93 protein-coding genes, 1 other RNA gene and 1 pseudogene (2 of these 95 running past the window's edge) are annotated in these 115,343 nt (G+C 66.6%); 45 read left to right on the top strand and 50 right to left on the bottom strand.

Features of this window, described 5'->3' with window-relative positions; genetic code table 11:
* The 3 genes in view from acnB to ACW7G2_RS01790 are tightly spaced (at most 48 nt apart) and all read right to left on the bottom strand, a layout consistent with a single transcriptional unit that may run on beyond the window.
* Window positions 1-286, bottom strand: partial view of a bifunctional aconitate hydratase 2/2-methylisocitrate dehydratase gene (acnB, locus tag ACW7G2_RS01800; RefSeq protein WP_456972108.1) — the 5' end (the start) only. The gene continues 2,312 nt to the left of window position 1, outside the view; only the first 286 of its 2,598 coding nucleotides appear in the window; it begins with the start codon at window positions 284-286; the stop codon falls past the left edge of the window.
* Between the two features lie 48 nt (window positions 287-334).
* Complete coding sequence (locus ACW7G2_RS01795; RefSeq protein ID WP_456972106.1) at window positions 335-736, bottom strand: PIN domain-containing protein; 402 nt, start codon at window positions 734-736, stop codon at window positions 335-337.
* The gene (locus tag ACW7G2_RS01790) at window positions 733-975 is read right to left on the bottom strand and encodes an AbrB/MazE/SpoVT family DNA-binding domain-containing protein (protein ID WP_456972104.1); all 243 of its coding nucleotides are present in this window, start codon (window positions 973-975) and stop codon (window positions 733-735) included. The genes ACW7G2_RS01795 and ACW7G2_RS01790 overlap by 4 nt, the downstream gene beginning before the upstream one ends.
* A 169-nt stretch (window positions 976-1,144) precedes the next feature.
* Here ACW7G2_RS01790 and acnA point away from each other — a divergent pair, with 169 nt between their 5' ends.
* Window positions 1,145-3,916, top strand: coding sequence for an aconitate hydratase AcnA (gene acnA / locus ACW7G2_RS01785; RefSeq protein ID WP_456972102.1), 2,772 nt, complete (start codon window positions 1,145-1,147; stop codon window positions 3,914-3,916).
* Window positions 3,917-4,022: 106 nt separating this feature from the next.
* Here the strand turns inward: acnA and ACW7G2_RS01780 are convergent, their stop codons facing one another.
* Window positions 4,023-4,373, bottom strand: coding sequence for a nuclear transport factor 2 family protein (locus ACW7G2_RS01780; protein ID WP_456972100.1), 351 nt, complete (start codon window positions 4,371-4,373; stop codon window positions 4,023-4,025).
* A 276-nt stretch (window positions 4,374-4,649) separates the two neighbouring features.
* Here ACW7G2_RS01780 and ACW7G2_RS01775 point away from each other — a divergent pair, with 276 nt between their 5' ends.
* Window positions 4,650-6,326 carry a long-chain fatty acid--CoA ligase gene (locus tag ACW7G2_RS01775; protein WP_456972098.1) on the top strand — a complete coding sequence of 559 codons (1,677 nt, stop codon included), beginning with the start codon at window positions 4,650-4,652 and terminating at the stop codon, window positions 6,324-6,326.
* 177 nt (window positions 6,327-6,503) lie between these two features.
* Window positions 6,504-7,385 carry a crotonase/enoyl-CoA hydratase family protein gene (locus ACW7G2_RS01770; protein WP_456972096.1) on the top strand — a complete coding sequence of 294 codons (882 nt, stop codon included), beginning with the start codon at window positions 6,504-6,506 and terminating at the stop codon, window positions 7,383-7,385.
* A 7-nt stretch (window positions 7,386-7,392) separates the two neighbouring features.
* Here ACW7G2_RS01770 and ACW7G2_RS01765 read toward each other — a convergent pair whose 3' ends face one another.
* From ACW7G2_RS01765 to ACW7G2_RS01745, 5 genes are all read right to left on the bottom strand, one after another.
* Entirely contained in the window at window positions 7,393-9,585 is a 2,193-nt protein-coding gene (locus tag ACW7G2_RS01765; protein WP_456972094.1) for an ATP-binding protein, read from the bottom strand.
* 8 nt (window positions 9,586-9,593) lie between these two features.
* The gene (locus tag ACW7G2_RS01760) at window positions 9,594-10,658 is read right to left on the bottom strand and encodes an HD domain-containing phosphohydrolase (RefSeq protein ID WP_456972092.1); all 1,065 of its coding nucleotides are present in this window, start codon (window positions 10,656-10,658) and stop codon (window positions 9,594-9,596) included.
* A gap of 183 nt (window positions 10,659-10,841) precedes the next feature.
* On the bottom strand, window positions 10,842-12,380 hold the full coding sequence (gene lysS, locus ACW7G2_RS01755) for a lysine--tRNA ligase (RefSeq protein ID WP_456972090.1): 1,539 nt from the start codon (window positions 12,378-12,380) through the stop codon (window positions 10,842-10,844).
* A 60-nt stretch (window positions 12,381-12,440) separates the two neighbouring features.
* A protein-coding gene (gene prfB / locus ACW7G2_RS01750; protein WP_456972088.1) for a peptide chain release factor 2 occupies window positions 12,441-13,566 on the bottom strand; the annotation gives its coding sequence in 2 pieces (ribosomal slippage) (window positions 12,441-13,493 and window positions 13,495-13,566; 1,125 coding nt in all).
* 30 nt (window positions 13,567-13,596) lie between these two features.
* A complete protein-coding gene (locus ACW7G2_RS01745; RefSeq protein WP_456972086.1) occupies window positions 13,597-14,139 on the bottom strand; it encodes a LytTR family DNA-binding domain-containing protein in 543 nt (180 codons plus the stop codon).
* 157 nt (window positions 14,140-14,296) lie between these two features.
* Here ACW7G2_RS01745 and ACW7G2_RS01740 point away from each other — a divergent pair, with 157 nt between their 5' ends.
* Both ACW7G2_RS01740 and ACW7G2_RS01735 read left to right on the top strand, forming a co-directional pair.
* Window positions 14,297-15,508 (top strand): acyltransferase family protein, encoded by a 1,212-nt coding sequence (locus ACW7G2_RS01740; protein ID WP_456972084.1) that lies wholly within the window; start codon window positions 14,297-14,299, stop codon window positions 15,506-15,508.
* A gap of 18 nt (window positions 15,509-15,526) precedes the next feature.
* On the top strand, window positions 15,527-16,522 hold the full coding sequence (locus tag ACW7G2_RS01735; RefSeq protein WP_456972082.1) for a phosphatase PAP2 family protein: 996 nt from the start codon (window positions 15,527-15,529) through the stop codon (window positions 16,520-16,522).
* 9 nt (window positions 16,523-16,531) lie between these two features.
* Here ACW7G2_RS01735 and ACW7G2_RS01730 read toward each other — a convergent pair whose 3' ends face one another.
* The 11 genes from ACW7G2_RS01730 to hrcA form a co-directional block, all read right to left on the bottom strand.
* The gene (locus ACW7G2_RS01730) at window positions 16,532-17,857 is read right to left on the bottom strand and encodes a hypothetical protein (protein WP_456972080.1); all 1,326 of its coding nucleotides are present in this window, start codon (window positions 17,855-17,857) and stop codon (window positions 16,532-16,534) included.
* A gap of 107 nt (window positions 17,858-17,964) precedes the next feature.
* Entirely contained in the window at window positions 17,965-19,692 is a 1,728-nt protein-coding gene (recJ, locus tag ACW7G2_RS01725) for a single-stranded-DNA-specific exonuclease RecJ (RefSeq protein WP_456972078.1), read from the bottom strand.
* Window positions 19,689-20,633 carry a phosphoglycerate mutase gene (locus ACW7G2_RS01720; RefSeq protein WP_456972076.1) on the bottom strand — a complete coding sequence of 315 codons (945 nt, stop codon included), beginning with the start codon at window positions 20,631-20,633 and terminating at the stop codon, window positions 19,689-19,691. The genes recJ and ACW7G2_RS01720 overlap by 4 nt, the downstream gene beginning before the upstream one ends.
* A gap of 6 nt (window positions 20,634-20,639) precedes the next feature.
* Complete coding sequence (greA, locus tag ACW7G2_RS01715; RefSeq protein WP_456972074.1) at window positions 20,640-21,113, bottom strand: transcription elongation factor GreA; 474 nt, start codon at window positions 21,111-21,113, stop codon at window positions 20,640-20,642.
* Window positions 21,110-24,358, bottom strand: coding sequence for a carbamoyl-phosphate synthase large subunit (gene carB / locus ACW7G2_RS01710; protein ID WP_456972072.1), 3,249 nt, complete (start codon window positions 24,356-24,358; stop codon window positions 21,110-21,112). Before carB ends, greA begins: the two co-directional genes overlap by 4 nt.
* Before the next feature lies 1 nt (window position 24,359).
* Window positions 24,360-25,496, bottom strand: a complete 1,137-nt coding sequence (gene carA / locus ACW7G2_RS01705; protein ID WP_456972070.1) for a glutamine-hydrolyzing carbamoyl-phosphate synthase small subunit — start codon at window positions 25,494-25,496, stop codon at window positions 24,360-24,362.
* Between the two features lie 163 nt (window positions 25,497-25,659).
* Entirely contained in the window at window positions 25,660-26,367 is a 708-nt protein-coding gene (gene dapB / locus ACW7G2_RS01700; RefSeq protein WP_456972068.1) for a 4-hydroxy-tetrahydrodipicolinate reductase, read from the bottom strand.
* 82 nt (window positions 26,368-26,449) lie between these two features.
* A complete protein-coding gene (gene dnaJ / locus ACW7G2_RS01695) occupies window positions 26,450-27,577 on the bottom strand; it encodes a molecular chaperone DnaJ (protein ID WP_456972066.1) in 1,128 nt (375 codons plus the stop codon).
* 112 nt (window positions 27,578-27,689) lie between these two features.
* On the bottom strand, window positions 27,690-29,612 hold the full coding sequence (gene dnaK, locus ACW7G2_RS01690) for a molecular chaperone DnaK (RefSeq protein ID WP_456972064.1): 1,923 nt from the start codon (window positions 29,610-29,612) through the stop codon (window positions 27,690-27,692).
* 137 nt (window positions 29,613-29,749) lie between these two features.
* Complete coding sequence (gene grpE / locus ACW7G2_RS01685) at window positions 29,750-30,301, bottom strand: nucleotide exchange factor GrpE (RefSeq protein WP_456972062.1); 552 nt, start codon at window positions 30,299-30,301, stop codon at window positions 29,750-29,752.
* A 75-nt stretch (window positions 30,302-30,376) separates the two neighbouring features.
* A complete protein-coding gene (gene hrcA / locus ACW7G2_RS01680) occupies window positions 30,377-31,438 on the bottom strand; it encodes a heat-inducible transcriptional repressor HrcA (protein ID WP_456972060.1) in 1,062 nt (353 codons plus the stop codon).
* A 153-nt stretch (window positions 31,439-31,591) separates the two neighbouring features.
* On the opposite strand from hrcA, the gene recN reads away from it, so the two are divergent.
* Entirely contained in the window at window positions 31,592-33,253 is a 1,662-nt protein-coding gene (gene recN / locus ACW7G2_RS01675; RefSeq protein ID WP_456972058.1) for a DNA repair protein RecN, read from the top strand.
* Window positions 33,254-33,275: 22 nt separating this feature from the next.
* Here the strand turns inward: recN and fur are convergent, their stop codons facing one another.
* Window positions 33,276-33,680: a ferric iron uptake transcriptional regulator gene (gene fur, locus ACW7G2_RS01670; RefSeq protein ID WP_456972056.1), complete on the bottom strand. Its 405-nt coding sequence runs from the start codon at window positions 33,678-33,680 to the stop codon at window positions 33,276-33,278.
* Window positions 33,681-33,803: 123 nt separating this feature from the next.
* On the opposite strand from fur, the gene ACW7G2_RS01665 reads away from it, so the two are divergent.
* The gene (locus ACW7G2_RS01665; RefSeq protein WP_456972054.1) at window positions 33,804-34,190 is read left to right on the top strand and encodes an outer membrane protein assembly factor BamE; all 387 of its coding nucleotides are present in this window, start codon (window positions 33,804-33,806) and stop codon (window positions 34,188-34,190) included.
* A 27-nt stretch (window positions 34,191-34,217) separates the two neighbouring features.
* On the opposite strand, the gene ACW7G2_RS01660 is transcribed toward ACW7G2_RS01665, so the two are convergent.
* A complete protein-coding gene (locus ACW7G2_RS01660) occupies window positions 34,218-34,499 on the bottom strand; it encodes an RnfH family protein (protein ID WP_456972220.1) in 282 nt (93 codons plus the stop codon).
* The gene (locus ACW7G2_RS01655; protein WP_456972052.1) at window positions 34,499-34,936 is read right to left on the bottom strand and encodes a type II toxin-antitoxin system RatA family toxin; all 438 of its coding nucleotides are present in this window, start codon (window positions 34,934-34,936) and stop codon (window positions 34,499-34,501) included. Before ACW7G2_RS01655 ends, ACW7G2_RS01660 begins: the two co-directional genes overlap by 1 nt.
* A 68-nt stretch (window positions 34,937-35,004) precedes the next feature.
* Between ACW7G2_RS01655 and smpB the strand changes: the two genes are divergently transcribed.
* Window positions 35,005-35,499 (top strand): SsrA-binding protein SmpB, encoded by a 495-nt coding sequence (gene smpB, locus ACW7G2_RS01650; RefSeq protein WP_456972050.1) that lies wholly within the window; start codon window positions 35,005-35,007, stop codon window positions 35,497-35,499.
* 121 nt (window positions 35,500-35,620) lie between these two features.
* Window positions 35,621-35,973, top strand: a transfer-messenger RNA (tmRNA) gene (gene ssrA, locus ACW7G2_RS01645).
* Window positions 35,974-36,115: 142 nt separating this feature from the next.
* On the opposite strand, the gene ACW7G2_RS01640 is transcribed toward ssrA, so the two are convergent.
* The 6 genes from ACW7G2_RS01640 to ACW7G2_RS01615 form a co-directional block, all read right to left on the bottom strand.
* A complete protein-coding gene (locus ACW7G2_RS01640) occupies window positions 36,116-36,793 on the bottom strand; it encodes an OmpA family protein (RefSeq protein WP_456972048.1) in 678 nt (225 codons plus the stop codon).
* Window positions 36,794-36,951: 158 nt separating this feature from the next.
* Entirely contained in the window at window positions 36,952-38,364 is a 1,413-nt protein-coding gene (locus tag ACW7G2_RS01635) for a replicative DNA helicase (protein ID WP_456972046.1), read from the bottom strand.
* Window positions 38,365-38,591: 227 nt separating this feature from the next.
* On the bottom strand, window positions 38,592-39,050 hold the full coding sequence (gene rplI / locus ACW7G2_RS01630) for a 50S ribosomal protein L9 (RefSeq protein WP_456972044.1): 459 nt from the start codon (window positions 39,048-39,050) through the stop codon (window positions 38,592-38,594).
* A 70-nt stretch (window positions 39,051-39,120) separates the two neighbouring features.
* Complete coding sequence (rpsR, locus tag ACW7G2_RS01625) at window positions 39,121-39,351, bottom strand: 30S ribosomal protein S18 (protein ID WP_422891849.1); 231 nt, start codon at window positions 39,349-39,351, stop codon at window positions 39,121-39,123.
* Window positions 39,352-39,362: 11 nt separating this feature from the next.
* On the bottom strand, window positions 39,363-39,830 hold the full coding sequence (gene rpsF, locus ACW7G2_RS01620; protein ID WP_456972042.1) for a 30S ribosomal protein S6: 468 nt from the start codon (window positions 39,828-39,830) through the stop codon (window positions 39,363-39,365).
* 181 nt (window positions 39,831-40,011) lie between these two features.
* Complete coding sequence (locus ACW7G2_RS01615; protein WP_456972040.1) at window positions 40,012-40,353, bottom strand: HesB/IscA family protein; 342 nt, start codon at window positions 40,351-40,353, stop codon at window positions 40,012-40,014.
* A gap of 76 nt (window positions 40,354-40,429) precedes the next feature.
* On the opposite strand from ACW7G2_RS01615, the gene asnS reads away from it, so the two are divergent.
* The 15 genes from asnS to ACW7G2_RS01540 all read left to right on the top strand — a co-directional run bounded on the left by asnS (window position 40,430) and on the right by ACW7G2_RS01540 (window position 54,986).
* Complete coding sequence (gene asnS / locus ACW7G2_RS01610) at window positions 40,430-41,830, top strand: asparagine--tRNA ligase (RefSeq protein WP_456972038.1); 1,401 nt, start codon at window positions 40,430-40,432, stop codon at window positions 41,828-41,830.
* Window positions 41,831-41,857: 27 nt separating this feature from the next.
* Window positions 41,858-42,157, top strand: a complete 300-nt coding sequence (locus ACW7G2_RS01605; protein WP_456972036.1) for a hypothetical protein — start codon at window positions 41,858-41,860, stop codon at window positions 42,155-42,157.
* Entirely contained in the window at window positions 42,154-42,480 is a 327-nt protein-coding gene (locus ACW7G2_RS01600; RefSeq protein WP_456972034.1) for a hypothetical protein, read from the top strand. Before ACW7G2_RS01605 ends, ACW7G2_RS01600 begins: the two co-directional genes overlap by 4 nt.
* A gap of 31 nt (window positions 42,481-42,511) precedes the next feature.
* Complete coding sequence (locus ACW7G2_RS01595) at window positions 42,512-43,297, top strand: SDR family oxidoreductase (protein ID WP_456972032.1); 786 nt, start codon at window positions 42,512-42,514, stop codon at window positions 43,295-43,297.
* A gap of 6 nt (window positions 43,298-43,303) precedes the next feature.
* On the top strand, window positions 43,304-44,119 hold the full coding sequence (gene nei / locus ACW7G2_RS01590; RefSeq protein ID WP_456972030.1) for an endonuclease VIII: 816 nt from the start codon (window positions 43,304-43,306) through the stop codon (window positions 44,117-44,119).
* Between the two features lie 151 nt (window positions 44,120-44,270).
* Window positions 44,271-45,695 (top strand): aldehyde dehydrogenase, encoded by a 1,425-nt coding sequence (locus tag ACW7G2_RS01585; protein ID WP_456972028.1) that lies wholly within the window; start codon window positions 44,271-44,273, stop codon window positions 45,693-45,695.
* Window positions 45,696-45,723: 28 nt separating this feature from the next.
* Complete coding sequence (gene can / locus ACW7G2_RS01580; protein ID WP_456972026.1) at window positions 45,724-46,386, top strand: carbonate dehydratase; 663 nt, start codon at window positions 45,724-45,726, stop codon at window positions 46,384-46,386.
* Complete coding sequence (locus ACW7G2_RS01575) at window positions 46,387-46,824, top strand: RidA family protein (protein ID WP_456972024.1); 438 nt, start codon at window positions 46,387-46,389, stop codon at window positions 46,822-46,824.
* 20 nt (window positions 46,825-46,844) lie between these two features.
* Complete coding sequence (locus tag ACW7G2_RS01570) at window positions 46,845-47,381, top strand: 3-hydroxyanthranilate 3,4-dioxygenase (protein ID WP_456972022.1); 537 nt, start codon at window positions 46,845-46,847, stop codon at window positions 47,379-47,381.
* A 228-nt stretch (window positions 47,382-47,609) separates the two neighbouring features.
* Window positions 47,610-48,635 (top strand): amidohydrolase family protein, encoded by a 1,026-nt coding sequence (locus ACW7G2_RS01565; RefSeq protein WP_456972020.1) that lies wholly within the window; start codon window positions 47,610-47,612, stop codon window positions 48,633-48,635.
* A complete protein-coding gene (kynU, locus tag ACW7G2_RS01560) occupies window positions 48,632-49,909 on the top strand; it encodes a kynureninase (protein ID WP_456972018.1) in 1,278 nt (425 codons plus the stop codon). The genes ACW7G2_RS01565 and kynU overlap by 4 nt, the downstream gene beginning before the upstream one ends.
* A gap of 14 nt (window positions 49,910-49,923) precedes the next feature.
* Window positions 49,924-51,309 carry an FAD-dependent oxidoreductase gene (locus tag ACW7G2_RS01555; RefSeq protein WP_456972016.1) on the top strand — a complete coding sequence of 462 codons (1,386 nt, stop codon included), beginning with the start codon at window positions 49,924-49,926 and terminating at the stop codon, window positions 51,307-51,309.
* The gene (gene sbcB / locus ACW7G2_RS01550; protein ID WP_456972014.1) at window positions 51,306-52,769 is read left to right on the top strand and encodes an exodeoxyribonuclease I; all 1,464 of its coding nucleotides are present in this window, start codon (window positions 51,306-51,308) and stop codon (window positions 52,767-52,769) included. Before ACW7G2_RS01555 ends, sbcB begins: the two co-directional genes overlap by 4 nt.
* Before the next feature lie 5 nt (window positions 52,770-52,774).
* Complete coding sequence (locus ACW7G2_RS01545) at window positions 52,775-53,461, top strand: DUF2461 domain-containing protein (RefSeq protein WP_456972012.1); 687 nt, start codon at window positions 52,775-52,777, stop codon at window positions 53,459-53,461.
* Between the two features lie 43 nt (window positions 53,462-53,504).
* A complete protein-coding gene (locus ACW7G2_RS01540) occupies window positions 53,505-54,986 on the top strand; it encodes an aldehyde dehydrogenase family protein (RefSeq protein ID WP_456972010.1) in 1,482 nt (493 codons plus the stop codon).
* Between the two features lie 115 nt (window positions 54,987-55,101).
* On the opposite strand, the gene ACW7G2_RS01535 is transcribed toward ACW7G2_RS01540, so the two are convergent.
* The 5 genes from ACW7G2_RS01535 to ACW7G2_RS01515 all read right to left on the bottom strand — a co-directional run bounded on the left by ACW7G2_RS01535 (window position 55,102) and on the right by ACW7G2_RS01515 (window position 64,900).
* The gene (locus tag ACW7G2_RS01535) at window positions 55,102-56,565 is read right to left on the bottom strand and encodes a flavin-containing monooxygenase (protein WP_456972008.1); all 1,464 of its coding nucleotides are present in this window, start codon (window positions 56,563-56,565) and stop codon (window positions 55,102-55,104) included.
* Between the two features lie 352 nt (window positions 56,566-56,917).
* Window positions 56,918-57,826, bottom strand: coding sequence for a 5'-nucleotidase (locus ACW7G2_RS01530; protein ID WP_456972006.1), 909 nt, complete (start codon window positions 57,824-57,826; stop codon window positions 56,918-56,920).
* Between the two features lie 50 nt (window positions 57,827-57,876).
* Window positions 57,877-58,653 carry an NAD kinase gene (locus tag ACW7G2_RS01525; RefSeq protein WP_456972004.1) on the bottom strand — a complete coding sequence of 259 codons (777 nt, stop codon included), beginning with the start codon at window positions 58,651-58,653 and terminating at the stop codon, window positions 57,877-57,879.
* Between the two features lie 105 nt (window positions 58,654-58,758).
* Entirely contained in the window at window positions 58,759-63,675 is a 4,917-nt protein-coding gene (locus ACW7G2_RS01520; RefSeq protein WP_456972002.1) for an NAD-glutamate dehydrogenase, read from the bottom strand.
* A gap of 76 nt (window positions 63,676-63,751) precedes the next feature.
* The gene (locus ACW7G2_RS01515; protein WP_456972000.1) at window positions 63,752-64,900 is read right to left on the bottom strand and encodes an acyl-CoA dehydrogenase family protein; all 1,149 of its coding nucleotides are present in this window, start codon (window positions 64,898-64,900) and stop codon (window positions 63,752-63,754) included.
* Window positions 64,901-65,039: 139 nt separating this feature from the next.
* Here ACW7G2_RS01515 and ACW7G2_RS01510 point away from each other — a divergent pair.
* The 3 genes and pseudogenes from ACW7G2_RS01510 to metH all read left to right on the top strand — a co-directional run.
* Window positions 65,040-65,966: pseudogene (locus tag ACW7G2_RS01510) on the top strand (ArsR/SmtB family transcription factor); the annotation flags it as partial.
* A gap of 5 nt (window positions 65,967-65,971) precedes the next feature.
* On the top strand, window positions 65,972-67,060 hold the full coding sequence (locus tag ACW7G2_RS01505; RefSeq protein WP_456971998.1) for a homocysteine S-methyltransferase family protein: 1,089 nt from the start codon (window positions 65,972-65,974) through the stop codon (window positions 67,058-67,060).
* Window positions 67,057-69,744, top strand: coding sequence for a methionine synthase (metH, locus tag ACW7G2_RS01500; protein WP_456971996.1), 2,688 nt, complete (start codon window positions 67,057-67,059; stop codon window positions 69,742-69,744). The genes ACW7G2_RS01505 and metH overlap by 4 nt, the downstream gene beginning before the upstream one ends.
* A 138-nt stretch (window positions 69,745-69,882) precedes the next feature.
* Here the strand turns inward: metH and ACW7G2_RS01495 are convergent, their stop codons facing one another.
* From ACW7G2_RS01495 to ACW7G2_RS01480, 4 genes are read right to left on the bottom strand one after another with little or no spacing between them, the layout of a single operon-like run.
* The gene (locus tag ACW7G2_RS01495) at window positions 69,883-70,503 is read right to left on the bottom strand and encodes a DUF2058 family protein (protein ID WP_456971994.1); all 621 of its coding nucleotides are present in this window, start codon (window positions 70,501-70,503) and stop codon (window positions 69,883-69,885) included.
* 9 nt (window positions 70,504-70,512) lie between these two features.
* Complete coding sequence (locus tag ACW7G2_RS01490) at window positions 70,513-70,728, bottom strand: SlyX family protein (RefSeq protein WP_456971992.1); 216 nt, start codon at window positions 70,726-70,728, stop codon at window positions 70,513-70,515.
* Window positions 70,729-70,745: 17 nt separating this feature from the next.
* Window positions 70,746-71,525, bottom strand: a complete 780-nt coding sequence (locus ACW7G2_RS01485) for an FKBP-type peptidyl-prolyl cis-trans isomerase (protein ID WP_456971990.1) — start codon at window positions 71,523-71,525, stop codon at window positions 70,746-70,748.
* Window positions 71,526-71,536: 11 nt separating this feature from the next.
* The gene (locus ACW7G2_RS01480; protein WP_456971988.1) at window positions 71,537-72,475 is read right to left on the bottom strand and encodes an FKBP-type peptidyl-prolyl cis-trans isomerase; all 939 of its coding nucleotides are present in this window, start codon (window positions 72,473-72,475) and stop codon (window positions 71,537-71,539) included.
* 196 nt (window positions 72,476-72,671) lie between these two features.
* Between ACW7G2_RS01480 and ACW7G2_RS01475 the strand changes: the two genes are divergently transcribed.
* From ACW7G2_RS01475 to ACW7G2_RS01445, 7 genes are read left to right on the top strand one after another with little or no spacing between them, the layout of a single operon-like run.
* Entirely contained in the window at window positions 72,672-73,121 is a 450-nt protein-coding gene (locus ACW7G2_RS01475; protein ID WP_456971986.1) for a hypothetical protein, read from the top strand.
* Window positions 73,118-73,489 (top strand): GntR family transcriptional regulator, encoded by a 372-nt coding sequence (locus ACW7G2_RS01470; RefSeq protein WP_456971984.1) that lies wholly within the window; start codon window positions 73,118-73,120, stop codon window positions 73,487-73,489. Before ACW7G2_RS01475 ends, ACW7G2_RS01470 begins: the two co-directional genes overlap by 4 nt.
* Entirely contained in the window at window positions 73,486-74,376 is an 891-nt protein-coding gene (locus tag ACW7G2_RS01465; RefSeq protein ID WP_456971982.1) for an ABC transporter ATP-binding protein, read from the top strand. The genes ACW7G2_RS01470 and ACW7G2_RS01465 overlap by 4 nt, the downstream gene beginning before the upstream one ends.
* Window positions 74,373-75,389 (top strand): ABC transporter permease, encoded by a 1,017-nt coding sequence (locus ACW7G2_RS01460; protein ID WP_456971980.1) that lies wholly within the window; start codon window positions 74,373-74,375, stop codon window positions 75,387-75,389. Before ACW7G2_RS01465 ends, ACW7G2_RS01460 begins: the two co-directional genes overlap by 4 nt.
* Window positions 75,390-75,415: 26 nt before the next feature.
* Entirely contained in the window at window positions 75,416-76,126 is a 711-nt protein-coding gene (locus tag ACW7G2_RS01455) for a hypothetical protein (protein ID WP_456971978.1), read from the top strand.
* 28 nt (window positions 76,127-76,154) lie between these two features.
* Window positions 76,155-76,985 carry a GIN domain-containing protein gene (locus ACW7G2_RS01450; protein WP_456971976.1) on the top strand — a complete coding sequence of 277 codons (831 nt, stop codon included), beginning with the start codon at window positions 76,155-76,157 and terminating at the stop codon, window positions 76,983-76,985.
* A gap of 47 nt (window positions 76,986-77,032) precedes the next feature.
* Window positions 77,033-77,710 carry a hypothetical protein gene (locus tag ACW7G2_RS01445; protein ID WP_456971974.1) on the top strand — a complete coding sequence of 226 codons (678 nt, stop codon included), beginning with the start codon at window positions 77,033-77,035 and terminating at the stop codon, window positions 77,708-77,710.
* On the opposite strand, the gene ACW7G2_RS01440 is transcribed toward ACW7G2_RS01445, so the two are convergent.
* A complete protein-coding gene (locus ACW7G2_RS01440) occupies window positions 77,711-79,093 on the bottom strand; it encodes a class II fumarate hydratase (RefSeq protein ID WP_456971972.1) in 1,383 nt (460 codons plus the stop codon).
* A 200-nt stretch (window positions 79,094-79,293) separates the two neighbouring features.
* Here ACW7G2_RS01440 and purB point away from each other — a divergent pair, with 200 nt between their 5' ends.
* The 9 genes from purB (at window position 79,294) to pilH (ending at window position 90,833) form a co-directional block, all read left to right on the top strand.
* Window positions 79,294-80,661: an adenylosuccinate lyase gene (gene purB, locus ACW7G2_RS01435; protein ID WP_456971970.1), complete on the top strand. Its 1,368-nt coding sequence runs from the start codon at window positions 79,294-79,296 to the stop codon at window positions 80,659-80,661.
* A 72-nt stretch (window positions 80,662-80,733) separates the two neighbouring features.
* Window positions 80,734-81,936 (top strand): JmjC domain-containing protein, encoded by a 1,203-nt coding sequence (locus ACW7G2_RS01430; RefSeq protein WP_456971968.1) that lies wholly within the window; start codon window positions 80,734-80,736, stop codon window positions 81,934-81,936.
* On the top strand, window positions 81,933-82,850 hold the full coding sequence (locus tag ACW7G2_RS01425; RefSeq protein WP_456971966.1) for a GNAT family N-acetyltransferase: 918 nt from the start codon (window positions 81,933-81,935) through the stop codon (window positions 82,848-82,850). The genes ACW7G2_RS01430 and ACW7G2_RS01425 overlap by 4 nt, the downstream gene beginning before the upstream one ends.
* 190 nt (window positions 82,851-83,040) lie before the next feature.
* Window positions 83,041-85,899 carry a 2-oxoglutarate dehydrogenase E1 component gene (locus ACW7G2_RS01420; RefSeq protein WP_456971964.1) on the top strand — a complete coding sequence of 953 codons (2,859 nt, stop codon included), beginning with the start codon at window positions 83,041-83,043 and terminating at the stop codon, window positions 85,897-85,899.
* A 33-nt stretch (window positions 85,900-85,932) separates the two neighbouring features.
* Complete coding sequence (gene sucB / locus ACW7G2_RS01415; protein ID WP_456971962.1) at window positions 85,933-87,159, top strand: dihydrolipoyllysine-residue succinyltransferase; 1,227 nt, start codon at window positions 85,933-85,935, stop codon at window positions 87,157-87,159.
* 17 nt (window positions 87,160-87,176) lie between these two features.
* Entirely contained in the window at window positions 87,177-88,613 is a 1,437-nt protein-coding gene (gene lpdA / locus ACW7G2_RS01410) for a dihydrolipoyl dehydrogenase (protein ID WP_456971960.1), read from the top strand.
* Window positions 88,614-88,706: 93 nt separating this feature from the next.
* Window positions 88,707-89,300: an LOG family protein gene (locus ACW7G2_RS01405; RefSeq protein WP_456971958.1), complete on the top strand. Its 594-nt coding sequence runs from the start codon at window positions 88,707-88,709 to the stop codon at window positions 89,298-89,300.
* A gap of 91 nt (window positions 89,301-89,391) precedes the next feature.
* On the top strand, window positions 89,392-90,393 hold the full coding sequence (locus ACW7G2_RS01400) for an acrylyl-CoA reductase family protein (RefSeq protein ID WP_456971956.1): 1,002 nt from the start codon (window positions 89,392-89,394) through the stop codon (window positions 90,391-90,393).
* 56 nt (window positions 90,394-90,449) lie between these two features.
* The gene (pilH, locus tag ACW7G2_RS01395; protein WP_456971954.1) at window positions 90,450-90,833 is read left to right on the top strand and encodes a twitching motility response regulator PilH; all 384 of its coding nucleotides are present in this window, start codon (window positions 90,450-90,452) and stop codon (window positions 90,831-90,833) included.
* 27 nt (window positions 90,834-90,860) lie between these two features.
* Here pilH and ACW7G2_RS01390 read toward each other — a convergent pair whose 3' ends face one another.
* Window positions 90,861-91,769 carry a DnaJ C-terminal domain-containing protein gene (locus ACW7G2_RS01390; protein WP_456971952.1) on the bottom strand — a complete coding sequence of 303 codons (909 nt, stop codon included), beginning with the start codon at window positions 91,767-91,769 and terminating at the stop codon, window positions 90,861-90,863.
* 182 nt (window positions 91,770-91,951) lie between these two features.
* Between ACW7G2_RS01390 and ACW7G2_RS01385 the strand changes: the two genes are divergently transcribed.
* Complete coding sequence (locus ACW7G2_RS01385; RefSeq protein WP_456971950.1) at window positions 91,952-92,431, top strand: redoxin family protein; 480 nt, start codon at window positions 91,952-91,954, stop codon at window positions 92,429-92,431.
* Window positions 92,432-92,472: 41 nt separating this feature from the next.
* Here the strand turns inward: ACW7G2_RS01385 and pbpC are convergent, their stop codons facing one another.
* From pbpC to smc, 9 genes are all read right to left on the bottom strand, one after another.
* Window positions 92,473-94,839, bottom strand: coding sequence for a penicillin-binding protein 1C (gene pbpC, locus ACW7G2_RS01380; RefSeq protein ID WP_456972218.1), 2,367 nt, complete (start codon window positions 94,837-94,839; stop codon window positions 92,473-92,475).
* Between the two features lie 9 nt (window positions 94,840-94,848).
* Window positions 94,849-99,804 carry an alpha-2-macroglobulin family protein gene (locus ACW7G2_RS01375; RefSeq protein WP_456971948.1) on the bottom strand — a complete coding sequence of 1,652 codons (4,956 nt, stop codon included), beginning with the start codon at window positions 99,802-99,804 and terminating at the stop codon, window positions 94,849-94,851.
* Window positions 99,805-99,893: 89 nt separating this feature from the next.
* Window positions 99,894-102,539 (bottom strand): DNA gyrase subunit A, encoded by a 2,646-nt coding sequence (gyrA, locus tag ACW7G2_RS01370; RefSeq protein WP_456971946.1) that lies wholly within the window; start codon window positions 102,537-102,539, stop codon window positions 99,894-99,896.
* 348 nt (window positions 102,540-102,887) lie between these two features.
* A complete protein-coding gene (gene mtnA, locus ACW7G2_RS01365; RefSeq protein ID WP_456971944.1) occupies window positions 102,888-103,946 on the bottom strand; it encodes an S-methyl-5-thioribose-1-phosphate isomerase in 1,059 nt (352 codons plus the stop codon).
* A gap of 51 nt (window positions 103,947-103,997) precedes the next feature.
* Entirely contained in the window at window positions 103,998-104,507 is a 510-nt protein-coding gene (locus ACW7G2_RS01360) for a DUF3011 domain-containing protein (RefSeq protein WP_456971942.1), read from the bottom strand.
* Between the two features lie 157 nt (window positions 104,508-104,664).
* Window positions 104,665-105,657: an EF-P lysine aminoacylase EpmA gene (gene epmA, locus ACW7G2_RS01355; protein ID WP_456971940.1), complete on the bottom strand. Its 993-nt coding sequence runs from the start codon at window positions 105,655-105,657 to the stop codon at window positions 104,665-104,667.
* Complete coding sequence (gene ligA, locus ACW7G2_RS01350; RefSeq protein ID WP_456971938.1) at window positions 105,650-107,992, bottom strand: NAD-dependent DNA ligase LigA; 2,343 nt, start codon at window positions 107,990-107,992, stop codon at window positions 105,650-105,652. The genes epmA and ligA overlap by 8 nt, the downstream gene beginning before the upstream one ends.
* A gap of 411 nt (window positions 107,993-108,403) precedes the next feature.
* Complete coding sequence (zipA, locus tag ACW7G2_RS01345) at window positions 108,404-109,135, bottom strand: cell division protein ZipA (protein WP_456972216.1); 732 nt, start codon at window positions 109,133-109,135, stop codon at window positions 108,404-108,406.
* Window positions 109,136-109,235: 100 nt separating this feature from the next.
* A complete protein-coding gene (smc, locus tag ACW7G2_RS01340) occupies window positions 109,236-112,739 on the bottom strand; it encodes a chromosome segregation protein SMC (protein WP_456971936.1) in 3,504 nt (1,167 codons plus the stop codon).
* A gap of 256 nt (window positions 112,740-112,995) precedes the next feature.
* On the opposite strand from smc, the gene ACW7G2_RS01335 reads away from it, so the two are divergent.
* On the top strand, window positions 112,996-114,870 hold the full coding sequence (locus ACW7G2_RS01335) for an ABC transporter ATP-binding protein (protein ID WP_456971934.1): 1,875 nt from the start codon (window positions 112,996-112,998) through the stop codon (window positions 114,868-114,870).
* 187 nt (window positions 114,871-115,057) lie between these two features.
* Here ACW7G2_RS01335 and ACW7G2_RS01330 read toward each other — a convergent pair whose 3' ends face one another.
* Window positions 115,058-115,343, bottom strand: the final stretch of a protein-coding gene (locus ACW7G2_RS01330; RefSeq protein ID WP_456971932.1) for a DUF488 domain-containing protein. It continues 290 nt past the right edge of the window; 286 of the gene's 576 nt are visible here — the last part of the coding sequence; its start codon lies off the right edge, out of view — the gene reads right to left on this strand; its stop codon occupies window positions 115,058-115,060.

The raw sequence follows: 115,343 nt of genomic DNA, 5'->3' as shown, positions 1-115,343 counted from the left end.
CGCCCAGCATGGTGCCCAGCAGCTCGGTGGCGCGCTCGCGGCTGATCAGCGCATTCTGCTCGCTGCCCAGGGCCAGCGCAGCCAGGTACGAGGCCTTGACCTTGGCGGCTTCGTCAACGCCCGCAGGCACGCGGTGGGTGATCAGGTCCAGCAGGAACTGCTCTTCGCCGGCGGGCGGGTTCTTGAGCAGTTCGATGACATCGGCGGTCTGCTGCGCATCGAGCGGCAGCGGCGTGATACCGAGCGCTTCGCGTTCGGCGGCGTGTTGGCGATAGGCTTGCAACATAGTGCACAAAACTCCGGATTCGTGGGAATGAAATGGACCAGGCCGGACTCAGTCGGGCCGTGGCACGACCAGCTTCAGGCCCTTGAAGTAGTCGCGATAAAAGGATTGGTCGTGGGTGATCAGGCCGTCGCACTGCAGCAGCGCGTGGGCACCAACCAGGAAATCGGCCACCGGGCGCATCGGGCCGCCACGTTGGCGCTGGCGCCGGTGCATTTCGCCGGCGCGCACGGCGGACTTGGACTCGATGGCGCCAAAGCGGATGCCCATTTCCTCGAGCACCGCCACCACCCCGTCGCCGCCCTGCAACGCGCTGCAGACTTCCGCCAGCACCACGTCACACACCACCACCGGCCCGACGCTCAGGCTGCGGCGCAGGCTGGCCTCGGCGGCATCGGCCAGCGGCCCGTCGGCCAGCAGGTCGACGAGCACGGGGGAGTCAATGGCAATCATGCGCCGCTGTCGTCCCGGTCGCGGCCGCGCAAGGCGTCAACCGCCGCCTCGCTGGAATCGAAGCCGTCAAGGCGGAACCGGCCCCGGGCGCGGGACACGGCATCGTCCACGCTTTTGCGCAGGATGATCCGCCCCCCTTCCAGCTCGACCTTCAGCGCAGTGCCCTTGGTCAGACCCAGCGCATCACGGACCGCCTTGGGCAGGGTGATCTGGCCGCGTTCTGCAACGGTGACTTCCACCGGGATCTCCTGGGGGAACCGAATATGCGCACATTATACATACTTTTTTACGCATACCTGACGTGCCATATCCTGCTGATGCCTCCACCCGTCACCGAAGCTGAACCGGATATCCGTACACTGTCTGTTTACATCGCCGCGCCCACGCATCCAGTTACAGGAGGTTCCAATGACCGATTCCTTTGCCGCCCGCAGTACCTTTGAGGTCAACGGCAAGACCTATACCTATGCCAGCCTGCCCAAGCTCGGCGAGCGCTTCGATATCGCCCGGCTGCCGTTTTCCATGAAGATCCTGCTGGAGAACCTGCTGCGCCACGAGGACGGCGTATCCGTGCAGGCCAGGCATATCGAAGCCGTGGCCAACTGGGACCCCGCGGCCGAGCCGGATACCGAGATCGCCTTCATGCCCGCGCGCGTGGTGCTGCAGGACTTCACCGGCGTGCCCTGCGTGGTGGACCTTGCGGCAATGCGCGATGCGGTGGTGAAACTGGGCGGCCGGCCCGAGCAGATCAATCCCCAGATTCCTTCGGAGCTGGTGATCGACCACTCGGTGCAGGTCGACGCGTTCGGCCGTGCCGAGGCGCTGGACATCAACGGCCGCATCGAATTCGAGCGCAACAAGGAGCGCTATGGCTTTCTGCGCTGGGGCCAGAACGCATTCCAGGACTTCAAGGTGGTACCGCCCAACACCGGCATCGTCCACCAGGTGAACCTGGAGCACTTGGCGCGGGTGGTGTTCGAACGCGAGATTGACGGCACCCTGTGGGCCCTGCCCGACACCGTGTTCGGCACCGACTCGCACACCACCATGATCAACGGCATCGGGGTGCTCGGCTGGGGCGTGGGCGGGATCGAGGCCGAAGCGGCCATGCTCGGCCAGCCCTCCTCCATGCTGATTCCGCAGGTGGTGGGCTTCAAGCTCACCGGCAGGATGCCCGAGGGTGCGACCGCCACCGACCTGGTGCTCACCGTCACCGAGATGCTGCGCAAGCACGGCGTGGTCGGCAAGTTTGTCGAGTTCTTCGGCGAAGGCCTGCAACATCTGCCGCTGGCCGACCGCGCCACCATCGGCAACATGTCGCCGGAATACGGCGCCACCTGCGGCATTTTCCCGATCGATGCCGAAGCCATCACTTACCTGCGCCTGTCCGGTCGCAGCGAGGAGCACATTGCCCTGGTCGAGACCTACGCCAAGGCCCAGGGCCTGTGGCATGAGCCGGGCGCGCCGGAGGCGGAGTATTCATCCGTCCTGGAGCTGGACATGGGCACCGTCAGGCCGTCCCTGGCCGGCCCGCGCCGTCCGCAGGATCGCGTGCTGCTGGAAGACATGAAGCAGAATTTCCATGACAACGTCGGTCCCCTGGTCTCACGCCGCGAAATCGGGCGCGATCGCCAGATCGGCCGCTTCGAAAAGGACGGGGGTGACCAGCCACAAGCTGAGCACCTGGCGGCCAAGCCGGTCTCCACGATCTGCGTGGATGACTGCCAATACCAGATCCACGACGGCTCGGTGGTGATCGCTGCCATCACGTCGTGCACCAACACCTCCAACCCGGCGGTGATGCTTGGCGCTGGCCTGGTGGCGCGCAACGCGGCGGCCAAGGGGCTCAGGCCCGCGGCGTGGGTCAAGACCTCCCTCGCTCCCGGATCGCTGGTGGTCACTGACTACCTGAACAAGGCGGGCCTGATGGACGACCTGGAGCAGATGGGTTTTTACCTGGTCGGTTACGGCTGCACCACGTGCATCGGCAACTCCGGTCCGCTGCCGGAGGCGGTGTCGAAAGGCATTGCGGAGAACGACCTCGCCGTGGCTTCAGTGCTTTCCGGCAACCGCAACTTCGAGGGCCGGATCCACCCCGAAGTAAAGATGAACTACCTCGCCTCGCCGCCGTTGGTGGTGGCCTATTCGATCGCCGGCACCGTGGATATCGACCTGACCACCGAGCCTCTGGGCAAGGACAACGACGGCAACGACGTCTACCTGCGCGACATCTGGCCCAGCAACAAGGAGATCGGCGACCTGATTGCCGCCACCGTGGGGCCGGAGCTGTTCAAGCAGAACTACGCCGACGTGTTCACTGGCGACGATCGCTGGAACTCCATGGATTCGCCCGACAGCGAGCTCTACCCATGGAGCGACGATTCCACCTATATCAAGAACCCGCCCTACTTCGATGGCATGACCATGGAAGTGGGCAGCATCGAGGACGTGCGCGGTGCGCGCGTGCTCGGCCTGTTCGGCGACTCGATCACCACCGACCACATCTCGCCGGCCGGCGCGATCAAGGCCGACTCGCCTGCGGGACGGTTCCTGCAGTCCAAGGGCGTGCTGCCTGCGGACTTCAACAGTTATGGCTCGCGCCGCGGCAACGATGACGTGATGGTGCGCGGCACCTTCGCCAACATCCGCATCAAGAACCTGTTCTTCGGCGGCGAGGAAGGTGGCAACACCCTGTACTTCGGCGCTGGTGGTGGTAGTCAAGGCCGGCCCGAGAAGATGTCGATCTACGACGCGGCGATGAAGTACAAGACCGACGGCGTGCCGCTGGTGGTGATTGCAGGAGAGGAGTACGGAACCGGCTCGTCACGTGACTGGGCCGCAAAGGGCACCGTCCTGATGGGGGTCAAGGCGGTCATTGCCGCCAGCTTCGAGCGCATCCACCGCTCCAACCTGGTGGGCATGGGCGTGCTGCCGCTGCAGTTCAAGGATGGCGAGAACGCGCAGACCCTGGGCCTGGACGGCACCGAGACCTTCGACATCACCGGGCTGGAGGATGGCAACGCCCGTACGGCCACCGTGGTGGCCCGCAGCGAGGATGGCAGCGAGAAACGCTTTGAGGTCCACGTGCTGCTGCTGACGCCCAAGGAAGTCGAGTACTTCCGCCATGGAGGACTGCTGCATTACGTGCTGCGCGACCTGGCTTCCCGCACCGCCGCGTAAGCCGGTTTGGGCCGGACCGGACGCAAGCCCGGTCCGGCACCTCATAAAGCCACCGACACTGTTTGTCGGTGGCTTTTTCATTCCCACACCAGCGACTGGGCCCGGTCTAGCGCGCAGCGGTCCAACGTGCGCTGGTGATGCGCCATTGCCCGTCTTCCATCTGCCAGCCGGTCTCCACCTGATATAGGTTGGCCTGATCTGGAAGCAGTCGTCCGGACCCGCCGGTCAGCGCCGCGCTGAAGCGGACCGTGGCGTGCGGTTCCTGCAGCTGGATCTCCAGCGGCCCCATGGTCAGGCCGACCGACTGGTGCTGCATCATGTACAGCGCAGCGGTGCGCCGTGCCTGGTCACGGTCCATTCCGCCCGGACCGATGAAGTCTTCGGCCAGGTGCCGCCGCAGCGCTCCGGCATCGCGGCTCTCGATGCTCTGCTGCACCTCCACCACTGTCTGACGCAACGCCTCCTCAGGCTCCGTCCGTGCGCAACCCGACGCCAACATCAGGGCGCAAACGATGCCGGAAAACAGCCATCCCCCCGCCATTCCCAATGCATCCCGTCGCGTTCCATCCACCCCTCGCATCGTGTCTGTGCTCCTTGTCAAAGTGCCGAGCGTAACGCGTCCGCGCGCCGTCACCAGCCGCCTTGCCAGCTTCCGCGGCGCTATGCTCCAATCCGGTGACAGCGCGCGCGGACGACATTGCACACGCGCAACAATATTCAGGGAGTGGAATTCATGACCATCGAACGCCCTTGGTTGGCGAGCTATCCCCAGGGCACGCCGGCGCAGATCAACGCCGACGAGTTCGCTTCAATTCCGGAAGTCCTGCAGGACGCGCTTGAAAAGTATCGCGACCGCCCGGCCTTCTCCAACATGGGCGTGACCCTGAACTACGCGCAGATCGATGAGCTGAGCCAGCAGTTTGCGGCTTATCTGCTGGGCGAGTTGAAACTCAAGAAGGGCGACCGGGTGGCAATCATGATGCCCAACTGCCTGCAATACCCCATCGCCACCTTCGGCGTGCTGCGCGCGGGGCTGACCGTGGTCAACGTCAACCCCATGTACACCGCGCGCGAGCTGCGCCACCAGCTCGGCGATGCCGGCGTGAGCGTGCTGCTGGTACTCGACAACTTCGGCCATACGGCGCAGAAGGCGCTGGAAAATCTGGATGTCCCCCACCTGATCACCACGGGTCTGGGCGACATGCTCGGCTTCCCCAAGGGCGCGATCGTGAACTTCGTACTGCGCCACGTGAAGAAGATGGTGCCCGACTACAGCCTCCCCGGTGCCGTGCGCTTCCGCGACACCCTGGCCGCCGGTCGCAAACACACACTGCCGAAAATTTCGATCTCACCGCAGGACATCGCCTTCCTGCAGTACACCGGTGGCACCACCGGCGTAGCCAAGGGCGCCATGCTCACCCACCGCAACATGGTGGCGAACATGGAACAGGCCTCTGCGTGGATTTCCACCGGGCTTGAGCCAGGCGGCGAGACGATCATCACCGCTCTGCCGCTGTATCACATCTTCGCGCTGACAGCGAACGGCCTGGTGTTCATGAAGCTCGGCGGACACAACTGGCTGATCACCAACCCGCGCGACATGCCCGGCTTCGTCAAGGAGCTGAAAAAGGTGCGCTTCACCGCCATCACCGGCGTCAACACCCTGTTCAATGGCCTGCTCAACACGCCAGGCTTTGACGAGGTGGATTTCTCATCGCTCAAGGTCGCCTTGGGCGGAGGCATGGCGGTGCAGCGTTCGGTGGCCGAGCGCTGGAAGAAGGTCACCGGCGTCACCCTCGTGGAAGCCTACGGCCTGACCGAGACTGCACCGGCCGCCTGCATCAACCCGATGAACCTGGCCGAATACAACGGCGCCATCGGCCTGCCCATCCCTTCAACCGACGCCTGCATCAAGGATGACGAGGGCAACATGCTGCCGACCGGTGAAGTCGGCGAACTGTGCATCCGCGGTCCGCAGGTGATGAAGGGCTACTGGCAGCGGCCGGAAGATACCGAGGCGGCCATCGACGCCGACAGCTGGCTGCACACCGGCGACATGGCGCGGATGGATGAGCAGGGCTTCTTCTATATCGTCGACCGCAAGAAGGACATGATCCTGGTCTCCGGATTCAACGTGTATCCCAACGAGGTCGAGGACGTGATCGCGATGATGCCGGGCGTGCTTGAAGTGGCCGCGGTGGGAGTCCCGGATGAAAAGTCCGGCGAGGTGGTCAAGCTGGTCGTGGTCAAGAAGGATGAAAGCCTGACCGCCGACCAGATCAAGGCCCATGCCCGCGAGAACCTGACCGGCTACAAGCAGCCGCGCATCATCGAATTCCGCCGGGAGCTGCCCAAGACCAACGTGGGCAAGATCCTGCGGCGCGAACTTCGCGACGATTCCCCGGAGTGATCCAGTGGGCGGCCTGCCGGCCGCCCAGCCCCTGTAACCGGCGGGAATACTTGCAGTTCTGCTGGATTCAGCGCATAGAAGGAACCGATCGGCCTGCATTCATCCGGGCCCTGCCCGGGGCCCGGATGGCCGGTCCCCGCTTTCCTTCCGTCCATTGATCCACAGGGGATTTACCCAATGAACAACGTTCAGCAGCTTCACCGTACCCGCCCGTTTCCCAGCATGCGCGTCGAGTCGGCCCCTTCCGGCGACGCCCACTGGCTGTATATGCACCACGGGCTCCAGCCGGGCGCGCGGCCCTGCTACCACCCGGCGTTGATGACCGAGATGTGGAGCTTCCTGAACTCGATCACGCTGCGTGAAAGCCAGCGCCAGCCGGGCCGCCTGCGTCATCTGGTTCTTGCGTCGGATGCTGCGGCCTTCAACCTCGGGGGAGACCTGGAGCTGTTTGCGCAGCTGATACGCAAAGGGGACCGTGAACCACTGCTCGACTACGCCCGCAAGTGCGTGGACGGCGTCCACCACATCCACAACGGACTTGGCGGCGATGTACGCACCATCGCCCTGGTACAGGGCGATGCGCTGGGCGGGGGACTGGAGATGGCCCTGGCCTGCCACACCATCGTGGCCGAGGAAGGCGTGAGCATGGGGCTGCCGGAAGTATTGTTCGGCCTCTTCCCCGGCATGGGCGCGTACTCGTTCCTGTGCAAGCGGGTATCGCCGCAGCTGGCGGAGAAGATCATCCTGGAAGGGAAAATCTATCGCAGCGAAGACATGTACGAAATGGGAGTAGTCGACATCCTGGTACCACCCGGCGAAGGCGAGGCAGCAGTCGCTGAGCTGATCCGCCGCCAGCAGCGTTCCGCCACCTCACACCTCGCACTCAATGCCGTACGCAACATTGCGCAGCCGGTAGGCTACGACGAGCTGATGGGCATCACCGAGGTGTGGGTGGATACCGCCTTGACCTTGAGTGATCGCTCACTCAAGACGATGGACCGGATCGTGAAAGCACAAACCCGGCGGATCTTCAGCAACGAGGCCGGAACCGGCAGCTGATCCCGGCTCAGCTTTCCCGGCCCAGGTCGCGGCCGCGCGTGTCAGCACCTCCGCGCGCGGCCACGGCCTGCTGGCCCAGCCTGTATTCCTGGGTCAATGCAGCCATCCGCTGCTTCCAGTCACGCCGCAGCTGCCACTCGGACAGGCGCATCAGCTCGCCGCTCTGGGCGGCAATCCTGACCAGCCCCAGGTTGCTGGCCACTCCCTTCAGCGCATGGGCGTGGTCACGCATGGCATTGCAATCTTCCGCCTTGCCCGCTGATTCAAGCCGTTCCAGGCATGCCGCCGCATCATCCATGCACTGGGCCACGAATTTGCGTACGAAGTCCTCACCCATGCCCAGGGAAGAGAGCTCATCAAGGACCGATGGGTCGAATCGGCCATCGGCGACGGCCCCCGCGGCGGCTATCCTCGCCTGCTCCTGGTCCACCGTGGTTTCCGCCGGCCGCAACCTGCCGCCCGAGGCCGCGATATCAGCCAGCAGGTCCAGCAGCCGGGAAACAGACACCGGTTTGGCGAGGAATGCGTGGGCACCCGCGCTGTGGCAGTTGGAAATGGCTTCCGTGGTGACATCCGCACTGAGGATGATCACCGGCGTTGCCGGAGCACCTGCCTGCATGGTCCGCAGCTGACCGAGCAGGTCAAGTCCACTGAGGCCAGGCATGTGCAGGTCACAGATGATGGCCTCGTAATCCGCCACTTCAACGGCGTCCAGCAGCGCTTCACCCCCGTCCACGCTGACCACCGCGTGGCCGGCCTTCTGCAGGATCCGTTCCAGCACCATGCGGTTGGCAGCGTGATCGTCTGCGATCAGCACCTGCATCGGCCGCACCCTTGCACGGTGGCGCAGGAAAGGATCGCCGAAAGCGATCACATTGGCCGCGGGGGCCGTGGAGCCGACCGGCCCGTCAAGCGCATCGTGCCCGGGCTGCCGGGCATCGGGGGTTTCCCGTGCAAACGGGAGTTCCACCCAGAACCGGCTGCCCACGTTCTCCCGGCTCTCGAACCCGATGCTGCCGCCCATGGCTTCGGTCAGCTTCTTGGCAATGCTGGTCCCAAGGCCGGTACCGCCAAAACCACGCACCAGGGTGCTGTCCACCTGCTCGAAGGCATTGAACAACCGCTCCCGGGCGGATTCGGGTATGCCGATGCCGGTGTCGGCCACGGTGAACTTCAGCCGCAGTTCTTCGGCATCGCTCCCGGCCAGTTCCACATCCAGCCGCACCGACCCTTCCCGGGTGAACTTGACCGCGTTGGCCACCAGGTTGATCAGCACCTGGCGCAGATGGTCGCTATCGCCGCGCAGACGCTCCGGCACATCCGGCGCAATCCGCGATTCGTAGTTCAGTCCCTTGGCCCGGGCGCCCGGCCGAAGCATCAGGTCCACGCCATTGACCGCTTCACGCAGATCGAAATCAGCGTCGGCCACCTTCAGCTTTCCGGCCTCGATTGCTGAAATGTCCAGCACATCCTCAACCAGGGAGAGCAGGTTCTGGGTGGAAGCGCGGACGGTGGCCAGGTACTCGCGCTGCTCGTTGTCCAAACGTGTGGTGGCCAGAAGCTCCGTTACCCCAGCCAGGCCGTTGAGCGGGGTTCTGAATTCGTGGCTCATGTTGGCCAGGAAGCGGCTCTTGGCCTGGCTGGCCCGCATTGCTTCGCGCGTGGCCCGCGTGAGCTCGCGCAGCAGCCCTGACAGGTACATCGGAACGGCCACGAGCCCCACCAGGAGCCCTAAACCAAGGATCAGGTTGGCCTGCCAATATGCATTGACGAACAGCGGCAGGCTGAAGCCTGCCACCGCCATGCCCATCGCCGCATACAGATAGCCGCTGCCATAGCGCAGGCCGTTGCCCACGGTGACCCACATGATCAGGACATAGACCCATGCCAACGGCTCACCCATGATGGTCATGGCTGCGGCCATCAGTCCGTAATCGGACACCATGCCGATCACCCGCCGTATGTGGGAGATGCCGGGTCTGGCAAGGATGCCGGCCAGCAGGCAGAGTCCGATGCAGAAGCCACTGAGCACCATCACCAGCACCTGCCCGTAGGCCGGGGGCCGGGAGCCGGTCATGTCGCTCCACAGCAGGTAAACCAGCACGACCAGCAGCAGTCCGAGGCGTACGGTTGCCTGGCCGTGTTCGCTGTCAGGCCGGTTTTCCAGCCTCAGCCTGACCCTTTGCAGCAGCGTACCCATGGTCGCACTCACTGCAGCTGGCGCCGCAACAATGGCGCCTCACCACCGAATTCAATGGCCAACTCCTCTACCCGGACGCGGTTGCGCAGCAGCGCATCCACACAGCCCGGGTCAAACAGCCGGCCGCTGTTGTCGGCGAGGTAAGTGAAGGCCTCCTCCAGGCTCCAGGCACGCTTGTACGGGCGTTTGGAGATCAGCGCGTCGAAGACATCCGCCACCGCGACAATGCGGGCCTCAACCGGGATGGCGTTGCCACGCAGCCCTTCGGGATATCCGCTGCCGTCGTATCGTTCCTGGTGATACAGGGCGATGGTGGCGCTGAGCTGGATAAAGCGGTTCTGGCTGCCGCTCAGCAACTCGTAACCGATCTGCGGATGCTTGCGCATCAGCTCCGTCTCCGCGTCGTCAAGCGGGCCGGGCTTCATCAACAGCGCGTCGGGAATCGCGATCTTGCCGATATCGTGCAGGGGCGCGGCAAGCTCGATCATCCGCACCTCTTCCTCGAACATGCCGAGTTCCTCGGCGATCACCCCGGCCACCCGGGCGACACGCTCCAGGTTGGCACTGGTGCCGGCGTCGCGGTAGGCGATCGCGCGCGCCAGCCGGGTCATGGTTTCGCGTTCGCGCTCCTCCACCTCGTGCATGCTCGCCAGCAGCCGCTGCTCAAGTGACAGGGCACGCTGTTTGACCGACTCGGAATGCTGGCGCAGCTGCAGCAGATTGCGACAGCGGGCGCGCAGCTCACGCGGCCGCACCGGTTTGACCAGGAAATCGATCACCCCGGCATCCAGTGCTGCCTGGCGCACGGGCTCGTCCCCCACCACCGTGACCAGCACGATCGGCACATCCCGATGCAGCAGCGGACGACGGAAACGCCGGGCGAACTCCAGCCCATCCATGCCGGGCATGCGGTAATCGAGCAGCAGCAGGTCCGGACGGTTTTCCTGGCACCACTGCAGCGCGACCTGGGGGTCATCGAAGTCGAGCACTTCCAGCTCGGGACCGATGTCCTCGATGATGTGGCGCAGCATGGTCCGCGCGGAAGTCTGGTCGTCGACGATGACGATATTCACATCGGCAATCCCGTTGGCTGGGGCCGGTTGATCCGGTTAGCGCCGGATGGTCGCCGCATCGTGGGGGAACAAGCAAGTCCGGCCGGCACTGTCGGCTTGCCTGTCCGCCCGCCTGCTCCCTCCGGACGCCTGCCCAGTATGCAACGTTCGTGGGGGCCTTGGCAGGACAGCCCTGCCGCCGGTCTAGTCCCGGGCGGGCCCGATAGCTTCGGGCCGCATATAGGGGAACAGCAGCACGTCGCGGATCGAAGATGAACCGGTCAGCAGCATCACCAGCCGGTCAATCCCAACGCCCAGGCCGCCGGTGGGCGGCAGGCCGACTTCCAGCGCGCGGATGTAGTCGCCGTCATAGTGCATGGCTTCGACATCGCCACCCTCCCGCGCCTGGACCTGGGCGCGGAAGCGGGCCGACTGTTCTTCGGCATCGTTGAGCTCGGAGAAGCCGTTGGCCATTTCCTTGCCGCCGATGAACAGCTCGAAGCGGTCGGTGATGCCGGGCTCGGTATCCGACTCGCGCGCCAGCGGGGATACCTCCACCGGGTAATGGGTGATGAAGGTGGGCTGCACCAGGCCTTCCTCGACGGTGGCCTCGAAGATCTCCAGCAGCAGCTTGCCCCAGCCCCAGTCGGGCTTCACCGGGGCCTTCAGCCGTGCACAGTGCGCGGCCAGTGCGTCCCGGTCGCGGCAGTCCGCCGCGCTGATTTCCGGATTCAGTTCGCGCACCGCCTCTTCCAGCTTCCAGCGCCGGAAGGCCGGCCCGACCTCGATGTCGTGGCCATCCCAAGCAAAGCTGGTGGTGCCCATGACTCCGGTGGCAACGTCGCGGATCATCGCTTCGGTCAGATCCATGATGTCCTCGTACGTGGCATAGGCCTCGTAGAGTTCGAGCATGGTGAATTCCGGATTGTGCCGGGTTGATACGCCTTCGTTGCGGAAGTTGCGGTTGATCTCGTAAACCCGCTCGAAGCCGCCCACCACCAGCCGCTTGAGATACAGCTCCGGAGCTACCCGGAGGTACAGGTCCAGATCCAGCGCATTGTGGTGGGTCACAAACGGACGCGCCGCTGCGCCGCCGGCGATGTAATGCATCATCGGCGTTTCCACTTCCAGAAACTGGCGCCCATCCAGCCAAGCGCGGATCGCGGCGATGATCCGCGAACGCTTCACGAACACCTCGCGCGCTTCGGGATTGACGATCAGGTCCACGTAACGCTGGCGATAGCGCTGTTCCACGTCGGCCAGGCCATGCCACTTGTCCGGCAGCGGCCGCAGCGACTTGGTCAACAGGCGCAGCGTCTCCACCTTCACCGACAGCTCGCCGGTGCGGGTGCGCATCAGCGTGCCTTCGGCCGCGACGATGTCGCCCACGTCCCAGCCCTTGAACGCGTCGTAGCGCTCGCCCAGCGCCGCCGACTGCAGAAACAGCTGTACCTGGCCGCTAACGTCCTGGATCTGTGCAAACGCCGCCTTGCCCATCACCCGTTTGGCCACCAGCCGCCCGGCCAGCGCGACCCGGCGCCCTTGCTGCTCCAGCGCCTCGCCGCTCCATGCCTCGGCATCGGCGTATTCGACCTGCAGGTCGCCGGCGTGGTCGGTGCGGCGGAAGTCGTTCGGAAACGCCCCGCCCTGCCCGCGCAGCGATGCCAGTTTGGCCCGACGTTCGGCGATCAGCCGGTTCTCGTCCTCGTGCGTGGGCTGGGATTCGGGGGTCTTGTCAGTCATGTAGCGGATCTCAAAAGCGGGGTGTCCCTGCCGCGCGGATCCGTGCGGCAGGGGAATGGATCAGTTGGCGTCGATGCGCTTGGAACCCACGGCCAAGCCGGACTTCAACGCGGCGGCCACGAATTCGTCCAGATCGCCATCCAGCACGTTCTGGGTGTCGCTGCGCTCGATGCCGGTGCGCAGGTCCTTGATCCGCGACTGGTCGAGCACGTAGTTGCGGATCTGGCTGCCCCAGCCGATATCGGACTTGGTGGCTTCCACCGCATCCCTTTCCGCGTTGCGTTTCTGCAGTTCCAGCTCGTACAACCTGGCGGCAAGCATTTTCATGGCCCGGTCGCGGTTGGCATGCTGGCTGCGTTCGGTCTGGCAGGCGGCCACGGTGCCGGTGGGCACGTGGGTCAGGCGCACCGCCGACTCGGTGGTGTTCACGTGCTGGCCACCCGCGCCGGACGAGCGGTAGACATCAAGCTTGATGTCGGCCGGATTGATCTGGATGTCGATATCGTCGTCGACTTCCGGCGACACGAACACCGAGGTGAAACTGGTGTGGCGGCGGGCGTCGGAATCGAAAGGCGATTTGCGCACCAGCCGGTGCACGCCGGTTTCGGTCTTGAACCAGCCGTAGGCGTAATCGCCCTCCACGCGGAAGGTGGCCGACTTGATGCCTGCCACGTCTCCCCCGCTCACTTCCATCAGCTCGGTCTTCCAGCCGCGGTCCTCGGCCCAGCGCAGGTACATGCGCAGCAGGATCTCGGCCCAGTCCTGGGCTTCGGTGCCGCCGGCGCCGGCCTGGATGTCGACGAAGGCCGCCGCACCGTCCATCTTGCCGGAGAACATGCGCTGGAATTCCAGCTCTTCCACGCCTGGGGCATAGCGTTCGATGTCCTCGGCCACCGCGTCCGCGGTTTCCTCGTCTTCTTCGGCATCGGCAAGGTCGAGCAGCTCGGAGGCGCCGGACAGGCCTTCCAGCAGGCCCTGGATCCCGTTCACGGTCTTGTCCAGCATCGAACGCTCGCGGCCCAATGCCTGGGCCCGTTCCGGATCGTTCCAGACGTCCGGATTTTCGAGTTCGCGCTCTACTTCTTCCAGGCGCTCGCGCTTGGCATCGTAGTCAAAGATACCCCCTGAGCGCTTCCAGCCGACGCTGCAGGTCGGCGATGCGCTGGCGGACAGGATTGAGTTCCATCGTGCTCGGGATAGGCAGTTGCGAAGCCGGCTAGTCTAGCAATTTCCGCCCGGTTGCCGCTGCGGCGGCGAATCTGGAGCGGACCGCCTCCCGATGGCTGCGGCTGCACGGAAGCACCGTGCCGTCACGCAGGTGGACACGGGCATCGCCTGTATCCAGCGGCTCGATCGATTCCACCTGGCGCAGGCGTACCAGGAAGCTGCGGTGGATCCGCACGAAGGAGTCCGGATCCAGCTTCTCCTCGATCCCGGCCAGCGTGCTGCGCAGGGGATAGGTCCGTCCGGCCACGTGCAGGTTCACATAGTTGCCCGAGGCCTGGAGCCATTCGATGTCATCCGCCGCAATCAGGAATTCGCGGCCCAGGGTTCGCACCAGGAAGTTGTCGGGAAACGCGCCCCGACGCTCTGGGATGCCCGGATCGGGCCTGTCCAGCAGCCGCGCCTCGCCCTGGAGCCTGCGCCACAGCCAACTGTAACCATGGGCCAGAAAGACGATCAGAGCGAAGGTCTGAACGTCCTTGAGATATTCATAGGGCAGGCCCAGCTGCCAATCGAAGCTGTAGCTATCGCCCATCAGGCATGGCCGGATTGTATCGGCGCGACGGGACTGCTCCCTGCAGCCCGTCCCTCCAGCCCCACGATCCGTCCCCTGGTCGCGTCGCTCAGGCACTTATGGATGGTCATCGCCTGGCCTGCCGGCAATGCTGATCTCTTCCAGCACGGAACAGCCCATGCCACGCCGCCACGATATCGACACCCTGCGGGTGTTCGCCTTTGCCCTGCTGATCGTCTACCACGTGGGCATGGTCTACGTGGCCGACTGGGGCTACCACGTCAAAAGCGCTCACCAGGCAGAGTGGCTGCAGTGGCCGATGATCGCCGTCAACCGCTGGCGGATGCCGCTGTTGTTCATGATTTCCGGCATAGCACTGGGACTGGCGATGGCTTCAAGGGGCGGTTCGCGCCTGGCCTTGTCGCGAAGCTGGCGCCTGCTGCTGCCACTGTCGTTCGGGATGTTGGCTGTCGTGCCCGTCCAGGCCTATTGCGAAGCGCTTGGCAATGGTGCGATCGAGCCCGGCTTCGGCGGCTTCATGGTCCGCTACCTGCAGTTGCAGCCTTGGCAGGAGGGCGGATGGACCGGCGCCGAATACGGGATCACCTGGAACCACCTGTGGTACCTGGCCTACGTGTGGGTCTACAGCGTGGCGCTGCTGGCGCTGGCGCCGGCACTGGATTCGGCCGCGGGGCAACGCCTGCGGAGCTGGCTGTTCGACCGCCATCGCGCCCTGTGGGTGCTGGTGCCGGCGGCGTGGCTGTTCGCCGGCCTGTGGTGGCTGATGCCCCGCTGGCCGGAAACCCACGCGCTGGCGGGCGACTGGTATGCGCACGCGAAGTATCTGTTCTTCTTCACCATCGGCTGGCTGGTGGCGCGCGAGGAGCGGTTCTGGACCGGCGTGGTGGCCATGCGCGGACCGATGCTGGCACTTGCGCTGGCAGCGATCACCGTCGAGCTGTTGCTGCGAGCGGCGGGGCGCCATCTGCCGCCCGGCGACATTCCGGTGTGGGCGCTGCACGTGAACTGGGCCATGATCGAGCGCATGGCCCGCGCCGTCTATTCGTGGACCGCCCTGCTGGCGATCTTCGGCTGGGCGCGGACCCTGCTCGACCGGCCCTTCCGCTGGCTGCCGTGGGCGCACGAAGCCGTGTTTCCGTGGTACATCCTGCACCAGAGCCTGATCTTGCCGCTGGCGTTCGCACTTTCGGCGTTGGCCCTGGGGCCGTGGCTGGAGCCACTGCTGGTGGCCGCGGGGACTATCGCCGGCTGCTGGCTGCTGCATGAATTCGTAATCCGCAGAGTCTGGCCGCTGCGGCCGCTGTTCGGGCTGCCGGCCGGGGTGCCTGTCCGGGCACCGGATGCCACCACCGCCTCACCCCATCCATGACCACCAGGGACGCTCCGCATGTTCGCATCCGAACCCATCCTTTGGCTGCAGCAGCTCTCCACGCCGTGGTTCGACGCCTTCATGCGCTTCATGAGCTGGATCGGCGAGGCGTGGTTCTACACGCCGGCGGTGCTGGTGGTGGTCTTCGGCATCCGGCTGAGGCCGGGGATGGGCGTGCTGCTGGCGCTGCTGCTGGTGGCGTTCACGACCGAGGGCTTCAAGCAGGGTTACGGCCTGCCGCGGCCGAGCGAGGTCGACGCGCGCGTGCTGTACAAGGGCGAAAGCGGCCGGCACCTGGTCGCCGACGGCGCCGCGGACAGCTTCTGGGAACTGCCGTCGGACGAGGCCATCGCCGCCAAGCGGGCCACGCATGACCCGAGCTTCGGATTCGTCAGCGGCCACACCAGCGCGGCCACCGTGTTCGCGCTGGCGCTGCCGCTGTTCTTCGGCGCGCGCAGGCGTTGGATCTGGGCCCTGGTGGTGGCCTGGCCGCTGCTGATGGGGCTGTCGCGGATGTACCTGGGCCGGCATTTCCTTGCCGACGTGCTGGGCGGGCTGGCGGTGGGCGTGGCCGGCGCACTGATTATCTGGGCGCTGATGCGCAGGTGGGAAGCACCCTGGCCGCAGGCATGGCGAAGCTGGGCCGCAGCGCTCGGTGGTGCCTGCGCGCTGGCGGTGGCTTCCTGGCGGGTGCCCTGGATCGACCCGGGAATCGCCGGAGAAGTCGTTGGCACGCTGCTGTGCATCGGCGTGCTGATGCGCCTGGGTTGGCCGGACGGCGACACCGGTTGGCCCCGGCGCGTGGCCCGCGTGGCGTGCGCGCTGGTACTGGGCTACGGGGTGACCTGGGCCTTCAGCGCCGCCTACGAGGCCGGCGGCTGGCCGGACCGCCACCTGATGGCGTTCTTCTTTGCCGTGGGCGGATTTACCGTGGCGCTGCTTGGCACCGTGGCAGTCGCCCGTTGGCTGGGGCTTTACCGGTCGCCGAGCGTCTGGCCGGCGACCGGTGCGTGACGCAATGCCTCAAAGGGCGCTGATGGAGATCCGGTAACGGCCGCCGCCGCTGATCGAGCTCGCTGCGATCACGTAGTTGCCCGGGTCCAGACGCATCCGGATGCGTGCGTTCAACGCTCCGCCGCCGTCGTCATCGCTGGCGACTTCATCGCCGGCGGCGTCGAACAGCTCCACCCAGCTGTCGAAGTGGTCGGACGCCACGTCGATGACGTATTCGCCTTCGGTCTCCACCGTCAAGGTGTAGCGGTCGGTGGCATCGGGCAGAAGCACCCGCTCCAGCGCCTCGCCAATAACCAGGGGGCCGCCGCCGGTACCTTCCGGGACCGGCTCGGCGCCCAGTGCCAGCGAGAACAGGCCGGCACCACCGGTCGCGGCCGAGGCCTCGATGGTGTACTCACCGGGTTCCAGGACCCGCACCAGCCTGGCGTCGAGACCTTCGCCACCGTCGTCGTCGTAATGTTCAACGCCCGCGCCCCGCAGCACCAGCAGCGGATCGATGTCGGTGCTGCGCATGTCGATGCTCACCAGCTGCCGGCTGCGCAAGGCGAACTGATAGCTCAGCGGCGTGCCCTGATAGGCACCCTGCAGTGCAGCGCCGCCCGGACGGATGGTGCCGCCCTGGTTGAGCCCAGCAGGGGTCGGACGACTGTCCACCGCCAGTCGGTACAGGCCCTTGCCACTGTCGCCCCACCCGCTCACCGTCAGCGTATAGGTGCCCGGGGCCAGCATCACGCCCAGGCGCGAATGGGTGCCCTCCCCGCCATCGTCATCGCTCGTGTCCAAGCCCTCGCCTGAAATCCCAAGCATCGTGTCGAACTGGTCGGAGCGCAGGTTGATCGTGTACATCGCCTGCCTGTCGACCCGCAGCGGAATCCGGGCGCTGCCTTCCACCCAATCCATGATCTCGCTGCCAGCGCGCAATGGCTGCCCATCCCACCCGGCAAGCACCTGCGAACGCAACGTGTAGGGGCCGAATGCGTCGCCATCGGCCCCGCTCACCGCCAGCGTGTATTCGGCGCTGCGGGGCGCACGCAGCGCAAGCGAAACCGGCTGGCTTCCATCACCAGCGCGGGCCACCAGCTCCTCACCGTCAAACAGCGACAGCTGCGCCCGCAGCGCACCGCTCAGGTCAAAGCTCACCAGCTCCCGCTCGCCGATCTCGATCTGATAGAGCCGGCTGCGCGAGCCGTCGGAATGGTTGAGGCGCGCGGAGGTGGTGATCTCACCGCGCATGTCGACTCCGTGCTGCAATGGCTCGGCTTCCGCCGCGTACAGATTTCCGCCCACGGCGGCGGCGATCAGCACGCCCAGGGCCAATCGGGTTCCGTAACTCATGGAATATCCTCGTCGAATCCTTCCGCCGGCTGTCGCCCCTGCGGCCGCAGCCACGGTGGCCGCGGGCAGATCATAAACGCTTCATCTGCCGAATTTCCGATCAGAATTCAGGCCGGTTCCAGGTGTTCGACCACCAGCTGGATATCCCGCGCGCCGCGCCAGTCGTCGGTAGCCAGGCGGTACGCCAGGCGTAGCCGCGAGGGCGGCGGCTGGTCTCGCCATCCGCCGAAATGGATGGCCTTGAGCGGCAGGCGCCGCCCCGGGACCTGCAAGCGCATGCGCAGGTGGCGATCGCCCACCCGCTGCCAGTCCACCAGGTCGAACTCCCCATCAAACAGCGGCTCCGGAAACGCCTGCCCCCATGGGCCACCGTCGCGCAGTGCCTCTGCGTGATAGCGATCGAATTCCGCGGATTCCAACTCGCCGTCACTGTGGATCAGCGACTGCAGCAAGGCTTTGTCCATGCTCGTGGCCACCTGCGCGCAGAACGCCTGCTCGAACCGCTCCAGGCACTCCGCCGGGAGACTCAGGCCGGCTGCCATGGCGTGTCCGCCGAAGCGCTCGATCAGTCCGGGATGCGCCACATCAACGGCTGCCAGGGCGTCGCGCATGTGGAAGCCGGGGATGGATCGGGCGGAGCCGCGGAGCATGGTGCTTCCGGGCTCGGCCGGGGCAAAAGCGATGACCGGCCGGTGCATGCGCTCCTTGAGCTTGGATGCCACCAGGCCCACCACGCCCGGGTGCCACTGCGGATCAAACAGGCAATAGGAAGCCGGCACTTCAGCCCCGTCTCCGCCAATGGAGCAGCTGGCGACTGCCGCCTCCGCTTCCTCCACCATCGTCGCCTGCACGTTGCGACGCTCGGCGTTGATCTGGTCCAGCGTACGGGCCAGTCCGCGTGCCTGGTCCGGGTCATCACACAGCAGGCATTCAATCCCCAGCGCCATGTCGTCCAGCCGGCCGGCGGCATTCAGCCGGGGCGCCACCGCGTAGCCGATATCAGCTGCGCTGAGGGTGCTCGAGTCGCGACCGGACACCTCGATCAGCGCCTGCAGCCCGGCGCTGCCCCGGCTCGCACGCAGCCGGCGCAGGCCGGCAGCCACCAGGGCCCGGTTGGTGGGGTCCAGGGGCACCAGATCAGCAACGGTTCCAACCGCCACCAGGTCCAGCAACACGGTCAGGTCTGGAGCCTGGCTGGCGAACGCGCCACGGGTGCGCAGCAGTGCACGCAGGGCCAGCAGCACATAAAACGCCACTCCTACCCCGGCCAATGCCTTGGCGGGAAAAGCGTCGCCGCTGCGATTCGGATTCACGATTGCATTGGCGTCTGGCAGCTGCTCGCCGGGCAGGTGGTGATCGGTCACCACCACCTGCCAGCCCCGCTGTCGGGCGGCTGCAATTCCCGCATGGCAGGCAATACCGTGGTCGACCGTCAGCAGCAGGTCCGGCTCCAGCGCGGCCACTTCTTCCACCAGCGCTGGCGACAGGCCATAGCCATGGACCTGCCGGTTGGGGACCGCGTGCACCACGTTGCGGGCGCCCATCATGCGCAGGCCGCGTACTGCTACCGCACAGGCGGTTGCGCCATCGGCATCGAAGTCCCCCACCACCAGGATGCGCCGGTCATGGGCAATGGCATCGGCCAGCAGTCCGGTGGCGACCTGGATATCGAGCATCCCGTCCGGTGGCGGCAGGTTGGCAAGGCGCGGCGTGGCCAGCGCAGGATTGGAAATGCCGCGCGCCGAATACACTCGGCGCAGCAGCGGTGGAATGTGATCAGGCCAGCTGCCGCCAGTCTGATAGCTGCGGCGTCGGATGCTGCGAAGCGGCGTCATTGCGCCAAAGATGGCCGTGCGCCGCGCCAGAAGCGCAAGCGCTGGCGACGCCCGAAGCGATAGCCGGTTCCGTCTTCCAGATCCAGCGTCAGCCCGGCGAGCCGGCTGCTGGCGATGGCCTCCAGCGCCGGCATCAGCCAGGCCTCGGCAAACAGGCGCAGGTCACGCAGCGCCCGCAGGTCGACAAGCGTGGCGGGAGAGTCCGGATCGAATGCCGGCGGCAATTCCGCCACCCGTGCGTCTGCAGCCAGGGACAGTGCGTGCAGTTCCTCTTCGGCCGTTACCACCGCAGCGTGTGTTGTTTCCACCTGGTCGGGCAGCACGCCGCCGCCCCAGAACCACAGCGAATTGACCGGCGTCAGGCCACGCTCGGCCCGCTCCGCGTTCACCGGATGGTTGTGCAGGATGATCTGCGCCTCGCTCAGCAGGGCGCGCCAGCGCCTGGGAATGGTCCCCTCGCCGTGCAGATGCTCACCCAGATCGGTGCCCAGCGCCTCGGCCGGCGGCACGGACTCCGGCAAGCTGGCCCCAGCCGGAAGCCGCAGGTACCAGCGCGAAGGATGCGGTGCATCGATCGGACAGCCGGCATCGCCAAATACGGGCCGCAGTGCCTTTACCAACGCAGCGGTGTCACCCGCTGACAGCTGCAGGTCCTGTCCACAGGCCAGCAGCCGGGCACCGTTGATATCGGGCCGGACCCAGGCCGGGTCGGCGCGCAGCCAGGCGGCACCTGCGGCATCGCCGGCATCGGCCTGTCGGCTCAGCGCGGCGATTGGCCAGTGCCGGGGCAGCAGGCTGAAATGGCGAAGCAGCTGCGGGCGACGACCCGCGTCGGCCGGCGGCAGACGATCCGCCCGACCCAGGTGCGCTGCGCCATCCTGGCCCAGCCGCTGGGCGCCGAAGGCTTCAGCGGCGGGCAGCAGGTATGTGACTGCGGGCATCAGGCGTCAGGAGTAGCTGACAGAAACGATGTCGTATTCGAACGTCCCGCCGGGGGTATCGATGCTGACCGAATCACCCTCGAGCTTGCCGATCAGCGCACGCGCCACCGGCGACGAGATCGCGATCAGCCCCTGTTTGATATCCGCTTCCAGGTCACCCACGATCTGATAACGGGTTTCCTTTCCGGACGCCACGTCTTCCAGCTCCACGGTGGCGCCGAACACCACCTTCGAACCCGCTTTCAGCGTGGACACATCAATAATCTGGGAGTGCGACAGCTCGCCCTCCAACTGCTTGATGCGCCCTTCGATGAAGCCCTGCTGCTCGCGGGCAGCGTGGTACTCGGCGTTCTCTTTCAGGTCGCCGTGCGCGCGCGCTTCGGAGATCGCGTTGATCACCTCGGGACGCTTGACGCTCTTGAGTTCCTCAAGCTCGGCGCGCAGTCGCTGTGCGCCCTGGACGGTCAGTGGTGCTCTCATGCCTGTGTCAGTTCCTCATGCAGTTCATGCAGCGCCAGGACTGGCCCCGTTCCGCGGAATTCCAGCGAATGCAACAGGGCCCGGGCGCCGGCAATGGTTGTTGAATAGGTCACCCGCTGCTGCAGGGCCTCACGCCGGATCGAGAACGAGTCGGCGATCGCCTGCTTGCCCTCGGTGGTGTTCACAATGTAGGCGATTTCGCCATTCTTGATCAGGTCGACGATGTGCGGACGGCCTTCCATCACCTTGTTGACCCGCTCGCAGTCGATGCCGTTTTCAGTCAGCCAGCTGGCGGTGCCGCCGGTTGCCACCAAAGCGTAGCCGCGGGCCACCAGGTCACGGGCGACCGGCACCAAGCGCGCCTTGTCCGGATCACGCACCGAGAGGAACACCTTGCCGTCAGCAGGTGGAGTGCGGATGCCGGCGGCTTCCTGCGCACGCGCGAACGCGGCACCGAAGCTGCGGCCTACGCCCATCACCTCACCGGTCGAGCGCATCTCCGGCCCCAGGATCGGATCCACGCCCTGGAACTTGGCAAACGGGAAGATCGCTTCCTTCACCGAGTAGTAGTGCGGCACCACTTCCCGGGTCATGCCCTGCTCGGCCAGGCTGCGCCCGGCCATGCAGCGCGCCGCGATCTTGGCCAGCGGCAGGCCGGTGGCTTTGGACACGAACGGCACCGTACGCGAGGCCCTGGGGTTCACTTCCAGCAGGAAGATCAGGTCCTCGCCGTCGTCATTGGACTGCACCGCAAACTGGGTATTCATCAGCCCGATCACGTTGAGCGCGCGCGCCATTGCGGTGACCTGCTCACGCAGCCGGGCCTGGGTGTCCTCGGACAGCGAATAGGCGGGCAGCGAGCAGGACGAATCCCCGGAGTGCACGCCGGCCTCCTCGATATGCTCCATCACCCCGCCGATCAGCACCTGGCCATCGGCGTCGGCGATCAGATCGATATCCACTTCCACCGCGTTGTCGAGGAAGCGGTCCAGCAGCACGGGCGAATCATTGGAAACCTTCACCGCCTCGCGCATGTATCGCTCAAGGTCCTCGTCGGCATGCACCACTTCCATGGCCCGGCCGCCCAGCACATAGCTCGGACGCACCACCAGCGGATAGCCGATCTCGCGGGCCAGCACCAGCGCTTCTTCCGGACTGCGTGCGGTGCGATTCGGCGGCTGCTTCAGGCCCTGCTGGTCCACCAGCTTCTGGAACCGCTCGCGGTCTTCGGCCAGGTCGATCGACTCGGGCGAGGTGCCGATGATCGGCACCCCGGCCGCCTCCAGCGCCCGCGCCAGCTTCAGCGGGGTCTGCCCGCCGTACTGCACGATCACGCCCTTGGGCTTCTCGACTTCCACGATCTCCAGCACGTCCTCAAGCGTGAGCGGCTCGAAGTACAGGCGGTCGGAGGTGTCGTAGTCGGTGGAGACGGTTTCCGGGTTGCAGTTGACCATGATGGTCTCGAACCCGTCCTCGCGCAGCGCCAGCGCCGCGTGCACGCAGCAGTAGTCGAACTCGATGCCCTGCCCGATCCGGTTCGGTCCGCCGCCCAGCACCATGATCTTGTCGCGATCGGTGGGGTTGGCTTCGCACTCCTCCTCGTAGGTGGAATACATGTAGGCCGTGCTGGTTGCGAACTCGCCGGCGCAGGAATCCACCCGCTTGTACACTGGGCGCACATCGAAGGCACGGCGCAGCGCACGCACCGCCTGCTCGTCACTGCCGGTCAGCTGGGCCAGGCGCGCATCGGAGAAACCCATGCGTTTGAGCGCGCGCAGGCGTGCGGCGTCCAGACCTTCGAGCCCGGCCGAAGCCACCTCCTGCTCGGCGAACACCAGTTCCTGGATCTGGTCCAGGAACCACGGATCCACCCACGACAGGGCGTGCACCTGCTCCACGTCCATGCCGCTGCGGAACGCGTCGGCCAGATAGAAGATCCGCTCCGGGCCGGCGTCTTTCACCTCTCGCCGCAGCGCGGTCAGGCCATCTGCGCTGCCCAGATCCAGATCGGTGGGGTCCAGCCCCACCTTGCCGGTCTCCAGCCCGCGCAGGGCCTTCTGCAGGGATTCCTGGAACGTGCGGCCGATGGCCATCACCTCGCCCACCGACTTCATCTGCGTGGTCAGGCGCGAGTTGGCCTGCGGGAACTTCTCGAATGCGAAACGCGGGATCTTGGTGGCCACGTAGTCGATCGCCGGCTCGAACGAGGCCGGGGTCAGGCCGCCGGTGATGTCGTTCTTCAACTCGTCCAGAGTGAGTCCGACCGCCAGTTTGGCCGCGATCTTGGCGATCGGAAAGCCCGTGGCCTTGGACGCCAGCGCCGAAGAGCGCGACACCCGCGGGTTCATTTCGATCACCACCACCCGGCCGGTGTCGGCGTTGATGCCGAACTGCACGTTGGAGCCGCCGGTGGCCACGCCGATCTTGCGCAGCACCGCGATCGAGGCGTTGCGCAGCCGCTGGTATTCCTTGTCGGTCAGGGTCTGGGCCGGGGCCACGGTGATCGAGTCACCTGTGTGCACGCCCATCGGGTCCAGGTTCTCGATCGAGCACACGATGATGCAGTTGTCCGCGCTGTCGCGAACCACCTCCATCTCGAACTCCTTCCAGCCCAACACCGACTCTTCCACCAGCACCTCGCCGGTGGGCGACAGCTCCAGGCCGCGCTTGATGATCTCTTCGAACTCTTCACGGTTGTAGGCGATCCCGCCGCCGCTGCCGCCGAGAGTGAACGAGGGCCGGATGATGGTGGGATAGCCGACGGTCGCCTGGATCTCCACCGCCTGTTCGAAACTGCGGGCCACTTCCGCCTTGGGGCAGTCCAGCCCGATCTCGCGCATTGCATCGCGGAACAGCTCGCGGTCCTCGGCCATGCGGATGGCATCGCGCGAGGCGCCGATCAGTTCCACGCCATACTTTTCCAGCACGCCGTTGTCGGCCAGGTCCAGGGCGCAGTTCAGCCCGGTCTGCCCGCCCATGGTCGGCAGCAGCGCATCAGGACGCTCCTTGGCAATGATTTTCTCGACCGTCTGCCAGTCGATCGGCTCGATATAGACCGCGTCCGCGGTATCGGGGTCGGTCATGATCGTGGCCGGGTTGGAGTTGACCAGGACAACCCGGTACCCCTCCTCGCGCAGTGCCTTGCAGGCCTGCGCGCCCGAATAATCGAACTCGCAGGCCTGGCCGATGACGATCGGGCCTGCGCCAATGATCAGGATGGTCTTGATGTCGGTGCGCTTGGGCATCTCAGCGGCCCTCCATCATCGCGATGAAGCGGTCAAACAATGGCGCCACGTCGTGTGGTCCCGGGTACGCCTCGGGATGGCCCTGGAACGAAAATGCGGGTGCGTCAGTCAATTCAATGCCCTGGTTGGTGCCATCAAACAGCGAGCGGTGGGTCACGCGCGCATTTGCGGGCAGGCTGGCCTCATCCACTGCAAAGCCGTGATTCTGCGAGGTGATCATCACCCGTCCGGTCGCCAGATCCTGGACGGGGTGGTTGGCGCCGTGATGGCCATTGGCCATTTTCACCGTGCGCCCTCCCACAGCCAGCGCCAGCAGCTGGTGACCAAGGCAGATGCCGAACACCGGCACCTTCTTCCCGATGCATCCACGCACCGCTTCGATCGCGTAGTCGCAGGCCGCCGGATCACCGGGGCCGTTGGACAGGAACACGCCATCCGGCTTCATCGCCAGCACTTCCTCGGCGGGAGTCGTTGCCGGAACCACCGTCACCTCGCAGCCCCGGTCGGCCAGCATGCGCAGGATGCTGCGCTTGATGCCGAAATCCCAGGCCACCACGTGCCGGCGCGTCGCCGGGTTGTTCCAGGTGCCGCTGTCCAGGTCCAGGGTGCCCTCGGCCCAGACGTACTGATCCCGGGTGCTGACTTCCTGGGCAAGGTCCATGCCGGCCAGCCCGGGAAACTTGCGTGCCGCTTCGATCGCACGATCCACGTCTGTCTGCCCGATGGCCCCATCGACCGCCAGAACGGCGCCGTTCTGGGAGCCGCGCTCGCGCAGCAGGCGGGTCAGCCGACGCGTGTCGACGCCGGCGATGGCGACTACCTCGCGCTCGGCCAGCCATTCCGGCAGCGCAATGCGGCTGCGCCAGCTGCTTGGCCGGCGCGGCACGTCGCGGATCACCAGGCCGGAAGCCCAGGCGCGCGGCGCTTCGTCATCTTCATCGGTGCAGCCGGTGCTGCCCACGTGCGGGTAGGTCAGGGTCACGATCTGCCGCGCGTACGACGGATCGGTGAGGATCTCCTGGTAGCCGGTCATGGAAGTGTTGAACACCACTTCGCCCACCGACAGGCCGGGCGCGCCGGCCGAAGTGCCCCTGAAGACGGTCCCGTCTTCGAGCACGAGGATTGCTGATACTGTCAAGGGAATCGCCTACGTCGGGTTGCAGAAATCCGCGGAAGCGAACTGGGTTCGTGTCCGGGCGTGAGGAATCAGGCGAGCGGGAATGATACCGGCGTGCCCGACCCTGCGCCAGTGGAAGAGGCCCTATCCCGCTGCGAAAAAGCTGCCCGGGCAGCAGCCGCGGCTACAGCAGCTCGCGCAGCTGGTGGATCCCCGGCGGCTTTTCGGCGATCCGGCGGGCCGCATGCAGCGCGCCGCGGGCAAAGATGTCCCGGTTCGTGGCCCGGTGGACCAGCTCGATACGTTCCCCGGCGGCGGTCAACAGCACGCTGTGCTCGCCGACCACGTCGCCGGCCCGGATCGACGCATAGCGCGCCTGGGCGCCTCCCTCACCAGCCGCGGCACCCAGGGTCAGGGCCGTTCCCGACGGCGCATCCTGTTTATGCACGTGGTGGACCTCGATGATGTCGCAGTCCCAGCCCGGCAGCAGCTTTGCGGCACGCTCCACCAGCTCATGCAGCACCGCTACCCCGAGGCTGAAGTTGGAAGCCCACAGCACGGGAATGCCGGCCGCGGCCTCTTCCAGGGCGCTCCGCTGCGCGGCTGAAAGGCCGGTGGTTCCGGATACCAGGGGTCGGCCGCGTTTCCGGCACAGCTCAAGAATCGCGTCGAAGGCTGCCGGCAGGCTGAAATCAACCGCGACATCGAATTCCGGAACGTTGCCCAGTTCGGCAGCTGTAAACCAGGGCACGCCATCCACCACCCGCTGCTGCACCCGGGTGGAGACGGCGGCCACCACCTGGCAGCCATCCTGTTCCCGGCACAGGCGCAGCAGCGCCTGCCCCATGCGTCCGGAGGCACCGTGGATAAGCAGACGGACAGGATGGTTCATGGCGCCAATTCTAGCCGTCGGAAGCCAGCCATGAGGCGCAGAACGATGCCAGCGCCGCGACTGCATCCGCCAGAGCGCGCCCTCAGCTGGTCATCCGCTCCCAGAATCCCTTGACGCCATCAACGAAGGTGCTGGATCGGGGCGAGTGCCGGCGGGCATTTTCGCCGACGAAAGTAGCTTCGAACTTGTCCAGCAGCTCCCGCTGTTCAGCGGTGAGGTTGATCGGTGTTTCCACCACCACCTTGCAGAACAGATCGCCGGGATGGCGGCTGCGCACCGAGGTCACGCCCTTGCCGCGCAGACGGAATACCTTGCCGGTCTGGGTTTCAGTGGGAATCCGGATCTCGGCCTCGCCGCCCAGGGTGGGCACGCGCACGCTGGCGCCCAGCGCTGCCTGGGAGAAGCGGATCGGGACCTCGCAGTGCAGGTCATCGCCATCGCGCTCGAAAATGTCGTGCGGACGCACCCGCACTTCCACGTACAGGTCACCAGGCGCAGACCCCGCAGGGCCTGCTTCGCCTTCGCCAGCCAGGCGGATGCGGTCACCGGTGTCGACGCCGGCCGGAATTTTCACCGACAGGATTTTTTCTTCCTCCACCCGTCCCACGCCGCGGCAGGTGCCGCAGGGGTTGCTGATCACCTGACCGCGTCCAGCGCAATGTGGACAGGCCTGCTGCATGGTGAAGATGCCGCGCTGCATGCGCACCTGCCCGCGCCCGTGACAGGTCGAACAGGTTTCCTGCTTGCCGTCCTCGGAGCCGGAACCGTCACAGTCACCGCAGCCGGCCAGGGTCTGGAGTTCGATCTTGCGCTCCACGCCGGCAACGGCTTCTTCCAGATCCAGCTCCAACATGTAGCCCATGTCGGCGCCGCGCCGCGGCCGGCCTCGTCCACCCCCGAAAATGTCGCCGAAGATGTCGCCGAAGATGTCGCCCATGTCGGCACCGCCGAAGCCCGGGCCTGCGTTGCCGCCGCCCATGCCGTGCTCGAACGCGGCATGCCCGTGCTGGTCGTACATGCGGCGCTTGCCGCCGTCCGACAGCACCTCATAGGCCTCCTTGCACTCCTTGAACCGCGCTTCCGCGTCTGCATCGTCGGGGTTGCGGTCAGGGTGGTACTTCATCGCGCTGCGGCGATAGGCCTTCTTCAGCTCGTCCTCGGTGGCGCTGCGGGAGACGCCAAGGACTTCGTAATAGTCGCGTTTGCTCATCAATCAGGTCCGTGTTGCCAGGCGGACCAGGTGATCCGTGGTCCACAAGCGCAACGGGAACCGGGAAGCACAGCCTCCACGGTTCCCGCCGCAAGGTAGGGGTGTGCGGGACTTACTTCTTCTCTTCGTCCTTCACTTCGGTGAACTCGGCGTCGACCACGTCGTCCGCCGGTGCTTCACCGCCCTGCCCTTCAGGGCCCGCCTCGCCAGCCTGACCGGCGGCGGCAGCCGCGGCGAACAGCGCCTGCGCGGCTTCCTCCAGCGCCTTGGTCTTGCCTTCGATCTGGGCCTTGTCGTCGCCCTTCATCGCGGTCTCGACATCGGCCAATGCCGACTCCACCTGGCCGATCACCTCACCAGGCACCTTGTCGCCGCTGTCCTTGATCGCGGTGCGGGTGGTGTGCACCAGCGCATCGGCCTGGTTGCGAGCCTGCACCAGCTCCTGGAACTTCTTGTCGTCTTCGCGATGCGCTTCCGCATCTTCCACCATCCGCTGGATTTCCTCGTCCGACAGACCCGAGCCGGCCTTGATCTCGACCTTCTGCTCCTTGCCGGTCTTCTTGTCCTTGGCGGTGACGTGGACGATGCCGTTGGCGTCGATGTCGAATGACACCTCCACCTGCGGCATACCGCGCGGCGACGGCTCGATACCAGCCAGGTCGAAACGGGCCAGCGACTTGTTGTAGGCGGCCTGCTCGCGCTCACCCTGCAGCACGTGCACCGTCACCGCAGACTGGTTGTCCTCGGCGGTGGAGAAGGTCTGCGAGGCCTTGGTCGGCACGGTGGTGTTCTTTTCGATGATCTTGGTGAACACGCCGCCCAGGGTTTCAATTCCCAGACTCAGCGGGGTCACGTCCAGCAGCAGCACGTCCTTGACGTCGCCGGCCAGCACGCCGCCCTGCACCGCGGCACCCACGGCCACGGCCTCGTCCGGGTTCACGTCCTTGCGCGGCTCCTTGCCGAAGAACTCGGCCACGGCCTGCTGCACCTTCGGCATGCGGGTCTGGCCACCGACCAGGATCACTTCGCTGATCTCGCTCGCCCGCAGGCCGGCGTCATTGAGCGCCACGCGGCACGGCTCGATCGACTTCTTCACCAGGTCTTCCACCAGCGCCTCGAGCTTGGCGCGGGTGAGCTTGATGTTCAGGTGCTTGGGGCCCGAAGCGTCAGCGGTGACGTACGGCAGGTTCACCTCGGTCTGCTGCGCGGTGGACAGCTCGATCTTGGCGCGCTCGGCAGCGTCCTTCAGGCGCTGCAGGGCCAGCGGATCCTTGCGCAGGTCGATGCCCTGGTCCTTCTGGAACTCCTCGACCAGGTAATCGATGATCCGGGCGTCGAAGTCCTCACCACCCAGGAAGGTGTCGCCGTTGGTGGCCAGCACTTCGAACTGCTTCTCACCGTCGATCTCGGCGATCTCGATGATCGAAACGTCGAATGTGCCGCCGCCGAGGTCGTATACGGCGATCTTGCGGTCGCCGCCGTCCTTGTCCAAACCATAGGCCAGCGCTGCCGCGGTGGGCTCGTTGATGATGCGCTTGACGTCCAGGCCCGCAATGCGGCCAGCGTCCTTGGTCGCCTGCCGCTGTGAGTCGTTGAAGTAGGCCGGCACGGTGATCACCGCTTCGGTGACCTTCTCGCCCAGGTAGTCCTCGGCGGTCTTCTTCATCTTTTCCAGGGTGCGCGCGGAGATTTCCTGCGCCGACAGCTTCTTGCCATCGCTGGTCTCGACCCAGGCATCGCCGTTGTCATGCTCGACGATCTTGTAGGGCACCAGGCCGATGTCCTTCTGGACCTCGGCGTCCTTGAACTTGCGCCCGATCAGGCGCTTGACCGCGTAGAAGGTGTTGTGCGGGTTGGTGACGGCTTGCCGCTTGGCCGAGGCGCCCACCAGTACCTCGCCGTCCTTGCTGTAGGCGACGATGGAAGGCGTGGTGCGGTCGCCCTCGCTGTTCTCGATGACCTTGGCCTTGCCGCCTTCCATGATCGCCACGCACGAGTTGGTCGTGCCCAGGTCGATGCCGATGATTTTTGCCATGAATGGTTCCCTCTGGATCCTGAATTCTTAACTGGAGTGGGGCGGCAAGGCCGCCGATGGGTTTTATCTGGGGGCGGCTGGCCGGGCTTCAAGTCCGGAGCCGGCTTTGGCAGGGCTTTTCTCCCCGCGAAACCGGCTTATGACGGCGCCACGACCACCATCGCCGGGCGCAGCAGGCGCTCGTTGAGCACGTAGCCCTTCTGGAACAGCTGGACCACCGCGCCGGGCGGGATCCCTGCCACCGCAGCCATGCTCATGGCCTGGTGGTGCTCCGGGTCAAACGCATCCCCGGGGGCCGGGGCCACCTCGGTCAGGCCGAAGCTGGCAGTCACCTTGCCGAGCTGACGCAGGGTCAGCTCCACGCCCGCACGCAGCGGATCGTCTTCCGTCGCGCTGGCCAGGCCGGCCTCCAGGCTGTCGAAGACCTGCAGCATGTCGGCGAGCAGTCGCTCGTTGGCGAAGCGGCGGGCGGATTCGACCTCCCGCGCCATGCGCTTGCGCTGGTTTTCCAGGTCGGCGCGCTCCAGCAGCGTCTGGGCTTGCAGCTGCTCCAGCTCGGCCTTCAGCAGTTCCACCTGTTCCTGCAGGGACGCGGTCTGCTCCCCGTCCTGCACCCCGCTGCTCTGCACCCGGGTGCCCTCACCCGGGCCGTGCCGGGTGTCCTTGTCCTGTTCGGATTCGTGGTTCATTTCTGGTCCCGTGGCGGTCGTTCTGCCGCCGTTGGCGGAGCAATGGGGTCCGCGTACGGGGGATTCAAGGCCCAGTCAGTCGCCCCGGGCTCTTTCCAGCGCGGCGCCCAGCGCTCCAGCCGTGGCCTGCACCACCGGGATTACCCGGTCATAGGCCATCCGGGTCGGGCCGATCGCACCCAGGACGCCAAGCACCTGTCCGCCGGCGCCGTAGCTGGCGGTCACCAGCGACACTCCTTCCAGCGGTGCAAGCCCGGTTTCCTCGCCAATGAAGATGCCGAGGCCTGGGGCCTTGGCGGTCCGCTCGAGCAGCTGAAGGATCTCGCGCTTGCTGGAGAAGGCCTCGAACAGCTCCCTCAGCCGTTCAAGGTCGGACAGGTCCTGCAGACCGATGAGACGACTCTGCCCGCTCACCACCATGTCCTCGTCGTCGCCGCTGAGCGCCTGTTCGGCCAGCTCCACGGTCTGGGCCAGCAGCGCCTCCATTTCGCTCCGGGCTGTCCTCATATCGCGCACCAGGGCAGCGCGGATATCGGCCAGTGACATCCCCGCGAAGTTGGCATTGAGGTAATTGGCCACGCGCTCCAGCTCGCCGGGCTCCCAGTTGCGCCGGGTCTGGATCAACCGGTTCTGCACTTCATGATCGGCAAAGACCAGGATCGCCATCACCCGCTGCGCGTCCACCGGCACGAAGTCGATGTGGCGGAACGCGAAGCGCTCGCGTCGTGGCACGCTCACTACACCCACGAAGCGGGTCATGGCGGAGACCAGTTCCGATGCGCTGTCCAGCAGTGTTTGCGTCCCCGCGCCCGTGGCAAGCCCAGTGCGCAGCCTGGCCTGCTCCGCTTCCGGCAGCGGCTTGAGCTGCAGCAGTGAATCGACGAAAACCCGATACCCCTGCGCCGTGGGCACGCGCCCGGCGGAGGTATGCGGGGCGGTCAGGAAACCGGCCTCCTCAAGGTCGGCCAGGATATTGCGGATGGTCGCCGGACTGACTTCCAGCCCCGAGTGACGCGACAGGGTCTGCGACCCCACCGGCTCGCCGTCGCGGATATGGCGTGCGATCAGGGTGCGCAGCAGCTGCCGCGCGCGCGGGTCGAGATCATGTCCGGAGGCGGCTTCATTGCGAGGGCTCATGTCGCCAAGATATACCGTCCTGCCTGAGCCGGCGCAGCCAGGTCCGGATACCAGCCCTCAGTCCGGCAATCGCAGCCACTGCGACCGGGTACCGCGATCCTGTGTACACCGGGCTTGGCCGCGGGGCGCCCCGCACTGCACAATCATGCCGACATGCTGACCCATCTCTCCATCCGTGATTTCGCCGTTGCCAGCGCTACCGAAATGGAATTCGGGCCTGGGCTGACGGTCATTTCCGGCGAAACCGGCGCCGGCAAGTCCCTTCTGGTCGATGCGCTCGGTTTCCTGTCGGGGCTGCGCGCGGACAGCGGCATGGTCCGGCACGGCGCCCCCCGCGCCGAGCTGAGTGCAGGCTTTGAGCTGGCCGATGCGCCGGGCGCGGAGGCCTGGCTCCAGGAGCACGAATTCGACGACGGCGGCGCCTGCCAGCTGCGCCGCACGCTGCGTGCGGACGGCGGATCGCGCGCCTGGATCAACGGCCGCCCCGCAACCCTCTCGCAGCTGGGCGAACTGGCCTCGCACCTGGTCGAGATCCACGGCCAGCACGAGCACCAGGCCCTGCTCTCGCGCGGCAGCCAGATGGCCCTGCTTGATGCCTACGGGCCCCATGCCGGACCGCTGAAGGAAGTAGCCCACGCCGCACGCGCGTGGTCGACGCTGGAACGCGAGCGCGAGCAGCTCTCGGGCGCCGGTGACCCGGGCGAGCGCCAGGACTGGCTGCGCCACCAGATCAAGGAACTCCAGGCCGAGGCCCTGGAGGCCGATGCCATCGACGACCTGCAGGCCAGCCATCGCCGCCTTGCGCACGCATCCGAGCTGATCGAGGCCTGCGACACCGCCCTCGGCCGGATCAGCGACGATGACGCCGTCACCGGGCAGCTGCAGCAGGCCCGCGCCGAGCTGGCCCGGGTGCAACAGCACGAACCCCGCCTGGCGGAAGTGGACGCCATGCTCGATTCGGCCGCCATCCAGCTGGATGAAGCAGCCGTCCAGCTGCAGATACTGCGCGACGACCTGGACGTGGACCCGGACAGCTACCGCGAACTCGAGCAGCGCTTGGGCCGCCTGCACGACCTTGCCCGCAAGCACCGGGTCACCCCCGATGCCCTGGCCGCCACCCGTGATGCATTCCTTGCCGAACTGGACGCACTGGACCACGCCGGTGAGCGCCTGCAGGTGCTGGACCAGGAGATCCAGGCCGCGGCGGACCGCTGGCGCAAGGCGGCCGCAACGCTGGGCCGGGCCCGGGCCGACGCGGCCAAGGCGCTCGCCCGCGATACCACCGCCCTGATCAGCGAGCTGGGCATGGGCGGCGGACGCTTTGAAATCGCGCTTGAGCCGCAGCCCACCGACCGCCCGGACCCGCAGGGCGCCGAACGCGTCGAATTCCTGGTATCGGCGAACGCCGGCCAACCGCCCCGGCCGCTGCGCCGGGTGGCCTCCGGCGGCGAACTGTCGCGGATTTCACTGGCCATCGAAGTCGCGGCGCTGGGCCTGGACGCGGTGCCGACCATGGTCTTTGACGAAGTGGATTCGGGCATCGGCGGCGCGGTAGCCGGCATCGTCGGCCAGAAGCTGCGCGCCCTGGGCCGCAGCCGCCAGGTCCTGTGCGTGACCCACCTGCCGCAGGTGGCAGCCCAGGGCCACGCCCATTACCTGGTCAGCAAGTCGGAAAGCGAGGGCAGCACCGAAAGCGAGGCGCGCCTGCTGGACGACAAGCTGCGCCAGGAAGAGCTCGCCAGGATGCTGGGCGGCGTGGAAGTGAGCCGTGAGGCCCGCGCCGCCGCCAGGCGGCTACTCGCCGACGTGGATTGACCCCGCCGGCTACTTCAGGCTGCTACTTCCGCCGGCGTACGTACAGGACCAGGGAATGGTCCTCCAGCACGTAGCCGTAACGCTCGGCGATCTCGTGCTGCAGGCGTTCGATCTCCTCGCTTTCAAACTCGATGATCTTGCCGGTGTCCATGTCGACCATGTGGTCGTGATGACCACCGCGGTCAAGCTCATATACCGCGTGCCCACCTTCGAAATTGTGTTTGAGCACCAGGCCGGCAGCCTCGAACTGGGTCAGCACCCGGTATACCGTGGCCAGCCCGATCTCGTCCCCATCCTCCAGCAGCTGGCGATAGATTTCCTCGGCGTTGAGGTGGTGATGCGGGGTGTTGTGCTCAAGCACCTGAAGGATCCGCATGCGCGGATGGGTCACCTTCAACCCTGCCTTGCGCAGCTCCAGAGATTCCATCAATTCCTCCATCCAGAACAGTCGTGCGCGGATTGATCACGCGCTGAATGCCTGCTGCAGGGCAAGGTCGCAGCAGGCCGGGTGAGTGTATCATCGGCGGATTCCAGACTTCCCGCTTGCCGCATGCGAAAGCTCATTGTTCCCGTCCTCGCCGCCCTGCTCGTCACCGGCTGCGGTCTCACTTACCGCCAACCCATCTATCAGGGCAGCCTGCTGGACGAAGCCGCGGTTGAACAGCTGGAGCCCGGCATGGGCAAACAGCAGGTCATGATGCTGCTGGGCACGCCCTCCATCGCTGACCCGTTCCACCAGGATCGCTGGGATTACACCGCCAGCCAGCGTACCGGCCGGCGTGGCGATACCGAGATCAAGAACCTGACCGTGTGGTTCGAGAACAACGCCGTGGCGCGCTGGGAAGGCGAGCACTTTCCCGAACGTGACGCCGAACTGGTGCAGGAATTGCGCCGTTCGTTTGGCCACAACCTGCCGCGCGAGCGCAAACGCCGCTGATCCGCCGGCCATCGCGGCCGGGGTTCTCTAATCCCCTGCTTGGCGCGCCTGGCGCTCCCGGGTCCGGGCCGCGCGCAGGCGCCGCGCTTCCTTGGGGTCCAGCTGCAGGGGACGCAGCAGCTCCAGCCGGTCACCGTCACGCAGGGGCGCATCGGCCGCCACCGGCTCGCCATACACGGCATGGCCGTCGATTCCTTCCAATGGCAGGCCCGAAGCGGCCGCCGCCTCCGCCGCGGTAGCACCAATGGGCAGCGCCAGCTTCACCGAGCGGCTTTCCCGCGGCAGCGCCAGCACCACCTCCACCTGGATCACTCCGTTTCCCCGGCCTGTCCGGCCACGCGGATGAAGTCGTCCACCATCCGGTCGGCCAGTTTCTGCAGGCCGAAGGTCAATGGCGCCAGCAGCAACCGCGACTGCGGCTCGAAATCCAGCGTCAGTTCCACCCGACAGGCCGACTCGTCCAGCGCATGGAAGCGCCAGCGACCTTCCAGCCGCCGGAATGGACCGTCGCGCAGCTGCATGTTGATCCGGTGGGGCCGTTCCAGCGTGTTCTCGGTGGTGAACCAGGTGCGGAACGAGCCGAGCCCCAGCTCCAGCTTGGCCACCATGCGGTCTTCGCCACGCTCGATCACCCGCGCATCCTCACACCAGGAAAACCGGCGCGGATAGGCTTCCACGTCGTTGACCAGGGTGAACATCCGCGTGGCGGAGTGTTCCACCAGGGCGCTGCGTTGGATCTTCGGCATGTACGATTCCGGGGCTGATTCGACCGCAGGCATGTCATTGCACGCCCGCATCGGAGACAATTGGCCGCATGGGCAAGAAAGCAGTCAAGGATAAGGCAAAAGGCGGTGGCACCATTGCGCTCAACAAGCGCGCTCGCCACGACTACCATCTTGAGGAGCGCGTCGAGGCAGGACTCGCGCTGCAGGGTTGGGAGCTGAAATCGATCCGCGCCGGACGCGCCAACATCACCGAGTCGTATGCGGTGATCCGCAATGGCGAGCTGTTCCTGTTCGGTGCCCAGCTGACCCCGCTGATCTCGGCATCCAGCCACGTCGTCGCCGATCCCATGCGCACCCGCAAGCTGCTGCTGCACCGACGTGAGATCGACCAGCTCATCGGCCAGGTTGAGCGCGATGGCTACACCCTTGTCCCGACTGCCCTGTACTGGAAAGGGAACAAGGTCAAGGCCGAGCTGGCCCTGGCCCTGGGCAAGCAGAAGCACGACAAGCGCGACGCCGAGCGCGACCGCGACTGGGGTCGCGAGAAGCAACGCCTGCTACGCCGCCACAACCGCGACGCCTGATTTTCTGCGCTCAGACGCTGGCCGTCTGGCTGGTGAACCCCTGCTGCACAGTATTGGCCCGGACCTTGTTTACCGGGCGCCTGCCCCTATACTGATGCGTGTCAACGTGAACGTTTTTCCCGGGGGTGCATTGGCTTCGACGGGGGATGCGAAATCACTTGGTGCATGCCGAGGGGGCAGCTTTCCTCGTAAATCCAGCAGCAAACTTCTAGTTGCCAACGACGACAACTACGCTCTCGCCGCTTAAGGCGTAAGCCCCGAACCCACTTGTGCCTGTGCTCGTGGATGTAGGGTCATTATCACGGGAACCAGCCGCGGAGGTTGCCTGTCTTCCGCGGTTGAACTGACAGGCTGGTTCCCTGATGCGCTTTGCACGTCGTGCTGTCAGGGAACAAGATCCAACGGCGAGCTAAGCATGTAGTACCGGGGATGGAGTACCTTCGGACGGCGGTTCGATTCCGCCCACCTCCACCAATAACCTGAGCAATCAGCGAAAAGGCCACCTTCAAGGTGGCCTTTTTCGTTTCCAGCGGTGGGGGGTTGGCCCAACCTCCGCCACAAATGAACAGGGCTGCATCGCAGCAGCCCTGTCTTTTACCGGCGTGACAGCGGGGAATCAGCCCTGGATCGGCACCAGAGTGATTTCCACGCGGCGGTTCTGCGCGCGTCCAGCATCGGTGCTGTTGTCGGCGATCGGCCGGGTCAGGCCCGCGCCAACGGTGATCATCCGCTGCTGGTTCACGCCCTGCGCGGCCATGTAGTTGGCGACGGCCTGGGCACGACGCTCGGACAGCTGCTGGTTGTAGGCCGCAGCGCCGACGTTGTCGGTGTGACCGGCTACCTCGATGATGGTCTGGTCATACTCGCGCAGCGTGCCGGCCAGATTGTTCAGCACCGGATAAAACTGCGACTGCACCGCGGAACTGTCAAAGCCGAAGGTGATCGCGCCAGGCATGTTCAGCGTGATGTTGTCGCCATCACGGTGAACGTCCACCCCGGTACCAGCCATCTGGCGGCGCAGCTCGGCTTCCTGGCGGTCCTGGTAGACGCCAACCGCGCCACCGGCCAGCGCACCTGCGCCGGCGCCGATCATGGCGTGCTGGCGGCGCTCGGTGGCATCCGAACCGCTGAGCAGGCCGGCAACCGCGCCAATCCCTGCGCCTACGAGGGCCCCGGTGCGGGTGCGATTGGGATCGTTGGGGTCTGCACTCTGGCCGGTATAGGTGGCACAGCCGCCCAGCATCAGGACTCCCGCCAGCGCCGCGCTCAGGCCTGCAGTTGCGAGTTTGCTCATTATCTTGCTCCTTGGGAAAGTGGTTCTCGAGATGCGGTGACACTGCTACCGCAGGTCCACGGGCAACCCGATGCGCAAATGCTACCCAGTAGGCCGTGCCCGTCGGGTGACAGGACCGGCTGTGGTCCGCTCGCATTCAGCTTGCTGTACGCCTCCGTTCAGGATTCGAAGCTGCCGACCGCATCGTGGGCGAGATTGTCGAAGCGGGTGTATTCACCGAAGAACTTCAGCTTGAACGACCCGGTGGGCCCGTTTCGCTGCTTGCCGATGATGATCTCGGCCAGCCCCTTGTCGGGCGAATTTTCCTTGTTGTAGTACTCGTCGCGGTAAATGAAGATGATGATGTCCGCGTCCTGCTCGATCGCTCCTGACTCACGCAGGTCGGCCATGATCGGGCGCTTGTCGGTTCGCGACTCCAATCCGCGGTTGAGCTGGGACAGAGCAATCACCGGCAGGTTCAGCTCCTTGGCCAGGGCTTTGAGCGAGCGCGAGATCTCGGAGATCTCGGTGGCCCGGTTCTCATTGTTGCCCGGCACCGCCATCAGCTGCAGGTAGTCGATCACGATCAGGCCCAGGTCGTGTTCGCGCTTGAGGCGCCGCGCCTTGGCACGCAACACATCGGGCGACAGCGCCGGGGTGTCGTCGATGAAGATCTTAGACTCCTTGAGCATGCGGATCGCGCTCGTCACCCGGCTCCAGTCCTCGTCCTCAAGCTGGCCGGTCCGCAGCCGCGTGGCATTGACCCTGCCGTTGGAGGAAATCAGACGCAGGGCGAGCTGGCTGGCGGACATCTCCATCGAGAACACCGCCACCGCCTTCTTGGTCTTCAGCGCCGCGTACTCGGCGATGTTCAGCGCCAGGGTGGTCTTGCCCATGGCCGGCCGGGCCGCAAGGATCAACAGGTCGGTCGGCTGCAGGCCGGCGGTCATCTCGTCGAACTCGTCGTAGCCGGTAGGCAGCCCGGTGATCCCCTCGCCGCTGGCGAAGCGGGTCTGCAGGATATCGAAGGCTTCGGCCATGGCCTTGTTGACCGGGGTGAAGTCCGCACGGCCCCGCGCGCCGGCTTCGGCGATGGCGAACACCTGCTGCTCGGCCTTGGCCAGGATCTCATCACTCTCCCGCCCTTCGGGCTGGAAGCCGTCGTTGACGATGCCCGTCCCCACCTCGATCAGCTGTCGCAGCACCGCCTTGTCGCGGACGATTTCGGCGTAGGCCTTGATGTTGGCGGCCGAGGCGGTGGTATTGGCCAGCTCCACCAGATAGGCCCCACCGGCCACCTCCCCCGACAGCCCCTGGGAATCGAACCATTCGCCAAGGGTGACGGCATCGAATGGCCGGTCGCGCTCAGCCAGCTCGCGGATTGCCCGGTAGATCAGCCGATGGTCGCGGCGGTAGAAATCCTCCACCACCAGCAGGTCCACGACCCGGTCGAAGGCGTCGGGCGCCAGCATCAGCCCGCCCAGCACCGCCTGCTCGGCCTCGATCGACTGTGGCGGCACGCGCAGCTGGTCGATGCGGCCCTCGCCGCGCGGTTCATGGGAAAAGGACTGACGCTCTGGACGGACGGGCATGTGCGATGAAACTCCTCGGAATAAGCAGTCACCCGGGCCGGGGCGGCTGCATGTCAGTCATCGTAGGGCTTCATCCTGTGGATCCGCTACGGGACAAGCTGTGGATAAGTCCGGATTCGCGCCATTTCCGGGTCGCGCATGCTGCGATCGGCCACGCGACCGCGCCCCACAAAAAAAACGGGCGCCCTGCAGGGCGCCCGTTTGATCAACTGCGCCGGGGCAGTTAATCAGACAGCCGAGTCGGACTCGATCACCACCTTGATGGTGGTCTCGACGTCGGCGTGCAGATGCACCACCACCTCGTTCTCGCCGGTCTGGCGGAACGGGCCTTCACCCATCACCACCTCGGACTTCTCGAACTCGACCCCGAGCTGGGCGGTCAGGGCGTCGGCGATATCGCGCGGGCCGATCGAACCATACAGCTTGCCTTCCGGCGAAGCGTTGGCGCGGATGGACAGGGTCACATCCTCCAGCTTTACCAGGCGGGCGGCCGCCTCTTCGTGGGTGGTCTTGGCCTTGGCTTCGTACTCGGCACGCCTGGTTTCGAAATCGGCCAGGTTCTCGGCGGTTGCCGGCACGGCCTTGCCCTGCGGGACCAGGTAGTTGCGGCCGTAGCCCGGCTTCACGGAGACCTTGTCGCCAAGGTCGCCGAGCTTGGCGATTTTCTGCAGAAGAATGACTTGCATTGAATTGCTCCCAATTCGTTAGCGACGCGGAAGCCGCGCCGCAACGGGTTCGCTGTCCGAAGGGACTCGATCAGACGTTGTGGTTGTCGGTGTACGGAATCAGGGCCAGGTAGCGTGCGCGCTTGACCGCGGTGGCCAGCTGGCGCTGGTAGCGCGACTTGGTGCCGGTGATCCGGGCCGGGACGATCTTGCCGGTCTCGGTGATGTTCTGGCGCAGGGTGTTGAGATCCTTGTAATCGATCTCGACCACGCCCTCGGCGGTGAACTTGCAGAACTTGCGGCGGCGGAAGAACTTGGACATGTGTGTGCTCCTCAGGCGGCGTTGTCGTCGGATTTGTCGTCGGCGTTCTTGTCGCCGTCTTCATCCGCATCATCAGATTTGGTGTCGGTCTCGGCGTCGTCGTCACGGCGGCGGCGTTCGCCGCGCTCCGGTCGGTCGCTGCCACGATCGCCCTTGTCGTCCTTGTTCTTCATGATCAGCGACTGCTCGGTGACCGCCTCTTCGCGGCGGATCACCATGTGGCGCAGGATCGCATCATTGAAACGGAAGGTCTCAACCAGTTCGTCAAGCACGGCCTGGCCGCATTCCACGTTGATCAGCACGTAGTGGGCCTTGACCAGGTTGTCGACCGGATAGGCCAGCTGACGGCGGCCCCAATCTTCCAGACGATGGATCTTGCCTTCACCGCCCTCGATGAGGGTGGTGTAGCGCTCGATCATCGCCGGCACCTGCTCGCTCTGGTCCGGGTGGACCAGGAACACGATTTCATAGTGACGCATGCGTTTTTCCTTTCGGTTATCGGCCCCGGGCGCAGCCCGACAGGCCAGACAGCCCCCCGACGTCCGGTGTGGACGCGGTGGAGCAAGCACTCACCCCGGGCCAATGCCAGGGCAAGCCGCACATTATGACGGATTACCGGGCCGAATTACTACCCGTCCGGATGAAGGAAACGATTGGCCTTCAGGCCACGCGTTCAGCGTCCGTGGTGAAGCTCTCACCGCAGCCGCATGCGCCGGCGGATTTGGGGTTCTCGAAGGTGAACTGCTCGTTCAACCCCTGGCGGGAGAAATCGATACGGGTGCCGGCCACCAGCGGGAAGCTGTCGGCATCGATGTAGATGCGCACGCCGTCCTGCTCGCTGACCTGGTCGCCGTCGCGCTGCTCATGGGCAAGGTCAACCACGTAGCCCCAGCCGGAGCAGCCGGTCCGCTCCACCCCGAAGCGCATGCCCAAGGCAGCAGGGTTGGAGGCGAGGAAACGCTGGACGCGGTCCAGGGCGGCGGGAGAAAGCTTGATCGTCATGGCTCGATTCTACCTTTTCGGGCTCCGGTACACTTGCCCCCTTGTTCATCTGTTCATCAAATCCGGAATTCAAGGCATGACGACGGTCAGCGTGGCGCAGGCGCTTGCGGGCAGGATCCCCGAGGGCGGTGAGGTGACGGTTCGCGGCTGGGTGCGCACCCGGCGCGACTCCAAGGCGGGTCTGAGCTTCATCAATATCAGTGACGGCTCGTGCTTTGCCACGATCCAGGTGGTGGCCCCGCAGTCACTGCCCAATTACGACTCGGACGTGCGGCGACTGAGCGCCGGATGCTCGGTGATCGCGCGCGGCACGCTGGTGCCTTCGCAGGGCAAGGGCCAGAGCTTCGAGATCCAGGCCGAAGCGGTGGAAGTGGTCGGCTGGGTGGACGATCCGGAGACCTATCCGATCCAGCCCAAGGCCCATTCGCTGGAATTCCTGCGCGAGGTCGCCCACCTGCGCCCGCGCACCAACCTGTTCGGCGCGGTGACCCGGATCCGCCACTGCCTGGCCCAGGCCGCGCACCGGTATTTCCACGAAAACGGCTACTACTGGGTCAACACGCCGATCATCACCACCTCGGATGCCGAGGGCGCCGGGCAGATGTTCCGGGTCTCCACCCTGGATATGGCCAACCTGCCGATGGGCAAGGATGGCAAGGTGGATTTCTCCCGGGACTTCTTCGGCCAGGAAACCTTCCTCACCGTATCCGGCCAGCTCAACGTCGAAGCCTTCGCGCTGGCGATGAGCAAGGTCTACACCTTCGGCCCCACCTTCCGCGCTGAGCACAGCCATACCACCCGCCACCTGGCCGAGTTCTGGATGATCGAGCCGGAGATCGCCTTCGCCGACCTGGCCGAGATCGCGCGGGTGTCGGAGGAGTTCCTCAAGTACCTGTTCCGCGCCGTGCTCGACGAGCGCGGCGACGACATGGCTTTCATCGCCGAACGGGTGCAGAAGGATGCGGTGAGCCGCCTGGAGGGCTTCGTCAATGCGCCGTTTGAGCGGATCGAGTACGACGAGGCGATCGAACTGCTGCGTGATTCGGGCCACAAGTTCGACTTCCCGGTGGAATGGGGCCTGGACCTGCAGACCGAGCACGAGCGCTGGTTGACCGAGGTCCACGTGGGCCGCCCGGTGGTGGTGACCAACTACCCGGAGCAGATCAAGGCCTTCTACATGCGCCTGAACGACGATGGCCGCACCGTCGCCGCCATGGACGTGCTGGCGCCGGGCATCGGCGAAATCATCGGCGGCAGCCAGCGCGAGGAGCGGCTGGACATGCTGGATGCGCGCATGGATCAGATGGGCCTGGATCGCGAGCACTATGACTGGTACCGCGATTTCCGCCGCTACGGCACGGTCCCGCATGCCGGCTTCGGCCTCGGTTTCGAGCGGCTGGTGGTGTACGTGTGCGGCCTGTCCAACATCCGCGATGCCATCCCCTACCCCCGCGCGCCCGGTCACGCCGAATTCTGACCGGACGCCTCCGGAGTACGGATCCCGATGCCCCTGTTCCTCGCCCTCTGCTTTCTCGGTGTCACGATCGGCGGCCTTACCGCCTTCGTGATCTTCTGGCCGCTGTCACTGGTGCACTTGCGCGACCGTCATCCGGCGCTGCGCGAGCAACTGGGCGAAGGCGCCTTCCTCAAACCCTCGGCGCTGCGCTGGCTGCTGTCCGGTGAATACCGGCAGTCGCCGGATCGCAGCTTCACCGGCCTGGCCACGCCCGCTCGCATCGCATTGTTTACGACGCTGTTCGGGATCGCCTCGACCGCCGTTTCCCTGTTCTGGGCCCTGGCATGATCATCCCGCGCGACCCTGCTTCTCCTTCCTACACCGAGTGGTGGCTGGCCACCCTGGGCCGCACCGTGGTCTGGGCGCGGCTGCGCGTGCGCGATGCCGGCACCGCCGAGGTCTTCGACAGCGACGGCAACACCCTTGCCTATGACAGCGAAGACACCGCCCGCGCTGCGTTGATGGACGCCGAATTCGTAGGCTGGGACGGCCTGGACGAAGACGACGCGCTGGTGCGCGGCTTCAGCCTGTCCGAACTGGCGCCGCCCCAGGGCGAGACCGATGAGGCCCTGCGTCCGAAGATGATCCACAAGCTCGGCGCCCGCGCCTGATGACTTTTCCGCATTGCACAGGAGCCACCCCATGGACCTGAATCTCTCCGGCCGCCACGCCCTGGTCTGCGGTGCTTCGGAAGGCATCGGCCGGGCCACGGCCGAGGAACTGGCCGAGCTCGGCGCCACCGTCACCGTGCTGTCGCGGCGCGAAGGCGTCCTGCGCGAAGTGGTTTCCGGACTTGCCGGTGGTGCCGATCGCGGCCACGCCGTGGCGGTGGCCGACAGCAGTGACAGTGCGGGGCTGGCCCGGGCTGTCGCGGCGGTGGTGGCGCGCAGCCCGGTACACATTCTGGTCAACAACACCGGCGGTCCGCCGGGAGGCCCACTGCACGCGGCCGACCTGCAGGCGTTCGAAGACGGCTTCCGCCGCCACGTGATCGCCAACCAGGTACTGCTGCAAGCCGTGCTGCCGGGCATGCGCGAGGCCGGCTGGGGCCGGATCATCAACGTGATCTCCACTTCGGTGCGCGAGCCGATCCCGGGGCTGGGGGTTTCCAACACCATCCGCGGCGCGGTGGCCTCCTGGGCCAAGACCTTGGCCGGTGAACTGGCTGCGGAAGGCATCACCGTCAACAACGTGCTGCCCGGCTTCACCGAAACCGGCCGCATCCGCCAGATAGTCCGTGATCGCGCCGCCCGCGAGGGCCGCAGCGAGGCCGAGGTGCGTGAAGCCATGCAGGCGCAGGTGCCGGCCGGCCGCTTCGCCGACCCGAACGAGACCGGCGGCGTGATCGCCTTCCTGTGCTCTCCCGCCGCAGCCTACGTCAACGGCGTCAGCCTGGCCGTGGACGGGGGCCGCACCCGGTCGATCTGACCCGCGATGCCCGAAGGTCCTGAAATACGACGCGCTGCAGACCGTCTGGCCGACGCGGTTGCGGACCACCCGCTGGTCCGCGCGCAGTTCGCCTTTCCCCTGCTCAAGCGCTTCGAGGCGGGCCTGGCAGGCCGCCGGATCATCTCGATCACCGCGCGCGGCAAAGCCCTGCTGACCCGCTTCGATCACGGCTGGACCATGTACAGCCACAACCAGCTCTACGGAGTGTGGAAGATCGCCGCAGCGGGCCAGCGTCCGGATACCAGCCGCTCGCTGCGCGTGGCACTCGAAACCGCGGACACCGCCATCCTGCTGTATTCGGCCTCGGACGTCACCATGTGGCCGGACGACGAGGTGGAGTCGCACCCGTTCCTGCGCGGGCTGGGCCCGGACGTGCTCGACCCGGACGTTGACGCTGGCGCCGTGGCTGCGCGGCTGCAGATGCCCGCCTTCCGCGGACGCTCGCTCGGCAGCCTGCTGCTTGACCAGGGCTTCCTGGCCGGCATGGGCAACTACCTGCGCGCGGAAGTGCTTTTTGCGGCCGGGCTGCATCCAAAGCGCCGGCCCGGGGACCTGGCGCCGGAGCAGACAGCACGACTGGCCCGGGTGCTGCTGGATATCCCCCGGCTGAGCTATTCCACCCGCGGCATCAACCAGGCGGACGGCATGCGCAGCGACTACCTGGCCGACACCGCAGACGGCTTCCGCTTCCAGGTGTTCGCTCGCGCAGGGAAGCCCTGTCCCGCCTGCGGCACCACGATCGAGCGGATGATGGTGGGCTCGCGCCGCCTCTACCTCTGCCCCACCTGCCAACCCCTGTAGGAGCGCGCCATGCGCGCGAAGCCGCGTGAATCGTGGCGCCGGAGCGAGGTGTCGGTGACATCGCCGTTACCGGAGCCACACCGGGCCGCCAGGTGTCACGCGGCTTCGCGCGCATGGCGCGCTCCTACAAATGGGCCAGTACAATCGGCGGATGCGTCGGTATGCACACTTTATTGATGGCGAGACCCGCGAGCCCGCAGGCGGCAGCTGGCTTGAGGTCTTCGACCCGGCGCTTGGCGAGCCCTGGGCCGAGGTCGCAGCCGGCGATGCGCGCGACGTGGACGATGCCGTCAACGCCGCACAGGCGGCCTTCCCCGGCTGGTCAGGCCTGCGCAACAGCGAGCGTTCCGCGCACCTGGAGCGTCTGGCCGCAGCACTCGAAGCCAGGACCGACGATTTCGCCCTTGCCGAAGCACGCAACGGCGGCAAACCGCTCGCGCTGGCCCGCGATGCCGAAATCCCGCGCGCGGTAGCCAACCTGCGGTTCTTCGCCCACGCCGCCACCCAGTTCTCCAGCGAATCCCACCACGGCGAAGCCGGACTCAACTACACCCTGCGCCAGCCGCTGGGCGTGGTGGGCACCATCTCGCCCTGGAACCTGCCGCTGTACCTGTTCACCTGGAAGATCGCGCCAGCGCTGGCCGCAGGCAACACGGTGGTGGCCAAGCCTTCCGAAGTCACTCCCGCCACCGCCGCCATGTTCGGCGAGCTGGCGCACGAGGCGGGCCTGCCTGCGGGCGTGCTCAATATCGTCCACGGCGGCGGCCCCGAGGTGGGCGAATCGATCGTCCGCCACGATGCGGTGCGGGCGATGTCCTTCACCGGCAGCACTGCCGTAGGACGCCGCATTGCCGGCCTTGCCGGGCCGCTGCTGAAGAAGGTGTCGCTGGAGCTGGGCGGCAAAAATCCGACCCTGGTGTTCGCCGACTCGGCCTGGGAGGCGCATCTGGATACCTTCATCCGCTCCGCTTTCCAGAACTCCGGGCAGATCTGCCTGTGCGGCTCGCGCATCCTGGTGGAGCGCTCGATCTACCAGGCGTTCCGCGATGCCTTCGTTGAACGCACGCGCGCCCTGCGCCCCGGCGACCCCATGGACGAAGGCATCAACCTCGGCCCGCTGGTCTCGCAGGCGCACTTCGACAAGGTCACCAGCGCCATCGCGCGGGCCCGGGAGGAAGGCGGAAGCCTGCTCTGCGGCGGCCAGCGGCTGGACCGGCCGGGCTGGTTCGTGGCGCCCACCGTCATCGAAGGCCTGGGACCGGACAGCAGCACCAACCTCGAGGAGATCTTCGGCCCGATGGTGACTCTGCAACCGTTCGATGATGACGGGCACGCCCTGGAGCTGGCCAACGCCGGCGATTACGGCTTGTCCGCTTCCGTCTGGACCCGCGACCTCGACCGCGCGCACCGCTTCGGCGCCGAGCTGCACGCCGGCATGGTCTGGATCAACACCTGGCTGCAGCGCGACCTGCGCACCCCTTTTGGCGGCATGGGCCAGTCCGGGCTGGGGCGCGAAGGCGGACTGGAGGCGATGCGCTTCTACACCGAACCCCGCAACGTCTGCATCGCCACCTGACAACACAGCCTCTACTTTACGGACCTCCATGTACAGACTCCACGACCTGCTGGAACGCAACCGCAACTGGGCTGAGCGCGTTGAAGCCGAAGACCCCGGCTTCTTCGACCGCCTGTCCGGGATCCAGACGCCGCGCTTCCTGTGGATCGGCTGCTCCGATTCGCGCGTGCCGGCCAACCAGATCATCGATGTAAACCCGGGCGAGGTATTCGTGCACCGCAACGTCGCCAACGTGGTGGTGCACACCGATTTGAACTGCCTGTCGGTGATCCAGTTCGCCATCGATGTGCTGGGGGTCGAACACATCCTGGTCGTCGGCCACTACGGCTGCGGTGGCGTTGGCGCAGCGCTGGAAGGCACCAGCGTGGGCCTGGCGGACAACTGGATCCGCCACGTCAAGGACGTGAAGCACAAGCACCGCGGGCTGATCGAATCCCTCGACGACCCCGAGCAGCGCCATGACCGCCTGTGCGAGCTCAACGCGCTGGAGCAGATGATCAACATCTGCGAATCCACCGTGGTGCGCGAAGCATGGTCACGCGGACAGAACGTCTCGGTGCATGCCTGGGTGTACTCGCTGCGCAACGGTCGCGTGCATGATCTGGGGCTGGCGATCGACTCGCCTGCTGCCCTGCCCGAACAATACGGTCCGGCGTTGGAACGCATCTGCCAGGCCCGCGAGGATCGCTGAATGGAGAAGCCAACCGTCCGCACTGCCACCGCCCCTGGGCCCGTCGGCGCCTACCCCCACGCCAGGCGCGTGGGTGAGTTGCTGTTCCTGTCCGGCATCGGCCCGCGCGATGCAGCCACCAATGCCATTGCCGGCAACCTATATGACGCCGATGGCAATGTTGTGACCCACGACATCACCGCCCAGACCCACGCCGTGTTCGCCAACGTACGGGCCGTGCTGGAAGCCAGCGGGGCGCGTTGGGAAGACCTGGTGGACGTGACCGTCTACCTCACCGACATGGCCGGCGATTTCAAGGCCTATAACGCGGTGTGGGCCGAATACTTCCCCGATATCGATACCGCGCCCTGCCGCACCACCCTGGGCATCGACGCCCTGCCCACCCCCATCGCGATAGAGTTGAAGTGTGTGGCGGCCCTGCCGCCGCAGCGTGCCTGACCCAGGCCAGGAGGACCCACATGTTCCCCGCCCCGCTCAACCTGCAGAAGTGGATCGAAGACAACCGCCACCTGCTCAAACCGCCGGTCGGCAACAAGTGCCTGTACGACGGCGACTTCATCGTCATGGTGGTGGGCGGCCCGAACGCGCGCACCGATTACCACTACGATGAAGGCCCCGAGTGGTTCTACCAGCTCGAGGGCGAGATGACCCTTCGCATCCAGGACAGTTCCGAAGGAGAGCCCGGCAAGCCGCGCGACATCAAGATCCGCGCCGGCGAGACCTTCCTGCTGCCGCACAAGGTGCCGCACTCCCCGCAGCGCGCCGAAGGTTCGATCGGCCTGGTGATCGAGCGCAAGCGCCTGCCGCACGAGAAGGACGGGCTGATGTGGTTCTGCGAGCAGTGCAACCACAAGCTCTACGAGGAATATTTCCAGCTCCAAGACATCGAAGTGGACCTGCCGCCGGTCTTCGACCGCTTCTATGCCTCGGAAGCCAACCGTACCTGTGATGCGTGCGGCCACCTCAACCCCCGCCCCGCCCGCTACGAATCCTGACACGCTGCGCCCGCAGGCACGCCGCCCTCGTAGGAGCGCGCCACGCGCGCGAAACCGCGTGACATCAATCGGCGCCACGCAGCTTCGGCCCCAACGCACTCACCGAAGCTCCCCCGCAAACCATGATTCACGCGGCTTCGCGCGCATGGCGCGCTCCTACGTTTGTGGGCCGCCCGCGGTATCCTGAACCCAATGCTCCGCGCCCGCGGGCCGATGCCACGAGGCTCCATGCTGAAAATCGACATCCACGCCCATTGTCTGCCACGTGACTGGCCCGACCTGGCGGCCAAGTACGGCGACCCGCGCTTCCCGGTGATCCACCACACCAGCGACGGACGCCACCGGATCTATCGCAACGGCAAGTTTTTCCGCGAGATCTGGTCCAACACCTGGGATGCGCAGGAGCGGATCGATGACTTCGCGCAGTTCGGGGTGCAGGTGCAGGTGATCAGCACGGTGCCGGTGATGTTCAGCTACTGGGCGAAAGCCAACCAGGCGCTGGAATTGCACCAGGCCCTCAACGACCACATGGCCGAAACCTGCCGCGCGCATCCGCGTCATTACGCAGGGATCGGCACCGTGCCGCTGCAGTCGCCGCGGCTGGCCATCCAGGAGCTCGAACGCTGCATGGAGCAGTTGGGCCTGCAGGGCGTGCAGATCGGTTCGCACGTGCAGGTGTCGCCGGAAACACACTGGAACCTCGACGCGCCGGAGCTGTTCCCGTTCTTCGAAGCCGCGGCGGACCTTGGCGCGGCGATCCTGGTGCATCCCTGGGACATGATGGGCACCGACACCATGCCCAAATACTGGCTGCCGTGGCTGGTGGGCATGCCGGCCGAACAGTCGCGCGCCGCCTGTTCGCTGGTGTTCGGCGGAGTGCTGGAACGCCTGCCGAAGCTGAAGATCTGCATGGCCCACGGCGGCGGCAGCTTCCCCTACACCATCGGCCGCATCGAGCACGGCTTCAACATGCGCCCCGATCTGGTGGCCACCGACAATCCGCACAATCCGCGCAAGTACCTCAAGCAGCTGTATTTCGACTCCTGGGTCGCCGATCCGAAGGCGCTGGAGTACCTGATTGATGTCTGCGGGGTGGATCGGGTGATGCTGGGCACCGACTATCCCTTCCCGCTGGGTGAGCAGAAACCAGGCGCGGTGATCGAAGGCGTGGAACTGGACGCAGCCGGCAAGGCCCGCCTCTATCACGGCACCGCGTTGGAATGGCTCGACCTGCCCAAGGGGAGGTTCGCATGACGGATCTGCATTCCACTGAGCACGCCAACGCCCTGGACGCGGCTGATCCGCTGCACGTGCTGCGCAGTGAATTCCACATCCCCCTGCACGAAGGGCGCGAGCAGGCCTATTTCTGCGGCAACTCGCTCGGTCTGCAGCCGCGCCGCGCACGCACGTATGTGGAAGAGGTGCTGGACAAATGGGCCGTGGAAGCGGTGGAAGGCCACTTCACCGGCACGGGGCAGTGGATGCCGTATCACCAACTGGTGCGCGACGGTCTGGCGGCCACCGTGGGCGCCCTGCCCTCGGAGGTGGTGGCGATGAACTCGCTCACCGCCAACCTGCACCTGTTGATGGTCAGCTTCTACCGGCCCACGACGGAGCGGCCGGCAATCCTGATGGAGGCCGGAGCTTTTCCTTCCGATCGTTACGCACTTGAATCACAGGTGCGCTTCCACGGATTCAATCCGGACACCGACCTGATCGAGGTGCAGCCGGACGAAGCCGAAGGAACCATTTCCATGGCGGCGATCGAGCGCGCCATCGCCGAGCACGGCCCACGCCTGGCGCTGGTGCTCTGGCCCGGCGTGCAGTACCGCACCGGCCAGGCCTTCGACATGGCGGAGATAGTGCGCCTGGGGCATGCCGCGGGCGCAGTGGTGGGTTTCGACCATGCGCACGCGGCCGGCAACCTGCCGCTGCGGATGCATGACTCCGACGCCGACTTCGCGGTCTGGTGCCACTACAAATACATGAACGCTGGACCCGGCGCGGTGGCCGGCTGTTTCGTACACGAGCGTCACGCGCGCACCGATCGCCCACGCTTCGCCGGCTGGTGGGGGCACGAGCAGGACAGCCGCTTCCGCATGGGGCCGGAATTCGTGCCAACGCCCGGCGCCGAAGGCTGGCAGCTGAGCAACCCGCCCATCCTCGGACTGGCGCCGCTGCGGGCGTCGCTGGAACTGTTCGAACGCGCGGGCATGGAAGCACTGCGCAGCCGGTCCGAGCGGCTGACCGGCTACCTGCACGCGCTGATCGGAGCGCGCCTGCAGCACGTGCTGCAGATCGTGACCCCGGCCGAGTCCTGCCGCCGCGGCGCCCAGCTGTCGCTGCGGGTGCGCGCGGGGCGCGATGCCGGCAGGGCCCTGTTCGAACACCTTGCCCGCCACGGCGTGCTCGGCGACTGGCGCGAACCCGATGTGATCCGCATTTCCCCTGCCCCGCTCTACAACAGCCATGCCGACGTGCTGCGCTTTGCGCAGGAAGTCGAGGCCTGGGCTGCGAAGCACTCCTGATACCGGATGCATACATGACCGACAACGATCAACACATCACCATCGTCGGAGCCGGCCTGGCCGGCGCCGTGCTCGGTGCCCTGCTGGCCCGGCGCGGCCACAAGGTGGACATCTACGAGCGGCGTGGCGACCCGCGGATGCAGGGCTACGAAGGCGGCCGTTCGATCAACATGGCCCTGGCCGAGCGCGGCCGCCATGCGCTGCAGCAGGCTGGCGCGGAAGACGAGGTCATGGCGCGCACGGTGATGATGCGCGGGCGCATGGTGCATTTCGCCGATGGCAGCCATCAGCTGCAGCGCTACGGGCGCGATGACTCGGAAGTGATCTGGTCGGTGCACCGCGGCAACCTCAACATCACCCTGCTCGACCATGCCGAGGCCGCCGGCGCGAAGCTGCACTTCAACCGGCGCCTGGAATCACTGGATTTCGAAGCCGGCCGGGCCCGCTTCATCGACGATTCCAACGAAGGCAAGGCCAGCGCCGTCGACTTCGGCGTGATCGTGGGTGCCGACGGTGCCGGCTCGGCGGTGCGCGCGCAGATGCAGCGGGAAACCAAGCTGGGCGAACGCTTCGAATCGCTGGGCCATTCCTATCGCGAGCTGGAGATCCCGTCCGGCGAGGACGGCCAGTTCCGGATTGAACCCAACGCCCTGCATATCTGGCCGCGCGACGATTACATGTGCATCGCCCTGCCCAATGACAGCGGCAACTTCACCGTCACGCTGTTCATGCCCAACGAGGGCGAGCCCGGCTTCGACACCGTGCGCTCGGTGCAGCAGGCGCGCGAGCTGTTCCAGCGCGACTTTCCCGACCTGCTGCCGCTGCTGCCCGGCCTTGAGCACGACTGGCAGCACAACCCGGTCAGCCCGCTGGGCACCCTGTACCTGGATCGCTGGCGGCTGTACGGACGCGCGGTGCTGGTGGGCGACGCCGCCCACGCGATGGTGCCTTTCCACGGCCAGGGCATGAACTGCGCGCTGGAGGACTGCGTGTCGCTGGCCCGCCATATCGACGCGGGGCCGGACATGGCCGCCGCCTTCACCGCCTACGAGAACGAACGCCGCCCCAACGCCGAGGCCATCCAGCAGATGGCCCTGGACAACTACCGGGAGATGCGCGACCGGGTGGACGACGCCGACTATCTGCTCCAGCGCGAACTGGAATTGAAGCTGCAGCAGCGCCACCCTGACCGCTTCGTGCCGCGTTACGCCATGGTTACCTTCATGCGCATTCCCTACGCGCTGGCGCTGGAGCGCAACGGCATCCAGCAGGAGATCCTGGTGCAGGCAACCGCGGGACTGGAGTCGCTGGACACCGTGGATTGGGAAGCGCTGGACGAGACAATCAAGGCGCAGCTGATGCCGCTGAGCGACGAACAAAAGGCAGGCGCGGGGAAGTGAGCGGCAGCTTTCTTTTCTACGACCTGGAAACCTGGGGCCGCGACCCGCGCCTGACCCGGATCGCCCAGTTCGCCGCCATCCGTACCGATCTGGACCTGCAGCCGGTCGATGAGCCCATCGATTTCTTCGTCCGTCCCGCCGACGACCTGCTGCCCTCCCCGGGTGCCTGCATGGTGACCGGGATCGACCCCTGGCAAGCGCAACGCGATGGCGTCAGCGAAGCGGAAGCATTCGCCCGCATCCAGGAAGAGATGTCGCGGCCCGGCACGTGCACCGTTGGCTACAACTCGCTGCGCTTTGACGACGAGTTCGTGCGCCACGGCCTGTTCCGCAATTTCTTTGATCCCTATGAGCGCGAATGGCGCGGCGGCAACAGCCGCTGGGACCTGCTGGACGTGATGCGGCTGGCACATGCCTTGCGACCGGAGGGCGTCCACTGGCCGCAGCGCGAGGACGGCAAGGGCACCTCGTTCAAGCTGGAGCACCTGGCCGAAGCCAACGGTGTACGCGAGGGTGACGCGCACGAGGCCCTGTCGGACGTGCGTGCGCTGATCGGCATGGCCCGCGCGTTCCGACGTGCCCAGCCGCGGCTGTGGGACTACGCCCTGCGCCTGCGCGACAAGCGCTTCGCCGGCGGCCTGCTGGATATCACCGCGGCCGATCCGGTGCTGCACGTATCGCAGCGGTATCCAGCCGTGCGCCTGTGCGCTGCGCCGGTGTTGCCGCTGGCGCGCCATCCGCAGATCGACAGCAGGGTGATCGTGTTCGACCTTGACGGCGATCCGGAAGCGCTGCTGGCGCTGGATCCGGATGAGATCGCAGACCGGGTGTTTGTTTCCTCCCGCGACCTGCCGGAAGGCGTCACCCGGATCCCGCTCAAGGAAGTCCAGGCCAACCGCTGCCCGGCGCTGGTGGCCTGGAACCACCTGCGCCCGGCGGACCTGGCGCGGCTGGCGATCGAACCGGCCACGGTGCTGGCACGGGCGGCCCGGCTGCGGGCGGCCGGCCCCGAACTGGCGGAAAAGATCCGCCTGGTATTCGCCAGGCGCGGCGCACGCGAGCCTGGCGATGCCGACGCATCGCTCTATGACGGGTTCCTGCCCGATGGCGATCGCCGGCGCATGATCGAGGTGCGGGCAACCCCGCCCGACGCGCTGGGAGCGCGTGATTTCGGCTTCGAGGATCCGCGCCTGGCCGAGCTGCTGTTCCGCTACCGCGCACGCAACTGGCCGGACAAGCTCGACGCGGCCGAGCGTGAACAGTGGGACGCGTTCCGTCGCCGCCGCCTTGCGACCGAGAGTGGGCTGTCGGAGGTTTCCCTGTCGGGCTTTTTCCTCGAGCTTGAAACGCTGCGCGGCGTTCATGCCGCCGACGGTGCCCGGATCGCTCTGCTCGACCGTCTCGAAGCCTGGGGCCGGGAGCTGCAGGACGACCTCGCTCTCCCCGTCCCTGCCCGCTGATATCGATGACCACCTATTTCACCGACAAGGCCTTCCGCTTCCTGCGCGCGCTGGAGCGCAACAACGAGCGCGAATGGTTCCACGCTCACAAGGCCGATTACGAGACCCACCTGCGCGAACCGTTCCAGCGCCTGCTCACCGACCTGCAGCCCGACCTGGCCACGGTGAGCCTGCACTATCGCGCCGACCCAAAGAAGATGAACGGCTCGCTGTTCCGGATCCATCGCGACACCCGTTTCTCCAACAACAAGGCGCCCTACAAGAACTGGCAGAGTGCGCGCCTTTATCACGAGCGCTACCGCGAGACCGCGGCGCCGGCCTGGTATCTGCAGCTGCGCCCGGATGACAGCTTCTTCGCCGCGGGCATCTGGAATCCCGAATCACCAGTGCTGCGCCAGATCCGCCAGTTCATCGTCGACAATCCCGCCGGCTGGAAATCCGCTGCGCACGCCCCGGCCTTCCGCCGCCGTTACCGCATGTCGGAATCCGACATGCTGGTCCGCCGCCCACGCGGGTTTCCGGAAGATTTCCCCTTCATCGACGACCTGCGCCACCGCAATTTCGTCTTCATGCGCAGCTTGGACAAGGACCTGATCACCGGGCCGCGCCTGCGCCAAACGCTGGTCCGCGATCTGAAGGCGACAGCGCCTTTCATGGACTACCTCTGCGCCGCGCTGGACCTGGAGTTCTGAAAGGGCGAATGCGCAGCCACTGCCTGACACGAGGTGCATTGCAATGAATGAGAAAACTGCCAAAACCGCCTACCGGAACCTGGCTCTGCAGCCGCTTGGCGGTACATGGCGCGAAGGTCGCGCCAACCGCCGGCTCGAGGTGATCAACCCCTTCAGCGGCGATCAGCTGCTGGAGATCGCAATGGCCAACCACGAGGACCTGGATGCGGCATACCTCGGCGCAGCGAAGGCGCAGCCCGATTGGGCGGCAATGGGCCCTGGCACGCGCGCCGCGGTGATGCATCGTGCGGTGGCGATCTTCGATGCGCGCAAGGACGAAATCATCGACTGGCTGGTTCGCGAGTCCGGCAGCACCCGGATCAAGGCCGCGATCGAATGGGGTTCCGCCCGCGCAATCACCCTGGAGGCGGCCAGCATGCCCGGCCGCAGCCATGGCCGTGTGCTTCCCTCCGATGTGCCGGGCAAGCAGAGTCTGGTGTACCGGAAGCCGCAGGGCGTGGTGGGCGTGATCAGCCCGTGGAACTTCCCCCTGCACCTGAGCATCCGCTCGGTCGCGCCGGCGCTGGCGCTGGGCAACGCGGTGGTGGTCAAGCCGGCCAGCGACACGCCGGTGACCGGCGGGCTGCTGCTGGCGCGGATCTTCGAAGAGGCGGGCCTGCCAGCTGGCCTGCTGAGCGTGGTGGTGGGCGCGGGTTCGGAGATTGGCGATGCCTTTGTCGAGCACCCGGTGCCGTCATTCATTTCCTTCACCGGCTCTACCGAGGTTGGCCGCGGCATCGGCCGCATCGCCAGTGGCGGCGAGCATCTCAAGCGCGTCGCCCTCGAACTGGGCGGCAACAGCCCGTTTGTAGTGCTGGCGGATGCCGATGTGGAGGCCGCGGTGGATGCAGCCGTGGTCGGCAAGTTCCTGCACCAGGGACAGATCTGCATGGCGATCAACCGGATCATCGTCGAGGAGCCGATGCTGGCGGAGTTCACCAGCCGGTTCGTCGAGCGGGTCAAGGCGCTGGCGGTGGGGGATCCAGCCGAACCTGAGACAGTGATCGGCCCGGTAATCAATGCCAAGCAGCTGGACAGCCCGCGAGTCAAGGTGGCCAGGGCGAAGAAGGAAGGCGCGAAGCTGCTGGTGGGCGGCGAACCCGACGGCAACGTGATGCCGCCACACGTATTTGGTGACGTCACCGCCGACATGGAGATCGCTCGCGAGGAGATCTTCGGCCCGCTGGTGGGCATCCAGTCCGCGCGCGATGCGGAGCACGCGCTGGAGCTGGCCAACGACAGTGAGTACGGGCTGTCCAGCGCCGTCTTCACTGGCGACGTGGCGCGCGGACTCGAGTTCGCCCGCCGCGTCCGCGCCGGCATGACCCATGTGAACGACATGCCCGTCAATGACGACGCCAACGCGCCGTTCGGAGGCGAGAAGAACTCCGGCCTGGGCCGCTTCAACGGTGACTGGGCGATCGACGAGTTCACCACCGACCAGTGGATCACGGTGCAGACCGGTCCACGGCCATATCCCTTCTGAGGAGTCATCCATGCGGACTCCTGCAGCCCGCATGGCCTTGAAGCAGCGGCCCCGGTCAAGCCAGTCCTGGAGATCTAGGGGCGGTCATGACCGCCCCTAGATCCTCGATCATTGATCAGGCGCGCCGACGCGCCTCCGCTCCAACCTGCAGCTCCGCGGCCGCGTCGGCAGCACGAAGCCCCAGCGCGAAATCCGGCACGCGGGCCACCGGAACGACGGGCTGGTCCTCCAGTTCGCGCGACTCGTGCAGAAACGCCTCCAGCGAGTCATCCATCGCCTCCATCCAAGGCGTATGGTGCGGCGGGGCCAGGGTGCCGGTGATGGCGGAGCGGTAGCTCTTTTCGCGATAGTCGAGGATCCCGTCGCGCTTGTCGTGCTGCCATTCCTTGAACATCCCGGCAACGCGCTCGATATCGAAGTCCGGGTAGTCGCTGCGGTCAACGAGGTCACGCACGTAGGCGGCCTGGAAGTCGATGTCGTCATCAACGCTGGCACAGGCGTTCTCGCGGGCGAACCAGGCTTCGCTGTCGGCACGCATGGTTTCGGTATCAGGCAGCCTGGTCCGGCCCAGGATCACATCGCGCGCCACCCAGGCCTGCGCGTCGAACATGTTGAAGGTGTAGTACTGGTCCTGCATGCCCAGGTAGATCAGCTTGGGGTTGTCGACCCAGAACACGCCCTGGTACAGCCCCTGCGGGTACAGGCGGTTGCTGGTACGCAGGGTCAGCTCATCCGGCAGGAACGGGAAGTGGTGCTGGTAGCCGGTGCACAGGATGATCGCGTCCACATCCTGGCTGCTGCCGTCCACGAAGTGCGCGGTATTGTCCTCCACCCTTGTCAGCAGCGGGCGCTCGCTGAAGGCTTCCGGCCAGTCGTAGCCCATCGGCGCGCTGCGGTAGCTGAAGGTCACCGATTTGGCACCGTACTTGTAGCACTGGGTGCCGATATCCTCGGCCGAATAGCTGCTGCCGACCAGCAGCAGATCCTTGTCGGTGAACTCGCACGCGTCGCGGAAATCGTGCGCGTGCAGGACCCGGCCCGGGAAACTGGACAGGCCTTCAAACGACGGCGCGTTGGGCGTGGAGAAGTGGCCGGTGGCCACCACCACGTAGTCGAATTCTTCACTCACCATGCGATCGTGCTCGAGCTCGCGCACGGTGACGGTGAATTTTCCGGTCTCCTCGCTGTATTCCACCGAATGCACCGCGGTGTTGAAACGGATCTGGTCGCGCAGGTTGCTGCGTTCGATCCGCCCCATGATGTAGTCGCGCAGCACCGGGCGCGGCGGATAGGAGGCAATTGGACGGCCGAAGTGCTCCTCGAAGCTGTAGTCGGCGAACTCCAGGCACTCCTTGGGGCCGTTCGACCACAGGTAGCGGTACATGCTGGCGTGCACCGGCTCGCCGTGTTGGTCCAGGCCGGTGCGCCAGGTGTAGTTCCACATGCCGCCCAGATCGGACTGCTTTTCGAAGCAGACGATTTCTGGAACGTCGGCGCCCGCGCGGCGGGCGGCATCAAAAGCGCGAAGCTGGGCCAGGCCGCTGGGGCCGGCGCCGAGAACGGCGATTCGCTGGGTCATTGTGTTGTGTCTCTCCATGTCGTGAGCCGCCACAAGGGGCGGGATCCAGCGCGAACAAGGCGCGCAGGGAACCGCCAGGCATCGGGCGACATCCGGCGGCAAAAGCGAAATCCCCGGCTGCAGCGGGCCGCACCGATCAGGCAGTGAGGGAAAACAGTCCCTTCGGGACGGAGCGCTGCTCCGAGACGACCGATACCGGTGGAGCGTTCGCGCGCAAGCACTTCATGCGAAGCGCTGCAAAACCGCTGAAAAGCAGCAAAAACGACGGCAAAATGCACGAACGACGCCGAATACTAGCATATTTACTTGCGGCCCCGCCGCCGCGACGGCGGCCAGCACGCCAGCCGGCAGCTCAATTCGGGTTGGAAATTCCATGCGGCACGTGCCCGGTGGCAACGTGCAGGCGTGCCGAATCGATGTTGTGCCGCGAGTCGTCGAAAAAGATATCGGCACCGAACGCATCCAGGAACGGCCCCTTGGCCCGCCCTCCCAGAAACAGCGCCTCGTCCAGCCTGACTCCCCAGTCACGCAGCGTGCGGATCACCCGTTCGTGCGCCGGCGCGGAGCGCGCCGTCACCAGTGCCGTGCGGATCGGGGACGCCTCCCCCGCCGGGTACGCCGCCTGGAGATCGTGCAATGCCGAAAGGAAGCCACGGAACGGTCCGCCGGACAGCGGCTCGTGGGCGCGGCTGCGCTCATGCTCGTGGAAGGCATCGATCCCCTGCAGCTGCGATACGCGCTCGCCCTCATCGCTGAAGATCACCGCGTCACCGTCGAATGCGATACGCAGCTGGTCGTGACGGTGCCGCTGCGCCTTGGCCGGCAGGATGGTGGCCGCGGCAACCCCGTTCTCCAGCGCCGCGCGGACCGAATCCGGGTTGGCCGAGAGGAACAGCTGGGCCCCGAACGGACGCGTGTACGGCCAGGTGGGCTCGCCCGAGGTGAATGCCGCCCGCGAGATCGCCAGCGCGTGGTGCTGGATGGAATTGAAAATGCGCAGGCCGGTATCGGCGGAGTTGCGGGACAGCAGGATCACCTCCACCCGCGGCGCGTCTTCCACCCCGCCCTCGTTCAACGCCAGCAACTTGCGCACCAGCGGGAACGCAATGCCCGGCTCGAGCACGTCATCCTCATGGATGCGCTGGTGGTCGGCGTAGGCTTCGATCCCTTCGCGCTCGAACAGCCCGTGGCTGTCTTCCAGATCAAACAGTGCCCGCGAAGAGATGGCGACGATCAGCGGTGGAATGGAATTGTCCGACATGGCCCGAGTATGCGCGATCGCAATCGCACCAGGCGAGACGCGGGGCCGGCTCAGACCATGAACTGTTCGCTCAGGATCCGCTCTTCAAGATTGTGCTCGGGATCAAACAGCAGGGTCACCACCCGGTCTCTCGATTCGCGAATCGTCACTTCCACCACATCGCGCACCTCGTGCGAATCAGCGGTGGCACTGACCGGGCGCTTGTAGGGATCCAGCACCTTGAAGCACACCTCGGTCTCCGCCTTGAGCAGCGCACCGCGCCAGCGCCTGGGCCGGAACGGCGCGATCGGCGTCAACGCGATCACGTCTGAATCAAATGGCAGGATCTGTCCGCTGGCGGAGAAGTTGTAGGCGGTACTTCCCGCGGGTGTGGCCACCAGAACGCCGTCGCAAATCAGCTCTTCCAGCCGGGTCTGGCCGTTGAGGTCGATGCTCAGATGGGCGGCCTGTCGGGTCTGTCGCAGCAGCGAGACCTCGTTATAGGCCAGCGATCCGACACTCGCGCCGGACTCGGTCTGCACAATCATTTCCAGCGGCCGCAGGACGGCCGGCTCGGCCGCACTGATGCGTTGAAGCAGGTCTTCCCCATGGAACTGGTTCATCAGGAAACCGACCGTACCCAGCTTCATGCCGTATACGGGCTTTCCCAGGGCGCCATGGCGATGCAGCGTCTGCAACATGAAGCCGTCGCCGCCGAGCGCGCAGAGGATATCGGCCTCGTCGGGGGCATGCTGCTCATGCCCGGCCATCAGGGATTCCAGGGCCTGCTGCGCCTGCGGAGTGGGCGCGGCAAGGAATGCAATGCGGGGAGACTGGGAGGTGCTCATGCGCTGAGCATAGCGCAGCCCGCCAGCACCGCGGGTCGAGGCGACCCGCGGTCCATCATCCGGATCCACGGGGCAGGCAGGGCCCGCCCCGTGGCAGTTTCCGGCTCAGCTGGCCAGCTGTGACAGCCGGCTCACCGCGACCGATGCGGTCGGGTAATCAAGCGTCTTCTGCGAAGACATTTCATCCAGCATCGCCAGGGTGAAACGCAGCGAAGCATCGTCGCGGCTGATCCACGCCTGCACCTTGGCATCGGCGTCACGGCCCGATGTCGACAGCGCCTGGCCGGTCAGCAGGATCTGCTGCGCGCCCAGCTCGTTGCGCAGCACCCCACGGGCAACGGCGTGCCAGCGGCCCTGCACTTCCAGCCCGTCGATCTGCTCGAACAGCCACGGCAGCTTCAGCGCCTCGCCGAGGCGGAAATGCACCTTGGCCACATCGATCGGCTTCTGCTTGCGCGCTGCGGCCAGCTCGATGATGTCGAACACCGGCTCCAGGTACGGCAGCTCGGCCAGGTCCTCGGCCAGCTGCGCGGACATGCCGCGTTCGCGCCACTCGGCACGGCGGGCGTCATACCCCGGACGCTGCGAGTCCGGCAGCACGCCACCGGCGCTGCGGATGGCGTTGAAGCCGGCGCTGTAGCGGTCCACCGCGTCGGTGATGCCAGGCATCTCGCCCGGGCGCTCCAGCAGCCAACGCACGAACGAGCGCTGCAGGTTCCAGATCTCCAGCAGGGCGTCGATCTGCACGCCCTCCGGCACCTTGCCGTCCAGGGCTTCGATCTGGTTCCACAGGGTGCGCGCATTGAGCACCTCGCGGCTGATCGTATAAGCCTTGGCCACTTCTGCCGCATTGCGGCCGGTGTCTTCCTGCATGCGCATCAGGAAGGTCGCGCCCATGCGGTTGATGGTGGCGTTGGTGATCGCCGTGGCGATGATCTCGCGCTTGAGCGGATGGTCTTCCATCGCCGCGGCGTACTTCTTCTGCAGCGGAGTCGGGAAGTAGCGCTGCAGCTCCTTGGACAGGTACGGGTCCTCGGGGATGTCCGAATCCAGCAGCTGGTCATAGACCACCTGCTTGGAGTACGACAGCAGCACCGCCAGCTCCGGACGCGGCATGCCCTGGCCACGGGCCTTGCGCGCCGACAGCTCGGCGTCGGACGGCAGGAACTCGATCTGCCGGTCCAGCAGGCCCTGGGCTTCCAGCGTGCGGATGAAGTGCTGCTTGGAGCCCAGTCGCGGCGCGCTCATGCGCTCCATCAGGCTGAGCGCCTGGTTCTGGCGGATGTTGTCCCACAGCACCAGGGTTTCCAGCTCGCCGGTCATCTCCAGCAGCAGCTTGTTGCGGGCCTTCAGCGAGAGCTTGCCATCACGCACCAGTGCGTTGAGCAGGATCTTGATGTTGACCTCGCGGTCGGAGGTGCCCACGCCGCCGGAGTTGTCGATGAAGTCGGCGTTGAGGATCACCCCGGCCTGCGCGGCATCAATGCGGCCCAGCTGGGTGAAACCGAGGTTGCCGCCCTCGCCCACGATCCGCGCGCGCAGCTCGCCGCCATCAACGCGCACCGCGTTGTTGGCGCGGTCGCCCACATCGGCGTGCGACTCCGCGGCGCCCTTGACGTAGGTGCCGATGCCGCCGTTCCACAGCAGGTCCACCGGTGCGCGCAGCACGGCCTTGATCAGGTCGTTGGGGCTGAGCTCGGTCACCTCGGCTTCCAGGCCCAGCACCTCGCGCATCTGCGGCGAGACCGGGATCGACTTGGCCGAACGCGGCCACACGCCGCCGCCCTTGCTGATCAGCTTGCGGTTGTAGTCGTCCCAGCTGGAGCGCGGCAGCTTGAACAGGCGATCGCGTTCCTTGAACGACTTGGCCGCATCCGGATCCGGGTCCACGAAGATGTGGCGGTGGTCGAACGCACCCACCAGGCGGATGTGCTTGGACAGGCGCATGCCGTTGCCGAACACGTCACCGGACATGTCGCCGATGCCGACGGCGGTGAAGTCCTGCTTCTGGCAGTCGATGCCCAGCGCCCGGAAGTGGCGCTTGACCGACTCCCATGCACCCTTGGCGGTGATGCCCATGCCCTTGTGGTCATAGCCCACCGAGCCGCCGGAAGCGAACGCATCACCCAGCCAGAAGTTGTAGTCGGCGGAAATGCCGTTGGCGATATCGGAGAACGTGGCCGTGCCCTTGTCGGCGGCCACCACCATGTAGGTGTCCACCTCGTCGTGGCGCACCACGTCGGTCGGCGGCACGATCTCGCCATCGACGATGTTGTCGGTGACATCCAGCAGGCCGCTGATGAAGCGCTTGTAGCAGGCAACGCCCTCGGCCTGCATCGCGTCGCGGTCACCGCCGACGGGCAGGCGCTTGGCGATGAAACCGCCCTTGGCACCCACCGGCACGATCACGGTGTTCTTCACCGCCTGCGCCTTCACCAGTCCCAGCACCTCGGTGCGGAAATCTTCGCGCCGGTCCGACCAGCGCAGGCCGCCACGGGCAACCGTGCCGTAGCGCAGGTGCACGCCTTCCACGTGCGGGCCATAGACGAAGATCTCGCGGTACGGGCGCGGCTTGGGCAGCTCCGGCACCTTGGCGCAGTCCAGCTTGAACGCCGCGTAATCCTTGTCGTTTCCGTCGTTGTCACGCTGGTAGAAGCTGGTGCGCAGGGTGGCGTCGATCACGCCCATGAAGCTGCGCAGGATGCGGTCCTCGTCCAGGCTCGACACGCCGTCCAGCAGCGTGCGCAGCGCCTCGCGCACCTTTTCCTGACGCGGGTTGCGGGCGCGGCGACGTGCTTCCAGCACCGGCTCGAGCGCGGCTTCAACAGCCGCATCGCCCTTGGCCAGCAGCTTCAGCTGTGCGCGCAGGCTGGCCGTGTCGCTGCCACGGCCCTTGGGCGTGAAGCGGGCCTCGAACAGCTCCACCAGCAGGCGCGCCAACAGCGGGTAGCGGTTGAGGGTTTCCTCCATGTACGCCTGCGAGAACGGGGTCTCGATCTGCAGCAGGTACTTGCAGTACCCACGCAGCATGCTGACCTGGCGCCAGTCCAGGCCGGCGCCAAGCACCAGGCGGTTGAAGCCGTCGTTCTCGGCTTCGCCGCGCCACACGTGTGCGAACGCTTCCTCGAACACCGGGCCGAGGGTGTCGAAATCGATCTCGCCCGCGGCCTCGACCGTGAAGTCCTGGATGAACAGCGCGCTCTCTTCCACCTTGACCCGGTGCAGGTGCTCCGCGATCACCCGCAGGCCCATGTTCTCCATCATCGGCAGCACGTCCGACAACGGCAGGTCGCGGTCCATGGTGAACAGCTTGAAGCGCAGCGTGCCGGCGTCTTCGCTGCCCTCGGGCGCGCGGTACAGCCACGGCCGCAGATCGCCCGGGGAGGCAAGCGAGGCCAGGTGGGCGACGTCGGTCGCCGCCACTTCCGGCGTGGCCCGCTCGATGTAGGTGTTGCTCAGCGAGCGGCCGAAGCGGGTGGCCAGTTCCAGCCCCTCACTTTCGCCGTGCTTTGCGACCAGTTGGTCACGCAAATCGTCCTGCCAGTTACGCACTATGTCCTCCAGCCTGGATTCCAGTCTTTTCGGTTCGACCTGCACCCTTACACCGGGGCGCGGGCGAGCAATGAGATGCACCTGGGCGAGCGGTGACTCGTCCAGGCGCACGGTTGAATCGATCCGGTCGGCGCCCAGCTCGTGCTTGAGCATCGCCTCTACCTTGAGCCGCATCACGGTGTTGAACCGGTCGCGGGGAACGTAGACCAGGATCGAGAAAAAGTGTCCATAGCGGTCGCGCCGGATGAACAGCCGGCTGCGGATCCGCTCCTGCAGCTGCAGCACGCCCAAGCCCAGTGCAGCCAGCTCCTCGCCGGTGGACTGGAACAGCTCGTCGCGCGGCAGCGTTTCCAGGATGTGCTTGAGCGCCTTGCCGCTGTGGCCGGTCTCGCGCAGTCCTGAAGTGCTCATCACGTATTCAAAGCGCTCGCGCACCAGCGGGATCTCCCACGGGCGGCGGTTGTAGGCGCTGGACGCGTACAGACCGATGAAGCGCCGTTCGCCAATGGCATTGCCTTCGGCATCGAAGCTGATGACGCCCACGTAGTCCATGAAACCGGGACGGTGCACGGTGGAACGGGAATTGGTCTTGGTCAGCACCAGCGGATCTACCCGTCCTGCCTGGCGCACCTCATGCGCGGACAGGCTGTGCAGGGGCCGCGGCGCGCCCGGCTCGCTGCCGTGCATCAGGCCCATGCCGCTGTCTTCGACCGCTTCCAGTACCTGCTCGCCATCGCGCTCGCGCACCCGGTACTCGCGGAAGCCGAGGAAAGTGAAGTGGTCGGCGGCCAGCCAGCGCAGGAACTCCTGCGCTTCGCGGCGCTCGGTGTCGGACACCGGCAAGGCTGCATCAGCCAGCTCAGCGGCCACCTGCAGCATCCGCTCGCGCATCGCTGCCCAGTCCGCCACCGCGTGGCGCACATCTTGCAGAGTGGCGACTACCGCCTTGTGGATGGCCTTGGCGGCCTGGGCCGACTGGCGGTCGATCTCCATATGGATCAGGGATTCAGGCTCGCCCTCGCCCACGGCCAGCAGCTTGCCGGCGGCATCGCGCCTGACCGTCACCACGGGGTGCCCGAGCACGTGCACGCCCACCCCGATGTCGGTCAGCGCCATGGTCACCGAGTCAACCAGGAATGGCATGTCGTCATTGACGATCTGCAGCACCGTATGCGGTGACTCCCAGCCGTGGGTGTCCCGGGCCGGATTGAACAGGCGCACGCTGGCAGTGCCGGCGGTGCGCATGCGGGCAAAGTCGAGGAACCCGTTGGCCAGCGCCGCCCAGCCGTCCACGGTATGCAGCGGCAGCTCATCCTCGGTCAGGCGACGGTAGAACTCACCGGCAAACAGCGCCGCATCCTGCTGACGCGCCTTGCCGGCAAGGCGGCGGATCGCGGCCAGCACCGGCTGGCGCACATCCTCCCGGGCAGCAATCCTACGCGCGGCGGCTTTCCTGATTGATGTGCTCATGCCTGGCCCGGTGATGCAATAAAGCCCGCATCTGCATGCGGGCCATGAATGAATGGAACGGGCAACCGGTTCTGCATCAGCGCAGTCCGGTCTCCTGCCGCGCAATGACAAGGCGCTGGATCTCGCTGGTGCCTTCGTAGATCTCGGTGATCTTGGCGTCGCGGAAATAGCGCTCGATCGGCATCTCCTTTGAATAGCCCATGCCGCCATGTATCTGCAGCGCCTGGTGGGTGATCCACATGGCTGCTTCGGAGGCGGTGAGCTTGGCGACCGCGGCTTCGGTGGTGAAGCGCTGACCCTGCCCCTTCAGCCAGGCCGCGCGCAGGGTGAGCAGCAGCGAGGCATCCAGCTTGCACTTCATGTCGGCGATCTTGGCCTGGGTCATCTGGAACGCGCCGATCGGCTGGCCGAAGGCCTTGCGTTCCTTCACATACTCCAGCGTGGCCTCATAGGCGGCGCGTGCGATGCCGATGGCCTGCGATGCAATGCCGATGCGGCCTGCATCCAGCACACCCATCGCGATCTTGAAACCCTGCCCTTCCTCGCCCAGCACCTCGTCCGCCTGCACCACATAGTCCTGGAACTCGATCTCGCAGGTGGCCGAAGCGCGGATGCCCAGCTTGGGCTCGGTCTTGCCGCGGTGGAAGCCGGCACGGTCGCCGTCCACCACGAACGCGGTGATCCCGCGCGCGCCCTGGTCCGGATCGGTCACCGCAAACAGCACGAAATATTTGGCCACCGGGCCGGAGGTGATCCAGCTCTTCTTGCCGTTGATCACGTAGGTGCCGCCGTCCTGCTTCACCGCGCGGCAGCGCATGGCGGTGGCATCGGATCCGGACTGCGGCTCGGTCAGCGCGAAGGCGCCGATCTCGGCGCCCTCGGCAATCGCGCGCACGTACTTCTGTTTCTGCTCTTCGGTGCCGTGGATCAGGATGCCGTTGCAGAACAGCGAGTTGTTGACCGACATGATGGTCGAGTGCGCGGCATCGGCGGCGGCTACCTCGATCATCGCCAGCACGTAGGCCACCGGATCCATGCCCGCGCCGCCGTATTCCGGCGGCACCTCGATCCCCATCAGGCCGTTCTCGCCGAGCAGTCGGATGTTGTCGAGCGGAAACTCGCCGGACTCATCAAATGAGGCGGCGCTCGGCGCGATCTTTTCCGCGGCAATGCGCTTGGCGACGTCCTGGATCATCAACTGCTCTTCGCTGAATCCAAACTCCACGTGGCCTACTCCCGGCTGTTCACAGATAAGACGCCTATTGTAGCGGGGGCAGGCGCACGGGGCAGCATTCCTGCCGCTCCTTGACGCCACCACGCGCCGCACGCATCATCGATCTCTGTATCGCGATGCGGAGATATATGTGGACCTGGATTCCTGGTCGGCCCGGCTCAAGGTACTGGCCGATGCAACGCGGGTTCGCCTGCTGGCACTGCTGGAACGTGAGGAGCTCACCGTAGCCGAACTCTCGGCCGTGACCCGCCTGGCGCAGCCGCGCGTGTCCACTCATCTGGCCCGGCTCAAGGAGGCCGGCCTGGTGCGCGACCGCCGTGCCGGAGTGTCAGCTTACTACCGCTTCGAGGAGGAACCGCTGGATCCGGCCCTGCGCGATCTCTGGCGCACCCTGCACAAGGGCAGCGACGATCCGCTGCTGCGCCAGGACGCCGAGCGCCTGCCGGAAGTGCTGGCAATGCGCGCCGCGGACCAGAACTGGGCCGACTCGGTGGCCGGCGACATGGAACGCCACTATTCGCCAGGCCGCACCTGGGAAGCACTGGCGCGCAGCGTACTGCCGCTGTTCGAGACTGGCGACGTGCTCGACATCGCTGCGGGCGACGGCGTGCTGGCGGAACTGCTGGCCCCGCACGCCCACCGTTACGTCTGTATTGATGTCAGCCGCCGCGTGGTCAATGCCGCCACCGAGCGCCTGCGCCGCCACCGCAACGTGGAAGTGCGCGAGGGCGACATGCACGCCCTGCCGCTGGAAGACGCCAGCTTCGACCTGGTGGTGATGATGCAGGCCCTCACCTACTCCGAACAGCCGGGCCTGGCCACCCGGGAAGCCGCCCGCGTGCTGCGCCCCGGCGGGCGCCTGCTGCTGACCAGCCTGGCCAAGCATGAGCATCGCAGCATCGTGGATTCCTATGGCCATGTGAACCTGGGCTTCAATGCCCGCGAGCTGCGGCGCTTCGTGGACAAGGCGGGTCTGCAGTTGCAGCACATCGAAACGGTCACCCGGGAAAAGCGCCCGCCGCATTTCGAAGTGATTTCCCTGATTGCCGACAGGCCCGCACCATGACCGCCCTGCCATGGCTGAACCCCGGGCGTGCCCAAGCCCTGATTGACGCCCTCGGGCAGCGGATCCTCGTGCTGGACGGGGCCATGGGCACCATGATCCAGCGTGAGCGTCTGGACGAAGCCGCCTATCGCGGCGAGCGCTTCGCCGACGGGATCGATGCATCACCAGGTGTCAGAAGCGGCGCTGACCCGCAGCCCCACGACCAGAAGGGCAACAACGACCTGCTGTGCCTGACCCGGCCGGAACTGATCCGCGCCATCCACGATGCCTATCTCGAGGCCGGCGCCGACCTGGTTGAAACCAATACCTTCAACTCCACCGCGGTCTCGCAGTCCGACTACGGCCTGCAGCACCTGGCCCGCGAACTCAATTGCGAAGGCGCCAGGCTGGCCCGTGCCGCCTGTGACGCGGCTGAGCAACGTACGCCGGACCGACCCCGCTTCGCAGTGGGAGTCATCGGACCCACCAGCCGCACCGCATCCATCAGTCCCGACGTCACCGACCCCGGCTTTCGCGCCGTGTACTTCGACGATCTGGTTGGCTGGTACCGCGAAGCCGCCAACGGGCTGCTCCAGGGCGGCGCGGACATACTGATGGTGGAAACCGTGTTCGACACCCTCAACGCCAAGGCGGCGCTGTTCGCCATTTCCGAAGTCTTCGATGTCCTCGGCGCCCGGGTGCCGGTGATGGTGTCGGGCACCATCACGGATGCCTCGGGACGCACCCTGTCGGGCCAGACGGCGGAAGCGTTCTGGTACTCCGTGCGCCACGCGCGTCCGCTGGCCGTTGGCCTGAACTGCGCCCTGGGTGCCGCCGAGCTGCGTCCCCACGTACAGGCCCTGGCCGACATCGCCGACTGCTTCGTCACCGCCCACCCCAACGCCGGACTGCCCAATGCGTTCGGCGAATACGACGAAACACCCGAAGAGATGGCCCCCGTGCTGGCGGAGTTCGCCGCATCGGGCCTGGTCAACATCATTGGCGGCTGCTGTGGCACCACGCCCGAGCACATCCAGGCGATCGCCGAGGCGGTCAAGGACCTGCCGCCGCGAAACGTGCCGCAGATGGCGGAGGTGGCGGCATGACGCTTCGCCGCCATACCCGCCTGTCCGGGCTGGAACCGCTGGTCATCACCCCGGAGCTGCTGTTCGTCAACGTGGGCGAGCGCACCAACGTGACCGGCAGCGCCAGGTTCAAGAAGCTGATCAAGGATGACCGTTTTGACGTGGCGGTGGAGGTCGCACGCCAGCAGGTCAGCAGCGGTGCCCAGATCCTCGACGTCAACATGGATGAAGGCCTGCTCGATTCGGAAAAGGCCATGACCCGGTTCTTGAACCTGATCGCCGCCGAACCCGACATCGCCCGCATCCCGGTGATGGTGGACTCGTCGAAGTGGTCGGTGCTCGAAGCCGGGTTGAAGTGCCTGCAGGGCAAGGGCGTGGTCAACTCGATCTCGCTGAAAGAAGGCGAAGAGGAGTTCCTGCACCAGGCGCGCACCGTGCTGCGCTACGGCGCCGCGGTGGTGGTCATGGCCTTCGACGAACAGGGCCAGGCCGATACGAAAGAACGCAAGGTCGAGATCTGTACCCGCGCCTACCGGCTGCTGACGGAAAAGGTCGGCTTCCCGCCCGAAGACATCATTTTCGACCCCAACGTGTTCGCCATCGCCACCGGCATCGACGAGCACAACAACTACGCCGTCGATTTCATCGAGGCCACGCGTGAGATCCGCCGCACCCTGCCCCACTGCCACGTCTCGGGCGGCGTCTCCAACGTGTCGTTCTCATTCCGCGGCAACGAGACCGTGCGCCAGGCGATCCACGCGGTGTTCCTCTACCACGCGATCGCCGCCGGCATGGACATGGGCATCGTCAATGCCGGCGCGCTGCCGATCATCGATGATCTTGATCCGGAGCTGCGCGAGCGCGTCGAGGACGTGGTGCTCAACCGCCGGTCCGATGCCACCGAGCGGCTGCTGGAAATCGCCGAGCGCTACCGCGGCGGCAAGGGCGCGTCGAAGGTCGAAGACCTGACATGGCGTGAAAAGCCGGTGGCCGAGCGGCTCAGCCACGCTCTGGTGCACGGTATCGACCAGTACGTGGTGGAAGACACCGAAGAGGCGCGACAGCAGTCGACCCGTCCGCTGGACGTGATCGAAGGCCCGCTGATGAGCGGCATGAACGTGGTCGGCGACCTGTTCGGCGCCGGCAAGATGTTCCTGCCCCAGGTGGTGAAGTCGGCGCGGGTGATGAAGAAGGCGGTGGCCCATCTGCTGCCTTACATCGAGGCCGAAAAGGAAAAGAGCGGCGACGCCGGCCAGCCCAATGGCCGGGTGGTGCTGGCGACGGTGAAGGGCGACGTGCACGACATCGGCAAGAACATCGTCGGCGTGGTGCTGGCCTGCAACAACTTCGAGGTCGTGGACCTGGGGGTGATGGTTCCGGCGCAGGCGATCCTGGACAAGGCGCGCGAGATCAACGCGGACCTGATCGGCCTGTCCGGCCTGATCACGCCCTCGCTGGAGGAGATGGGCCACGTAGCGGCGGAAATGAAGCGCCAGGGCTTCACGACGCCGCTGCTGATCGGCGGCGCTACCACTTCACGCGCGCACACCGCCCTGCGCATCGCCCCGCACTACAGCGCGCCGACCGTCTGGGTGAAGGACGCCTCGCGCGCGGTGGGCGTGGCCCAGTCCCTGGTCAGCGCAGAGCTGCGCGAGCCGTTCGTTGCCGCCAACGAGGCCAACCATGTCGAGATCCGCCAGCGCCACCGTAACCGCGGCGACGGCAAGCGGCTGGTGTCACTGGCCAAGGCGCGCGGGCAGCGTTTCGATGGCGGATGGAACACCTACGTGCCACCGGCGCCCAGGGATACCGGGGTCACCGCGTTTGATGACTGGCCGCTGGAAGACCTGCTGCCAGTGATCGACTGGACGCCCTTCTTCCAGGCCTGGGAGCTGGCGGGCCGGTTCCCGAAAATCCTCGAGGATGAAATCGTCGGCCCGCAGGCCACCGAGCTGTACGCAGACGCCCGCGCCATGCTGGATCGGATCATTGCGGAAAAGTGGCTGCGGGCGAAAGCGGTGTTCGGCATCTGGCCGGCCAACAGCATCGGCGACGACGTCGAACTGGACGCCGGCGACGGCATGCCCCGGCGGCTGCACTTCCTGCGCCAGCAGGTGGACAAGCCGGCGGAACGGCCGGATTTCTGCCTGGCGGATTTCATTGCGCCAAAGGACTCGGGCCGGCAGGACTGGATCGGCGCGTTCGCGGTCACTGCCGGCATCGGCATTGACGAGCACGTTGCACGTTTCCAGGCCGATCATGACGACTACAGCGCGATCCTGCTCAAGGCCCTCGCCGACCGGCTGGCAGAAGCCCTGGCCGAACGCCTGCACCAGCGTGTGCGCACGGAATTCTGGGGCTATGCCGCCGATGAGGATCTGGGCAACGACGCCCTGATCGCCGAGAAGTACGACGGCATCCGACCCGCGCCGGGCTACCCGGCCTGCCCCGAGCACAGTGAGAAGCGCGCCCTGTTCGACCTGCTCGACGCCGAAAACAACGCCGGCATGGAGCTGACCGAAAGCTTCGCGATGCTGCCCACGGCGGCGGTGTCGGGCTACTACTTCAGCCACCCGCGCAGCCAGTATTTCGTGGTGGGCAGGGTGTCGAAGGAGCAGGTTGCCGATTACGCCCGCCGCAAGGGCGTGGCACTGGCCCAGGCGGAACGCTGGCTGGCCTCGAACCTGGACTACGACCCCGAATAACCCCCGGAGCGTAGGAGCGCGCCATGCGCGCGAAGCCGCGTGAACACCGGCCACGCAGTGAGGCATCGGTGACCGCGCCGGGGCCGAAGCCCCACGCCGCCGGCAGAATTCACGCGGCTTCGCGCGCATGGCGCGCTCTTACCAGACGAGGTCGTCGGGCACCTGGTACTTGGGGTCGGCGTATGGATCGTCGGCCGCGGGCGCGTCCGGATCCACCTTCAGCGCAACCGCGGGGGCAAACACCGCCTCGGCCTCGGCCAGCACCGCGGCGGTCACCAGCAGGTAGCGGCCGGCCTGCTGCAATACGCCCAGCTGACCGGCGTTGAGCGCCTTCAGCTGGTCGGCGGTCACATGGATGCGCTTGATCTTGCCGCCGTACTCGAAGTGCCGGGCAATGTCGGCATCCTCGGCATTGAGCGACTTGCCTTCCAGCAGGGCGGTCAGCTTCGCCCGCGCCTCACGGCGCTTGCGGGCCTCTTCCTGCTTCTGCTGCTCGGCCCGGACGCGCTCTTCTTTCTCGCGCTGGGCACGGATCGCGTAGGCCTTGGCCAGATCGATCTCGCCACCGCTACGCCCGCCCTTGCGCGGCTGCTGCCGGGGGCCCTTGCCCGGCCCACGACCGCCCTTGTCCGGGCCCGGGGCGGCTTTGCCGCGCGCCCGCTCCCCCGGCTTTCCACGCCGGGGGTCGGGCTTGCGCTCTGGCTTGGCCGGTGCCTTGAAACCCAGACCAAGCAACTGGTCACGAAGCGTAGTACTCATATTTCCAACTCAGTAATGCGGCGGGGGCGGCTCGTCACCGGGATCGGCGTAGAAGCTACTCTGTCCCTGCCGGAATTCCTCCAGGCCGCGCTGCAACAGCTCGGCAGTACGCGCCGCCTCGGCGCGCAATTGCGCGAGCGCATCGCTGAGCTCGCCCATGGCCTGCTCCTGGAACGCGAGCCGCGTTTCCAGCTCCACCACCCGCGCTTCCAATCCGTTGCCCATTGATCCGTGATCCCGGCTTATTGAGCCGTCGGCGCGACGTCGATCAGTTCGACATCGAACACCAGGGTTGCATTCGGGCCGATCGGGCCGCCCGGCGTGCCTTCTGCGCCGTAGCCCAGCGGCGCCGGGATCCAGAACTTGTAGCGGCCACCCCGTGCCATCAGCTGCAGCCCTTCCTGCCAGCCCGGAACCACCTGGTCCAGCTGGAACTCGGCCGGCTCGCCGCGCTGGCGCGAGCTGTCAAACACATCGCCGTTCAGCAAGCTGCCTTCGTAATGGACGCGCACCCGGTCCTGCGGACCCGGCGAGTCGCCCTCACCTTCCTCCAGCACTTCATACTGCAGGCCGGAGTCGGTCACCTGGACCTCGTCGCGCTGCGCATTCTCGGCAAGGAAAGCCTCGCCTTCCGCGGCGGCCACGCTGGCTGCTTCCGCACGCCCCTGCTCCATGCGCTCGCCCAGCGCCTGCATGATCTGCATGAACTGGGGTTCGTCGATCCTGGGCTCGCGCGCTTCGACCGAATCACGGATGCCGTCAAACATCGCGTCCAGATCCACCTCGTCCCGGATCGGGTACAGGGTGCCGCCCATTTCCAGGCCGATCACGTATCCGGCCTGCTGCTGGGCCGTTTCCAGCCCATCGATGCCCTCGATGCCGGGCGTGCTGCGGACTTCCCGCTCGGCGGCCACGGCCGGGGCAGCGGCGCTGTCTTCATCAATCTTCTTGCAGGCGCCCAGGGCCAGCGGGATCGCAAGGGCCAGGAGCACCGCGGATCCGGTACGGGGGGAAAACTTCATGAAAAACTCCTTTACAGGACGTCGAGCAGTTCGACGTCGAAAACCAGGGTTGCATTGGGGCCGATCGGACCGCCAGCGGTGCCATTGGCCCCATAGGCGAGATGGCCGGGAATCCAGAATCGGTATCTGGCGCCAACCTGCATCAGGCCCACGCCCTCGGTCCAGCCGGGGATGACCTGGCCCAGGCCGAAGTCAGCAGGCTGACCGCGGTCGCGGGAGCTGTCAAATACGGTGCCGTCGAGCAGCGTGCCGTGATAATGAACGCGCACCCGGTCATGCGGCATGGGCCGGCGACCGGTGCCCTGCTCGATCACCTGGTACTGCAGGCCGGAGGCGGTGGCGATCACGCCGTCGTTGGCCCGGTTGGCTTCCATGAACGCCGCACCTTCGGCGCGGTTGCGCTCACCGAGCTGGGCCGCTTCGGCCTGCTGGCGTTCCTGGATCCGCCGCGAAAACGCCGTCCGCAACGCATCGGCTTCGGCATCGGACATCAGCAAATCACCGCCTTCAACCCGGGTCCGCAGCCCCTGCATCAGCGGCGCCAGATCAAGCTCATCGCGCAGCTGAACCAGTGAACGCGCAACATCGGCTCCAATCATCAATCCGGCCTGCTCAAGGTCCACGTCGGGCGGCGGCGTGCCGGGCGGCTGACCCGGAACCGGCTGGCCGTTGCGCACCGCGGCGCGGATCGACAGCGCCTCGCCCACGGCCCGGGCCGTGTCTGCATCCACCAGTGGGGCTCCACCTGCCAAGGCATGCTCGATCGCCCGCTGCAGCGCGGCATAGTCCAGATCAGGACCGACCGGCTCAAGGGAACGCCCCACGTCCATGCCCACCATGTAGCTGAGCCGGTCACGCTCGCTCTCAAGAGCCTGCGCGAACGCCGGCAGGGTAAGGAAACAGGCGGCAGCAAGACACAGCGCGACTGCGCCACGCAGTGCTTTTTTCATGGGGGAAGCTCCGAATTGGGGCGCCGGCGCACGACGCGATCGGCGCTATTGTCGCGGCATCCCCGGCCGCGGGCAATCGCCTCCCTGAATGCACGGCTCCCGGCGCATTTAAAAAAATCAGGCTGGGGTATTGACCATAGGTGTTCTGGTGTTATAGTTGCATACAACACCAATCAACTTGGGCAGGAGGTTCGCCATGAACCAGGCGTTCCAAAACACGATTCTGGCATCTGCGGTCGCTGCCGCGATCCTGCTGTTCGTACTGATCGCGGCGCGCACCGGCACATATGAACAGCCAGGCCCGTACTCCGCACACTACAGCGTCGCCGCACCGCCGGGGCAGCGTGTCACCGCGGACCTGGGCAGGAACTTCGCCGTCGGGTTCGGGTCCCTTGCCCGCCCCATGCAGGGTGACATGGCCGCGGCTGATACCGCAGCCGGCGCCCTCAGCCTGGCATCAGCGCTGGTGGCCACCTCGGTGGTTGAGGCCACCCTGGCGTCCATGCTCGAAGACCCGGGCAACCGCCGCCGCCCATCCGCGAACGATGCGCCGATCGCCACCCCCCGCACCCGCAACGCCCTGGCCATGCCCTACTTCGGCACGGCCCGCAGCCTGCGCCCCGACAACACTGGAGTGGCGCCATGAGTGCAGTCCAATGGAGCGACGGTACTCCCATTTACCGCCAACTGAAGGAACGCGTGATCGCGCTGATGCTCGAGGGTGAACTAGAGCCCGGTGATGCACTGCCCTCGGTGCGCCAGGTGGCCGCCGACTACCAGGTGAATCCCATCACGGTCTCCCGCGCCTACCAGGAGCTGGTGGATGAGGGACTGGTGGAAAAGCGCCGCGGCCTGGGCATGTTCGTGACCGAAGAGGTCCCGCGCAAACTGCTGGGCAACGAGCGCGAACGCTTCCTGACCGAAGAGTGGCCGCTGGTACTCGAGCGCATCCGGCTGCTGGGCCTTTCCACTGCTGATCTGCTGGAAACCGCATCCACCGGAGAAGACAAATGACCCCTGACCTGAACACCGCAGCCGCGCCCGGGCGGGTGATTGAAGCCCGCGGACTGCGCAAGACCTATGGCGGCACCGTGGCGCTGGCCGGCACTGATTTCGCGATCGAACCGGGCCGCATCGTCGGCCTGATCGGCCCCAACGGCGCCGGCAAGACCACCGCGCTCAAGGCCATCCTCGGTCTGGTTCCCTTCCAGGGCGAACTGGACGTGCTGGGCCGTGATCCGCGCACCCGCCGCGACGAGCTGATGAACGATGTGTGCTTCATCGCCGATGTGGCGGTGCTGCCGCGCTGGATCCGGGTGCGCGAAGCCATCGATTTCGTCGAAGGCGTGCACCCACGCTTCGACCGCGCCCGCTGCGAGCGCTTCCTGGCCAACACCAAGCTGACCCCGAAGATGCGCGTGCGGCAGATGTCCAAAGGCATGATCGTGCAGCTGCACCTGGCCCTGGTGATGGCCATTGATGCGCGCCTGCTGGTGCTGGACGAGCCCACCCTCGGCCTGGACGTGCTCTATCGCAAGCAGTTCTACCAGCGCCTGCTGGAGGACTACTTCGATGAAGACAAGACCATCATCATCACCACCCATCAGGTGGAAGAGGTGGAGCACATCCTCACCGACGTGCTGTTCATCCGCGACGGCCGGATCGTGCTCGACGCGCCGATGGAAGACCTGGCCGAGCGCTTTACTGAAGTACTGGTCAACGCGGAGCAGATCGACGCCGCGCGCCAGCTTGGCCCGCTCGAAGAGCGCGCCCTGCCCTTTGGCAAGACCGTGATGCTGTTTGACGGCACCCCCCGTTCCACCCTGGCCCCGTTTGGTGAAACCCGCACCCCGGGCCTCGCCGACCTGTTCGTCGCCACGATGAAGGGAACCTACGAATGAACGCGATCACTGATTCCACTGCTTCCACGCCCCGGCCTTCCGGCGGCCGGAAGATCAGCACCGCCCAGCGCTTCGGCTGGCTGCTGCGACGTGAGTTCTGGGAGAACCGTGGCGGGTTCCTGTGGGCCCCGGCGATTGCCGGCGGCATCACCCTGCTGTTCACCGTGCTTGCGGCCATTGGTGCCAGCCTGCTCACCTCCCGTAGCGGCAACCGCATCCAGATCGACGATGCGGCCCCTCCCGAACAGGTGACCCAGGCGCTGGGTGCCGCAGGCGACGTGGCCCTGCTGCTGGGGATCTCCATCAGCATGGTGGTGCTCGGGTTCGTGGTGTTCTTCTACGCCCTGGGCAGCCTGCACGACGATCGGCGCGACCGCAGCATCCTGTTCTGGAAGTCCATGCCCATTTCCGACGCCGCCACGGTAGGCTCGAAAGCCGCCTGGGCCCTGCTGCTGGCGCCGCTGCTGGCCATGGTGGTGGGTATCCTGATCGGCTTGGCGCTGTGGGTGGTGACTGCGCTGACCACCACCGTCAATGGAGTGCCGGGCACCGCCGGCCTGCTGACCAGCTCGCATCCGTTCCGGATCACAGGCTCCGTCCTCGCCCTGCTGCCGCTGTATGCACTGTGGGCACTGCCGGCGGTCGGCTGGCTGATGCTGTGCTCGGCCGCGGCCCGCAGCAAGCCGTTCCTGTGGGCGCTGATCGTACCGGTCATGGGCTGCGCCCTGGTGAGCATGGTCAGCGCGATCCTGGGGTTCAAGCTCAACTACGGTGCCCTGTGGTACGCGGTAGCCAACCGCGGGCTGCTGAGCGTCTTCCCGGGGTCGTGGCTACCCAGTGCCCATGGCATGAGCACGATCTCCATCAAGGGCCCGGAAGACATCCCGTTGCTGATCAGTCCGCTGCAGAGCTGGCAGGTGGCGGGAACCCTGGACCTCTGGCTGGGCGTCGTGGCGGGCATCGCCATGATCCTGCTCGCCATCCGCCTGCGCCGCTGGCGCGAAGAGGGCTGATCGCCCACGTACCCCGGGATACCGACATGCATATCCGCTCAAGAACCGGCATCGCCATCGTTTCGATCCTCGCTGCCGCCCTGGCTGCAGGCTGCAGCAACGAGCCCGCCCCGCCTGACACCGATGAAACCGGGGGCGCCACCAGTTTCATTGGCCGCCAGGCAGCCAAGGGCATCGCCGAGGCCCAGCGCAAGCTGGAAACTGAAAACATCCGTCTCGGGACCAAGGACTTCATCCATATCAAGGGACTCGGCTTTGCAAGACGCAGTGTTGGGACAGATGACAACGCGGATGCTCTGCCGAAGGCGGAAATCACGCCGGAAGGCGTGCTCCTTATCGCCGGCGAGGCAGTGCCTGCCAATGCCCGCCAGCAAGAGCTTCTGCTCGCCTATCGCGGCCACCTGCTGGGCGTGGCCCAGGCCGGCATGGCGCTGGGCATCCAAGGCGCGGACATTGCAGGCACCGCGCTGACCGGCATCGGCCAGGCACTGTTCGGCGGCGAAGAGGGCCGCAGGGAGTACGAAGCCCGGATCGAGGCCGAGGCGGAACGGATTGAGCAGGAGGCCACTGCGCTGTGCACGCTGCTGCCTGGACTGCATGACAGCCAGCAGGCGCTGGCCTCCGCCATGCCCGAGTTTGTCCCCTACGCCACCATGACCCGCAAGGACATCGAGGACTGTGGCAAGGACACAGACGCCGACCCGACCGTGGAGCCCACCGATGAAATCAGCATCTGATCCCATGCAACCATCCCGGAGCGTCCCCATGCACCATCGTTACCTGCTGCTCTGCGCCCTGCTGCTGCCGCTCGCCGCCCATGCCGGTGACGAGCGTTGCAGCCACTCCTCACCGCGCCAGATGCAGATGGAACTGGACGGCGTGCGCACGGTGAAGTTCGAGGTCGGCCACAACAAGCTGCGTCTGGACGCCGATGCCAATGCCGACGGAACCCTCCAGGGCCGCGCCTGCGCTTCCAGCGCCGGAGCGCTGGACAATCTGAAGCTGGAGCAGCAGCGGGATGGCGACCAGCTGACCGTCCGCGTGTACCGCGAGGGGCGACTCGGCGGGCTCTTTTCCGGCGGCGGCTACGCCTATCTGGACCTGTCCGGCAGCGTGCCGGACAACGTCTTGGTGCAGCTCATCGTCGGCTCCGGCGATGCGTGGCTTACCGGCGCCTCGGCCATGAGCGCCGATGTGGGCTCCGGCGATGTGGAGGCGCGCAACATCGCCGGGCTGGTCACGGCCAAGGTCGGATCCGGCGATATCGCGCTGCACGACATCGGCGCGCTGAACATCCTTTCCATCGGTTCGGGCGACATCGAAGCCCATCAGGTCCGCGGGAGCGTCGAGGTCGGCAGCATCGGATCCGGCGATTTCGAACTGGAAGGAGCCGCCGGAGACGTGGGTATCGGCAGCATTGGCTCCGGCGATGCCGACCTGCGCGATGTGCGCGGAAGCGTCAGCGTCGGCTCGATCGGCTCGGGCGACCTGGATATCCGCGGCGTGGGCGGTGACCTCACCGTCCGATCCACTGGCAGCGGCAGCGTTCGTCACACCGGCGTGGGTGGCGGCGTGGACGTGCCGCGCCGCCGCTGAACTTTTTTGACTCCGTACCTGTACCAAGACAGATAGAGGACACCAACATGCGCTCCATCCGCACCCTGCGCCTGGCCTCCTGCACCGCCGCCCTGTGCCTGCTGCTGCCCGCTGCACAGGCCGCCAGCCCCGAAAAGGATTCGGTCCGCGGCGAAATCCGCCAGGAAATGGCCGAAGCCCGGCGCGAAGTGCGCGCGGAGCTGGCAGCCGCCCGGGTCGAACTGCAGACCGGCAATCTCGACGTGGGCGACAGCCTGCGCTTTGGAAACAACGACGCACGCGACGACGGGGAGCCCCGGTTGAAGGCGGAGATCACCCCGCACGGCGACTTGCTGATTGACGGTGCAGCCGTGGCCATCGACAGCCAGCAGCGCAAGGATCTGCTGACATATCGCGGCCAGGTGATCGACATCGCCCTGGCCGGCATGGAAATCGGTGAGCAGGCGGCCCTGGTCGCAATCGACTCTGTGGACCGCGGCCTGTTCCGCCTGATATTCAGCGCCATGAGCGGCAGCCTCGAGCGCAACATCAAAAAGACCGTTACCGGCCTGGTGGAACCGGCGGTGCTGCAGATCTGCGACAGCCTCCCCGCGCTGTACGGCTCACAGCAGCGGCTGGCCGGCAGCGTTCCGGAATTCCGCCCCTACGCCACCCTCGACCCGGACGAGATCAGCAACTGCGAAGCCGACGTGCGACGCGAGTTCGCCGGCCTCGGTAGCGACTGATCAGCCGCCAATGCCCCCGGTGGTCAGCGCCACCGGATCAAGCAGGCGTCTGAGCTCGTCCTCGGTCAGGCCGCTGTCTTCCAGCGCCACCTCCAGCACCGGCCGGTTCTCGGCGTAGGCGCGCTTGGCGATCGCCGCGCCCTTTTCGTAGCCGATCACCGGATTGAGCGCGGTCACCAGGATCGGATTGCGTTCCAGCGCATCGGCCACGTTGTCCTTGCGCACCTTCAGCCCGGCAATCACATCGTCGGCCAGCAGGCGCATGGTGTTGCCCAGCAGCTGGATTGAATCGAGCAGGTTGGCCGCGATCAGCGGCAGCATCACGTTGAGCTGGAAGTTGCCGCTCTGCCCCGCCACGGTGATCGCGGCGTGGTGGCCCATCACCTGGGCGCACACCATGCAGGCTGCTTCCGGCATGACCGGGTTGACCTTGCCCGGCATGATCGAGCTGCCCGGCTGCAGCGCTGGCAGTTCCACCTCGCCAAGGCCGGCCAGCGGGCCGGAGTTCATCCAGCGCAGGTCGTTGGCGATCTTCATCAGCGCCACTGCCAGCACGTTCAGCTGGCCGGACAGTTCCACCGCGTCGTCCTGGGTGGCGATGCCCTCGAACTTGTCCTTGGCGCTCTCGAATTTCGCCTTGCTGCCCGACGACAGCAGCTTGGCCACCCTGGGTCCGAACCGGGGGTCGGCGTTGATGCCGGTGCCGATCGCCGTGCCGCCCAGCGGCAGCCGGCGCAGCCGCTTCAGGCTGTCCTCGATCCGGCCCTGGGCGGAATCGAGCTGGGACGCCCAGGTGCCGAACTCCTGGGCGAAGGTCAGCGGCATGGCGTCCATCAGATGGGTGCGCCCGGTCTTGACCACTTTGGTCATTCCCCGCGCCCGGCGGTTGATGGTGTTGCGCAGGTGCTTGAGCGCCGGCAGCAGATCTTCCACCGTGGCCAGCTGGGCGGACACGCGGATCGCGGTGGGAATCACGTCGTTTGAGCTCTGGCCCAGGTTGACGTGATCGTTGGGGTGCACCTTGCGCCGGGCGGTGGAAGCAAGCGCGGCAATGACCTCGTTGGCATTCATGTTCGACGAAGTACCCGAACCGGTCTGGTAGATGTCGATCGGGAACTGCGCGTCATGGCGGCCGTCGGCCACTTCCATGGCGGCCTTGGCGATCGCTCCGCCCAAGGCCTTTGGCAGCAGCCCGAGCCCAACGTTGGCTTCCGCCGCTGCGGCCTTGACCAGCCCCAGCGCCCGGATGAAGCCGCGCGGCATCGGCCGGCCGGAAATGGGGAAATTTTGCACGGCGCGCTGGGTCTGCGCGCCCCACAGGGCATCGGCGGGCACCTGCAGCTCACCCATGCTGTCGCGTTCGATACGGAAGGATCCTGACATCGGCGTCTCCATCTGGCGGGAGTAAGTGGGCACCGGCCCGTGGGCGCGTGGCGCCTGCCGGCATTGGCCAGAGGATACGCCAGCGACCGTGGCCTTCCGGTGGCGCTAGAATTGACAGGCTGCGGTCCGTCCCAGCCCCGGCGCCCGCCGGTTCCTTCAGCCTGCCGGCATCCACGCCGCGCCACCACCTGCCGAGACCCATGTCCGAAGCCACCCTGCTCGCCCTGTCCCCGCTCGACGGCCGCTACGCCTCCAAGGCCGATCCGCTGCGTCCGATCTTTTCCGAATTCGGCCTGATCCGGGCCCGTGTGCGGGTCGAAGTGGAATGGCTGCTGGCCCTGGCGGCCGAACCCGGCATTGTTGAGCTTGCCGACTTTGACGACGGCGCCCGCGACCGGCTGAAGGCCCTGGCCAACGACTTCAGCGTGAACGATGCGGCCCGGGTCAAGGAGATCGAGCGCACCACCAACCATGACGTCAAGGCGGTGGAATACTTCATCAAGGAGCGTCTGGGCGACGACCCCACGCTGGCCGGCGCGTTGGAGTTCGTGCATTTCGCCTGCACCAGCGAGGACATCAACAACCTCTCCTACGCGCTGATGCTGCGCGAGGCGCGCGACGGGGTGATGGTGCCGAAGCTGGACGTCCTGGTCGGCAAGCTCCGCACCATGGCCCATGAACTTGCGGCTGTGCCCATGCTCTCGCGCACCCACGGCCAGACCGCCTCCCCGACCACGCTGGGCAAGGAACTGGCCAACGTGGTGGCGCGCCTGCAGCGCCAGCGCGAGGTGCTGGCCGAGCTGCCGATGCCGGGCAAGATCAACGGCGCCGTGGGCAACTACAACGCCCACGTGGCCGCGTATCCGGACGTGGACTGGCCGGCTTTCTCCGAGCGCTTCGTGAGCGGGCTGGGGCTGGACTGGCAGCCGTACACCACCCAGATCGAGCCGCACGACGGCATCGCCGAAGCCTGTGACGCGCAGGCGCGCATCGACACCATCTGCATTGACCTGTGCCGCGACGTGTGGGGTTACATCTCGCTGGGCTACTTCCGCCAGGCGCTGAAGGAAGGCGAAGTCGGCAGCTCCACCATGCCGCACAAGGTCAACCCGATCGATTTCGAAAACGCCGAGGGCAACTTCGGCGTGGCCAACGCCCTGCTCGGCCACTTCTCCACCAAGCTGCCGATCAGCCGCTGGCAGCGCGACCTGACCGATTCCACCGTGCTGCGCGGCCTGGGCACCGCTTTCGGCCACGCCCTGGTGGGTTATGACGCCCTGCTGCGCGGCCTGGAGAAGCTGAGCGTGAACCACGACCGGCTGCAGGCCGATCTGGACGCCGCCTGGGAGGTGCTGGCCGAAGCGGTGCAGACCGTCATGCGCCGCCACGGACTGCCGAATCCGTACGAGCAGCTCAAGGCCCTGACCCGCGGCCAGGGGATCACTGCCGATTCCATGCGCGGTTTCATCGAATCGCTCGACCTGCCCGCCGCGGACAAGCAGCGCCTGCTGGCGCTCACCCCCGCCGGCTATACCGGGCTGGCAGAGCTCCTGGCACGCGAGATCTGAGCTCCCGCGCTGCGCCCGCGCTTCACCGCCCCCTCCCCGCATAGCCCCACTGGATCACGTTACCCTTCAGCCATGACCTCGCCCCCCATTGAAATCGATGCCAGCAGCCTGCCGCCGCTGGGCATGCCGCCCGAACAGTTCCTGCGCGATTACTGGCAGAAACGGCCCCTGTTGATCCGCAATGCCTTTCCGGGATTCGAGTCGCCGATCGAGCCTGAAGACCTGGCCGGGCTGGCCTGCGAGGACGGCGTGCTGGCCCGGATCGTGCGGCACGATCGCGCCCGGGACGGCTGGAAGGTCAGCCACGGTCCATTCCCCGAGGAAATGTTCCCGGGCATGCCGCACCAGGACTGGACCCTGCTGGTGCAGGACGTGGACAAGTGGGACGCCGACATCGCCGCCCTGCTGCCGCACTTCGACTTCCTGCCGCGCTGGCGGATCGACGACGTCATGGTCAGCTTCGCCGCTCCCGGCGGATCGGTGGGCGCGCACATCGACCAGTACGACGTGTTCCTGCTCCAGGCCCATGGCCACCGCCGCTGGCAGATCGATGCACGGCCCAACCCGCCGCTGGACTACCGCCCCGACGTGGAGCTGCGCCTGCTGCAGCAGTTCGACCCCAGTCATGAGTGGGTGCTGGGGCCGGGCGACATGCTGTACCTGCCGCCGGGCGGGCCCCACCACGGCGTGGCCGAGGACGCCTGCCTGACCTTCTCGGTCGGCATGCGTGCGCCGTCCGCCGCCGAACTGGTCGGCGACTGGGCAGACGCCATGATCGCCGAGGCCGACGACAGCCTGCGCTACCACGATTCCGACCTGGAACTGCCGCAGGATCCGCATGAGATCGACGCGGCGGCCATGGAGCGGGTGGTCGAAGCGCTCAACCTGCTGCGGATGCGCGATCCCGACCGCCTCGGCGACTGGTTCGGCCGCTTCATCACCCTCTACCGGGTGGGCGCACAGGCCGCCCCCGGCGAAGATCAGCGCTCGCGGATCGAAATTGAATGGGACCTGCAGCAGGGCGGAACCCTGCAACGCCATCCCTGGACCCGCATGGCCTGGCGCCGGGCCGCAGACGGCGGCGAGGCGCGCCTTTACGTGGCCGGCGAGGATCAACCGCTGCCGGCCGCAGACGCCAGCCGACTCGCGGCGGCGGCCACCGTGGACGGCGCGCTCTACGCCACCCTGTCCGAGCCGGCCCGCGACGTGCTGATCGAACTGCTCGGCCAGGGCCACTACCGGCTGGCCATGCCCGAGGACGACGAGGCCGAATGACCCCGGGCCCAGCGCCAGGCTTCCGGGTCGAGCTGGTTGATTTCAACCAGGCCAGGGAAGCGCTGCGCGCAGTGCGCGACGTGGTTTTCATCCACGAACAGCAGGTACCACCGGAGCTCGAGCACGACCCGGCTGATCCACAGCACGTGCATGCCCTGGCCCGGGACGCGCAGGGCCAGCCGATAGGCACCGGCCGGATCAGTCCTTCCGGCCGCATCGGGCGCATGGCGGTGCTGGCTGAATGGCGCGGCCACGGGGTGGGCAACGCACTGCTGCGCGCCCTGCTTGTCCACGCCCGCGCCCGGGCCATGCCCGAAGCGAGCCTGCACGCGCAGGCGTCCGCGATCGATTTCTACGCCCGGCACGGGTTCATTGCCTGCGGTGAGCGCTTCCAGGAAGCCGGCATCGAACACCAGGCCATGCGGCGCATGCTGGCCGGGCCGATGGCCGTGGAGGATCGCGATGAAGCCGTGATCGCCGCTACCGGCGTGATCAGCCGCGCGCGCAGCCGGCTGTGGATCCACAGCCGCGAGCTGGACCCGGGACTGCTGGATGCCGCTTCCGTGCTGACCGCGCTGCGCCGGTTTGCGGTGGACGGGCGGGGCCGGCAGGTATCGATCCTGCTGCACGACCCCGCCGCGGCGCAGCGCGCCCATGCCCCGCTGCTTGCCCTCGCCCAGCGCCTGCCCAGCGTGTTCCAGTTCCGCGCGGTGGACGACCCGGTCGACCGTGCCTATGCCGCCGCCTTCATTGCCAGTGATTCGGGCGCCTACTACTTTCGTAGCCTGGGGCACCGTTATGACGGCGACTGGGATGTGGCCGATGCCGGTCGTGCACGCCAGCTGGCCGAATCTTTCAAGCCGGTGTGGGAGCGCTCCAGGCCATGTTCCGAACTGCGCGCCCTGGGCCTGTGAACCCGCCTTCCCATGGCCCACCCCCCACTGACCCGATACGTGCCGTTCCATCCGCGGCGTTCGCCCTGAACGGGCGCTGCGGCTATAATCGATGGGGTTTCATTCATCGAATGGATCATTGCCGCCGACGCCGGCGCACGGCCGGAGCGGCATACCGCCTCCCCACATTTCTCGAGTCCTGACCCCAGACGTGGAAAGCCTCCTCAAGCAGTTTGCCAAGTCTTCACAGCTTGGCGCCAACGCCGCCTTCATTGAAGACCTTTACGAGCAGTACCTGGTCAATCCCGACAGCGTCGATGCCAATTGGAAAACCTGGTTCGACAGCTTCAACGGTCGCGAAGCCGGTGACGTTCCCCATTCGGCAGTCATCGCCCAGGTGTCCGCCGCTGCCCGCTCCGCCCGCAGTGGCACGGCGACCGAAGTCGTCGATGGCGAAGCCTCCCGCAAGCAGGGAGCCGTGCTCAAGCTGATCACCGCCTACCGCTCGCGTGGCCACCTGCAGGCCAACATCGACCCGCTGGGGATGATGGAGAAGCTGGACGCCCCGGACCTGGACCTGCCCTTCCACGGCCTGTCCGACGCCGATCTGGATGAGGAGTTCCGCACCGGCCCCGGCGGTGGCAGCACCAGCACCTTTGGTGGCCCCGAGCGGATGCGCCTGCGCGATCTGCTCGGCCTGCTGCGCACCACCTACTGCGGCAGCATCGGCGCCGAGTTCATGCACATCCCCGATGCCGAGCAGCGCCAGTGGCTGTACCAGCGCGTCGAAGCCGCCGGCGGCACGTTCCACCGCGGCGGCGACGAGAAGCGCCGCACCCTGGAGCGTCTGACCGCGGCCGAAGGCCTTGAGCGCTACCTGCACACCAAATACGTGGGCCAGAAGCGCTTCTCGCTGGAAGGCGGCGATTCGCTGATCCCGGCCCTGGACGCGCTGATCCAGCGCGCCGGCCAGGACGGCGTGAAGGATATCGTGATGGGCATGGCCCACCGCGGCCGCCTGAACGTGCTGGTCAACACCATGGGCAAGTCGCCCAAGCGCCTGTTCGACGAGTTTGAAGGCAAGTTCGAGTTCGACGGCGTGCATGCCCAGACCGGCGACGTGAAGTACCACATGGGCTTCTCGGCCGACGTGCGTACCCCGGGCGGCCCCGTGCACCTGGCGCTGGCGTTCAACCCTTCGCACCTTGAGATCGTCAACCCGGTGGTGGCCGGCAGCGCCCGTTCGCGCCAGCACCGCCGCGGCGATACCGAGCGCAAGCAGGTGGTGCCGGTGCTGCTGCACGGCGACGCCGCCTTCGCCGGCCAGGGCGTGGTGATGGAGCTGCTGCAGATGTCGCAGGCCCGCGGCTTCGCCGTCGGCGGCACCGTGCACGTGGTGATCAACAACCAGGTCGGCTTCACCACCAGCGACCAGCAGGACGCGCGTTCCACCCAGTACTGCACCGACGTGGCCAAGATGGTCGCCGCCCCGGTGCTGCACGTGAATGCCGATGACCCCGACGCGGTGGTGTTCTGCATGGAAGCCGCCTACGACTTCCGCCAGAAGTTCGGCAAGGACGTGGTGATCGACCTGGTGTGCTACCGCCGCCACGGCCACAACGAGGCCGATGAGCCGGCTGCCACCCAGCCGCTCATGTACCAGGTCATCCGCAAGCTCAAGACCACGCGCGAGCTCTACGCCGAGCGTCTGGCCAGCGAAGGCGTCGTCGAGGCTGACGAGGCCAAGGCGCTGGTGGACCGCTACCGCGACAAGCTGGACGCGGGCGAGGTCACCGCCGAACTGACCGATACCGGTCCGGAAGGCTACGACCTGACCATCGACTGGGGCAGCTACCTGCGCGGCACCCTGGCCGACGAAGTGGACACCCGCGTCGACGCCGGCCGCCTGAAGGAACTGGCCGGCATCATCAGCCACGTCCCTGAAGATATCGAGCTGCATTCGCGCGTTGCCCGGATCTACCAGGACCGCCAGAAGATGGCGGCCGGCGAGACCCCCGGCGACTGGGGCTTCGCCGAAAATCTTGCCTACGCCACCCTGCTTGACGAGGGCAAGCGCCTGCGCCTGGTCGGCCAGGATTCGGGCCGCGGCACCTTCTTCCACCGCCATGCGGTGTTGCACGACCAGAAGACCGACCGCGACTACCTGCCGCTGCGCGAGCTGGTGGACAACCCCGAAGACGCCACCATTATCGACTCGCTGCTCAGCGAGGAAGCGGTGATGGCGTTCGAATACGGCTACTCCACTTCCGAGCCCAACACCCTGTGCATCTGGGAAGGCCAGTTCGGCGATTTCGCCAACGGTGCCCAGGTGGTGATCGACCAGTTCCTCTCCTCGGGCGAAGCCAAATGGGGTCGGCTGGCTGGTCTGGCGCTGTTCCTGCCGCACGGTTACGAAGGGCAAGGCCCTGAGCACAGCTCGGCGCGCCTGGAGCGCTTCCTGCAACTGTGCGCGCTGGACAACATGCTGGTCTGCGTGCCGACCACCCCGGCCCAGGCGTTCCACATGATCCGCCGCCAGCTGTGCATGACCACCCGCAAGCCGCTGGTGGTGATGACGCCCAAGTCGCTGCTGCGCCACAAGCTGGCCGTGTCGACCCTGGACGAGCTGGCCGACGGCGAGTTCATGCACCTGATCCCGGACGCCGGCGTGAAGCCGGCCAAGTGCAAGCGCGTGGTGGTCTGCTCTGGCAAGGTCTACTACGACCTGCTGGAAGCCCGTGGCAAGCAGGAGCTGGATGCCGAGGTCGCGCTGATCCGCGTGGAGCAGCTGTATCCGTTCCCGCGCGAGCAGCTGGCTGAGCAGCTGGGCCGCTACGGCAAGGGCGTCGATGTGATCTGGTGCCAGGAAGAGCCGCAGAACCAGGGCGCGTGGTACCAGATCAAGCACCACCTGGAGTTTTGCCTGGCCGATGGCCAGAAGCTCCACTACGCTGGTCGTTCGCGCTCGCCGTCACCGGCGGTCGGCGTATTCAACCAGCACGTCGAGGAGCAGACGGCACTCATCGCCGATGCCCTGGTCAACCCGCCCAAGGGCATGTCGGCCGAATAACCCCACCCATACGATTTGCCAGGAAGCTGCAAGATGGCCACTGAAATCAAGGTTCCCGTCCTCCCCGAATCCGTCGCCGACGCGACCATCGCCACCTGGCACAAGCAGGTAGGTGATGCCGTCAGCCGCGATGAAAACATCGTTGACCTGGAGACCGACAAGGTCGTGCTCGAGGTTCCCTCCACCGTTGACGGCGTGATCAAGGAGCTCAAGTTCTCCGAGGGTGACACCGTCACCAGCCAGCAGTTGCTGGCCGTCATCGAAGAAGGCGCCGCCCCCGCCGCCGAATCCGGGAGCAAGGACAAGCAGGCCCCGGCCGCCGGCGACGAGCAGGTGCAGCCCAAGGCCGAGGCCAAGGCTGCCGACGACAAGGCCCCCGCCTCCACCAAGCCGCAGCCCGTTTCCGGCGGCTCCAGCCTGCCCCCGGGCGCCCGTTTCACCGCGGCGAGGGAAGGCATTGATCCGTCGCAGGTCGAAGGTACCGGCCGTCGCGGCGCGGTGACCAAGGAAGATCTGATCAACTACGCGGCCGGTCGCACCGGTGGCGTCTCCGGCGGCAACCGTCCGGAAGAGCGCGTGCCGATGACCCGCATCCGCAAGCGCATCGCCGAGCGCCTGATGCACTCCAAGGAGTCGACCGCCATGCTGACCTCGTTCAACGAGGTCAACCTGGGCAAGGTGATGGCGATGCGCAAGGAGATGGGCGAACAGTTCATGAAGGAGCACGGCATCAAGCTGGGCTTCATGAGCTTCTTCGCCAAGGCCGCCGCCAACGCGCTGCAGAAGTACCCGGTGGTGAATGCCTCGGTCGATGGCGACGACATCATCTACCACGGCTACGCCGACATCTCGGTGGCCATTTCCACCGAGCGGGGCCTGGTGACGCCGGTGCTGCGCAACGTGGAGCGGATGGGCTTTGCCGAAGTCGAACAGGCCATTTCGGACTACGCCGTCGCCGCGCGCGAAGGCGGCCTGAAGCTGGAAGACCTGCAGGGCGGCACGTTCACCATCACCAACGGAGGCACCTTCGGCTCGCTGATGTCGACCCCGATCGTCAACCCGCCGCAGTCCGCGATCCTGGGCATGCACACCATCAAGGAGCGCCCGATCGTCGAGGACGGCCAGGTGGTGGCCGCGCCGATGATGTACATCGCCATCAGCTACGACCACCGCATCATCGACGGCAAGGACGCGGTGCTGTTCCTGGTCGACATCAAGAACCAGCTCGAGAACCCCGGCCGCATGCTGCTGGGCCTGTGAGCAACAAGGAAACCGACATGGCTGAACAATTCGACGTCGTCGTCATCGGAGCCGGCCCCGCCGGCTACCACGCCGCGATCCGCGCCGCCCAGCTGGGCATGAGCGTGGCCTGCGTGGACGCGGGCCTGGGCAAGGACGGCAAGCCGGCGCTGGGCGGTACCTGCCTGCGCGTGGGCTGCATCCCGTCCAAGGCGCTGCTGGACTCCTCGCGCCAGTTCCACAATCTGCAGAACGTGTTCGAGCAGCACGGCATCTCCGCCAAGGATCCGAAGATCGACGTGGAGAAGATGGTCGGCCGCAAGGACGGCATCGTGAAGCAGTTCACCGGCGGCATCCAGATGCTGTTCAAGGCCAACAAGGTCAAGCCGTACTATGGCTTCGCCACGTTGCACGCGAATCGTCTGGTCAAGGTGAAGCAGCACGACGGCACCGAGGTCGAGCTGACCGGCACCAACGTGGTCATCGCCGCGGGCTCGGATTCGATCGAGCTGCCGTTCGCGAAGTTTGACGGCGAGACCATCGTCGACAACGTCGGCGCGCTGGACTTCACCGAGACGCCCAAGCGCCTGGCAGTGATCGGCGCCGGCGTGATCGGCCTTGAGCTGGGCAGCGTGTGGAAGCGCCTGGGCGCGGAAGTGACCATCCTGGAAGCGATGCCGGAGTTCCTGGCCGCGGCCGACGCCGAGGTGTCCAGGCTGGCCGCGCGCGAGTTCAAGAAGCAGGGTCTGGATATCAAGCTGGGCGCCAAGGTCTCCAAGGCCGAAGTCACGGGCAAGGGCAAGAAGAAGGAAGTCCAGGTCACCTTCGAGGACAAGAAGGGCGAGCAGACCATCACCGTCGACAAGCTGCTGGTGTCGGTGGGCCGCAAGGCCGCCTCCAAGGGCCTGCTGGCCGAGGACAGCGGCGTGAAGCTCACTGACCGCGGCCAGATCGAGGTCGACGAGCACTGCCACACCGGCGTCGACGGCGTCTGGGCCGTGGGCGACTGCGTGCGCGGGCCGATGCTGGCGCACAAGGGCTTCGAGGAAGGCATTGCCGTTGCCGAGCTGATCGGCGGCCTGCCCGGCCACGTCAACATGGACACCATCCCGTGGGTGATCTACACCGAGCCCGAGCTGGCCTGGGTGGGCAAGACCGAGCAGCAGCTGAAGGAAGAAGGCATTCCGTACAACGCGGGCAGCTTCCCCTTCGCCGCCAACGGTCGTGCGGTAGCGATGGTGGAATCGACGGGCTTCGTGAAGGTCCTGGCCCACGCCGAGACCGACCGCGTGCTGGGCATGCACCTGGTGGGCGCCAACGTGTCCGAGCTGGTGCACGAAGGCGTGCTGACCATGGAGTTCAACGGCTCCGCCGACGACCTGGCCCGCATCTGCCACGCGCACCCGAGCCTGGCCGAAGTGGTCCACGACGCGGCCATGGCCGTGCACAAGCGAGCCATCCACAAGGCCAACTGAGCACGCGCGGCACCTGCCGCCCTGCTCTGCAGCGAGACCGGCGCCGGGCATTGCCCGGCGCCTTCATTTTCCGATCCCCGACGACTTCCGCCCATGAAATCCATCTGCGTTTACTGCGGCTCCAACCCCGGCAACAACCCCGTCTATCTGGAACAGGCCAACCTGCTGGGAAGGCGGCTGGCGGCTGATGGCATCCGCCTGGTCTACGGCGGCGGCAACATCGGCCTGATGGGCGAGGTTGCCGATGCCGTGCTCCAGGCCGGAGGCGAAGTGACCGGGGTGATCCCGGAGCAGCTTGTCCTGCGCGAGATGGCCCACCATGGCGTAACCACGCTGGAAGTGGTCGGCTCGATGCACGAGCGCAAGTCCCGCATGTTCGACCTCGCCGACGGCTTCATCGCCCTGCCCGGCGGCTTCGGCACGCTGGAGGAAATCATCGAGATGCTGACCTGGCGCCAGCTCGGCATCGGCAACAAGCCCTGCGCCTTCCTGGACGTTGCCGGGTACTGGTCGCCGCTGGCCGCGATGATGGACCGCATGGTCAACGACCGCTTCCTGCATCCGGGCCAGCGCCAGGATCTGTGGCTCGGCGAAGACATCGACACCATGCTGGCGTGGATGCAGGCCTACCAGCCGGGGGAATCAGACCTCTGGCTGGATGAAAAGAAGCGCAACTCGCTGCGCTGAATTACCGTCCGGTGGCGTGACCCGCCTCTCCGGTGATGCTTTGGCGATAATCGGAGCCACCCGGCCGGGCGACATTCCACGACGAGGACGCATGAGCATTCCCGCAACCTTTCCCGCTTTCCGCATCCACAATGACGACCAGGGCTATCGCGCCGGGGTCGAACCGGTGTCACTCGATCAGCTGGCTGCCGGCCAGGTGGTGATCCGCGCGGTCCACTCGTCGGTCAATTACAAGGACGCACTGGCGGGAACCGGCAAGGGCAAGATCCTGCGCAGCTTTCCCCTGGTTGGGGGAATCGACGTGGCCGGCCATGTGGCGGCGTCCAGCGATCCCCGTTTCCGCGAGGGCGACGCGGTGCTGGTCACCGGCTGCGGCCTGGGCGAAACCCGGGACGGCGGCTACTCGCAGTACACCCGGGTCGATGCCGACATGGTGGTGGCGCTGCCTGATGGCCTGCAGCTGCGCGATGCCATGATCCTGGGCACCGCAGGTTTCACCGCTGCACTGGCCCTGCTGCGCATGGTCGAGAACCACCAGACGCCGGCGATGGGCCCGCTGGCGGTCACCGGCGCCAGTGGCGGGGTGGGCTCGCTGGCACTGGATATCTTCAGCGCCGCAGGATTTGAGGTGCATGCCATCAGCGGCAAGGCCGATCAGTCCGGCTACCTCAAGGACATCGGCGCCAACGAAGTGCTGAGCCGTGGCGCACTAAACACCAGTCGACCGCTGGAATCGGCCCGCTTCGGCGGTGGGCTCGACAACGTGGGTGGAACAATGCTGGCCAGCCTGCTGGCCCAGACCCGCCCCTACGGCAACGTGGGCAGCGCCGGCCTGGCCGCTACCCACCAGCTCGATACCACGGTCATGCCCTTCATCCTGCGCGGGGTGTCACTGCTGGGGGTCGCATCCACCGACACCCCGCGCCACCACCGCGAAGAAGTCTGGCGCCGATTGGCTTCCGACTGGAAGCCTCGCCACCTGGAACGCATCTGCACGCGCGAGGCGACGCTGGCAGACCTGCCCGCCGTGTTCGCCACCATGCTGGCGGGCGGCTCGCTCGGACGCACCCTGGTCACGCTCCCGCAGGCATAAGCTTGCGGCCCCGGTACCGGCCGATACAATCGGCTGTCCATTCAGCGGACAACTCCATGGCACGCATCCTGATCGTTGACGACTCCCCCTCGCAGCTCGCCGGCATCCGGCGCATTGTCGAGCGGCTCGGCCATGAAACGCTTACTGCCGAGGACGGACAGGCCGGGGTGGAGCTGGCTCGTCGCGAACTGCCGGACCTGATCCTGATGGACGTGGTAATGCCCAATCTCAACGGGTTCCAGGCCACCCGATCAATCACCCGCGACCCGGCCACGAGCCACATCCCGGTCATCCTTGTCACCACCAAGGACCTGCAGACAGATCGGGTCTGGGGAATGCGCCAGGGCGCGCGCGGCTACCTCACCAAGCCGTTCACTGACCAGGAACTGATGGACGTCATTGCCAGCACCATCAAGCCCGCAGCCGACAGCCCCGCCTGAACCGGAAAAGCGGGCCACCGCCCGCCCTCAGGCCCGTCGCCAGTCGTCGCCGAAAGCCTGCTGCAGATCCTCGTAAGCCTTGCGCTGGGCCTCGTCCCGCGGACGCGGGGCCAATACTTCCAGCACCACGATCTGATCGCCATCAGCGCCCCCACGTATCCCGGGCAGGCCCCGTCCGCGCAGGCGCAGTTGCCGCCCGGCCTCTGAATCCGACGGGATTTTAAGCTCCACCCGGCCGCCCAGCGTGGGCACGCTCACCTTGCCACCCAGCGCGGCTTCCCATGGCGCGACCGGAAGCTCGTGGAAAATGTTGTTGCCGTCCACTTCGAAATGCGGGTGCGCGGCGTACTCCACTTCAAGCAGCAGATCACCCGGCGCTTCCACCGGGCCGCCGCCCTGCCCCTTCAGCCGGATCACCTGCCCGGGACGCACGCCCTTGGGTACCCGCACTTCGAGCGTGCGGCCTTTCACGCTGATCCTCACGCTACTGCCGGCATAGACGGCCTCCAGCGAGACCGCGAGCCGAGCCCGAGTATCGCCGCGCGGCATCGGGCCCGCTCCCGCGGGGCGCTGCCCGGGGCCACGGCGACGCCCGAACAGCTCTTCGAAAAAGTCGCTGAAGCCGCCGCCTGCGCCGCCGCCGGAAAATACTTCCTCGTAATCGAAGCCACCGTTGCCGAACCCGCCATGCGGCGGACGCACTTCATCACCAGGGCGGTATCCGCCCGCCCGCAACTGGTCGTAGGCGGCCCGCTTGGCCGGATCCCTCAGCGCCTCGTAAGCCTCGTTGACGGCCTTGAACTTGTCCTCGGCCCCGGCCTCCTTGCTGACATCGGGATGATACTTTCGCGCCAGTCGGCGATAGGCGGTCTTGATCTCCGTCTCACCGGCACCCGGTTCGACGCCGAGCGTGTCGTAGTAGTCCTTGAACTGCATCACTCACCTGACTGGTTCTGAAGCGGCGCACCACGACGCCGACCTGGATCCGCAACATGCTACTCGGCTACACGGGCCGTATGCCCGGGATCTGGGAGCGGGACGGCTTGATTTCAAGTCTGCGCCCGGGCTGCATGTGAACCGGATAGACTGCCGGCATCACCCCCAAACCGGAACCAGCCATGGCCATCCAGATCGGCGACGCCATTCCAGAAGTGGTCCTCAAGCACATCGATGGTGGCATCCAGGCCATCGATACGCCCACCCTGTTCGAAGGCCGTAAGGTCGTGCTGTTCGCAGTGCCAGGGGCATTCACCCCCACCTGCTCGGAACACCACCTGCCAGGTTTTGTCGAGCGCTTCGACGAATTTCGCGCCCGGGGAATTGAAGTCGCCTGCATGGCGGTCAATGACCCGTTCGTGATGCAAGCCTGGGGCGAAAGCCAGAATGTTCCCCACGGCCTGCGCATGCTCTCCGACGGCAATGGCGACTTGACCCGTGCCCTGGGCCTGGAGATGGACGGCAGCGCCTACGGCATGGGCCTGCGTGCCAAGCGGTTTGCCCTCTACGCCGAGGACGGCGTGGTCAAGCAGCTGTTCGTCGAGGCTCCGGGCGAGTTCAAGGTCTCCAGCGCGGAACACGTGCTCGCCAATATCGAGTGAGCCTACGCGGCGGCGAGAGCGATCCTTTGCCGCCACGCCGCTCAGCGCACCACCTGGAAGCCCACCCGGTCCCACGCCCCGCTGTCGGCCAGCGCGGTCAAGGTGTAGTTGCCTGGCTTGGCGAATTCATGCACGAACGGCCGTGCGCCGTCCGTCTCCGCAAGCCAGCGACCATCCAGCAGCCATTGCACGCGCCCCTGCGCGCCCAGCGCCCGCAGCGACAGCTGCACGCCGCGGGCGCTGCCGGGCGCGCGCGCCAGCCGCGCTCCGTCCTGCACGCCTTCAATGTGCAGGTCGGCCAACAGTTCCCGGCCGTCATCCACGCAGTCCACAGCCAGCGCAGGCAGGCGTGCGGCGGAACGGTCCGCCGCGCTCAACCAGGGCGATAACAGCGCAGGCCAGCGCGCAATCTCCGCATCGCGCGTCTCGTGGGGGCGTGCGCATTGCGACGACAGCCGCCGGCTGGTGGCCGGGTCGAACTGGTAGCGCACACGGCCAGCGCTCCACAACCTGGCGTCCCGCTCGGCGAAGGTGGGCGGGATCGCTCCATCCAGTACCCAGGCATCCAGCCGACGCCGGCACAGCGCTGCCGGCTGGTCCGCAGCCGCCACGCCCAACGGCCAGCAGATGTCGTGCTGGCTCACGCTGGCTGGACGCGGCAGGACCACGGCATCGCCGCGCTGGCGCGGCAGGCTGTCGACAACCTCGAACAGCAGCGGCAGTGCGGTGATCGCCCCGTATTGGCCCGGCAACGGGGTGCCGTCCGGGCGTCCCACCCACACGCCCACGGTGTAGGCGCGGGTCGCCCCGAGCGCCCAGGCGTCACGGAATCCGTAGCTTGTGCCGGTCTTCCAGGCGACCCGGGGGCGGTCGCGCAGATCGAACAGGTCGGCGCGCTCACCCGGACGCGGATTGGACGACAGCGCTTCCGCCACGATCCAGGCAGCACCCGGCGACATCAGCCGCCGCTCCAGCAGCTGGGCCTGCGTGGTCAGACGTACCCGCCCGGCCCGCCCTCCGCGCACCAGCGCCGCGTGCGCGCCGACCAGATCCTCAAGGGTGGCGCCCGTTCCCCCGAGGATCAGCGGCAGGCCGGGCGTGGCGCCGCTTGGGAAACGCAGGCGGATGCCGGCGTGATCCAGCCGCGCCGCAAAGCGCCCGGGTCCAACGCGTTGCAGCAGATCCACGGCAGGCACGTTCAGCGACCGGCGCAGCGCCTCGGCCGCCGATACGGGCCCGCTGTAAGCGGTGCCGAAATTTCCTGGCCGGTAGCCGTCGAACGACTGCGGCGCGTCCACCATCAGGCTGGCCGAATGGATCAGGCCGTCATCCAGCGCCATTGCGTACAGGAAGGGTTTCAACGTGGACCCGGGCGAGCGCCAGGCCCGCACCATGTCCACGTGCCCCAGCCGGGCGCGGTCGCCAAACTCCGCTGCACCTATATAGGCACGCGCCTCCATGGTCGCGTTGTCGACCACCAGCAGCGCTGCCGAGGTGCGCTCCGGCAGCCCGGAAAAATAGCTGGCGACGCGTTCCTCCAGCGCACGCTGCAGCCCGGCATCGATGGTGGAATCGATCCTGCTGGCCTGTGGATCGGCACTGCGCAGCCGCTGCGCCAGCAGCGCGGCGTGCATCGGCGAGCGCAAGGCGCGCGACACCACCGGTTCAATCCCGGCATCGTCCACCTCGGCCCGGGTCCACGCACCCTGCGCCACCATCCGCTCCAGCAGCTTGTCACGGGCGGCACGTGCGCGCTCCGGGTGCCGGTCCGGCCGCAGCCGGCTGGGCGCCTGCGGCAGCACGGCCAGCAGCGCTGCTTCGGCCCTCGACAGACCGGAGGCCGGCTTGCCCAGATAGGCCCAGCTCGCGGCCTCGACGCCCTCGATGGTGCCGCCAAACGGCGCCCGCTCCAGGTACAGGGTCAGGATTTCCCGCTTGGACAGATGCGCTTCCAGCTGCAGCGCCCGCAGCATCTGCCGCGCCTTGCCCCAGGGCGTGCGCGAATGCGGCTCCAGGATCCGCGCCACCTGCATGGTCAGCGTGGATCCGCCGGACACGATCCGTCCGGCAGCGAGCCATTGCCAACCGGCCCTGACCAAAGCCAGCGGATTGATTCCCGGATGACGATGGAACCAGCGGTCCTCGTAGGTCAGCAGCGCTTCCAGGTACAGCGGCGATACGGTGTCGGGATCAGCCGGGTGCCGCCACACGCCCGCAGCATCGGCGAAGGCTCGCAGCGGGGTGCCATCGCGGGCCACCACCACGCTGCTGGTGTCGCGCACGGTCGGCAGCGGCGGCGGGAACAGCAGGTCCAGCGCCAGCAGTGTCACCAGCCCCGCCACCGTTCCCCAGCGCAGCAGTGCCAGCCGCCGCCGTCTGCCCGGCTCCGCCTTGCACACGTCAGCCAGGGTGGCGGATCACGGCTGCACCACCGTGATCGTGCCGGGCACGGCGCGCCCCACGCCGCGCAGCTCCGGCCGGTACATGTCCTCCACCATCGGCGGCGGCACGGTGTAGGTGCCCGGGGTCACCGCACGCACCAGATAGAAGACACGCGCAGTACCGCCGCGGTCGAGGCTGAGCGCCGCCACGTAGCGGTCGTCGCGGAACTCCTCGTGCCGCAGCTCGGCAGCGCTTGACCGCTCGGACAGGTTCACCCCCTGCACCGTCACTTCTCCCCACTGCTCGCCATCGGACAGGTTGAAGTTCTCGATCTCCAGCCCGGCCGGCAGCAGGTCGGTCAGCAATGCATCGGGCATCGCCTGGTCGGCGGTGATCGACACCGCCACGATCAAGGCCTCGCCTTCCTTGAGCGGCGCCGGATCCCACGGCGTACCGTCCAGCCTGTGCAGGCTGCGTTCCACCTTCAGGCGGCTGAAGTCCGCCTCGGGCGCGCTGCGCGGCACCCCGGCCACTTCCAGGCTTGCGTACAGCGGTGGTTCGCCTGCCGGCTCGAAACGGATTCCGCGCGAGAGCTCCGCATGGTCGAACTGCCGCCCGAACACCCGGCTGCCCGCCACCGGCTCTTCACTGTCGCCGGTCCACAGCACGCCGGACACGCGCCGGTCGCCATCAGCCGACAGCGCCTTGCCCAGGCGGGCAATGGCGATCTGCTCCTGGGTGCTCAGGTATGTCCAACGCTGGTTGCGGCGCGCATCCAGCTCACGACCCACATCGATCACACGGGCGGTGTACTCCGGCTTCGCCGCGCCCTGCTCGTGCACCAGGGCGATCGACAGGGCGGCGTCGCGCAGCGGCGTGGAGTAATCCCCCAGCCAGCGCGGACGTTCGCGCCGCAGGCCGAATCCTTCTGCAATCGCCTTGTCGCCACGCGCCGTGTCACCCTGCATGCGCAACGCCAGCCCCAGCCTCACCAGCGGCAGCCCGCTGAGCGCGGCGGAGGAATGGTTGTCGAACAGGGAGCGCAAGGTGCCGAGCGGCGCGCGGTTGACCCGCGCCAGCACGAAGCCGGCGTGGGCCTGGTAGGCGAACTTGAGGTACTGGCGGTGGTCCTGCCCGTAGAACTCCTGGCCGCCGGCCAGCAGGTCTTCGTTGAGCCGCTCCAGCGCCTTCTGCAGCACCGTGTCCGGCACCGCGAACCCTGCCTCACGGGCGTCGAGCAGGAACTCGGCGATGTACGGGGTCAGGATCGGATTGACCGGTCCGCTGCTGCCCCACATCGAAAAGTGGCCGTTGCCGGCCTGCATCGACGCCAGCCGCCCGAAAGCCGCCTGCACCGTGCGTTGCCGCAGCTCCGCGTCCACATCCTCCAGGCCCAGCATCGACACCGTCGTCGCATCCAACATCAAGGCCGCATAGCCGCGGCTGGCGGTCTGCTCGGCGCAGGCGTACGGATAGTGCAGCGCGCCCTGCAGGGCCGCGGCGAACGGGATCGGCGGGAACGCACTCAGGCTCATCTGCACCTGCACCGAGCCCGGCATCAGTCCTTCGGCGAACGAGGCGTCAATCCGCACGGGAGCCAGCGTATCCAGCACCCGCGTCTCGGCCCGCAGCACCGCGGGCCATGCAGCGCGCACCGGCAGGTCATAGCGGCGGTCCGCGTTTTCACCGTTGCCCTCCACGCGTACCCGCACCTGGGCCGTGGCGTAGTCGTTGGCTGCCGTCAGCGGGAAGCTGAGCGTTGCATTACCCTCGGCGGCCAGCCGCAGCGTGCGTTCGACGTCGCCCACCGCCAAGGGCCCCTCGCCGCCGACACGCACCCGGAACGCACCCTCTCGACCGGTGAAGTTGGTTACATCGAGGGTGAGCGTGCTGCGGTCACCCGGTGCCAGCACCCGCGGCATGCTGGCTTCGGCCACGATCGGCGCCCGCACCACCGTTTCCGCGTCGTGGTTGCCGTAGGCGTCATCGGACCACACCAATGCCGACACGCGCAGAGTGCCGTTGAAATCGGGCACCGGCAGTTCGACCGTGGTGTTGCCGGCCGAATCGAGCTGCACCGGTCCCGAGAACAGGTCCACCGTCTGTACCCGCGCGGTCGGGCGTCGTGCGTGCGGCAGCGCATCCAGCGCCATGTCGCCGCCGAAACGGATCCGGGCCGTGCCGCCCTCGTGGCTTTCAATCACCCTCCCGTACACATCCCAGGCGTCAACGCCGAAGCGCCGCTGCTGGAAGAAGTGGGCTACCGCATCGGGCACCGGGAAGCGGGTGATATTGGTGATGCCCACATCCACAGCGGATACGGTCGCGTGCGCCTGTCGGCCCGCCAGCTGCGGCACGCTCAGCGTCACCCGCAGCGGCTGTTCCGGCAGCACCTGTCCGGCCACCCTCAGACCAACCGCCACGCGCCGGTCGCGCCGGTCCATCGGCACGTGCACCACGCCCACCGCACGAGCGGGCGTGGTCACATCCACCGCGCGACCGCCGCGGAACACCAGCGCGGTCACGTACACGTCGTGCCGCTCCCAGTCCTCGGTGACCGGAATGCGAAAGGTGCTGCCGGGCTCGGCATCGATGGCCTGCACGTACAGCAGCCGATCGCTCTCCACCAGCAGCAGGCCCTTGCCCGGATGCGGCGGCGTCACCGTCACTTCCAGCGTGTCGCCGGCCCTGTATCCCGTCTGGTCGAGCGCCAGCTTGACCTTGTCGGGGCGGGCGTCGACACCGCGGTTCTGGTCGTCCCAGCTCCAGCCGGCGCGGAACGGATAGCGCGTGACCAGCCCGGTTGCCGGATCCTTCACATCCACCCGGTACTCGCCCCACTCCACCGGGAAGTCGAAGCGCGTCGCGCCCTGGCCGGCATCCAGCGTGCGCGTTTCCACGTTCTGGAAGCGGCGGGTGAAGTCATAGTTCCAGCCGCCTTCGTCATCGTGTCGCCAGTGGTAGTCGCGATGCTCACGCACCAGGGTGACCTCCAACCCGGTGGCAGGCCGCGCATTGCCATCCGCATCCACGCGCACCAGTTCGAAACCCGCACGGGCATTGGCATCGGCGCCGTCATCCGGGTTGAACAGCGGACGCAGACCGACCAACGCGTCCGCCGGCCACAGCACGCGCTTCAAGCTCCGGTTCACGGTACGACCGCCGCTTTCATACAGGCTGCCGGTCACCACGGCGGCGATCGGCGTCACCGGGCGGACTTCCTCGGGCAGCGTGATGTCCTGCTCGAGTCGGCCGGATGCATCCAGTTCCGCGTCAACCACATCGCGCGCCTCGCGCGGCAGCTCCACAGTGGGATCGCCAAAGAAATGGTCGGGCAGGCTGTCCACCGGATGCTGTTCCACCGCCACGGCCAGGGTCGCGGTGAAACGGTTGCCCGCGGCCGGCGCGCCGTACAGGTAGGCGCCTTCCACCTCCAGGCGCAGCGGCTCTCCCGCAGCCAGGCGCGCTGCGGCGCTGCCCAGTTCCAGCTTCATCCGCTCCGGCAAAAACTCCTCGATCCGCAGCTGCATGCCCTGCACCGCTTCGCGGCTGCCGGGATCGGTCCGGAACTCCACCTGCCAGCGGCCGGTGGGCGCATCGGCGGGCACCCCCCGTTCCAGGTGGTAGTACCCCTGCGGACCCGGCTCCAGGCGCGTCTCGAAGAAAGTACGGCCATCCGGCTGCTTCAGCCGCACGAAAAGTGGTTGGGAAGCGGGTGGCTGTGCACCGCTCTCCCCGGCCGGTACCGGGCGGCCGTCATGGTCGCGCAGCAGCGCGGACACCCGCACGGTTTCACCCGGCCGGTAAAGATCCCGCCCTGACCAGGCGAACACGTCGAACCAGGCCTGCCCACGCCCCGCCACGGCGAACTCGGACAGATCGAGTGCCGGCTGGTTGAACGGCAGCATCGACACATCGCGCCCGCGGCTGGCCACCAGCACGTGGGCCGCGTCGAGCGCATAGTCGAACACCGCATTGCCGTTGCGATCCGTCTCGCCGCGATAGACCACTTCGCCCTTGCCGTCGAGCACCTGCAGCGACACGCCATTGTTGGCCGCACCGGTCTCCAGCGAGGCCGTATGCACGAACAGCCGGTCCTTGTAGGCCCGCGCGTGCAGGCCGATGTCGCTGACGGTGAAAAACGCGGTTTCGAACTCGCTGTCGAAAACGCCGGCACGCTTCATGACGGCGAAGTACAGACCCGCTTCCTGCAGCTCGGGGATCTCCTGTACCGGCAGATAGGTGAGCAGGCGCTCGTTGCGCTCCCCGCCGAGCACGAACCGGTTCACGTAGACCGGCTCGGCCATGCGCGAAATCGGCGTACGTTCGCCCCAGTCGGCTTCAAGATCCCAGCTGCCGCGCCGGCCGCCACGCTGGTACTGGTTGAGGAACTGCGGCACGGCGCTGTCGCGCACGCGCAGGAATTCCACATCCACCTCGGCAACGTTCAGCGACACCACCGGCAGGCCGCGGCTGCCACGCGCCGGCAGCACGCTGCCCTGCGAGGCGAACCCGGCGACAGGGCTGAGATCGCCTGTATGGATGGCCCGTTCCACGTCGGTGCCCAGCTCGGCGCCGTCCGCCGCGGTCAGCGCTGCGGAGATCCGCACCCTGTATTCACGATTGGCCTCGGCGTTGGGGAAGCGCAGGGTCCGGTTGTCGTCGTCGAGCGACCACCCACCCTCCACCCCGGCGGTCCCCTCAAGCGTCACCAGACGGTCAAAATCCTGGGTGGCTACCAGCGGCTGCGAGAACTCCAGCACCAAGACCAGGCCGCCCTGGCGGTCATCGGCCCAGGCCCGGGCGAGGCCGAAACCTTCGACCTCTACCCGCTCCGCTCTGATCGCCTCACCGCTGGGCTCAGGCAGCTGGCCCGAGGGCTCGCCGCTGCATGCCAACAGCACTGCCAGGGGACAGGCCAGCAACGCCCAGCGCGCCAGCTTTCCGGCCAACAATCGATCCATCCACCCGCAACGCGCCCGTCCGTGCATGCCATTTCCTCCACCGTTCCGCCGAGTATAGGGAAGGCAGGGGACGGACCGTCACTCCTGCGCGCGCAGGAGTGACAGCGCGGTTTCAATCAGGCGCTGGGCTGGTCGCCGTCCTGTTCACCGGTCTCTGCAGCGGGGGCGGCGGCAATGCCTTCGTCCGCTTCGCCTGCGTCATCGCTACCCAGTTCATCGCCGTTTTCATCCAGCGAAGCATCAATGCGCTCGATCGCCTGCAGGGTCTCGTCCTTGCCCAGCCGTATCAGGGTCACGCCCTGGGTGTTGCGGCCGACCTGGGCGATTTCCGAGGCGCGGGTGCGCACCAGGGTGCCGCCGTCGGAAATCAGCAGTACCTCGTGGTGGTCGGCGATCTGCACCGCACCGATCAGCTGGCCGTTGCGCTCGGTGGTCTGGATCGCAATCACACCCTGGATGCCGCGCCCCTTGCGCTGATACTCCGACACCGGCGTGCGCTTGCCGTAGCCATGCTCGCTGGCGGTGAGGATGTCGCCGTCGCCATCAGCCTGGACCACGATCATGCTGCATACGTGCTCGCCCTCGGCCAGGCGCATGCCGCGCACGCCGGTGGCGGTACGGCCCATGGCACGCACTTCGCTTTCGTCGAAACGCACCGCCTTGCCGTTGGACGCAAACAGCATGATGTCCTTGCTGCCATCGGTCAGGTCGGCGTTCACCAGCGCATCGCCATCGTCCAGGTTGATCGCGATCTTGCCGCGTGCAAGCCGGTATTCGAATTCCTTCAGCGGGGTTTTCTTGACCGTGCCGTTGCGGGTGGAGAAGAACACGTACTGGTCTTCGGCGTACTCGCGCACCGGCACCACCGCCTGGACCTTCTCGCCGTCTTCCAGCGCAATCCAGTTGACGATCGGACGGCCACGCGCATTCGGCCCGGCGTCTGGCAGCTGATAGACCGGCAGCCAGAACACGCGCCCGGCGCTGGTGAACGTCAACAACATGTCGTGGGTGTTGACCAGCCACAGCTGGTCGATGAAATCCTCGTCCTTGGTGGATGCGGCATTGCGGCCGCGTCCGCCGCGTCGCTGGGCGCGATAGGACGTCACCGGCTGGCGCTTGGCATAGCCGGAGTGCGACAGGGTCACCACCACGTCCTCGGGCGCGATCAGGTCGAGGATGTCCAGGTCCTCTTCGCTCTCGCGGATCTCGCTGCGACGCTCGTCGCCAAACTCTTCCTTGACCGTGCGCAGCTCGGTGCGGATCACCTCCAGCAGCACGTCCGGATCTTCTAGGATCTCGATCAGCCCGCGGATGGTTTCCAGCAGCAGGCGGTACTCGTCGGTCAGGCGCTCCTGCTCCAGCCCGGTCAGGCGATGCAGGCGCATGTCCAGGATCTGCTGGGCCTGGATCTCGGTGAGCTGGTAGCTGCCGTCGATCAGGCCCACGCCCTTGGGCAGGTCCTCCGGCTTGGATGCCTCCGCGCCGGTGGCTTCCAGCAGCGTGGCCACCAGCCCCGCCTCCCAGCGGCGGCCGAGCATCCGCTCGCGCGCTTCGTTGGGGTTGGCCGACGTCTTGATCAGCTCGATCATCTCGTCGATGTTGGCCAGCGCAACCGTCAGGCCTTCCAGCACGTGGGCCCGGGCACGGGCCTTGCGCAGTTCGAAGATGGTCCGGCGGGTCACCACCTCGCGGCGGTGGCTGACGAAGGCCTCCAGGATCTGCTTGAGGTTCAGCAGCTGCGGGCGGCCATCCACCAGGGCCACCATGTTGATGCCGAAGAACGACTCCATCTGGGTCTGCTGGTACAGGTTGTTGAGCACAACCTCGGCCGAATCGCCGCGCTTGATCTCGATGTAGATGCGCATGCCGTCCTTGTCGGACTCGTCGCGCAGCTCGCTGATGCCTTCCAGCTTCTTTTCCTTCACCAGGTCGGCGATCTTCTCGATCAGCTTCGACTTGTTCACCTGGTACGGGATCTCGGTGACGATGATCGCTTCGCGACCGTTGTCGGCCACCTCGATATCAGCTTTGGCGCGCATGCGCACCCGCCCGCGGCCGGTGCGGTAGGCAAGCTGGATGCCGCTGACGCCGTTGATGATGCCGGCGGTGGGGAAGTCCGGTCCGGGGACGTATTCCATCAGCCCGTCGATATCGAGCTCCGGGTCGTCGATCAGGGCGATGCTGGCATCGATCACTTCCGACAGGTTGTGCGGCGGAATGTTGGTGGCCATGCCCACCGCAATGCCCGCGGAACCGTTGACCAGCAGGTTCGGAACCCGCGCCGGCATCACCGTCGGCTCGCTTTCCTTCTCGTCGTAGTTGAGCTGGAAATCGACGGTCTCCTTGTCGATGTCCGCCATCAGCTCGTGCGCCAGGCGCGACATGCGCGCCTCGGTGTAACGCATCGCCGCAGCCGAGTCGCCGTCGACCGAACCGAAGTTGCCCTGCCCGTCCACCAGCAGGTAGCGCAGCGAGAACGGCTGCGCCATGCGCACCAGGGTGTCGTAGACCGACTGGTCGCCGTGCGGATGGTATTTACCGATCACGTCACCGACGATGCGCGCCGACTTGAAATAGGGCTTGTTGCTGTGTGCGCCCAGCTCGTTCATCGCATACAACACGCGCCGGTGCACCGGCTTCAGACCATCGCGGACATCAGGAAGCGCGCGCCCCACGATCACGCTCATGGCGTAATCCAGGTAGCTGCGGCGCATTTCGTCTTCGAGGTTGACGGGGATGATTTCTTGCGTGGAATCGACCATCTAGGCTGTTTGCATCCTGACGGCTGCCGGCAGCGGCTGCGGACGACCCGGCGGGCCGGGGCGGCGATGGAACAGCTGCGGGAAGCGCATTTAAAAAGACAGACAAGTATAACACGCAGCACGCCCCTCATGCAGACTTTTCCATCCACAAATCAACGGCTTAGGCTACAAATGGCCACTTTTCCAAGGGTAGGAGCGCGCCATGCGCGCGAAGCCGCGTGAATCATGGCTGGCCCGCACGAAGGCAGCTCCGGACGAAGCAACCTGTCAGAAGGATCTTGGCACACCATCAGTCACGCGGCTTCGCGCGCATGGCGCGCTCCTACCGGGACAGAAGACGCGGTGGGTTCAGGCAAACATGGCGCGCATCGAGGCAGCATCGGGACTTTGGATCACGCCTTTCTCGGTGACGATGGCGTCGATCAGATCCGCAGGGGTGACGTCGAATACCGGGTTCCATGCCTGCACGCCTTCGGCCACCGTGCGGCTGCCAGCCACCTCCAGCAACTCACCCGGATCGCGCTCCTCGATCTCGATCAGATCGCCGCTGGCGGTCTCCATGTCCACCGTTGAGGAAGGAGCCACGACCATGAATTTCCTGCCGTGGAAGCGCGCCGAAATGGCCAGCTGGTAGGTGCCGATCTTGTTGGCAACGTCGCCGTTGGCGCAGATGCGGTCGGCGCCGACCACCACCCAGTCCACCTGGCCGTCCTTGATCAGGTGGGACGCGGCGGAGTCGGCAATCAGGGTGGCATCGATGCCGTCCTGCTGCAGCTCCCATACGGTCAGGCGCGAGCCCTGCATCCACGGCCGGGTCTCGCCCGCAAACACGCGCCCTACCCGGCCCTGGGCAACGCCGGCACGGATCACGCCCAGCGCGGTGCCAAACCCGGCGGTGGCCAGCGAGCCGGTATTGCAGTGGGTGAGCACGCCCGAGCCCGGCGCAATGAGCGCTGCACCCAGCTCCCCCATGCGGCGATTGGCTGCAAGGTCTTCGGTTTCGATCGCGCGCGCCTCACGCTCCAGTGCTTCTCCCCACTGCGCGCCAGCCGCGGCCAGCGCGATGCGCATCCGCGCCAGCGCCCAGGCCAGGTTCACCGCGGTCGGCCGGGCGGCATTGAGCCGCTCCATGGCGGGCTGCAGCTGCCGTGCGGCATCCGCGCCATCCATTGCCTGGATGCCCTGCCCCGCCAGCACCAGGCCCCATGCCGCGGCAATGCCGATCGCCGGGGCGCCGCGCACCACCAGGTCGCGGATGGCGTCGGCCACCGCGTCACTGCTGATGCAGGGGACGTACACGGTTTCAAACGGCAGGCGCCGCTGGTCGAGCAGCTCCAGCGCATTGCCGCTCCATCGGATTGGACGGATACGGTCGTAGCTGGAGTAATCAATGGTGGGTTGGCTCATCGGTCGATTTTAACCGTTCGGCCAGATGCCCGGCGGGGTAAACAGCACTGCTCAGTACACCCGGAACTCTGCCCCACAGTTGCCGCCTACCCAGATGCCGCGCCGGTCCCAGCCCCAGTTCTGGCGCTGGACACAGCGCGTGCGCGACAGCTGGCGGATCAGCTCCACCCCTTCACCGACCACTGCATTGCAGCGGCTCCGGCGGTGGCCGCGCGACTCGCAGCGCACGATCTGCTCGCCCACTGGTCCCGCATCCGCATCCGCATCGGCAGCTCCAGCTCCACCCTCGCCGCTCTGCGGCTCCATCGCGGCGATGAACTCACCGCCGCACCCGGAGACCACCCACACGCCGCGCAAGTCATAGCCCCAGGTACTGCCTTGAATGCACTCAGCGGATGAGAGCTGGCGCAGCATGTGCATCCCGTTACTGGTATCGGCAGCACAGTATTTGCGGCGGTTGTCACGCGACACGCAGCGCACCACCTCAGCTGGCGAAGCCTCACCACCGTCGGCGTCGCGCGCGGCAGGCCGGCCAGCGCCAGCATCCCAATTTCCCAGCATTGTGCATCCGCCGCAGGCCGTCACCACAAACGCCACCAGTACAGTCCGCCAAACTTCGTTGATCACCGCCACCTCCGGAAAATCCCGGAAACGACTTTAACCGGTCCTGATGTAATTCCATGTTGCAGCGCGGCCAGCCACCTGCGCAGGCATAGGCTCAGGCCCGGCGGAAATCGAATGCCAGCACATCGGCAATGCGCTGTGTCCCCAGCATCGCCATCAGCAGCCGGTCCACGCCCAGGGCGACGCCGGCGCTGTGTGGAAGGCCGTGTTCCAGCGCTGCCAGCAGGTTGGCATCCAATTCCGGCTCCACGTCACCACGCGCCCTGCGCAGCGCCAGTTCGCGTTCAAAGCGGGCGCCCTGCTCGGCTGGATCCTGCAGCTCGTGATAGCCGTTGGCGAGCTCCAGCGGTCCGAGGTACAGCTCGAAGCGCTCGGCCACCGGAACCGGATCGGCATCACCGTCCGTCGCCCGGATCCGGGCCAGCATGCACTGTGACTGCGGATAGTCGTAGACCACCGTGATCGCATCCGCGGCGAAGCGCGGCTGGATGCAGTGGGTCATCAGCAAGTCCAGCCAGTCATCGCGGTTGAGGCCACGCGGATCGATATCAATGCCACCCAGGGCCGCGCGCAGTTCGGCCTCGGGCGCGCGCATCGGGTCGATGCCGAGATGGTCGCGGTACAGCGCGCGATAGCTGGTACGCACCGGCTGCGCCTGGCGGCCCACCAGTGCCAGCCCCGTCTGCACCACCTCCACCGTTTCGGCGGCCATGCGCATGTGGTCCCAGCCCAGGCGATACCACTCGAGCATGGTGAACTCGGGGTTGTGGCGACCACCTGCTTCGCCATCACGGAACACCCGACCCAGCTCATAGCAGTCGCCCAGGCCCGCGGCGAGCAGGCGTTTAAGCGGGTATTCGGGCGAGGTGCGCAGCCAACGGCGGCGCGGGCCGGCGCTCACGTGACCGGTAAATTCGACGTGGAACGAGGCGATGTTGGGCTCGGTGTTTCCGGCCTGCGACAGGATCGGGGTTTCCACTTCCAGCACGCCGCGCGCCTCAAAGAAGCCGCGGATCGCCGCATTGAGCCGGGCGCGCAGGCGCAGCGCTTCCAGCGACGCAGAAGGACGCCAGCCGGAATCAGTCATGGGCTTGCAGGAAATCGAGCAGTTTGGCCTCGTCCCACACCTCGATTCCGAGCTCCTGCGCCCTGGTCAGCTTGGAGCCCGCGGATTCACCGGCGACAACGAACGAGGTCTTCTTCGATACGCTGCCGGCGGCCTTTGCGCCCAGCGCTTCCAGGCGCTCCTTGGCTTCGTCGCGGGTCATCGCTTCCAGGGTGCCGGTCAGCACCACCGTCTGGCCATCCAGGGGACCGGCCTGTACCTCATCCGGAGCAGGGAGTTGATCCAGCAGCTCTCGCTGGGCTTTGAGCGAGCGCAGGTACAGGGCGCGGCTCGCGTCTTCGCCCATCCATTCCGCGAGCGACTGGGCGGCGTCGCCCGGCAGTCCTGCAGCAACGAACTGATGCTCGGCAGCGGTAGCAATTGCCTCAGCCGTGGCAAACGATGACACCAACCGTTCGGCCCGGTTGGTCGTAATCCTTGGAATCTCCAGGTCCGCCAACAGCGTGACCGGATCCAGCCCCTCGGCCAGCTTCGGTGATGGCGGATGGGCGTCGGCGATGCGCACGCCGCGCTCCAGCAGTTCATCGATCACCTGCTGGTTGCCAGGCTGGTCGAGAAAGTGCCCGAGCGAACGCGCCACTTCGCCGCCAATATCCGGCACGCGCTTGAACAGCGGCCACGGGGTATGACGGATAAGTTCGAGATCACCGAACCACGTTGCCAATGCTTTGGCCGTGCTCTCGCCCACATGGCCAATGCCGAGTGCAAACAGGAACCGCGCCAGCGAAGCCTCGCGGCTGCGGGCGATCGCCTCCACCAGGTTCTCCGCCCACTTCGTGGCCACCTTGCCGGCCTTGACCGTTTCCGGCGTGGTGCCGTCGCGCTCATCGGAGAGGCGCTTCATTTCCACGAAATCATCCACGCCCAGCCGGTACAGGTCGGCCACGCTGGTGGCGAAACCGGAATCCACCAGCGCCTGGATCAGCCGCTCGCCCAGGCCGTCGATATCCATGGCCCGGCGCGAGGCGAAATGGAACAACGCCTGCACCCGCTGCGACGGGCACACCAGCTCGCCGCTGCAGCGGGCCACCACTTCGCCCTCCTCGCGCACGATCTCCGATCCGCAGACCGGGCAGTTGTCAGGCATGCGCCAAGGCTGGGTTCCCTCCGGCCGGCGGTCGGGGATCACCCGCACCACTTCCGGGATCACGTCGCCGGCCCGGCGCACGATCACCGTATCGCCGATGCGCACGTCCAGGCGCGCCACCTGGTCGGCGTTGTGCAGGGTGGCCCGGGTCACCGTCACTCCGCCCACGTGCACCGGCCGCATCAGCACCCACGGCGTGACCGCACCGGTTCGGCCCACGTTGATCTCGATCGATTCAACGACCGTGGACTGCTCCTGGGCCGGATATTTGTGGGCAAGCGCCCAGCGCGGTGCGCGCGAGACGAAGCCCATCTCTTCACGGTCCTGGGCGTCATCAAGCTTGTAGACCACACCGTCGATCTCAAACGGCAGGCTCGCCCGCTGCTCACCGATGCGCCGGTAATAGTCGAGCAGGCCCTCGAGCCCGCTCACCACCTCGCCAAGATTGCTGACCGGAAAGCCCCATTCGCGCAGCAGGCGCATCGATTCTGAATGGGTATCGGGAAGCGTGCCGTCCTCCACCAGCCCGGTGCCATAGGCAAAAAATGCCAGCGGACGCTGGGCGGTGATCGCAGGGTCCAGCTGGCGCAGCGAACCGGCCGCGCCGTTGCGCGGATTGGCCAGCACCTTGCCACCCTGCTCCCGCACCCGGGCGTTGTAGGCCTCGAACTCGGCCAGCGGCATATACACCTCGCCGCGCACCTCCAGCACCGCCGGCCAGTCCTTGCCCCGCAGCCGCAGCGGGATGGCCCGCACCGTGCGCAGATTGACGGTCACATCCTCGCCGGTGGCGCCATCGCCGCGGGTCGCGCCCTGGACGAACACGCCGTCCTCATAGCGCAGGCTGACAGCCAGGCCGTCGAGCTTGGGCTCGGCTGAGAAGGCGGGCGCATCGTTGTCGAGCTTCTGGATGATCCGCCGCACGAAGTCGCCCACCTCGACGTCCTCGAACGCGTTGCCCAGCGAGAGCATGGGCATGGCGTGGCGGATCTGGGCGAACTTGCCCGACGGCGCGGCGCCCACCCGACGGCTCGGCGAGTCGTCGCTGGCAAGCCCGGGATGTTCCGCTTCCAGCGCTTCAAGTTCGCGCATCAGCGCGTCGTACTCGACGTCCGGGATCTGCGGCTCGTCGAGCACGTGATAGCGGTAGTTGGCGTCGTCGATCAGACCACGCAGTTTGGCAACGCGTTCAGCAGGATTGGCAGGCATCCGGGAATTCTATCCAACCCGACGCCCCGGCCGGTGTTTTTGCCGGTCCCCGCGAAACCCGTCAGGGGCTCGGGAAGAACCCCAAACCCTGATGACGCCCCGATGGCGGCGCCTCCTCCGCAGGAGCGCGCCATGCGCGCGAAGCCGCGTGAAATTCGATTTCCGGCCGATCGCCGCGAACGCAAGGTGCCTGGCGGGTCCGTCCCGGTCAGGACTGTCGGCGCCATGGACGGCGCCGGCAAGCGTACATGGACGTATTCACAGCGTGTCCTGACCGGGACGGACCCGCCGGGCCGCCCGCGAACTCTTTCGCCTGGCCTCGGTGATGCCGCCAAACCACCTTCCGGTGATTGTTGTCACGCGGCTTCGCGCGCATGGCGCGCTCCTACAGAGGGTGACAGGGAGAAGGGATTACCAGCGCGGGCTGCGGGTGATGGGCGGGTCTACCTGTTCGCGGTCGTAGGCGCGCAGCTCATCGCGCAGATGTGAGACGCGCTGGCGGCCCAGGGCGTTGCGCTGTTCGTCCAGCAGCACGCCGTCCAGCAGTTCGGCCATGCGCTGCGCCGTGGGGTGCATCGCATCCCAAGCATCCAGCGCCGAGACCGGTGCAGGCAGGGTCAGGAAGAACGTGATCGCCGGCGTTTCCAGTTCCTGGATCTCGCCCATCTCAAAGCTGCCCGGCTTCTTGATGTTGGCCACGCTGAACACCGGCCCCATCTCGGGCCGGCCTTCCACCAGACGGTGGAACACGTTCATGTGGCCGTAGGTCAGTCCGGCTTTCTCCGCGGCCACCACGATATCGGGGCCACGCAGCACCTGGCCCGCACGGGCCGCGATGTACAGCGTCACGATCTTGTCGAACTCGTTGCTGACCCGCCGCCCCAGCTCGGCATTGGGCGTGGCGGGATCGCCCACCGCGCTGTCGAACAGCTCCATCTCGGCCTGTGCCGCGGGGTCTGCCACGTCATCGCCGGCTTCGGAGAGTTCCTCTTCGATCTGCGCACCAAGGGTCGGCTCGAGCCGCTCGCCATTGCGCTGCTCCGAGGCCACCCGACGGCCCTGCGACGTCTTGCGTGGCCGCGTGCCGTGATACCAGATGGCGGCAAACAGGATGAGGCCAGCCACCACGATCGCGATTTGCATCAGCCTTACGTCTGACACGTGAATTCTCCTTCTGGAACATGCACGTTCTGGAACATGCGCGAAAAACTGCGCCACAGGGTAACGCGGGATACCGGCCAGGTCAGGCGGCGCCGACCAGGCGCGCAGCCTCCGCCAGGTCCACCGATACCAGCCGGCTCACGCCTGGCTCACGCATGGTAACGCCGGACAGCTGCTGCGCGGCCTCCATCGTTGCCTTGTTGTGGGTGACGAACAGAAACTGCACCTTCTCGCTCATCTCGCTCACCATGGCCGTGAAACGGCCGACATTGGCTTCGTCCAGCGGCGCGTCCACCTCGTCCAGCAGGCAGAACGGCGCCGGGTTGAGCTGGAAGATGGCGAACACCAGCGCCACCGCGGTCATCGCCTTCTCGCCGCCCGAGAGCAGCGAGATGTTTGACACCCGCTTGCCCGGAGGCCTGGCCATGATCGCCACGCCGGTATCCAACAGGTCTTCGCCGGTCAGTTCCAGGTAGGCGTGGCCGCCGCCAAACAGACGCGGATAGATTTCCTGCACGCCCGAGTTGACCCGGTCGAAGGTGTCCTTGAAGCGGCCGCGGGTCTCGCGGTCGATCTTGCGGATGGCGTCTTCCAGGGTCTCCAGGGCCGAGTTGAGGTCGGCATCCTGGGCGTCCAGGTATTCCTTGCGCTGGGCTGCCTCGGCATGCTCTGAAATCGCCGCCAGGTTGACCGGTTCCAACCGCCGCAGCTTGGCGTCGAAGTCGGTGACCATTTTTTCCCAATCGGCCGGCTGTGCGTCTTCGTCCAGCGCGGACAGCACTTGGTCCAGCTCAAAACCGCCTGCGGCCACCTCGCCGGCAAGCTGCTCGGCCCGTACCACCAGCGCCTGCTGGTCCACGCGGCGCTGGGAGATCTTCTCGCGGTGGGCCAGCGACTGCTCGTCGCGCTGCTGGCGGATCTGCTCCAGCTCGCGCAGTTCGTTCTCGATGCCCTGCAGCGCGGCGCGCGCCTCGTTCAGGGCCGCGTCCACCACCACGCGCTGCTCCAGCGTGATCTGGCGCTGGGCTTCGAGCTCCTGGACCGGGTCGTCGCCCTCGGTCAGCTGGGCACTGATCTGGGCCAGCCGCGAGTCCAGCTGTCCGCGCTGGCCGCCCATGCGTTCCAGGGCCTGGGTCAGGGCCAGCACCTGGGCCCGCTGCGACTCCAGGGTCAGGGCCAGGGCGTGGGCCATCTCACCGGAGGAGCGCGCCGCCATGCGGGCCGTATCGCGAGCGTCCGTCAGCACGCGGCGTTCGGCTTCCAGCGCCTGGCGGGTGCTTTCCAGCTCGGCCATGCGCTCCACCAGGTCTTCAAGCCGCGAGCGCGAATCGCGCGCCTGTCCGGCGCTGGTGTCGGTGGTCTCGGCCAGTTGGGCCAGCTCGACGTCGATCTTTTCGATCCGGCCGCGGGCCGAATCCAGCCGGCCCTGCTGGCTCTGCAGCTGGCCCGCCAGTTCCGACACGCTGCGATGGGCCAGGTACAGCGCCCGCTGGGCTTCCTCGCGCTGCTGCTCGGCGGCCAGCAGCTGGCCGCGACGGGCGGCGGTTTCCTCTTCCAGCTGAGCTTCGCGCTCCTGCAACTCTTCGATGCCGGTGCGCAGGGCCTGGATCTCGCGCTCACGCAGCAGCGCGCCCTGCTTGGCCGCGCCGGACCGCAGTACCCGGACCCAGCCGGCGCCGAGGCGTTCACCGCTGCGGGTGATGACGGAATCGCCCTCGTCCAGCCGCGCCTGCAGTTCGCGGGCTTCGTTGAGATTTTCCGCCACGTGCAGGCGGGCCAGCAGGCGCCGGACGGCACCCGGCCCCTGCACCTTGGCCGCCAGCGAGGTGGCCGCGTACTGTTCATCGTCATCGGCCGCGGACACCAAAGCCAGACGCCCCTCGCCCAGGTCTCCGAGTGCGCCTACCAGGGCTTCGGGCTGGTCCACCAGGACGCCTTCGATCAGCTGGCCCAGCGCGCTTTCGACCGCATTCTCCCAGCCGCTTTCCACCTGCAGCCGCTCACCAACGCGCGCGGCCGAATCCAGGCCCTGACGCTGCAGCCACTCCACCGCCGCGCCCTGCTCCTGGCCCAGCGCCGCATGCTGCAGGGTTTCCAACGAAGACAGGCGTCCGCGCTGCTCCTGCAGCCGCTTGCGCAGCTCCGACATTTCGTTATGGGCGTTGCGCTGATCTTCCTGCACGGTCAGCGCGGCCTGCTTGCGCGCTTCCAGATCGGCAGTGAGCGTCTCCAGTGCGAGCTTCTGCTCCTCATGCTGCTGGTCGACCTCGGCGAAGCGCTCGGCCAGCGCGTCCAGATCAAGGCCTTCGCGCTCGGTGGCCAGCTGCTGGCGGCGGCGGTCGGCGTCCAGGGACTGCCGGTCGAGGTAATCGACGCGTGTGCGTTCCACGTCGGCAGCGCGCGTGGCTTCGGCCACCTCGCGGCCATGTCCGTCCCAACCCTGCTGCCAGTCGGTGAGCCGGGCTTCGGCATCGCGCAGGATCTCCTGACGCTGGGCGTCTTCCTCGCGCAGCTGCTCCAGCTGCGGCTCGGCCTCCAGGATTGATTCCTGCAGCGCTTCCAGCCGCTCCTGATCAGTGCTGATGTGCTCACCAATCTCGGCGAGCGCTTCCTGGGCTTCCTCGCGCGCCTTCAACAGCCGGCCGGACAGTTCGCGCTGGTGGGTGATCTGCTGTTCCACCCGGGCCAGGCTGCCACCCACTTCGTAGACCGCGCCCTGGGCCTGGCCCAGCACCTCGGATGCTTCCTCCCGGCGCACGCGATTGGTCTCGATCCGGCGCTCGGCATCGCGCTGTTCGGCCACCAGCTGCTCGAGCCGGGTTTCCTCGCGGGCCAGGTCTTCGCGCATCTTGCCCAAGCGCTGGTCCAGCGCGCGGTACTCCAGCGTCTGCCATTCGGCATGGCGGATCTTCCGCTCGGCCTGGATCGCGGTGTACTGCTCGGCCTGGCGCGCCTGGCGGGCCAGGTGCTGCAGCTGCTTGCCGACTTCGTCGCGCAGGTCACTGAGCCGCTCCAGGTTCTCGCGGGTATGGCGGATCCGGGTCTCGGTTTCCTTGCGCCGCTCCTTGTACTTGGAGATGCCGGCGGCCTCCTCCAGGTACACGCGCAGGTCCTCGGGCCGGGCGTCGATGATCTGGCTGATCATGCCCTGCTCGATGATCGAGTAGCTGCGCGGCCCCAGACCGGTGCCCAGGAACAGATCGGTGATGTCGCGGCGGCGGCAGCGGGTGCCGTTGAGGTAATAGTTGCTCTGGCCATCGCGGCTGACCAGCCGCTTGACCGAGATCTCGTTGAACGCCGCGTACTCGCCGGAAATCGTGTGGTCCGAGTTGTCGAAGATCAGCTCCACCGTGGCCTGCGACACCGGCTTGCGGGCCGAGGAGCCTGAAAAAATCACGTCGGTGAGCGAGTCACCGCGCAGCCGGCTGGCGGTGCTCTCGCCCATGACCCAGCGCACCGCATCGATGATGTTCGATTTGCCGCAGCCGTTGGGACCCACCACGCCGGTCATGTTCGTCGGCAGGTGCAACGTGGTGGGGTCGACGAAGGACTTGAAGCCGGACAGCTTGATCGTTGACAGGCGCATGCGGCGGTGGGTGCCTCAGCGGCCACCGACGCTGCCGGCCGGCCGCACTCATGAGTGGAAAGGGATTAAAAACCCCTCGTAAGCAACTGATTTCAAAGGACAACGCGCAGGGTCAAATCCGCGCCACCCTGCAGTATACCGGCCAGTTACACCTCCAGTCAGCCCGGCCCTGCAAGCCCGGACGAAGGCACTGCCCCGGACCTGATCGCCGGACAGGCCCCGCAGCGCACGGCGGCGGTTCAGGCACAATCGCCCGATGGCCAAACCTTCCGCCTCCTCCGCCCCGGGCCGCCAGTCCAATCCCAGCCTGCGCGAACGCTTCCAGGCGATGCGCAACGTACCGCCGTTCCTGCGCCAGATCTGGGCCGCCAGTCCGACCCTGAGCATCACCAGCCTGGGCCTGCGGCTGATACGCGCGTTCCTGCCGATCCTGATGCTGTACGTGGGCAAGCTGATCATCGACGAGGCGGTGCGCCTGGTTGGCCTTGGCATCACCTTCGACACGCTGGGCGAGGCCTGGCGCAGCGGGCTGTTGCACCACCTGCTGTGGCTGCTGGCGCTGGAGTTCGGGCTGGCGATCGCGTCCGACCTGATCGGGCGCATGGTGGCCTACGCCGAGTCGATGCTGTCGGAGCTGTTCACCAACGCCACCAGCATCCGCCTGATGGAGCACGCGGCCACGCTGGACCTCGAAGACTTCGAGGATCCGGAGCTGCAGGACAAGCTGGACCGCGCCCGCCGCCAGACCATGGGCCGCAGCAACCTGATGGCCCAGCTGTTCGGGCAGCTGCAGGATGTCATCACGGTGATCAGCTTCGCCGTCGGCCTGCTGGTCTACGCGCCCTGGCTGATCCTGCTGCTGGCGGTGGCACTGATACCGGCTTTCATCGGCGAATCGCACTTCAATGCGTTGGGCTATTCGCTGAACTTCATGCGCACGCCGGAGCGCCGCCAGCTCGAATACATGCGCCAGACCGGCGCCAGCGTGGAGAGTGCGAAAGAAGTAAAGATCTTCAACCTGCACCGGTTCCTGGTGGAGCGTTACCGGACCCTGGCCTGGGATTTCTACAAGGCCAACCGTTCCCTCGCCCGCCGCCGCGCGGCCTGGGGCGCGCTGCTGGCGGCCCTGGGAACGCTGGGCTACTACGTGGCCTATGCCTACATCGCCTGGCGCACGGTGCGCGGCGATTTCACCATCGGTGACCTGACCTTCCTGGCCGGCAGCTTCCGCCGCCTGCGCCAATTGCTGGAGGGGCTGCTGGTGGGCTTTTCCCAGGTGGCCAGCCAGGCGCTGTACCTAGATGACCTGTTCTCGTTCTTTGCGATCGAGCCGGAGATCCGCTCGCCGGAAAATCCGATCCCGTTCCCGAAGCCCATCCGCGAAGGGTTCGTGTTCGAGAACGTCGGCTTCCGCTATCCGGATGCACCCCACTGGGCGCTGCGGAACGTGGATTTCACCCTGCAGGCGGGCGAGGTGCTGGCCCTGGTGGGTGAGAACGGCGCCGGCAAGACCACCCTGGTGAAGCTGCTGGCCCGGCTGTACGACCCCGACGAGGGCCGGATCCTGCTGGACGGACGCGACCTGCGCGACTACGACCTGGACGAGGTGCGGGCGAACGTGGGGGTGATCTTCCAGGATTTCGTGCGCTATCACCTGACCGCGGGCGAGAACATCGGGGTCGGCCAGATCGATGCGATGGACGACCAGGCGCGGATCCGCGAGGCCGCACACCGGGCGATGGCCGATGAGGTGATTGAATCGCTGCCCAAGGGCTACGACCAGCTGATCGGCCGGCGCTTCAGCAGCGGCCTGGACCTGTCCGGCGGCCAGTGGCAGAAAATCGCAATTGCCCGGGCCTACATGCGCGATGCGCAGGTGATGATCCTGGACGAGCCCACTGCGGCGCTGGATGCGCGCAGCGAGTTCGAGGTGTTCCAGCGGTTCAAGGAGCTGTCTGACCAGCGCACGGCAGTGCTGATCTCACACCGGTTCTCCAGCGTGCGCATGGCCGACCGGATCCTGGTGATGGACCAGGGCCGGATCGAATCCAGCGGCACCCACGAGGAACTGATGGCCGAAGGCCGCCGCTACGCCGAGCTGTTCGAACTGCAAGCCGCGGGCTATCGCTGAGGAGCCTTGCTGCCCGGGCAAAGGACTGGCTGCTTCCTCGTAGGAGCGCGCCATGCGCGCGAAGCCGCGTGACTTTTGATTTCTTTTGCCAGGCGGATCTTGAGCGGGCTGTCCCGCCGGCCCCTCAGCCATCGCGGCCATCGCTCCATGATCAGTGGTCACGCGGCTTCGCGCGCATGGCGCGCTCCTACTGGAACAGGTCGGGCTGGTCGTCGGCGAGCGCTGAGTAATCCAGCTTGCCATCGACGATCCGCGCGGCGGGCGTCCACGGGTGTTCCTGGCTGCGGCCGGGGTTCATCAGGTGGACCACCCGCCAGCCGCGGGCCTTGAAGTCGTCGGAGATCAGGCTGCGGTGACAGCGCCACCATGGGGCTTCGGCGCACATCACGGCAGTCCGCTGCTCAACGGCAAGCGCCATCAGCCGCTCGCGCCCCTTGGCGAACTCCGGGGTGTCCATGTAGTCGGCATAGCCG

Source organism: Luteimonas sp. A277, from assembly GCF_054052045.1.
The sequence above is the reverse complement of the archived record's forward strand: the minus strand, read 5'-3'. Positions and strand labels throughout refer to the sequence as shown.

Excerpts from the sequence above, each read along its gene's own strand:
- grpE (WP_456972062.1), bottom strand. The coding sequence starts at position 30,301 with ATGAACCACGAATCCGAACAGGACAAGGACACCCGGCACGGCCCGGGT.
- rpsR (WP_422891849.1), bottom strand. The coding sequence starts at position 39,351 with ATGTCCAAGTTCTTCCGCCGCCGCAAGTTCTGCAAGTTCACCGCCGAG.
- ACW7G2_RS01505 (WP_456971998.1), top strand. The coding sequence starts at position 65,972 with ATGACCGCCCTGCCATGGCTGAACCCCGGGCGTGCCCAAGCCCTGATT.
- hrcA (WP_456972060.1), bottom strand. The coding sequence starts at position 31,438 with ATGAGCCCTCGCAATGAAGCCGCCTCCGGACATGATCTCGACCCGCGC.
- ACW7G2_RS01405 (WP_456971958.1), top strand. The coding sequence starts at position 88,707 with ATGAAATCCATCTGCGTTTACTGCGGCTCCAACCCCGGCAACAACCCC.
- ACW7G2_RS01460 (WP_456971980.1), top strand. The coding sequence starts at position 74,373 with ATGAACGCGATCACTGATTCCACTGCTTCCACGCCCCGGCCTTCCGGC.
- ACW7G2_RS01475 (WP_456971986.1), top strand. The coding sequence starts at position 72,672 with ATGAACCAGGCGTTCCAAAACACGATTCTGGCATCTGCGGTCGCTGCC.
- ACW7G2_RS01540 (WP_456972010.1), top strand. The coding sequence starts at position 53,505 with ATGAATGAGAAAACTGCCAAAACCGCCTACCGGAACCTGGCTCTGCAG.
- recJ (WP_456972078.1), bottom strand. The coding sequence starts at position 19,692 with ATGACGCCGCTTCGCAGCATCCGACGCCGCAGCTATCAGACTGGCGGC.
- epmA (WP_456971940.1), bottom strand. The coding sequence starts at position 105,657 with ATGACTGATTCCGGCTGGCGTCCTTCTGCGTCGCTGGAAGCGCTGCGC.
- ACW7G2_RS01770 (WP_456972096.1), top strand. The coding sequence starts at position 6,504 with ATGAACAACGTTCAGCAGCTTCACCGTACCCGCCCGTTTCCCAGCATG.
- ACW7G2_RS01525 (WP_456972004.1), bottom strand. The coding sequence starts at position 58,653 with ATGAGCACCTCCCAGTCTCCCCGCATTGCATTCCTTGCCGCGCCCACT.
- asnS (WP_456972038.1), top strand. The coding sequence starts at position 40,430 with ATGACGACGGTCAGCGTGGCGCAGGCGCTTGCGGGCAGGATCCCCGAG.
- kynU (WP_456972018.1), top strand. The coding sequence starts at position 48,632 with ATGACGGATCTGCATTCCACTGAGCACGCCAACGCCCTGGACGCGGCT.
- ACW7G2_RS01480 (WP_456971988.1), bottom strand. The coding sequence starts at position 72,475 with ATGAAAAAAGCACTGCGTGGCGCAGTCGCGCTGTGTCTTGCTGCCGCC.
- ACW7G2_RS01485 (WP_456971990.1), bottom strand. The coding sequence starts at position 71,525 with ATGAAGTTTTCCCCCCGTACCGGATCCGCGGTGCTCCTGGCCCTTGCG.
- ACW7G2_RS01440 (WP_456971972.1), bottom strand. The coding sequence starts at position 79,093 with ATGTCAGGATCCTTCCGTATCGAACGCGACAGCATGGGTGAGCTGCAG.
- ACW7G2_RS01595 (WP_456972032.1), top strand. The coding sequence starts at position 42,512 with ATGGACCTGAATCTCTCCGGCCGCCACGCCCTGGTCTGCGGTGCTTCG.
- carB (WP_456972072.1), bottom strand. The coding sequence starts at position 24,358 with ATGCCCAAGCGCACCGACATCAAGACCATCCTGATCATTGGCGCAGGC.
- zipA (WP_456972216.1), bottom strand. The coding sequence starts at position 109,135 with ATGCAAATCGCGATCGTGGTGGCTGGCCTCATCCTGTTTGCCGCCATC.
- smpB (WP_456972050.1), top strand. The coding sequence starts at position 35,005 with ATGGGCAAGAAAGCAGTCAAGGATAAGGCAAAAGGCGGTGGCACCATT.
- sucB (WP_456971962.1), top strand. The coding sequence starts at position 85,933 with ATGGCCACTGAAATCAAGGTTCCCGTCCTCCCCGAATCCGTCGCCGAC.
- ACW7G2_RS01470 (WP_456971984.1), top strand. The coding sequence starts at position 73,118 with ATGAGTGCAGTCCAATGGAGCGACGGTACTCCCATTTACCGCCAACTG.
- gyrA (WP_456971946.1), bottom strand. The coding sequence starts at position 102,539 with ATGGTCGATTCCACGCAAGAAATCATCCCCGTCAACCTCGAAGACGAA.
- ACW7G2_RS01655 (WP_456972052.1), bottom strand. The coding sequence starts at position 34,936 with ATGCCGAAGATCCAACGCAGCGCCCTGGTGGAACACTCCGCCACGCGG.
- ligA (WP_456971938.1), bottom strand. The coding sequence starts at position 107,992 with ATGCCTGCCAATCCTGCTGAACGCGTTGCCAAACTGCGTGGTCTGATC.
- ACW7G2_RS01720 (WP_456972076.1), bottom strand. The coding sequence starts at position 20,633 with ATGCCCGCAGTCACATACCTGCTGCCCGCCGCTGAAGCCTTCGGCGCC.
- ACW7G2_RS01665 (WP_456972054.1), top strand. The coding sequence starts at position 33,804 with ATGCGAAAGCTCATTGTTCCCGTCCTCGCCGCCCTGCTCGTCACCGGC.
- purB (WP_456971970.1), top strand. The coding sequence starts at position 79,294 with ATGTCCGAAGCCACCCTGCTCGCCCTGTCCCCGCTCGACGGCCGCTAC.
- ACW7G2_RS01735 (WP_456972082.1), top strand. The coding sequence starts at position 15,527 with ATGTTCGCATCCGAACCCATCCTTTGGCTGCAGCAGCTCTCCACGCCG.
- ACW7G2_RS01430 (WP_456971968.1), top strand. The coding sequence starts at position 80,734 with ATGACCTCGCCCCCCATTGAAATCGATGCCAGCAGCCTGCCGCCGCTG.
- rpsF (WP_456972042.1), bottom strand. The coding sequence starts at position 39,830 with ATGCGTCACTATGAAATCGTGTTCCTGGTCCACCCGGACCAGAGCGAG.
- ACW7G2_RS01730 (WP_456972080.1), bottom strand. The coding sequence starts at position 17,857 with ATGAGTTACGGAACCCGATTGGCCCTGGGCGTGCTGATCGCCGCCGCC.
- ACW7G2_RS01635 (WP_456972046.1), bottom strand. The coding sequence starts at position 38,364 with ATGCCCGTCCGTCCAGAGCGTCAGTCCTTTTCCCATGAACCGCGCGGC.
- ACW7G2_RS01390 (WP_456971952.1), bottom strand. The coding sequence starts at position 91,769 with ATGCAGTTCAAGGACTACTACGACACGCTCGGCGTCGAACCGGGTGCC.
- ACW7G2_RS01375 (WP_456971948.1), bottom strand. The coding sequence starts at position 99,804 with ATGCACGGACGGGCGCGTTGCGGGTGGATGGATCGATTGTTGGCCGGA.
- dapB (WP_456972068.1), bottom strand. The coding sequence starts at position 26,367 with ATGAACCATCCTGTCCGTCTGCTTATCCACGGTGCCTCCGGACGCATG.
- metH (WP_456971996.1), top strand. The coding sequence starts at position 67,057 with ATGACGCTTCGCCGCCATACCCGCCTGTCCGGGCTGGAACCGCTGGTC.
- ACW7G2_RS01465 (WP_456971982.1), top strand. The coding sequence starts at position 73,486 with ATGACCCCTGACCTGAACACCGCAGCCGCGCCCGGGCGGGTGATTGAA.
- ACW7G2_RS01745 (WP_456972086.1), bottom strand. The coding sequence starts at position 14,139 with ATGGGCGATAGCTACAGCTTCGATTGGCAGCTGGGCCTGCCCTATGAA.
- ACW7G2_RS01535 (WP_456972008.1), bottom strand. The coding sequence starts at position 56,565 with ATGACCCAGCGAATCGCCGTTCTCGGCGCCGGCCCCAGCGGCCTGGCC.
- ACW7G2_RS01615 (WP_456972040.1), bottom strand. The coding sequence starts at position 40,353 with ATGACGATCAAGCTTTCTCCCGCCGCCCTGGACCGCGTCCAGCGTTTC.
- nei (WP_456972030.1), top strand. The coding sequence starts at position 43,304 with ATGCCCGAAGGTCCTGAAATACGACGCGCTGCAGACCGTCTGGCCGAC.
- ACW7G2_RS01385 (WP_456971950.1), top strand. The coding sequence starts at position 91,952 with ATGGCCATCCAGATCGGCGACGCCATTCCAGAAGTGGTCCTCAAGCAC.
- dnaK (WP_456972064.1), bottom strand. The coding sequence starts at position 29,612 with ATGGCAAAAATCATCGGCATCGACCTGGGCACGACCAACTCGTGCGTG.
- ACW7G2_RS01605 (WP_456972036.1), top strand. The coding sequence starts at position 41,858 with ATGCCCCTGTTCCTCGCCCTCTGCTTTCTCGGTGTCACGATCGGCGGC.
- ACW7G2_RS01530 (WP_456972006.1), bottom strand. The coding sequence starts at position 57,826 with ATGTCGGACAATTCCATTCCACCGCTGATCGTCGCCATCTCTTCGCGG.
- ACW7G2_RS01445 (WP_456971974.1), top strand. The coding sequence starts at position 77,033 with ATGCGCTCCATCCGCACCCTGCGCCTGGCCTCCTGCACCGCCGCCCTG.
- ACW7G2_RS01450 (WP_456971976.1), top strand. The coding sequence starts at position 76,155 with ATGCACCATCGTTACCTGCTGCTCTGCGCCCTGCTGCTGCCGCTCGCC.
- rplI (WP_456972044.1), bottom strand. The coding sequence starts at position 39,050 with ATGCAAGTCATTCTTCTGCAGAAAATCGCCAAGCTCGGCGACCTTGGC.
- greA (WP_456972074.1), bottom strand. The coding sequence starts at position 21,113 with ATGAGAGCACCACTGACCGTCCAGGGCGCACAGCGACTGCGCGCCGAG.
- ACW7G2_RS01600 (WP_456972034.1), top strand. The coding sequence starts at position 42,154 with ATGATCATCCCGCGCGACCCTGCTTCTCCTTCCTACACCGAGTGGTGG.
- smc (WP_456971936.1), bottom strand. The coding sequence starts at position 112,739 with ATGCGCCTGTCAACGATCAAGCTGTCCGGCTTCAAGTCCTTCGTCGAC.
- ACW7G2_RS01400 (WP_456971956.1), top strand. The coding sequence starts at position 89,392 with ATGAGCATTCCCGCAACCTTTCCCGCTTTCCGCATCCACAATGACGAC.
- ACW7G2_RS01425 (WP_456971966.1), top strand. The coding sequence starts at position 81,933 with ATGACCCCGGGCCCAGCGCCAGGCTTCCGGGTCGAGCTGGTTGATTTC.
- can (WP_456972026.1), top strand. The coding sequence starts at position 45,724 with ATGTACAGACTCCACGACCTGCTGGAACGCAACCGCAACTGGGCTGAG.
- mtnA (WP_456971944.1), bottom strand. The coding sequence starts at position 103,946 with ATGAGCCAACCCACCATTGATTACTCCAGCTACGACCGTATCCGTCCA.
- ACW7G2_RS01795 (WP_456972106.1), bottom strand. The coding sequence starts at position 736 with ATGATTGCCATTGACTCCCCCGTGCTCGTCGACCTGCTGGCCGACGGG.
- ACW7G2_RS01565 (WP_456972020.1), top strand. The coding sequence starts at position 47,610 with ATGCTGAAAATCGACATCCACGCCCATTGTCTGCCACGTGACTGGCCC.
- ACW7G2_RS01520 (WP_456972002.1), bottom strand. The coding sequence starts at position 63,675 with ATGAGCACATCAATCAGGAAAGCCGCCGCGCGTAGGATTGCTGCCCGG.
- ACW7G2_RS01740 (WP_456972084.1), top strand. The coding sequence starts at position 14,297 with ATGCCACGCCGCCACGATATCGACACCCTGCGGGTGTTCGCCTTTGCC.
- ACW7G2_RS01490 (WP_456971992.1), bottom strand. The coding sequence starts at position 70,728 with ATGGGCAACGGATTGGAAGCGCGGGTGGTGGAGCTGGAAACGCGGCTC.
- lysS (WP_456972090.1), bottom strand. The coding sequence starts at position 12,380 with ATGACTGACAAGACCCCCGAATCCCAGCCCACGCACGAGGACGAGAAC.
- ACW7G2_RS01495 (WP_456971994.1), bottom strand. The coding sequence starts at position 70,503 with ATGAGTACTACGCTTCGTGACCAGTTGCTTGGTCTGGGTTTCAAGGCA.
- ACW7G2_RS01765 (WP_456972094.1), bottom strand. The coding sequence starts at position 9,585 with ATGGGTACGCTGCTGCAAAGGGTCAGGCTGAGGCTGGAAAACCGGCCT.
- ACW7G2_RS01455 (WP_456971978.1), top strand. The coding sequence starts at position 75,416 with ATGCATATCCGCTCAAGAACCGGCATCGCCATCGTTTCGATCCTCGCT.
- acnA (WP_456972102.1), top strand. The coding sequence starts at position 1,145 with ATGACCGATTCCTTTGCCGCCCGCAGTACCTTTGAGGTCAACGGCAAG.
- ACW7G2_RS01640 (WP_456972048.1), bottom strand. The coding sequence starts at position 36,793 with ATGAGCAAACTCGCAACTGCAGGCCTGAGCGCGGCGCTGGCGGGAGTC.
- ACW7G2_RS01555 (WP_456972016.1), top strand. The coding sequence starts at position 49,924 with ATGACCGACAACGATCAACACATCACCATCGTCGGAGCCGGCCTGGCC.
- pilH (WP_456971954.1), top strand. The coding sequence starts at position 90,450 with ATGGCACGCATCCTGATCGTTGACGACTCCCCCTCGCAGCTCGCCGGC.
- ACW7G2_RS01570 (WP_456972022.1), top strand. The coding sequence starts at position 46,845 with ATGTTCCCCGCCCCGCTCAACCTGCAGAAGTGGATCGAAGACAACCGC.
- ACW7G2_RS01335 (WP_456971934.1), top strand. The coding sequence starts at position 112,996 with ATGGCCAAACCTTCCGCCTCCTCCGCCCCGGGCCGCCAGTCCAATCCC.
- ACW7G2_RS01360 (WP_456971942.1), bottom strand. The coding sequence starts at position 104,507 with ATGCTGGGAAATTGGGATGCTGGCGCTGGCCGGCCTGCCGCGCGCGAC.
- ACW7G2_RS01545 (WP_456972012.1), top strand. The coding sequence starts at position 52,775 with ATGACCACCTATTTCACCGACAAGGCCTTCCGCTTCCTGCGCGCGCTG.
- recN (WP_456972058.1), top strand. The coding sequence starts at position 31,592 with ATGCTGACCCATCTCTCCATCCGTGATTTCGCCGTTGCCAGCGCTACC.
- ACW7G2_RS01575 (WP_456972024.1), top strand. The coding sequence starts at position 46,387 with ATGGAGAAGCCAACCGTCCGCACTGCCACCGCCCCTGGGCCCGTCGGC.
- dnaJ (WP_456972066.1), bottom strand. The coding sequence starts at position 27,577 with ATGAGCAAACGCGACTATTACGAAGTCCTTGGCGTCTCCCGCAGCGCC.
- ACW7G2_RS01585 (WP_456972028.1), top strand. The coding sequence starts at position 44,271 with ATGCGTCGGTATGCACACTTTATTGATGGCGAGACCCGCGAGCCCGCA.
- lpdA (WP_456971960.1), top strand. The coding sequence starts at position 87,177 with ATGGCTGAACAATTCGACGTCGTCGTCATCGGAGCCGGCCCCGCCGGC.
- fur (WP_456972056.1), bottom strand. The coding sequence starts at position 33,680 with ATGGAATCTCTGGAGCTGCGCAAGGCAGGGTTGAAGGTGACCCATCCG.
- ACW7G2_RS01775 (WP_456972098.1), top strand. The coding sequence starts at position 4,650 with ATGACCATCGAACGCCCTTGGTTGGCGAGCTATCCCCAGGGCACGCCG.